General features: G+C 70.7%; 101 protein-coding genes (2 of these 101 cut by a window edge). 56 read left to right on the top strand and 45 right to left on the bottom strand.

The features are described from left to right. Together AB0C27_RS38805 and AB0C27_RS38800 are read left to right on the top strand one after the other, a co-directional pair. A protein-coding gene (locus AB0C27_RS38805; protein ID WP_357855053.1) for an Lrp/AsnC family transcriptional regulator crosses the window boundary here: on the top strand, nucleotides 1-416 show its 3' portion. It extends 64 nt beyond the left edge of the window; the window shows 416 of its 480 coding nt (coding positions 65-480); its start codon lies off the left edge, out of view; it ends in the stop codon at nucleotides 414-416. A gap of 270 nt (nucleotides 417-686) precedes the next feature. Further along, the gene (locus tag AB0C27_RS38800) at nucleotides 687-2,681 is read left to right on the top strand and encodes a transglycosylase domain-containing protein (protein ID WP_357855050.1); all 1,995 of its coding nucleotides are present in this window, start codon (nucleotides 687-689) and stop codon (nucleotides 2,679-2,681) included. A gap of 22 nt (nucleotides 2,682-2,703) precedes the next feature. Here the strand turns inward: AB0C27_RS38800 and AB0C27_RS38795 are convergent, their stop codons facing one another. Then, nucleotides 2,704-4,686: a thioredoxin domain-containing protein gene (locus AB0C27_RS38795; protein ID WP_357855047.1), complete on the bottom strand. Its 1,983-nt coding sequence runs from the start codon at nucleotides 4,684-4,686 to the stop codon at nucleotides 2,704-2,706. A 107-nt stretch (nucleotides 4,687-4,793) separates the two neighbouring features. On the opposite strand from AB0C27_RS38795, the gene AB0C27_RS38790 reads away from it, so the two are divergent. Continuing rightward, nucleotides 4,794-5,942: a hypothetical protein gene (locus AB0C27_RS38790; RefSeq protein WP_357855539.1), complete on the top strand. Its 1,149-nt coding sequence runs from the start codon at nucleotides 4,794-4,796 to the stop codon at nucleotides 5,940-5,942. Nucleotides 5,943-6,040: 98 nt separating this feature from the next. Here AB0C27_RS38790 and AB0C27_RS38785 read toward each other — a convergent pair whose 3' ends face one another. From AB0C27_RS38785 to mca, 3 genes are read right to left on the bottom strand one after another with little or no spacing between them, the layout of a single operon-like run. Continuing rightward, entirely contained in the window at nucleotides 6,041-6,337 is a 297-nt protein-coding gene (locus tag AB0C27_RS38785; RefSeq protein ID WP_357855043.1) for a GNAT family N-acetyltransferase, read from the bottom strand. After that, on the bottom strand, nucleotides 6,338-6,619 hold the full coding sequence (locus AB0C27_RS38780) for a hypothetical protein (RefSeq protein ID WP_357855040.1): 282 nt from the start codon (nucleotides 6,617-6,619) through the stop codon (nucleotides 6,338-6,340). A gap of 46 nt (nucleotides 6,620-6,665) precedes the next feature. Then, nucleotides 6,666-7,550 carry a mycothiol conjugate amidase Mca gene (mca, locus tag AB0C27_RS38775; RefSeq protein ID WP_357855037.1) on the bottom strand — a complete coding sequence of 295 codons (885 nt, stop codon included), beginning with the start codon at nucleotides 7,548-7,550 and terminating at the stop codon, nucleotides 6,666-6,668. 134 nt (nucleotides 7,551-7,684) lie between these two features. On the opposite strand from mca, the gene AB0C27_RS38770 reads away from it, so the two are divergent. The 13 genes from AB0C27_RS38770 (at nucleotide 7,685) to AB0C27_RS38710 (ending at nucleotide 19,952) form a co-directional block, all read left to right on the top strand. Further along, the gene (locus AB0C27_RS38770; protein WP_326635065.1) at nucleotides 7,685-8,104 is read left to right on the top strand and encodes a DUF4307 domain-containing protein; all 420 of its coding nucleotides are present in this window, start codon (nucleotides 7,685-7,687) and stop codon (nucleotides 8,102-8,104) included. 108 nt (nucleotides 8,105-8,212) lie between these two features. Further along, a complete protein-coding gene (gene greA, locus AB0C27_RS38765; RefSeq protein WP_106240602.1) occupies nucleotides 8,213-8,713 on the top strand; it encodes a transcription elongation factor GreA in 501 nt (166 codons plus the stop codon). Between the two features lie 122 nt (nucleotides 8,714-8,835). Then, nucleotides 8,836-10,014, top strand: a complete 1,179-nt coding sequence (locus AB0C27_RS38760) for a C40 family peptidase (RefSeq protein ID WP_357855034.1) — start codon at nucleotides 8,836-8,838, stop codon at nucleotides 10,012-10,014. Nucleotides 10,015-10,182: 168 nt separating this feature from the next. Beyond that, complete coding sequence (locus tag AB0C27_RS38755) at nucleotides 10,183-10,704, top strand: hypothetical protein (RefSeq protein WP_357855031.1); 522 nt, start codon at nucleotides 10,183-10,185, stop codon at nucleotides 10,702-10,704. Nucleotides 10,705-10,917: 213 nt separating this feature from the next. Further along, entirely contained in the window at nucleotides 10,918-12,747 is a 1,830-nt protein-coding gene (locus AB0C27_RS38750) for a phosphoenolpyruvate carboxykinase (GTP) (protein WP_357855536.1), read from the top strand. A 74-nt stretch (nucleotides 12,748-12,821) separates the two neighbouring features. Next, a complete protein-coding gene (locus AB0C27_RS38745) occupies nucleotides 12,822-13,781 on the top strand; it encodes a TIGR04222 domain-containing membrane protein (RefSeq protein WP_357855028.1) in 960 nt (319 codons plus the stop codon). Nucleotides 13,782-13,942: 161 nt separating this feature from the next. Beyond that, nucleotides 13,943-14,857, top strand: coding sequence for a TIGR04222 domain-containing membrane protein (locus tag AB0C27_RS38740; protein WP_357855025.1), 915 nt, complete (start codon nucleotides 13,943-13,945; stop codon nucleotides 14,855-14,857). 1 nt (nucleotide 14,858) lies between these two features. Beyond that, on the top strand, nucleotides 14,859-15,674 hold the full coding sequence (locus AB0C27_RS38735; RefSeq protein ID WP_357855022.1) for a DUF692 domain-containing protein: 816 nt from the start codon (nucleotides 14,859-14,861) through the stop codon (nucleotides 15,672-15,674). Then, nucleotides 15,671-16,117 carry a hypothetical protein gene (locus AB0C27_RS38730; protein WP_357855020.1) on the top strand — a complete coding sequence of 149 codons (447 nt, stop codon included), beginning with the start codon at nucleotides 15,671-15,673 and terminating at the stop codon, nucleotides 16,115-16,117. Before AB0C27_RS38735 ends, AB0C27_RS38730 begins: the two co-directional genes overlap by 4 nt. Before the next feature lie 25 nt (nucleotides 16,118-16,142). Beyond that, nucleotides 16,143-17,018: a hypothetical protein gene (locus AB0C27_RS38725; RefSeq protein WP_357855017.1), complete on the top strand. Its 876-nt coding sequence runs from the start codon at nucleotides 16,143-16,145 to the stop codon at nucleotides 17,016-17,018. Nucleotides 17,019-17,059: 41 nt separating this feature from the next. Continuing rightward, nucleotides 17,060-17,608, top strand: coding sequence for a hypothetical protein (locus tag AB0C27_RS38720; protein WP_357855014.1), 549 nt, complete (start codon nucleotides 17,060-17,062; stop codon nucleotides 17,606-17,608). 55 nt (nucleotides 17,609-17,663) lie between these two features. Further along, nucleotides 17,664-18,425: an isoprenyl transferase gene (locus AB0C27_RS38715; RefSeq protein WP_106240621.1), complete on the top strand. Its 762-nt coding sequence runs from the start codon at nucleotides 17,664-17,666 to the stop codon at nucleotides 18,423-18,425. 207 nt (nucleotides 18,426-18,632) lie between these two features. Next, nucleotides 18,633-19,952 carry a PhoH family protein gene (locus tag AB0C27_RS38710; RefSeq protein ID WP_357855011.1) on the top strand — a complete coding sequence of 440 codons (1,320 nt, stop codon included), beginning with the start codon at nucleotides 18,633-18,635 and terminating at the stop codon, nucleotides 19,950-19,952. On the opposite strand, the gene AB0C27_RS38705 is transcribed toward AB0C27_RS38710, so the two are convergent. From AB0C27_RS38705 to AB0C27_RS38695, 3 genes are read right to left on the bottom strand one after another with little or no spacing between them, the layout of a single operon-like run. Then, the gene (locus AB0C27_RS38705; RefSeq protein WP_357855008.1) at nucleotides 19,953-20,489 is read right to left on the bottom strand and encodes a hypothetical protein; all 537 of its coding nucleotides are present in this window, start codon (nucleotides 20,487-20,489) and stop codon (nucleotides 19,953-19,955) included. Further along, nucleotides 20,486-21,898 carry a HAMP domain-containing sensor histidine kinase gene (locus AB0C27_RS38700; protein WP_357855005.1) on the bottom strand — a complete coding sequence of 471 codons (1,413 nt, stop codon included), beginning with the start codon at nucleotides 21,896-21,898 and terminating at the stop codon, nucleotides 20,486-20,488. The genes AB0C27_RS38705 and AB0C27_RS38700 overlap by 4 nt, the downstream gene beginning before the upstream one ends. After that, nucleotides 21,895-22,569 carry a response regulator transcription factor gene (locus tag AB0C27_RS38695; protein WP_346115069.1) on the bottom strand — a complete coding sequence of 225 codons (675 nt, stop codon included), beginning with the start codon at nucleotides 22,567-22,569 and terminating at the stop codon, nucleotides 21,895-21,897. Before AB0C27_RS38695 ends, AB0C27_RS38700 begins: the two co-directional genes overlap by 4 nt. A gap of 283 nt (nucleotides 22,570-22,852) precedes the next feature. Between AB0C27_RS38695 and AB0C27_RS38690 the strand changes: the two genes are divergently transcribed. After that, the gene (locus tag AB0C27_RS38690; protein WP_357855001.1) at nucleotides 22,853-23,560 is read left to right on the top strand and encodes a lytic transglycosylase domain-containing protein; all 708 of its coding nucleotides are present in this window, start codon (nucleotides 22,853-22,855) and stop codon (nucleotides 23,558-23,560) included. 119 nt (nucleotides 23,561-23,679) lie between these two features. Next, nucleotides 23,680-25,677 (top strand): glycosyltransferase family 2 protein, encoded by a 1,998-nt coding sequence (locus tag AB0C27_RS38685; protein WP_357854998.1) that lies wholly within the window; start codon nucleotides 23,680-23,682, stop codon nucleotides 25,675-25,677. A gap of 10 nt (nucleotides 25,678-25,687) precedes the next feature. On the opposite strand, the gene AB0C27_RS38680 is transcribed toward AB0C27_RS38685, so the two are convergent. The 5 genes from AB0C27_RS38680 to AB0C27_RS38660 all read right to left on the bottom strand — a co-directional run bounded on the left by AB0C27_RS38680 (nucleotide 25,688) and on the right by AB0C27_RS38660 (nucleotide 31,975). Next, entirely contained in the window at nucleotides 25,688-26,845 is a 1,158-nt protein-coding gene (locus tag AB0C27_RS38680) for a tannase/feruloyl esterase family alpha/beta hydrolase (protein ID WP_357854995.1), read from the bottom strand. After that, nucleotides 26,846-27,844 (bottom strand): alpha/beta hydrolase, encoded by a 999-nt coding sequence (locus AB0C27_RS38675; protein ID WP_357854992.1) that lies wholly within the window; start codon nucleotides 27,842-27,844, stop codon nucleotides 26,846-26,848. Next, nucleotides 27,841-29,115 carry an MFS transporter gene (locus AB0C27_RS38670; protein WP_357854989.1) on the bottom strand — a complete coding sequence of 425 codons (1,275 nt, stop codon included), beginning with the start codon at nucleotides 29,113-29,115 and terminating at the stop codon, nucleotides 27,841-27,843. The genes AB0C27_RS38675 and AB0C27_RS38670 overlap by 4 nt, the downstream gene beginning before the upstream one ends. Before the next feature lie 31 nt (nucleotides 29,116-29,146). Beyond that, nucleotides 29,147-31,099, bottom strand: coding sequence for a GAF domain-containing protein (locus AB0C27_RS38665; protein WP_357854986.1), 1,953 nt, complete (start codon nucleotides 31,097-31,099; stop codon nucleotides 29,147-29,149). A gap of 111 nt (nucleotides 31,100-31,210) precedes the next feature. Further along, nucleotides 31,211-31,975 (bottom strand): 3-hydroxybutyrate dehydrogenase, encoded by a 765-nt coding sequence (locus AB0C27_RS38660; RefSeq protein ID WP_357854983.1) that lies wholly within the window; start codon nucleotides 31,973-31,975, stop codon nucleotides 31,211-31,213. A gap of 240 nt (nucleotides 31,976-32,215) precedes the next feature. Between AB0C27_RS38660 and trpD the strand changes: the two genes are divergently transcribed. Next, nucleotides 32,216-33,286 carry an anthranilate phosphoribosyltransferase gene (gene trpD, locus AB0C27_RS38655; RefSeq protein ID WP_357854980.1) on the top strand — a complete coding sequence of 357 codons (1,071 nt, stop codon included), beginning with the start codon at nucleotides 32,216-32,218 and terminating at the stop codon, nucleotides 33,284-33,286. A 72-nt stretch (nucleotides 33,287-33,358) separates the two neighbouring features. Here the strand turns inward: trpD and AB0C27_RS38650 are convergent, their stop codons facing one another. The 4 genes from AB0C27_RS38650 to AB0C27_RS38635 form a co-directional block, all read right to left on the bottom strand. After that, entirely contained in the window at nucleotides 33,359-34,744 is a 1,386-nt protein-coding gene (locus AB0C27_RS38650) for a class II fumarate hydratase (protein WP_357854977.1), read from the bottom strand. An 80-nt stretch (nucleotides 34,745-34,824) separates the two neighbouring features. After that, nucleotides 34,825-36,999 (bottom strand): serine/threonine-protein kinase, encoded by a 2,175-nt coding sequence (locus AB0C27_RS38645; protein ID WP_357854974.1) that lies wholly within the window; start codon nucleotides 36,997-36,999, stop codon nucleotides 34,825-34,827. A gap of 35 nt (nucleotides 37,000-37,034) precedes the next feature. After that, entirely contained in the window at nucleotides 37,035-38,135 is a 1,101-nt protein-coding gene (locus AB0C27_RS38640; protein ID WP_357854971.1) for a serine/threonine-protein kinase, read from the bottom strand. Between the two features lie 70 nt (nucleotides 38,136-38,205). Continuing rightward, complete coding sequence (locus AB0C27_RS38635; protein ID WP_357854968.1) at nucleotides 38,206-38,814, bottom strand: superoxide dismutase; 609 nt, start codon at nucleotides 38,812-38,814, stop codon at nucleotides 38,206-38,208. Nucleotides 38,815-39,427: 613 nt separating this feature from the next. On the opposite strand from AB0C27_RS38635, the gene AB0C27_RS38630 reads away from it, so the two are divergent. Together AB0C27_RS38630 and AB0C27_RS38625 are read left to right on the top strand one after the other, a co-directional pair. Continuing rightward, entirely contained in the window at nucleotides 39,428-39,616 is a 189-nt protein-coding gene (locus AB0C27_RS38630) for a DUF5999 family protein (protein ID WP_253757104.1), read from the top strand. Beyond that, nucleotides 39,613-40,119 carry an N-acetyltransferase gene (locus tag AB0C27_RS38625; RefSeq protein WP_357854964.1) on the top strand — a complete coding sequence of 169 codons (507 nt, stop codon included), beginning with the start codon at nucleotides 39,613-39,615 and terminating at the stop codon, nucleotides 40,117-40,119. The genes AB0C27_RS38630 and AB0C27_RS38625 overlap by 4 nt, the downstream gene beginning before the upstream one ends. Nucleotides 40,120-40,311: 192 nt before the next feature. Here AB0C27_RS38625 and AB0C27_RS38620 read toward each other — a convergent pair whose 3' ends face one another. Continuing rightward, nucleotides 40,312-41,964: a fumarate hydratase gene (locus tag AB0C27_RS38620; protein WP_357854961.1), complete on the bottom strand. Its 1,653-nt coding sequence runs from the start codon at nucleotides 41,962-41,964 to the stop codon at nucleotides 40,312-40,314. Between the two features lie 88 nt (nucleotides 41,965-42,052). Then, the gene (locus AB0C27_RS38615; RefSeq protein WP_357854958.1) at nucleotides 42,053-42,928 is read right to left on the bottom strand and encodes a DMT family transporter; all 876 of its coding nucleotides are present in this window, start codon (nucleotides 42,926-42,928) and stop codon (nucleotides 42,053-42,055) included. Nucleotides 42,929-42,996: 68 nt separating this feature from the next. On the opposite strand from AB0C27_RS38615, the gene AB0C27_RS38610 reads away from it, so the two are divergent. Both AB0C27_RS38610 and AB0C27_RS38605 read left to right on the top strand, forming a co-directional pair. Then, on the top strand, nucleotides 42,997-44,424 hold the full coding sequence (locus AB0C27_RS38610) for a PLP-dependent aminotransferase family protein (protein WP_357854955.1): 1,428 nt from the start codon (nucleotides 42,997-42,999) through the stop codon (nucleotides 44,422-44,424). Between the two features lie 31 nt (nucleotides 44,425-44,455). Continuing rightward, nucleotides 44,456-45,400 (top strand): Gfo/Idh/MocA family oxidoreductase, encoded by a 945-nt coding sequence (locus tag AB0C27_RS38605; RefSeq protein WP_357854952.1) that lies wholly within the window; start codon nucleotides 44,456-44,458, stop codon nucleotides 45,398-45,400. Nucleotides 45,401-45,410: 10 nt separating this feature from the next. Here the strand turns inward: AB0C27_RS38605 and AB0C27_RS38600 are convergent, their stop codons facing one another. Beyond that, nucleotides 45,411-46,568 carry an MFS transporter gene (locus tag AB0C27_RS38600; protein WP_357854949.1) on the bottom strand — a complete coding sequence of 386 codons (1,158 nt, stop codon included), beginning with the start codon at nucleotides 46,566-46,568 and terminating at the stop codon, nucleotides 45,411-45,413. A 23-nt stretch (nucleotides 46,569-46,591) separates the two neighbouring features. Then, a complete protein-coding gene (locus tag AB0C27_RS38595) occupies nucleotides 46,592-47,269 on the bottom strand; it encodes a DUF998 domain-containing protein (RefSeq protein ID WP_357854946.1) in 678 nt (225 codons plus the stop codon). A 228-nt stretch (nucleotides 47,270-47,497) separates the two neighbouring features. Here AB0C27_RS38595 and AB0C27_RS38590 point away from each other — a divergent pair, with 228 nt between their 5' ends. Continuing rightward, complete coding sequence (locus AB0C27_RS38590; RefSeq protein ID WP_357854943.1) at nucleotides 47,498-48,148, top strand: DUF1707 domain-containing protein; 651 nt, start codon at nucleotides 47,498-47,500, stop codon at nucleotides 48,146-48,148. Between the two features lie 54 nt (nucleotides 48,149-48,202). Here AB0C27_RS38590 and glpX read toward each other — a convergent pair whose 3' ends face one another. After that, entirely contained in the window at nucleotides 48,203-49,237 is a 1,035-nt protein-coding gene (gene glpX, locus AB0C27_RS38585) for a class II fructose-bisphosphatase (protein WP_357854940.1), read from the bottom strand. A 170-nt stretch (nucleotides 49,238-49,407) separates the two neighbouring features. Between glpX and AB0C27_RS38580 the strand changes: the two genes are divergently transcribed. The 3 genes from AB0C27_RS38580 to AB0C27_RS38570 are packed head-to-tail and all read left to right on the top strand — an operon-like array spanning nucleotide 49,408 to nucleotide 50,835. Next, complete coding sequence (locus AB0C27_RS38580; RefSeq protein WP_357854937.1) at nucleotides 49,408-50,016, top strand: TetR/AcrR family transcriptional regulator; 609 nt, start codon at nucleotides 49,408-49,410, stop codon at nucleotides 50,014-50,016. Nucleotides 50,017-50,027: 11 nt separating this feature from the next. Further along, entirely contained in the window at nucleotides 50,028-50,558 is a 531-nt protein-coding gene (locus AB0C27_RS38575) for a DUF4245 domain-containing protein (protein ID WP_357854934.1), read from the top strand. 40 nt (nucleotides 50,559-50,598) lie between these two features. Beyond that, on the top strand, nucleotides 50,599-50,835 hold the full coding sequence (locus AB0C27_RS38570) for an exodeoxyribonuclease VII small subunit (RefSeq protein ID WP_357854931.1): 237 nt from the start codon (nucleotides 50,599-50,601) through the stop codon (nucleotides 50,833-50,835). Between the two features lie 124 nt (nucleotides 50,836-50,959). Here AB0C27_RS38570 and AB0C27_RS38565 read toward each other — a convergent pair whose 3' ends face one another. After that, a complete protein-coding gene (locus AB0C27_RS38565) occupies nucleotides 50,960-51,382 on the bottom strand; it encodes a nitroreductase family deazaflavin-dependent oxidoreductase (protein WP_357854928.1) in 423 nt (140 codons plus the stop codon). Between the two features lie 83 nt (nucleotides 51,383-51,465). On the opposite strand from AB0C27_RS38565, the gene AB0C27_RS38560 reads away from it, so the two are divergent. Next, nucleotides 51,466-52,062 (top strand): helix-turn-helix domain-containing protein, encoded by a 597-nt coding sequence (locus tag AB0C27_RS38560; RefSeq protein ID WP_357854926.1) that lies wholly within the window; start codon nucleotides 51,466-51,468, stop codon nucleotides 52,060-52,062. Nucleotides 52,063-52,076: 14 nt separating this feature from the next. Here AB0C27_RS38560 and AB0C27_RS38555 read toward each other — a convergent pair whose 3' ends face one another. From AB0C27_RS38555 to AB0C27_RS38545, 3 genes are read right to left on the bottom strand one after another with little or no spacing between them, the layout of a single operon-like run. Further along, complete coding sequence (locus AB0C27_RS38555; RefSeq protein WP_357854923.1) at nucleotides 52,077-52,433, bottom strand: VOC family protein; 357 nt, start codon at nucleotides 52,431-52,433, stop codon at nucleotides 52,077-52,079. A 48-nt stretch (nucleotides 52,434-52,481) separates the two neighbouring features. Next, nucleotides 52,482-53,837 carry an exodeoxyribonuclease VII large subunit gene (gene xseA / locus AB0C27_RS38550; protein ID WP_357854920.1) on the bottom strand — a complete coding sequence of 452 codons (1,356 nt, stop codon included), beginning with the start codon at nucleotides 53,835-53,837 and terminating at the stop codon, nucleotides 52,482-52,484. A 28-nt stretch (nucleotides 53,838-53,865) separates the two neighbouring features. Continuing rightward, entirely contained in the window at nucleotides 53,866-54,849 is a 984-nt protein-coding gene (locus AB0C27_RS38545) for a hypothetical protein (RefSeq protein ID WP_357854917.1), read from the bottom strand. A 101-nt stretch (nucleotides 54,850-54,950) separates the two neighbouring features. Between AB0C27_RS38545 and AB0C27_RS38540 the strand changes: the two genes are divergently transcribed. Continuing rightward, complete coding sequence (locus tag AB0C27_RS38540) at nucleotides 54,951-55,916, top strand: 4-hydroxy-3-methylbut-2-enyl diphosphate reductase (protein WP_357854914.1); 966 nt, start codon at nucleotides 54,951-54,953, stop codon at nucleotides 55,914-55,916. Between the two features lie 46 nt (nucleotides 55,917-55,962). Here the strand turns inward: AB0C27_RS38540 and AB0C27_RS38535 are convergent, their stop codons facing one another. Together AB0C27_RS38535 and rmuC are read right to left on the bottom strand one after the other, a co-directional pair. Beyond that, on the bottom strand, nucleotides 55,963-56,475 hold the full coding sequence (locus AB0C27_RS38535) for a DUF6542 domain-containing protein (RefSeq protein WP_357854911.1): 513 nt from the start codon (nucleotides 56,473-56,475) through the stop codon (nucleotides 55,963-55,965). Nucleotides 56,476-56,488: 13 nt separating this feature from the next. Next, nucleotides 56,489-57,754, bottom strand: coding sequence for a DNA recombination protein RmuC (gene rmuC / locus AB0C27_RS38530; protein ID WP_357855533.1), 1,266 nt, complete (start codon nucleotides 57,752-57,754; stop codon nucleotides 56,489-56,491). An 87-nt stretch (nucleotides 57,755-57,841) separates the two neighbouring features. Between rmuC and AB0C27_RS38525 the strand changes: the two genes are divergently transcribed. The 13 genes from AB0C27_RS38525 (at nucleotide 57,842) to AB0C27_RS38465 (ending at nucleotide 75,237) form a co-directional block, all read left to right on the top strand. Continuing rightward, the gene (locus tag AB0C27_RS38525) at nucleotides 57,842-58,558 is read left to right on the top strand and encodes a hypothetical protein (protein ID WP_357854908.1); all 717 of its coding nucleotides are present in this window, start codon (nucleotides 57,842-57,844) and stop codon (nucleotides 58,556-58,558) included. An 81-nt stretch (nucleotides 58,559-58,639) separates the two neighbouring features. Next, the gene (ychF, locus tag AB0C27_RS38520) at nucleotides 58,640-59,716 is read left to right on the top strand and encodes a redox-regulated ATPase YchF (RefSeq protein ID WP_357854905.1); all 1,077 of its coding nucleotides are present in this window, start codon (nucleotides 58,640-58,642) and stop codon (nucleotides 59,714-59,716) included. Nucleotides 59,717-59,947: 231 nt separating this feature from the next. Next, on the top strand, nucleotides 59,948-60,247 hold the full coding sequence (locus AB0C27_RS38515; protein WP_357854902.1) for a hypothetical protein: 300 nt from the start codon (nucleotides 59,948-59,950) through the stop codon (nucleotides 60,245-60,247). Between the two features lie 707 nt (nucleotides 60,248-60,954). Beyond that, nucleotides 60,955-61,671, top strand: a complete 717-nt coding sequence (locus tag AB0C27_RS38510) for a conjugal transfer protein (RefSeq protein ID WP_357854899.1) — start codon at nucleotides 60,955-60,957, stop codon at nucleotides 61,669-61,671. Between the two features lie 63 nt (nucleotides 61,672-61,734). Next, nucleotides 61,735-61,998: a hypothetical protein gene (locus AB0C27_RS38505; RefSeq protein ID WP_106240705.1), complete on the top strand. Its 264-nt coding sequence runs from the start codon at nucleotides 61,735-61,737 to the stop codon at nucleotides 61,996-61,998. Between the two features lie 54 nt (nucleotides 61,999-62,052). After that, the gene (locus tag AB0C27_RS38500) at nucleotides 62,053-65,172 is read left to right on the top strand and encodes a TcpE family conjugal transfer membrane protein (RefSeq protein ID WP_357854896.1); all 3,120 of its coding nucleotides are present in this window, start codon (nucleotides 62,053-62,055) and stop codon (nucleotides 65,170-65,172) included. A gap of 47 nt (nucleotides 65,173-65,219) precedes the next feature. Further along, a complete protein-coding gene (locus AB0C27_RS38495) occupies nucleotides 65,220-67,697 on the top strand; it encodes an ATP-binding protein (protein ID WP_357854893.1) in 2,478 nt (825 codons plus the stop codon). Further along, nucleotides 67,694-70,021 (top strand): type IV secretion system protein, encoded by a 2,328-nt coding sequence (locus tag AB0C27_RS38490; RefSeq protein ID WP_357854890.1) that lies wholly within the window; start codon nucleotides 67,694-67,696, stop codon nucleotides 70,019-70,021. The genes AB0C27_RS38495 and AB0C27_RS38490 overlap by 4 nt, the downstream gene beginning before the upstream one ends. A 3-nt stretch (nucleotides 70,022-70,024) precedes the next feature. Continuing rightward, entirely contained in the window at nucleotides 70,025-70,651 is a 627-nt protein-coding gene (locus AB0C27_RS38485) for a hypothetical protein (protein ID WP_357854887.1), read from the top strand. Beyond that, entirely contained in the window at nucleotides 70,648-71,739 is a 1,092-nt protein-coding gene (locus tag AB0C27_RS38480; RefSeq protein ID WP_357854885.1) for a bifunctional lytic transglycosylase/C40 family peptidase, read from the top strand. The genes AB0C27_RS38485 and AB0C27_RS38480 overlap by 4 nt, the downstream gene beginning before the upstream one ends. A 28-nt stretch (nucleotides 71,740-71,767) precedes the next feature. Next, nucleotides 71,768-72,163, top strand: coding sequence for a (deoxy)nucleoside triphosphate pyrophosphohydrolase (locus AB0C27_RS38475; protein ID WP_357854883.1), 396 nt, complete (start codon nucleotides 71,768-71,770; stop codon nucleotides 72,161-72,163). Nucleotides 72,164-72,231: 68 nt separating this feature from the next. Then, nucleotides 72,232-73,770 carry a hypothetical protein gene (locus AB0C27_RS38470; RefSeq protein ID WP_357854880.1) on the top strand — a complete coding sequence of 513 codons (1,539 nt, stop codon included), beginning with the start codon at nucleotides 72,232-72,234 and terminating at the stop codon, nucleotides 73,768-73,770. 75 nt (nucleotides 73,771-73,845) lie between these two features. After that, nucleotides 73,846-75,237 (top strand): hypothetical protein, encoded by a 1,392-nt coding sequence (locus AB0C27_RS38465; RefSeq protein ID WP_357854877.1) that lies wholly within the window; start codon nucleotides 73,846-73,848, stop codon nucleotides 75,235-75,237. A 64-nt stretch (nucleotides 75,238-75,301) separates the two neighbouring features. Here AB0C27_RS38465 and AB0C27_RS38460 read toward each other — a convergent pair whose 3' ends face one another. The 7 genes from AB0C27_RS38460 to AB0C27_RS38430 form a co-directional block, all read right to left on the bottom strand. Further along, on the bottom strand, nucleotides 75,302-76,066 hold the full coding sequence (locus tag AB0C27_RS38460) for a succinate dehydrogenase/fumarate reductase iron-sulfur subunit (protein ID WP_357854874.1): 765 nt from the start codon (nucleotides 76,064-76,066) through the stop codon (nucleotides 75,302-75,304). Next, entirely contained in the window at nucleotides 76,063-77,964 is a 1,902-nt protein-coding gene (locus AB0C27_RS38455; protein ID WP_357854871.1) for a fumarate reductase/succinate dehydrogenase flavoprotein subunit, read from the bottom strand. Before AB0C27_RS38455 ends, AB0C27_RS38460 begins: the two co-directional genes overlap by 4 nt. A gap of 12 nt (nucleotides 77,965-77,976) precedes the next feature. Further along, entirely contained in the window at nucleotides 77,977-78,765 is a 789-nt protein-coding gene (locus AB0C27_RS38450) for a hypothetical protein (protein ID WP_346113286.1), read from the bottom strand. Nucleotides 78,766-78,959: 194 nt separating this feature from the next. Then, entirely contained in the window at nucleotides 78,960-79,409 is a 450-nt protein-coding gene (locus AB0C27_RS38445) for a response regulator (RefSeq protein WP_357854868.1), read from the bottom strand. Beyond that, the gene (locus tag AB0C27_RS38440) at nucleotides 79,406-80,548 is read right to left on the bottom strand and encodes an ATP-binding protein (RefSeq protein WP_357854865.1); all 1,143 of its coding nucleotides are present in this window, start codon (nucleotides 80,546-80,548) and stop codon (nucleotides 79,406-79,408) included. The genes AB0C27_RS38445 and AB0C27_RS38440 overlap by 4 nt, the downstream gene beginning before the upstream one ends. Continuing rightward, nucleotides 80,545-81,678 carry a fused response regulator/phosphatase gene (locus tag AB0C27_RS38435; protein ID WP_357854862.1) on the bottom strand — a complete coding sequence of 378 codons (1,134 nt, stop codon included), beginning with the start codon at nucleotides 81,676-81,678 and terminating at the stop codon, nucleotides 80,545-80,547. Before AB0C27_RS38435 ends, AB0C27_RS38440 begins: the two co-directional genes overlap by 4 nt. A 30-nt stretch (nucleotides 81,679-81,708) precedes the next feature. Beyond that, entirely contained in the window at nucleotides 81,709-82,686 is a 978-nt protein-coding gene (locus tag AB0C27_RS38430; RefSeq protein ID WP_357854859.1) for a LysR substrate-binding domain-containing protein, read from the bottom strand. A 133-nt stretch (nucleotides 82,687-82,819) separates the two neighbouring features. On the opposite strand from AB0C27_RS38430, the gene AB0C27_RS38425 reads away from it, so the two are divergent. From AB0C27_RS38425 to AB0C27_RS38395, 7 genes are all read left to right on the top strand, one after another. Continuing rightward, nucleotides 82,820-83,581 (top strand): succinate dehydrogenase cytochrome b subunit, encoded by a 762-nt coding sequence (locus AB0C27_RS38425; protein ID WP_357854856.1) that lies wholly within the window; start codon nucleotides 82,820-82,822, stop codon nucleotides 83,579-83,581. After that, complete coding sequence (locus tag AB0C27_RS38420) at nucleotides 83,578-85,503, top strand: fumarate reductase/succinate dehydrogenase flavoprotein subunit (protein ID WP_357854854.1); 1,926 nt, start codon at nucleotides 83,578-83,580, stop codon at nucleotides 85,501-85,503. Before AB0C27_RS38425 ends, AB0C27_RS38420 begins: the two co-directional genes overlap by 4 nt. Continuing rightward, nucleotides 85,500-86,240 carry a succinate dehydrogenase/fumarate reductase iron-sulfur subunit gene (locus AB0C27_RS38415; protein ID WP_357854851.1) on the top strand — a complete coding sequence of 247 codons (741 nt, stop codon included), beginning with the start codon at nucleotides 85,500-85,502 and terminating at the stop codon, nucleotides 86,238-86,240. The genes AB0C27_RS38420 and AB0C27_RS38415 overlap by 4 nt, the downstream gene beginning before the upstream one ends. Nucleotides 86,241-86,308: 68 nt before the next feature. Further along, complete coding sequence (locus AB0C27_RS38410) at nucleotides 86,309-87,778, top strand: ATP-binding protein (protein WP_357854847.1); 1,470 nt, start codon at nucleotides 86,309-86,311, stop codon at nucleotides 87,776-87,778. A 54-nt stretch (nucleotides 87,779-87,832) separates the two neighbouring features. Then, a complete protein-coding gene (locus AB0C27_RS38405) occupies nucleotides 87,833-89,329 on the top strand; it encodes an ATP-binding protein (protein WP_357855530.1) in 1,497 nt (498 codons plus the stop codon). Between the two features lie 77 nt (nucleotides 89,330-89,406). Beyond that, nucleotides 89,407-90,048 (top strand): RNA polymerase sigma factor, encoded by a 642-nt coding sequence (locus tag AB0C27_RS38400; protein ID WP_357854844.1) that lies wholly within the window; start codon nucleotides 89,407-89,409, stop codon nucleotides 90,046-90,048. Further along, entirely contained in the window at nucleotides 90,045-91,223 is a 1,179-nt protein-coding gene (locus AB0C27_RS38395; protein WP_357854842.1) for a CU044_5270 family protein, read from the top strand. The genes AB0C27_RS38400 and AB0C27_RS38395 overlap by 4 nt, the downstream gene beginning before the upstream one ends. 116 nt (nucleotides 91,224-91,339) lie before the next feature. On the opposite strand, the gene AB0C27_RS38390 is transcribed toward AB0C27_RS38395, so the two are convergent. The 3 genes from AB0C27_RS38390 to AB0C27_RS38380 form a co-directional block, all read right to left on the bottom strand. Further along, a complete protein-coding gene (locus tag AB0C27_RS38390) occupies nucleotides 91,340-91,747 on the bottom strand; it encodes a hypothetical protein (protein WP_346113273.1) in 408 nt (135 codons plus the stop codon). Between the two features lie 24 nt (nucleotides 91,748-91,771). After that, nucleotides 91,772-92,014, bottom strand: a complete 243-nt coding sequence (locus AB0C27_RS38385) for a hypothetical protein (RefSeq protein WP_357854838.1) — start codon at nucleotides 92,012-92,014, stop codon at nucleotides 91,772-91,774. Between the two features lie 92 nt (nucleotides 92,015-92,106). Then, nucleotides 92,107-92,730, bottom strand: a complete 624-nt coding sequence (locus AB0C27_RS38380; protein WP_357854836.1) for a TetR/AcrR family transcriptional regulator — start codon at nucleotides 92,728-92,730, stop codon at nucleotides 92,107-92,109. 80 nt (nucleotides 92,731-92,810) lie between these two features. On the opposite strand from AB0C27_RS38380, the gene AB0C27_RS38375 reads away from it, so the two are divergent. From AB0C27_RS38375 to AB0C27_RS38355, 5 genes are all read left to right on the top strand, one after another. Beyond that, nucleotides 92,811-94,241 (top strand): DHA2 family efflux MFS transporter permease subunit, encoded by a 1,431-nt coding sequence (locus tag AB0C27_RS38375; RefSeq protein WP_357854833.1) that lies wholly within the window; start codon nucleotides 92,811-92,813, stop codon nucleotides 94,239-94,241. A 76-nt stretch (nucleotides 94,242-94,317) separates the two neighbouring features. After that, entirely contained in the window at nucleotides 94,318-95,505 is a 1,188-nt protein-coding gene (locus AB0C27_RS38370) for an RtcB family protein (protein WP_357854830.1), read from the top strand. Between the two features lie 531 nt (nucleotides 95,506-96,036). Then, nucleotides 96,037-96,882 carry a DUF1996 domain-containing protein gene (locus tag AB0C27_RS38365; protein ID WP_357854827.1) on the top strand — a complete coding sequence of 282 codons (846 nt, stop codon included), beginning with the start codon at nucleotides 96,037-96,039 and terminating at the stop codon, nucleotides 96,880-96,882. Between the two features lie 413 nt (nucleotides 96,883-97,295). Next, entirely contained in the window at nucleotides 97,296-97,712 is a 417-nt protein-coding gene (locus AB0C27_RS38360) for a DUF305 domain-containing protein (RefSeq protein ID WP_357854824.1), read from the top strand. A 109-nt stretch (nucleotides 97,713-97,821) separates the two neighbouring features. Beyond that, complete coding sequence (locus AB0C27_RS38355) at nucleotides 97,822-98,493, top strand: phosphotransferase (protein ID WP_357854821.1); 672 nt, start codon at nucleotides 97,822-97,824, stop codon at nucleotides 98,491-98,493. Nucleotides 98,494-98,580: 87 nt separating this feature from the next. Here the strand turns inward: AB0C27_RS38355 and AB0C27_RS38350 are convergent, their stop codons facing one another. The 6 genes from AB0C27_RS38350 to AB0C27_RS38325 all read right to left on the bottom strand — a co-directional run bounded on the left by AB0C27_RS38350 (nucleotide 98,581) and on the right by AB0C27_RS38325 (nucleotide 106,752). Then, entirely contained in the window at nucleotides 98,581-99,384 is an 804-nt protein-coding gene (locus AB0C27_RS38350) for an NAD(P)H-binding protein (RefSeq protein WP_357854818.1), read from the bottom strand. 125 nt (nucleotides 99,385-99,509) lie between these two features. Next, nucleotides 99,510-100,130 carry a phosphotransferase gene (locus AB0C27_RS38345; protein ID WP_357854815.1) on the bottom strand — a complete coding sequence of 207 codons (621 nt, stop codon included), beginning with the start codon at nucleotides 100,128-100,130 and terminating at the stop codon, nucleotides 99,510-99,512. Then, nucleotides 100,127-100,858: a respiratory nitrate reductase subunit gamma gene (narI, locus tag AB0C27_RS38340; protein ID WP_357855528.1), complete on the bottom strand. Its 732-nt coding sequence runs from the start codon at nucleotides 100,856-100,858 to the stop codon at nucleotides 100,127-100,129. The genes AB0C27_RS38345 and narI overlap by 4 nt, the downstream gene beginning before the upstream one ends. Before the next feature lie 130 nt (nucleotides 100,859-100,988). Next, a complete protein-coding gene (narJ, locus tag AB0C27_RS38335) occupies nucleotides 100,989-101,543 on the bottom strand; it encodes a nitrate reductase molybdenum cofactor assembly chaperone (protein WP_357854812.1) in 555 nt (184 codons plus the stop codon). Next, nucleotides 101,540-103,132, bottom strand: a complete 1,593-nt coding sequence (gene narH, locus AB0C27_RS38330; protein WP_357855525.1) for a nitrate reductase subunit beta — start codon at nucleotides 103,130-103,132, stop codon at nucleotides 101,540-101,542. Before narH ends, narJ begins: the two co-directional genes overlap by 4 nt. Nucleotides 103,133-103,137: 5 nt before the next feature. Continuing rightward, on the bottom strand, nucleotides 103,138-106,752 hold the full coding sequence (locus tag AB0C27_RS38325) for a nitrate reductase subunit alpha (protein WP_357854809.1): 3,615 nt from the start codon (nucleotides 106,750-106,752) through the stop codon (nucleotides 103,138-103,140). 152 nt (nucleotides 106,753-106,904) lie between these two features. Between AB0C27_RS38325 and AB0C27_RS38320 the strand changes: the two genes are divergently transcribed. After that, complete coding sequence (locus AB0C27_RS38320) at nucleotides 106,905-108,593, top strand: ABC transporter ATP-binding protein (protein ID WP_357854806.1); 1,689 nt, start codon at nucleotides 106,905-106,907, stop codon at nucleotides 108,591-108,593. Nucleotides 108,594-108,696: 103 nt separating this feature from the next. Next, the gene (locus AB0C27_RS38315) at nucleotides 108,697-110,469 is read left to right on the top strand and encodes an ABC transporter ATP-binding protein (protein WP_357854803.1); all 1,773 of its coding nucleotides are present in this window, start codon (nucleotides 108,697-108,699) and stop codon (nucleotides 110,467-110,469) included. A gap of 567 nt (nucleotides 110,470-111,036) precedes the next feature. Here AB0C27_RS38315 and AB0C27_RS38310 read toward each other — a convergent pair. Together AB0C27_RS38310 and AB0C27_RS38305 are read right to left on the bottom strand one after the other, a co-directional pair. Further along, complete coding sequence (locus AB0C27_RS38310) at nucleotides 111,037-112,311, bottom strand: alpha/beta fold hydrolase (RefSeq protein ID WP_357854800.1); 1,275 nt, start codon at nucleotides 112,309-112,311, stop codon at nucleotides 111,037-111,039. 786 nt (nucleotides 112,312-113,097) lie between these two features. After that, nucleotides 113,098-114,042: the final stretch of a prolyl oligopeptidase family serine peptidase gene (locus AB0C27_RS38305; RefSeq protein WP_357854797.1), read on the bottom strand. 1,128 nt of this gene lie beyond the right edge of the window; only the last 945 of its 2,073 coding nucleotides appear in the window; its start codon lies off the right edge, out of view; it ends in the stop codon at nucleotides 113,098-113,100.

Raw genomic sequence — 114,042 nt, 5'->3', positions numbered from 1 at the left:
TGCTGGAGTGCTCACGCCGGCTCGGCGTGGCCCGTGGCACGGTCCAGGCCAGGCTCGACCGGCTCACCGAGCGAGGGGTGATCACCGGTTTCGGCCCCGACGTGTCGCCCGCCGCCCTCGGCTACGACGTCACCGCGTTCGTCACCATGGAGATCAGGCAGGTGGCCGGGCACGATCCGGTGGCCGACCGGCTGGCTCGCATCCCCGAGGTGCTGGAGGTGCACACGATCACCGGTGACAGTGATCTGCTCTGCCGGGTGGTGGCGCGCACGAATGCCGATTTGCAAAGGGTTATCGATCGCATCGTCGACGTTCAGGGCGTACTCAGGACTAATTCGATCATCGCCCTTGACACGCCGGTTCCCTACCGAGTGTTGCCTTTGGTCGCCGATGTTCCGCGTCGTGGAGGCCGCTAGTCGTACTATCGCTAAGGGACGAGGCACCATTATCGATCGTTTACCCTTGGCATTCGCCCAGCTTGCGGGGGTTGGGCGACGCTTGACGACGAGGGGAGTCGAGGGGTGCGGATCGGCGGTGGGAAAGGGATGCGGAAACGACGGATACTCCGGGTGCTCCTGATATCTATCGGTACCGGAATCCTGGTACTGGCCGGGCTTTTCGCCATTGCGTGGGCCCTGACTCCCATTCCGGATACGACCCAGAAACAGGCCACCGCGCAGGGCTCGGTGATCTATTACCGCGACGGCAAGACGGTGCTGGCGCGCCAGGGGATCGACCGCAGGAAGGTCGAGCTGGCCAAGGTGCCCAAGCACGTGCGCGACGCGGTCATCGCCGCCGAGAACCGCTCCTTCTACGAGGACGCCGGCGTCTCGCTCAAGGGCACCGGGCGGGCCGTGTGGTCCACCCTCACCGGGCAGCAGCTCCAGGGCGGCTCCACCATCACCCAGCAGCTCGTGCGCAACTACTACAGCGGCCTGAGCCAGGAACGTTCCGTCACCCGCAAGTTCAAAGAGATCCTCATCGCGATGAAGGTCGACCAGTCCAGGTCGAAGGACTGGGTGCTGGAGCAGTACCTGAACACGATCTACTTCGGCCGGGGCGCCAACGGCATCCAGTCGGCGGCGCGCGCCTACTTCGGCAAGGACGTCGAGGAGCTGAGCGTGTCGGAGGGCGCCTACCTCGCCTCGGTGATCCAGCAGCCCAGCCGCTTCGCCGCGCCCAAGGGCTCCGACCTGGCCGCCGCCCAGGAACGCTGGCGCTCGGTGATCGCCGCGATGGGCCAGACCGGCGCGCTGCGCGCCGACGAGGTGGCCTCCCAGGTCTTCCCCAAGCTCAAGGCGCCGAAGAAGCCGTTCGAGCTCAAGGGTCAGGCCCAATACATGCTGGAGCAGGTCACCGCCGAGCTCAACCGGCGTGGCTACTCCGACGAGGACGTCAACAGCGGCGGGCTCAAGATCGTCACGACGTTCGACAAGAAGCTCATGCAGGCGGCCGAGCGGGCGGTCTCCGACATGCTGCCCGACGACACGCCCAAGAAGGTACGCACCGGCCTGGCGGCCGTCGATCCCGCCACGGGCGAGGTCGTCGCCTTCTACGGGGGCAAGCCCTCCCAGTCGAAGTACTACGACAGCGCGTTCTCGGCCAAGGTCATGGCCGGGTCGACGTTCAAGCCGTACACGCTGGCCGCCGCGCTCGACAACGGCTTCGACCTGTCCACCAGGGTCAACGGCAACTCGCCCATGCGCGTCGCCTCCGCCTCCCAGTCGATCCCCAACGACGGCGACCGCTCGTACGGGCAGATCAACCTCGTCAGCGCCACCCAGAACTCCGTCAACACCGCCTTCGTGGACCTCGGCCAGAAGGTCGGCCTGGACAAGGTCGCCAAGACCGCCGAGGCGGCCGGGATCCCGGCCGCCCAGCTCGACCAGCACGCGAACGCCGCCGCCTTCCCGCTCGGCGTGGCCTCCGTCAGCGCCGTCCAGAACGCCTCCGGCTTCTCCACCTTCGCCAACAAGGGCGTGCACATGGAGGCCCACGTGGTGAAGTCGGTCACCGACGCCGACGGGCGAGAGGCGGTCGTCAAGCCGCTGGCCACCAAGGCGGTCGGCGAGCAGGCCGCCGCCGACACCACGTACGCGATGGAGCAGGTCGTCAAGTACGGCACCGGTACCGCCGCCCGCCTCTACGACCGCCCGGTGGCCGGCAAGACCGGCACCACGGACGAGTCCAAGGCGGTCTGGTTCAACGGCTTCACGCCGCAGCTCGCGGTGGCGGTGAACATGTTCCGCGACGACAACGCCACGGTGACGATCCCCGGGTACGGCACCCAGTTCGGCGGTCAGTTGCCGGCGCAGATCTGGCGGGCGTTCATGACCGAGGCGATGGCGGGCAAGCCGGTCGAGGAGTTCCCCGAGCCGTCGGAGTACGGCTGGTCGCCCGACTACTCGGAGCCCGACCCTGGTCAGGGGGACGTACCCGACCAGGAGTACTCGCCGCCGCCCGACCAGGACGACTGGGACGTTCCCGAGCCCGACGTCACCGACGAGCCGTTCCCCGACGAGCAGCCGACGGAGGAGGCGCCGCAGGACGACGGCCGGCCCGACGAGCAGCCACGCGAGACCGCCCCGCCGGACACGCTGCTGCCCGACCAGCCGTCGATCCAGCAGGACGGGGGTGGTGGCGGCACGGACGACCGCCCCAGCCGCCGCCCGACCGGCTGACCTGCTGGAACTGTTGAGTGGGTCAGCGGGCCAGCTCGGCGCGTAGTTCCTCGACCGTCGTCACAGGCATGCGGCAGGTGAACTGCCTGCACACGTACGCGGCCGGTGCGCCGCCGACCGGCTCACGTCCCTCCAGCAGTGCGGGAAAGACGGGCTCACGCCCGGCGAGTCCGTTGTGGTCACCCCGTCCCAGGGCGACGACCAGCCCGGGCGCGGCGGCGAGCAGTGCCTCGCGGTGCAGCGCCGCCGTACGCGGGTCGTCGGCCGGCCCGACCACGGCCACCTCGGCGGGCCCCGACAGCGCCGCACGCGCCACGGCCAGCCCCCACCCCGCGAACCTGGCATGCTGCGTGGCCAGCACCGACACGGTGCCCAGCGCGGCCTGTGCGGCCTCACGGTGCCGGGTGGAGCCGGTCAGCGCCCCGTAGGAGAGCAGGGCGCCGGCGGCCGCGTACTGGCCGGAGGGGGTGGCGTTGTCGGTCGGGTCCTGGGGCCGCTGGAAGAGCCGCTCGGCGTCGTCGGCGGTGTCGTAGAAGCCGCCCGTCCCGTCGGAGAACCGGTCGAGCACGGTGTCGAGCAGCGTGCCCGCCAGCCGCAGCCACCTGGCCTCGCCCGTGACGCCGTACAGGGAGATCAGACCCTCGGCCAGGTCGGCGTAGTCCTCCAGCACACCGGCGTTCGTGCCCGCCCGGCCGTCCTTGGAGGTGCGCAGCAGCCTGCCGCCGTCGATGTGGGTGCGGGCGAGCAGCTCGGCCGCCTCCGTGGCCGCCGCCACCAGCTCGGGACGCTCGAACACGGCGCCGGTCTCGGCCAGCGCCGCGATGGCCAGGCCGTTCCACGCGGCCACGACCTTGTCGTCGCGCCCGGGACGCACCCGGCGCTCACGGGCGGCCAGCAGCCGCGACCGTACATCCGCGTACCGCTCAGGATCTTCCGGGTCGCGCAGCAGTTGCAGCACGGACGAGCCGTGCTCGAACGTGCCGCCCGCCGTCACCTCGAACAGCCCGGCGGCCCACCGGCCGTCGTCCTCGCCCAGCACCTCGCTCAGCTCCCCGGGCGTCCAGACGTAGAACTTGCCCTCCACGCCCTCGCTGTCGGCGTCGAGGGCCGAGGCGAACCCGCCCTCGGGCGTGCGCAGCTCGCGCAGCAGCCATCCCGCCGTCTCCAGCGCCACCCGCCGCGCGAGCTCGCCGCCGCCCGCCTTCCACCAGTGCGTGTAGACGCGCAGCAGCAGGGCGTTGTCGTAGAGCATCTTCTCGAAGTGCGGCACCACCCACGCGCGGTCCACGCTGTAGCGGGCGAACCCGCCGCCGAGCTGGTCGTACATGCCGCCGCGGGCCATCGCCTCCAGCGTCGCGCCGCTCATCTCCCGCTCGCCCGAGCGCAGCAGGAACTCCAGCACCATCGACGGCGGGAACTTGGGCGCCCCGCCGAACCCGCCGTGGGCCTCGTCGAACGTACGCCGCAGGTCGGCCACGGCCTCGCGCAGCGTCTCCTCGCCCGGCAGCGGCCCAGTGGGCAGGGTGGCGTGCGTGTTGAGCGCCTCCACCACCTTCGCGCCCTGGCGCAGCACGGAGTCCCTGTCGCCGGTCCACACCCGGTGCACCTCGGTGAGCAGGCGCTGGAAGGCGGGGCGCGGGAAGTAGGTGCCGCAGTAGAACGGATGCCCGTCGGGCGTCGCGAACACCGTCATCGGCCAGCCGCCCTGCTGCGTCATGGCCTGCGTGGCGCCCATGTAGACGGCGTCGACGTCGGGACGCTCCTCGCGGTCGACCTTGATGTTGACGAAGTGCTCGTTCATGAGGCGCGCGGTGCCGGCGTCCTCGAAGCTCTCATGGGCCATGACGTGACACCAGTGGCAGGCGGAGTAGCCCACGCTGATGAGCAGCGGCACATCCCGCCGGCGCGCCTCCGCGAACGCCTCCTCGCCCCACGGATGCCAGTCGACCGGGTTGTCGGCGTGCTGGAGCAGATAAGGGCTGGTCGCGTCTTTCAACCGGTTCATGAAGCCTCCCCTGCCAACCCTAGACGCCACCACCGCCGTGCCCGGGCGCGCGGGTCTGGGCAGGCTGACTCGGGTGGGTGGGACGGCGTAGGTTACGGGGCGTGGACATGGACTTCCTCCGCGCCTACGCCGGCCGGCCCGCGAGCGGGATCACGCGCAGGGACGTGGCGCGCGCGTTGCTCGCCGTGCCGTCGGGGGTCGCGCTCGTGGCGCTGCCCGACCTGCGGCGGGCCATGATGGCGGCGGGCAACCCGCTCTCCGTCGCGTTCTGGGAGTCGGCCAAGGCGACGCTCGGCTCCATCGAGGCGGGTGTGGCCACGGTCGGTGACGTGCAGCGGTGGGTCGAGTCCACGGGCACGGAGCCGATCCTCGTGACGCCCGGCTACTTCGTGTGGCCGGAGGAGGACGAGCGCGGGCCCGTGGCCACGGAGATGTTCGCGCGGCTGGTGGCCTACCTGGAGGAGCGGGTGGAGGCGGGCGAGGTCGATCCCGACGCGCTGGCGACCGGCGACAGGGCGGCCAGGCAGACGTACGAGGAGCTGCAGGAGCGCTGGCTGAGCACGCCGCTGCCCGACGGCAGGGTGCCGGGGTTCGCGGTGAGCGACGAGCAGGACGAGGAGCTGTTCGCCGCCTGGGACGAGGAGGAGGCGTTCGCGCTGTCGGAGCTGCGCCGCATCATGGCGGAGCTGCCCGAACGGCCTGAGCTGCCCGCAGAGGAGCTGGAGGCGGCCGCCACGAGGCTGCGGGCGCTGCTGGACCTGCCCGGCTATCCCGGCAGCGTGCTGCGGGCCTGCGCCGGGTTCGACGAGCGGCCGGTGCCGGACGACGACGTGGAGCTGTGGCTGGCGGTGGCGGCGGGCGTCGCGGGGCCGGTCTCCGACCTGTCGGAGGGCGGTGACGTGCTGGAGGAGTTCGCCGACCTGGACGGGGAACTGGGCGAGGAGGACACGGCGCTGGCCAACCTCTGCGCGATCCAGCACGCCGACTGGCTGGCCGGGGTGGCGGCGCTGGTGCGGCTGGGTCCTGGCGTGCTGGCCTCGCCGGAACGGATGGCGCGGCTCATCGCCGAGTCCGAGGACATCGACATCGACGATCAGGACGAGGACGACCTCGGCGCCACGGAGGGGCTGTTCGCGTCGGTGGTGAGCCTGTGGGGGCACCTCGGCATCGTGGACGGGAGCGAGGTGCTCACCCGGCTGGGCTGGTGGGGGCTGCCGCAGGCGTTGGAACGTGCCTGGTCGCCCGCCGTCGACTGAACCTCCGTCGCGGGTACGTCCGTCGCGAGTGCGTCCTTCGCGGGCACGCCCGGCCGCACGGCCCCGTCAGTCGGTACGGCCCAGTCGTTACGGCGCTGTCAGGCGGTACGGTCCTGGGCGTCCACGAGGTCCTCGAACTCGGGGTGGCGCTTGATGTACTTCGCCACGTACGGGCAGAGCGGCACGACCCGCAGCCCCGTGTCGGCGCTGGTGCGCAGGGCCTGGTCGACCAGCTTGCCGGCCAGCCCCTGCCCCTCGTAGGCGGGCAGCACCTCGGTGTGGGTGAAGACGACCTTGGTGGGCAGCAGCCGATAGTCGGCGAACCCGGCGACCTTGCCGTCCACGAGGATCTCGAACCGGTTTTCCGTCGTGTTGTCGACGACTTCCATCGGCATCTATTCGGCTTTCTTGTCAGCGACGACCTTGTCGTCGGCCCCGTCGGCCCCGTCGGCCCCGGCGGCCTCATCGACCCCGTCGGTCCCGCCGGCCCGATCGCCGGCGGCACCGGACGCCCGGCCGTCGGCGCTGTCGTCGAGTTCGCTCTCGCGCGGCACCTGGATCTTCGACATCTGCTTGTTCATCGACTTGATCAGGAGATAGAGGGCGAATCCGATGAGGGCCACGACGATGAAACCGAGGACGCCCGGGCTCACGTCACCAGCTGCTAGAACGGTCACCCTTCCAGTCTGCCACCGGGGGGTCGTGCTCCGGCCAGGGGCGCCGTCAGTGGCAGGCGGGCTCGACCTCGTCGGCGTGGATGCCGGCGAACAGGTCGTCCTCGGGCAGCTCGGTGTCGACCAGCGAGCGGGCCAGGTGGTAGTCCTCGGTCGGCCAGATCTCCTGCTGCAGTTCGCGCGGGCAGACGAACCAGAAGCCGTCGGGGTCGACCTGGGTGGCGTGCGCCAGCAGGGCCTCGTCGCGGATCTCGAAGTAGTCGCCGCAGGGCACGCGCGTGGTCACCGGCCACTTGGCGGGGCGGTCCTCCCAGCGGGCGATCCAGTCGGAGTAGGGGGAGCCGAGGCCGCGCTCGGTCATGGCCTCGTGCAGAGCCTCGAAGCGCTCCTTGGTGAAGCCCATCTGGTAGTAGAGCTTGAGCGGCTGCCACGGGTCGCCGGCGCCCGGGTAGCGGTCGGGGTCGCCGGCCGCCTCGAAGGCCTCGACGGAGACCTTGTTCGTCATGATGTGGTCGGGGTGGGGGTAGCCGCCGTCGTCGTCGTACGTGATGATCACGTGCGGCCTGAACTCGCGTACGGCGGCCACCAGCGGAGCGGCGGCGTCTTCAAGCTTGTGCAGGGCGAAGCAGCCCTCGGGCAGCTCCTCCTCCTCGCTCTCCGGCAGCCCGGAGTCGACGAAGCCCAGGAAACGCTGCTCGACGCCGAGGATCTCGCGCGCCCTGGCCATCTCGGCCCTGCGCACCTCGCCGATGTTGGCCACGATCTCGGGCCGGTCCATCTTGGGGTTCAGCACCGAGCCGCGCTCACCGCCCGTCAGCGTACAGACCAGCACTTCCACGCCTTCGCGGACATAACGCGCCATCGTCGCGGCACCCTTGCTCGACTCGTCGTCGGGGTGGGCGTGAACGGCCATCAGCCTCAGCGGTGCACTCACGAGCTCGATGCTCCTCAGTCGGGACCAGTCAGTCGCCCAGAGAGGTTAGTTTCTGCTGGGCGGTCGCGAGGGCACACCCCCCGCGGGCGACAATTGTCTCGGATAACGCTCAGGGAGTGCAGGGAGATTCCGCCATGGCCACCAGAGATGTCGAGAACGGACCGGTTCTCGGCACCCCCGACGACTTCCCCGATCGCCCCAAGCGAGGTGGCCGGCTCGTCGTCCACGTGGTGATCGGCGTGCTCGTCGCCATCATCGCCGGTGGGTGGGGTTACGTGATGTGGTCGATGACCGCGGGCGGGTCGGAGGCGCCGTCGCAGGTGATCACGTTCGAGGTGCTGGGGCCCAGCCGCGCCGAGATCACCTTTGAGGTGTACAAGGCAGACGATAGGGTGGCCGTCTGCCGGATCAGGGCGCTGGACGTCGATCACGCGGAAGTGGGCAGCAAGGAAGTAAGAATCCCGGCTGGTGAGGGTAGTAAGCAGCTCAAGGAAAGCCTCGACACGAGCGGTCAGGCGACTTCCGTCCACATCCAGTACTGCAATCTCGTATAGTGAGACATTTGGGGAAGCGTTCGAGCGGTTAACTTGTTAGCCTTTCGCAATTCAACCGTACGCATCCTCAAGTGATCTCAGGGCCCCCTAGGCAAGCAAGGAGAACCCGTGGCCGACTCTCGCGATGAGAACGTCACCTGGCTGACGCAGGAGGCGTACGACCGCCTGAAGGGGGAGTACGAATACCTCTCCGGCCCCGGGCGCGTCGACATCGCCAAGAAGATCGAGGCTGCCCGCGAAGAAGGCGACCTGAAGGAGAACGGCGGCTACCACGCCGCCAAGGACGAGCAGGGCAAGATGGAGGCCAGGATCTTCCACCTGCGCCAGATCCTCGACAACGCCCAGGTGGGCGAGGCCCCCAAGGCCGAGGGTGTGGTCGGGCCCGGCATGACCGTCACGATCAGGTTCGTCGGTGACGACGACGAGGTCACCTTCCTGCTCGCCTCCCGCGAGGAGAGCGGAGCGCCGATCGACGTCTATTCGCCCAAGTCCCCGCTGGGCTCGGCGATCAACGGCAAGAAGATCGGTGAGAAGGCGACCTACTCCATGCCCAACGGACGGCAGAACACCGTCGAGATCCTCGAGGCTGTGCCGTACATCGGCAACTGACCCCCCTGGACGACGACCGCCGGGCCCACGCTGGCCCGGCGGCATTTTCGCATTCATCCGGAATTCGGCAAGACCTCAGTTTCTTAGTCAAAACCCGTAAGCGGCGCAACACGCTCAAACTCGTGCCATTCATCGTGGTGGCGCTCGTGGCGGTGATGACCGCCGACGTGCTGCTGCTCACGCAGGCCCGCACGGCCGTCGAGCCCGTCGCGGTACGCGCCACGCCGAAACAGTCGCTGCTGGCCGACAAGCGCCCCCAAGAACGGCGCTCCCAAGAACAGCGCCCCCAGGAACAGACCTCGCAGGCCAGGACCCTCCAGCCGGTCGCGCCGCTGGGCAAACTGCACAAGCCCAACCTGTTCGTGCTCACCCGCAGGCCGTTCACCAACGCCGCTTTACAGAGGGTCGCGAGACTTTCCGGCGTACGCGCGCTGGAGCTGGCCGACGCGGCCTCGATCACGCTCGACGGCAAGCGGGTACAGACCCTGGCCGTCAACCCCTCCACGTTCCGCGCCTACACCCCCAAGGTGACCGCCGCGTCCGACGCGCTCTGGCAGAACGTGGCGGCCGGTGACGTGGCGGTCTCGTTCGTGCTGGGCAACGACGGCGGGCTCACGCTGCACCGCAGGGTGCCGGCGGGCTCGGCGGGCAACCTGCGCATCGGCGCGTACGCCACCACGGGCTTCGGCGCGGTGGACGCGGTCGTGTCCAGGGACGTCGGCCGCACCCTCGGGGTGCCGCAGAACAACGCGCTCATCGTCAGCGCGCCCAAGGCCAACTCCGACACCCTGCGCAAGCGCATCCTGAAGGTGTTGCCCAAGGGCACGCAGGTGGCCATGGTCAACCCGGTGCTGCCCCGCCCGCGGCAGAGCGTGGCGCGCAACTGGCCGGCCGGCTCGTTCATGACGGGCGAACAGCTCACGGTGGCGCTCAGGGCGGCCGTGTCCAAGCTGGGCCGCCCCTACGTCTGGGGCGCCGAGGGCCCCGACACCTTCGACTGCTCGGGCCTGGTCCAGTGGGCCTTCGCGCAGGCCGGGGTGCGGATGCCGCGGGTGACGCACCAGCAGTGGGTGACCGGGCCACAGGTGCCGCTCGCGCAGGCGCAGCCGGGCGACCTGCTCTTCTGGCGCAACGACCCGACCAACCCCGACTACATCTCGCACGTGGCGATCTACTGGGGTGACGGAAAGATGTTGCACGCGCCGCGCACCGGCGACGTGGTCAAGATCGTCCCGGTGAACACCCGCAACCTGGCCGGAGTCGTCCGCGTCAGCCCCGTGGCGGCGGCCGGGGTCCGATAGCCCGTCAGAAGCTCGCTCCGGACGGTGTCAGAGCCTCCGGGGAGAGGCCAGGGCGTCGGGAGCCTCCTCGACCGGAGACCGAAGAACCGGAGACCGGAGACACGCCTCATGGACAGTCTTCGCTATCCCTTCCGTGCATCGGTGCCGCAACTATGTAATGTTGATTACATGGCAACGGATGATGCGACCGCGCAGGTGCGCGGCTGGTTCACCGGGCGGCTGCCCGAAAGCTGGTTCACCGGCGCGCCCGAGATCGTCAGGGACCGCGAGGAGATCGCGGTACTCGGCACCCTGCCCGGCCCTCCAGAAGACGTGCCGGAGTCCGAGCGCGCCGCGCTGATCGAGGGGCTCGCGGTCAGGTTCAGGGAGGAGACGCGCGAACGGCGGATCGAGATCGCCAGGGAGGCCGAGCGCAAGTTCCGGCAGAAGGTCTCCTGGGGTGTCGTCTGCGGCGGTGAGACTGTGATGTTCACCACACTCTCCGTGCCCGTCATGACCCGCCTGCGTCAGTCGGAACGCCAGGTGCTCGACACGCTCGTGGCCGCGGGTGTGGCCAGGAGTCGCAGCGACGCACTCGCCTGGTGCGTGCGCCTGGTGGGCAAGAACACCGACACCTGGCTGAGCGATCTGCGCGACGCTCTCCAGCACGTCGACCGCGTTCGCTCCGCGGGGCCGGACGTCAATTCCTGAGACGGCCCAGGGGAAACGGCTCCGGCATTGGACTAAACCACTTCGGAAATTGGTTTAGACCAGCTTAATTGGACTGGACCAGTGCTCGGAATTGCTTCTTTTAAATCCGCTCGGCCTGGGTAGGCTCCCCCAATCGTCAAGGCCTCTGCCTGCGGCGACGGCCTGGCCAAGAGGTCTATGCCAATTGGCTTTCCGGCCGCCTCGTCGTTAATGATGACTGGGCCTTGGAAGAGTGGAGGAGTCACCGCCGTGTCCGTTTCCGTGGAAGTAACCGCACCCACCACCAATAGTGAATTGCGGGCGTGGGTGAGCGAGATCGCAGCCCTGACCCAGCCCGACCGCATCGAGTGGTGCGACGGGTCTGAGGAGGAGTGGACGCGTCTGACCAACCTCCTCGTCGAGCAGGGAACGCTCACGCGCCTGGCCGCCAGGCCCAACAGCTTCTACGCCAAGTCCGACCCCACCGACGTGGCGCGGGTGGAGGACCGTACCTTCATCTGCTCCGAGCGGGAGGAGGACGCCGGGCCCACGAACAACTGGATCGCCCCCGGCGAGATGCGGCAGACGTTCGGCGCGCTGTTCAAGGGCTGCATGCGCGGCAGGACCATGTACGTCGTGCCCTTCTGCATGGGCCCGCTGGGCGGCGAGATCTCGCAGCTCGGCGTCGAGATCACCGACTCCGCGTACGTCGCCGTCTCCATGCGGGTCATGACCCGCATGGGCGACAGGGCGCTGCGGCTGATCGAGGAGCGCGGCGACTTCGTCAGGGCGGTGCACTCCGTCGGGGCGCCGCTCGAACCCGGCCAGGACGACGTGCCCTGGCCGTGCAGCAGCACGAAGTACATCAGCCACTTCCCCGAGACCCGCGAGATCTGGTCCTACGGCTCCGGCTACGGCGGCAACGCCCTGCTCGGCAAGAAGTGCTACGCCCTGCGCATCGCCAGCGTCATGGCCCGCGACGAGGGCTGGCTGGCCGAGCACATGCTCATCCTCAAGCTCACGCCGCCTTCCGGCGAGACCCGCTACATCGCCGCCGCCTTCCCGAGCGCGTGCGGCAAGACCAACCTCGCCATGCTCCAGCCCACGATCCCCGGCTGGAAGGTCGAGACGATCGGCGACGACATCGCCTGGATGCGCTTCGGCGACGACGGCCGGCTCTACGCGATCAATCCCGAGGCCGGCTTCTTCGGCGTCGCCCCCGGCACCGGCGAGGTGACGAACGCCAACGCGATCAAGACGCTCTGGGGCAACAGCATCTTCACCAACGTCGCCCTCACCGACGACGGCGACGTGTGGTGGGAGGGCCTCACGGAGCGGCCTCCCGCGCACCTGACCGACTGGAAGGGCCGCTCGTGGACGCCTGACAGCGACGAGCCCGCCGCTCATCCGAACGCCCGCTTCACCACCCCGGCCGGGCAGTGCCCGACCATCGCACCCGAGTGGCAGGACCCCAAGGGCGTGCCCATCTCGGCGATTCTGTTCGGCGGCCGCCGCGCCACCGCCGTACCTCTGGTGACAGAGTCGCTGAGCTGGGAGCACGGCGTCTTTCTCGGAGCCAACGTCGCCTCCGAGAAGACCGCCGCCGCCGAGGGCAAGGTCGGCGAGCTGCGTCACGACCCGTTCGCCATGCTGCCGTTCTGCGGCTACAACATGGGCGACTACTTCGGCCACTGGATCAACATCGGCCGGCGCGAGGGCGCGCGGCTGCCGCGCATCTACTACGTCAACTGGTTCCGCAAGAACGCCGACGGCAAGTTCATCTGGCCGGGCTTCGGCGAGAACAGCCGGGTGCTCAAGTGGGTCGTCGAGCGGCTGAACGGCGAGGCCAAGGCCGTGCCCACCGCGATCGGCCTGCTGCCCGGCGACCTCGACACCGAGGGCCTGGACCTGCCCGAGGACGACCTGCGCACGCTGCTGAGCGTCGACCGCGAGGTGTGGCGCGAGGAGGCCGCGCTGATCCCGGCCCACTTCGAGACCTTCGGCAGCCACCTGCCGAAGGAGCTGTGGGACGAGTACAACGCGCTGCTCGACCGCCTCGGCTGACGCGATCTCCCTTGTGTGGTACGGCGGATGCCGTCTAACTTGACGCACTGTCGTACCGCGAGGGAGGGGCGCCCGTGGACTCGATCCTGCTCGTCGCCGCCATCGGCGTGTTCCTCGTGGTCAGCCGGGCCGGGCAGCGGGTCGAACGCGAGCGCCGCCGCGTCGGCGAGCGCGAGCCGAGCGGCGCCGGCCACCGGCTGAACCACTACGAGCTGGCCTACCTGGCAGGCGGGCCGAGACGGGCCATCAACACGGCGCTGGCCGTCCTCGCGACGGCCGGCGCCGTCCGCGTGTCCAGGGGCTCGCAGGTCACGCCGGTGCACGGCGCGCGCCCCTCGCCCGACCCGCTCGAACAGGCCGTGCTGGACACACTGGAGGCCAGGCCGGGCGGCTGCCGCGCCGGTGAGCTGCGCCGCGAGCTGGAGCGGCACCCCGCCCTCACGGCGCTGGCCGGCGGGCTGGAGGCACGCGGCCTGATCGTGCCCCAGCAGGCGTACGGCACGGCGTGGCGGCTCAGGGACCGGCTCAAGTGGATCACCCTCGGAGCCGCCGGCTACCTGGTGCTGCTGATCGTGCTGGACAACCTCGACCTGGCGGGGGAGGAGACGGCGTTCGCCGGAGCGCTGTTCATCGCGGCGGTCGCCCTGGTCACGGGCCTGGTGGCACTCGCCAAGCAGGACCGGCGGCTGCACAGCGTCACCACCAGGGAGGGCCGCGCCGTCCTGGTCGCGGCCCGCGGCCACCATCCCAGAGGCGTGCGCGATCCGGCCTCGCTGGCCCTGGCGGTGGGTGTCCCCGTCGCCCTGTACGGGCTCCAGGACGCCGGTGACCAGGCGCTCTGCGACGAGCTGTCGGCAGGGGACCCCGGAGGCGACTGCGCCGGCTCCTGCGGCACCCATGCGGGCGGCGACGGCACCACGTACGGCACCGACTCCTACGGCGGCGGCGACTTCGGCGGCTCAGGCGGTGACTCGGGAGGCGGGTCGAGCTGCGGGTCCAGTTGCGGGTCGAGCTGTGGTGGCGGCAGCGGATGACCCAGGACCGGCAAGTATCCCATGATCGGCAAATGCGGAAAAGTACCGGCAGATAGCGAAACGAGCAGAAGTCCGGCCGTCGCGTCCGCGGTGGCTAGCGTGCTTCGTAGGCGTACCATCCGGTACGCACTCCCAGCTCGGCCTACGAGGGGAGGCCGCACATGGACTTGTTTCTGCTGATCGTTTCGGTGGGCCTGGGCGCTTACGCCGTCAGTACCACCACGAACATCCGGCGCGCACGGGCCGACATCCTGGCCACAGCCGGATCCGGGCGTCTGCGTCTCGGCCATTACGACCTGGCGTACCTGGTGGGCGGCCCGCAGCGGGTGGCCGACACCGCCATCGCGCTGCTGGCCGGCTCCGGCGACCTGCGCATGTCACGCGGCGGCAGGGTGCACAAGGTGACGAAGGGGACCATCACCCGCGAGCCGGTGGAGGCGGCCGTGCTCGGCGCGGTGGCCGTCCGCTCGGGCCTGCCCGTGATGTCGCTGCGGATCGAGGTCACCAGGAGCTTCGCGGTGCAGGCGATCAAGCAGCGCCTCACGGACGAGGGCCTGCTGTTCGAGGACGGCTCGTTCGCCCGGGTGCGCAGGCTCTGCTTCCGGCTGCGGATGACGTCGGTGGCGGCCTACGCCGGCGCCGGGCTGGAAGCGCTGACGGTGCTCGTGGACCCGGCCTTCCTCGCCGTCCTGGCCCTGCTCGTCTTCGCGGGTACGGGGATCGCCGCCGAGGTCGTGCTGGCCGGTCACCGGCGCCGCCTGCGCGACGGGCTGACCGCGTCGGGCCACGAGGCGATCGAGCGGGCCAGGCGCGAGAACGCCGAGGGCGTCGCCGAAGGCCCCGTGCCGATCGCGCTCTACGGGCCCCGTTCCGTCCAGGACCCGGCCCTGCGGACGGAATTGCGCAAGCGTGAGCCCCGTCGCGAACGCCGGCCCAGGGCCGCCGCCTCCTACGCCGGCAACGGCACGCTGGTCTCCTACAGCCACACATCGGGCTACGGCAGCGGAGCGTCCGGCTGCGGCGGGGGCGGCGGGGGCGGCGGCTGCGGTGGCGGAGGTTGCGGAGGAGGATGCTGACATGACCGGGCTGGGCGTGGGCATCGGCTGGCGGTCCGAGCTGGACCTGACCATCGAACGGATGGACGGCGTCGACTTCCTCGAGGTGGTCGCCGAGAACGTCAAGCCCGCGCGGTTACCCGAGTCGCTGCGCGTGCTGCGGGCCAGGGGCCTGACGGTCGTCCCGCACGGGGTGTCGCTCGGGATCGGGGGCGCCGAACCGCCGTCCCCGGCCCGCCTGGCCCACCTGGCCGCCTGCGCCCAGGCCCTGGACGCGCCCCTGGTGAGCGAGCACCTGGCGTTCGTCAGGGGCGGCGGCATCGAGGCCGGGCACCTGCTGCCCGTGCCGCGCACCCGCGCGTCGCTGCGGGTCGTCACGGAGAACGTGCGCCGCGCCCAGGACGCGCTGCCCGTCCCGCTGGCGCTGGAGAACGTCGCCGCCATCTTCGGCTGGCCCGAGGACGAGCTGACCGAGGCGGAGTTCCTGGCCGAGCTGGTGGAACGCACGGGGGTGGGGCTGCTGATCGATGTGGCCAACCTCTACACCAACCAGGTCAACCTGGGCCTCCCGGCCGTGGCGGCGCTCGACGCGCTGCCGCTCGACCACCTGGCGTACGTGCACGTCGCCGGCGGGTACGAGCACGGCGGCATCTGGCACGACACGCACACCACGACCGCGCCGCAGGCCGTGCTGGACCTGCTCACCGAGCTGTGCGCCCGCGTCACCCCGCCGGGCGTGCTGCTGGAGTGGGACGACGAGTACCCGAGCGACGCGGTGCTGGCGGGCGAGCTGTCCAGGATCAGGGCCGCGATGGCCCAGGCAGGAGAGCGCCGGTGAGCCGGGAACCGTCCGGCAGGGCGTCCGGCGCCGCGCCGGACGCCACGCAAGACCGGGTGGGTGCCGCGCACGAGGACGAGGTGGCTCGGCTGGCCGAGGCGCAGGCTCGGGTCGTGGCGGCGTTGGTCGCAGGGGCGGAGGTGCCGGACGGGTTCGATCCCGGCCGGATGCGTTCCCAGGCGGCGAGCCTGATCGCCAAGCGGCGCGGCATCGTGGCCAGGATCCGCCCCGACACGGCCGTCGCGGCGGGCCAGGACCTGGACGCCGAGTTCGCCGCGTACGCGCGGGCCCGCACGGCGCCGCCGCCCGACTACCGCACCGACGCCGACGACTTCGCCGCCTGGCTGCGCGAACGCGGCAGGATGCCCCCAACGCAACCCGCCGAGCCGCCCGAGCCGCCCGCGCGGCGGCGCTGGTGGTCCAGGATCCGCGGCCTAAGCTGATCGTAGCAAGCGCTTGGGAGGCGGCATGCGGATCGTCAACATGGGCCGATGGCCCCTGACCGAGGCGGACGAGCACCGGCACGAGCCCGGCGGCGAGCCGCTGTGGAACGAGTCCTGGTACTACGACTTCGTCTCCGAGGACGGCGAGGTGGCCGGATACATCCGGCTCGGCCTCTATCCCCACTGGAAGCGCGCCTGGTACTGGGCCTGCCTCGTGACCCCCGGCGGCCTCGTCACCCGTATCGACCACGAGGCCCCGCTGCCCGCCGGCGACCTCACGGTGACGGGCCAGGACTACACGGCCACCCACACCACGACCCACCCCTTCGGACCGGCCAGGATCGGCCTGACCTCGGACGACCTGACGTTCGACCTGGAGTGGCGCCCGGCGGCGGGCGTCTACGGCTACGCCATCACCCCCCGCTACGAGATCCCCTGCCAGGTCACCGGCACCATCGGCGGCGTCCCCTTCCACGGTCACGGCGAGCGCGACCACAGCTGGGGCGTGCGCGACTGGTGGTCACTGTCGTGGTTGTGGAGCAGCGCCCGCCTGGACGACGGCACCTACCTGCACGGCATGCGGGCCAACCTGGGCCAGGAGCTGCCCTGGCCGGCCTTCCTGGCCCGTGACGGCGGCCTGGAGCACGTCGAGGGCTTCTCGGCGGCGACCACGTTCGACGGTGACCGGCCCGTCGAGACGGTGCTGGCCTTCCCCGGGAACGCCACGACCGTGCGCCCGATCGCCTTCGCCCCCGTGACGCTGACCTCCCCCGAGGGCGAGGTGGCCGAGTTCCCCCGGGCGATGTGCGCGTACGAGACCGAGGACGGGCGTACCGGCTACGGCTGGACGGAGTGGCACCAGCCGCCCGGCTGGCGCGAGCACGCATGGAAGCCCCAGTAAAACGCCGGTTTAGCGGCCTTTCGGGCGGATACGGAGAAGGCGTGGGAGGACTACGCTGTGTTGACGGCTCGTTCCTGAGCGTCACGCCCGTCGCGTGCACCGACAGCGTCGGCACGCCGTACGAGATCACCCTGGAGCTCCACCGCGACGGCACCCCGTACGGGAGCGTGGGCGAGCGCTGCGGCTGGCTGCTGAGCCGGTTGGCGCGCGGCGTCGACGAGGCCCGCAGGGGCGGCGGGGCGGCCAGGCGGTGGTCCGACCCCGACGACCGTTTCCCCGGTGAGGAGCCCGACAGCGAGCTGTTCTCCTTCCGCTACCGCACGAGGGCCGGCCTGGTGGGCGGCGGAGAGCTGCGCTGCCAGCTGCGGACCATCCCCATGTGGCAGCCGGGCCCCGGCGCGTGGCGGCTGACCAGGAGGGCGTTCGTGGAGGCGTGGGGCACCACGGGCGTGGGCATGCGGGCCGTGCTGACCTCGTCGGAGCTGTCGGCGTTCGTGGGCGAGCTGGTGAATGAGGCGGAAGGGTGTCTGGAAGGTAGAGATATTGCGAGGAATCCGGTAGAAGGAGCAGGCACGGACGATTCGCGGTGATAATTGCCTGTTGAGGCAAGCGCCCCAAGGGCACAGCACCGCTGGGAGGCACTCCGTGGGCCTGCGCGATCTGGTCTACCGGCTGTACGAACGCCGGCTGGAGGCCAAGCTGTCGAAGGACAGCGTCCCCCGGCATGTCGGGGTCATCATCGACGGCAACCGCCGCTGGGCGCGCGCCATGGGCATGCGCGACGTGGCGTCGGGCCACCGCAAGGGCGCCGACAAGATCTCCGAGCTGCTCGGCTGGTGCCGGGAGAGCGGCGTCGAGGTCGTCACGGTCTGGATGTTGTCCAACGACAACCTCAACCGGCCGCGCGAAGAGCTGGAGCCCCTGCTGCGCATCATCGAGGACGTGACGCAGGAGCTCGTGGCGGAAGGCTGGCGCATCAGCCCCGTCGGTGCGCTCGATCTGCTCCCGGACCGCACGGCTAATGTCCTAAAAAATGCAAAAGAAGCGTCATCACACCGTCCAGGCCTGATTGTGAACGTTGCAGTTGGGTATGGAGGAAGACGTGAGATTGCCGATGCGGTGCGCTCACTGCTCCAGGAGCACGCGAGCAAGGGAGCGAGCATCGAGGACCTCGTCGAGGTACTCGATGTCGAGCACATCGCGGAGCATCTCTACACTCGCGGCCAGCCCGATCCGGATCTCCTCATCCGGACTTCGGGCGAGCAACGTCTGTCCGGCTTCATGCTCTGGCAGAGCGCTCACTCTGAGTTCTACTTCCACGAGGCTTACTGGCCGGACTTCCGCAGGGTCGACTTCCTGCGGGCGTTGCGTGATTACGCTGCGAGGCACCGGCGTTACGGTTCCTGACGCGACATTCGGGTATCCAGGACGTAACGTTGGAAGTGTCCGATCACAGGTCGGACATTTCGGAGAGGTCCCGCCTTTGCACCAACATCTGCCGAGGGGGGCCGGACTCCGGCACCGGCGGCAGTTCGCGGTCGGGGACGCGGGTCCGGTCCGATTCCCACCTCGTCTGCAGGGTGCCCGCACCAAGGGGCACCCGGGGGAGAACGTGTGGCAGTGTCCTCGAGCAACCCTACTCTCCAGTCGGCCAAGCGCACGTACGTACTCGACACCTCGGTTCTGCTAGCCGACCCGGCGGCGATGACCAGGTTCGCCGAGCACGACGTGGTCCTTCCGATCGTGGTCATCACGGAGCTGGAAGGCAAGCGGCACCATCCTGAGCTCGGCTACTTCGCGCGGAAGGCTCTGCGCTACCTCGACGAGCTGAGGGTCCAGTACGGCAGGCTGGACGAGGCCATGCCGACCGGGGACGGCACCATCAGGGTAGAGCTCAATCACAGCGATCCGTCCATCCTGCCCGCGGGCTTCCGCCTGGGCGACAACGACACCCGCATCCTCACGGTGGCCCGCTCGCTGGCCAGCGAGGGCTGCGATGTCGTCCTGGTGTCGAAAGACCTGCCGATGCGCGTCAAGGCGGCCTCGATCGGCCTGTCGGCCGAGGAATACCGCGCCGAGCTGGTCAGTGAGTCCGGCTGGACGGGGATGGCCGAGGTCCAGGTGACCACCGACGACGTGGAGACGCTCTTCGACCAGGGCACCGCCGACCTGGAAGAGGCCAGGGAGCTGCCCACCCACACCGGCCTGCGGCTGCTGTCGGCCAAGGGCTCGGCGCTCGGGCGGGTGCAGCCCGACAAGTCCGTCCGGCTCGTCCGCGGCGACCGCGAGGTCTTCGGCCTGCACGGCCGCTCCGCCGAGCAGCGCATCGCGCTCGACCTGCTGATGGACCCGGAGATCGGCATCGTCTCGCTCGGCGGGCGGGCCGGCACCGGCAAGTCGGCGCTGGCGCTCTGCGCGGGCCTGGAGGCGGTCCTGGAACGCCGCCAGCACCGCAAGGTGATCGTGTTCCGGCCCCTCTACGCCGTCGGCGGCCAGGAGCTCGGCTACCTGCCCGGCAGCGAGGGCGAGAAGATGGGCCCGTGGGCCCAGGCCGTCTACGACACGCTCGGCGCGATCACCTCGCCCGAGGTGATCGAGGAGGTACTCGATCGGGGCATGCTGGAGGTGCTCCCGCTCACGCACATCCGGGGCCGGTCGCTGCACGACGCGTTCGTGATCGTGGACGAGGCCCAGTCGCTGGAGCGCGGGGTGCTCCTGACCGTGCTGAGCCGGATCGGCGCCAACTCGCGGGTCGTGCTCACCCACGACGTGGCCCAGCGCGACAACCTGCGGGTCGGCCGGCACGACGGCGTGGTCGCGGTGGTGGAGAAGCTCAAGGGCCATCCGCTGTTCGCCCACGTCACCCTGACCAGGTCCGAGCGCTCGCCCATCGCCGCGCTGGTGACCGAGATGCTGGAAGACATCACGATGTAACTACTTCAGCTCGCCGCAGGTGAACCGCCCCTCCGACATGGGGGGGCGGTTCTTGTTCTCCCGGACGATCCGCACCATCTCGAACGCCGCGTCCTGCTGCGCGGTGCAGACGATCTGCGCCTTGCCGAGCTGCGACAGCGTGCCCTCGCCGCTGATGTAGACGGTCAGCGTCGAGGTGCGGGGGAGCTGGATCTCGTCGCGCTGGGGCGGATCGACCGAGTCCTTGGCCCGCAGGTACGTGAATCCGCGCAGCGCGGTGTCCCGGTTCTCCATCGGCCGCGAGGAGGCGGCGAAGAGGGCCCCGAGCAGGCTGGCCACGGTGTCGTCGTCCACGTCCGCCGGCTCCTTGGCCAGCTCGCCGTCCCTGATGAGGAAGAACGTCTTGGACGGGGGCGGGATCTTGGTCGTGGGGGCGTCGCCCCTGTCCTGCACGTCGGTGGGTGTGATGCCGCAGCCCGCGGCGGGGATCAGGCAGGCCAGCAGCGCCGCGGCCACGAGGGCTCGGACGGGCCGCGTGCGGGCTCGGATGGGGTTCATGTGTGGGGGAGCCAGACCGTGAAGAGGGTTCCTGGGTTCTGGGCGCGCACGGAGATCGTGCCTCCGTGCAGCAGTACGTTGGCCCTGGCGATGGCCAGGCCGAGGCCGCTGCCCTGGCTGCGGGCCCGGCCCGCGCCGGCCTTGAAGAAGCGGTCGAAGACGTGGGCCAGCGCCTCGCGCGGGATGCCCTTGCCGTGGTCGCGCACCTTCACCTCCAGGCCGTTCTCCGTGGCGCGGGCGCTGACCGTCACCGGCGGCTCGCCGTGCTTGAGCGCGTTGCCGACGAGGTTGGCCACGATGACGTCGAACCTGCTCGGGTCGAGGTTGGCGGTCAGCCCCTGGGAGGCGTTTACCTCGACCTTCTCGCGCCAGCCGCGCACGTCCAGGCAGTCCTCGATGCTGTCGGCCACGTTCACCGGTTCGAGGTTGAGGGTGGCGGTGCCGGCGTCGAAGCGGCTGATCTCGATGAGGTGCTCGACCAGCTCGCGCAGCCGCTCGATCTCCCTGAGCACCAGCCGGACCGCCTCGGCGGGCGCCTCGGGCAGGTGGTCGGCCTCGTCGGAGAGCATGTCGGCCACGGCCGTCATGGCGGTCAGCGGCGTACGCAGCTCGTGGGAGACGTCGGCGACGAACCTGCGTGACATGGCCTCCAGCGAGCGCAGCTCCGACACGCTCAGCTCCAGCGCCGCCGCCGCGTCGTTGAACCTGGCGGTCAGGCCGGCCAGCTCGTCCTGGCCGTGCACGGGCAGCCGGGTGTCCAGCTTGCCCTGGCCGAGCGCCTCGGCCGCCGCGCTGAGCCTCCGTACCGGCAGCAGCACCTGCCTGGCCGACAGCAGGGCCACGGCCAGGGCGATCAGCACGATGACCGCGCCCGTCTGGGCCAGCGTGGTGCGCAGGGTGGCGAGCTGGCGCTCGTCGTCCGCCAGGGGGAAGAAGACGAACGCCCGCAGCCCGGTCGCCTCGGGCACGCCGCCGCTGTCGCGGTAGACCTCTGCGCCGACGATCAGATACAGCTCGTTCCTGATGATCTTGCGTTGGGTGACCAGGCTCTGCTTGGCCCGCCCGTGCAGCTCGTTGGGCACGTCGCTCATCGACATGGGGCCGTCGGCGGCGATGAGGCTGCGATATTCGACCAGCACGCTGCGGCCCGGCCCGCGCAGCGCGTGGGCGACGCTGTCGAGCTCCTTCGACGTCGGCGCGACCTCTCCTGGCCGCAGCTTGCCGATCGGGAAGGAGATGCTGCTGAGCTCCCTGTTCACCAGGTCGAGCGAGGTGGTCTCGGCCCTGGTGACGAGCGCCTCCTTGGCCAGCTCGTAGCCGATCGTGGCGACCAGGAACGAGGCGGCGACGGCGACGAGCGTGAACGTGATGACGAGGCGGGCGCGCAGCCCCGTGGGCAGCGGGATCACGGGGGGCTGAACCGGTAGCCGAACCCGCGCACGGTGTGGATGAAGACGGGCGCGGCCGGCCTGGGCTCGATCTTGGCGCGGATGCGCTGCACGCAGGCGTCCACCAGGCGCGAATCGGCGATGTGCGTGTGGTCCCAGACCACACGCAGCAGGTAGCGGCGGTTGAGCACCTGGCCGGGATGGCGGACGAGCTCCAGCAGCAGCCGCAGCTCGGTCGGCGTCAGGTGGATCTCCTTGCCGGCCAGGGTGACCTTGAGCGCGCCCCGGTCGATCACGAGGTCGCCGAAGGTGATGCGGTCGGAGGAGGCGGACTCGGCGCGGCGCAGCACGGCGCGGATGCGGGCGTCCAGGACCCGGGGCTCGACCGGCTTGACCACGTAGTCGTCGGCGCCGGCCTCCAGGCCCACCACGACGTCGAGGTCGTCGCCCCTGGCCGTGAGCAGGATGACCGGGAGCTGGTCGAGCTTGCGTACGCGGCGGCAGACCTCGACCCCGTCGATGCCGGGCAGCATGACGTCGAGGATCGCGATCTCGGGGCGGCGGGACCTGATGTGGTCGAGCGCCTCCTCGCCCGTCGCGTACGACGTGACGGAGTGCCCCTGCCTGGTCAGCGCCAGCTCTAGAGCCGTACGGACCGAGGGGTCGTCTTCTACAAGGAGGATGCCAGCCACGCGCACATTATTATTCCATGTCTGGATTATCCGAGTTGTGTCACCAAACTGTGACATGGCGTGGATCAGACCCCAAAGTAGTCAAGGCACGCTGTAACCGGCTTCCCTTCTGCTACGGGCGCCTGAGGGGGAGCCGCGCTTATGTGGTGAAAGTCACATTTTTCGGGATTTGTGGAGCTAACCAGCCGGTTGGTGAAATTTTCGCCAAGCGATTCCCGCGTTTCGGTTGCGGACCACCCCCCACCACACGGCAAGCTCATGCATCGTGAGCCCCGGTCCGCAGTTGAGTGAGCGCCGCCCCCCGAAGGAAGACCTTCCCCCGGCGCGCCGGCGTTCGCGTGCGACGCCCAAGCGCATCATCATCGGTGTCCTGTCGGTGGCCATCGTCCTCGGCGGCGGCGGATTCGTCGCCTACCACGCCGTCCAGAACGCCAAGAACCCGCCGCAGCAGCCCGTCTTCTCCATGGAGGACCTGGGCAAGATCGCCAGCGGCGACCTCTACGCGCCCGACCCCAAGAGCGACCTGCTCAAGGCCGAGGCCGAACAGGCCTACCGCGCCGACAAGCTGAAGAAGGACCGCGCGGGCGGGGGCGGCTCGGGCAAGGACCTCGACTGGGTGATCCCCAAGCAGGCGCCGGCCGGCGACGGCTTCCCGCCGGCGAACTTCCCGCCGGGCAGCGACCCGTCGCCGGGCAGCAACAAGGCCACCGCGAAGTCGATGCTGGCGAGCTTCGGGTTCGGCGCCGATCAGTGGGGCTGCCTGGAGCGGCTCTGGCACAAGGAGAGCGGCTGGAACGAGCGGGCCATGAACCGCTACTCCGGCGCGTACGGCATCCCGCAGTCCCTGCCGGGCAGCAAGATGGCCAGCGCGGGCTCCGACTGGCAGACCAACGCCGCCACCCAGATCAAGTGGGGCCTCGGCTACATCAAGGGCCGCTACGGCACCCCCTGCGGCGCGTGGGGCCACTCCCAGTCCGTGGGCTGGTACTAGAGCACCAGAGCACGCCCGGCCCGCTCCTGAGTCCACGGATCTGCAGGAGCGGGTCAACTTTGCATCTCTAATCGGCAAGCCGCCACGCCCGATCCTGTATACGGGCGCACGCTGGCCGCATGGGTGTGAAGGTCAGTGTGATCGTCAATGTCCACAATCCGGGTGACACCGCCGACGCGTGCATCCGCTCCATGCTGGAGCAGACGCTGCCCGCGGACGAATACGAAGTGATCGTCGTGGACGACGGGTCCACGGACGGCATCGCCGAGCGCCTGGACACCATCGCCGCGGTCCGCGACCACGTACGCGTGCTGCACCTGCCGTACACGGGATCGCCGTCGCGCGGCCGCAACGTCGGCGCGGCGGCGGCCACCGGCGAGTACGTCTACTTCCTCGACCCCGGCGACCGCCTGGAACGCGACGCGCTCGCGCACATGTACGAGCGCGCCGTCGAGACGGACGCCGACGTGCTCGTCGGCCGGCTCATCCGCGACTACGGGCCGCCGATGACGGCCTTCGAGCGCAGCACGGCCCGCGCCGACATCCTGCGCGACCGGCTGCTCACGCTGCTCCTCCCGCAGCAGCTCTACCGCCGCGCCTTCCTGGAGGAGCACGAGCTGGGCTTCTCCGTGCCCGGCGGCCGGCTCGGCGAGCAGGCGTTCGTGCTGCGCGCCTACCTCCACGCCAAGGTCATCGCCGTCCTGGCCGAGCACGTGTGCTGCCACCTCGGGGAGCGCCCGCCCGCCGAGGAGGAGCCCCGCGCGATCGTGAGAGAGCTGAGCGCGCTGCTCGACGACATCGACGCCTTCGTCGGCGAGGGCCGCCAGCGCGACCGCATGTACGCCTACTGGCTCCGCTTCGCCGTCCTGCGCCCGCTGGTGACCAGCAAGTTCGCCGACTCGTCCGTGGACAGGGGCATGCACTTCCGCGTCGTGCAGGACCTCATGGTCCGGCGTTTCCCCGAGCGGCTCGACCGCCACCTCCCGGTCCAGCTGCGCGTGGTGGCCGCGTACGCCCGCGCAGGACGCCTCGACCAGATCGTGCTCATGGCGAACGCGACCAGACGGGCCGGCCTGCGCGCCGACCTCACCGAGGTGCGCTGGGACGCCCACGTGCTCGTGCTCGGCCTGACCGTGGAGGTCATGGCCGGCGACGGCGCGCCCGACAGGTACCGCGTGGACGGCGACCGCCTGCACTGGATCCCGCCGCGCGCCCTGGACACCAAGAAGCTGCCGCAGGACGTCACCGACATCACCGACGCAGTCGAACGGGCCCGCGTCGAGCTCTACGTACGCCACACCGAGACCGGCATCGTGCACTTCCTGCCGCTGGAGCAGCACGTCGAACGCGTCCAGGACGGCCGCCGCCGGGTCCGCGTCCGGATCAAGGGCGAGACCAGGCTGGACATCACCAGCGCCGCGCTGGGCGAGCCGCTGCGGCCCGGCCAGTGGGAGGTGCATGTACGGATGTTCAGCGGGGCCAACCAGGCCAGGAGCCGCGTCAGCCGCCCCGAGGGCCCGCTCAATTGCCTGGGCGTGCTGGCCCAGCGGCCCAGGATGCGGCTGGTGGTGCCGTGCTGGAGCGACAACGGAGAGCTGGGCCTGGCCATCGAGCCGCGCTCGTTCTCCGAGTCGATCGCGCTCGTGTCGCCGGGGGTGATGGTCAAGCAACTCGACAAGCACCTCTACGTCGTGCTGCCGGTGCCGTACGTGCCGCCGAGCGGCGGCCCCGCACTGGAGCTGGTGCTGCGCGGCACCGGCAGGCGGAGGCGCGAGGTGAGCGCCCCCGCGCTGGTCGAGGCCGGGGTGCCGGGCAGGATCGCGGGCCAGCTCGTGGCCAAGGTGCCGGTCAAACGGATCATGCCCGGCGTCGAGCACCTCGGCCCCGGCGGCTGGCTGTCCTCGTTGCGCTCGTCCGAGGGCGAGTTCGGGCTGCGGTTCGCGCTGGAGATGCGCAGGGGCAGGGTCGGCGTGCGCCCGGCCGCCGCCGTCGACCCCGAGCGCCGCTCGCCCATGGGCCGGGACACCGCGCTGCACCGGCTCGGCCGGCGGCTGCCCGGCGCGCGCCACCTCGTCCGGTGGGCACGCGCAGGGCGCCACCGCTACCTCACGGACTGACCGGTGCTCTTCACCGCCGGGTCCAGGCCTCCAGCTCCTCGAAGGCGCTTCTGAAGGCGGGCAACATCGGGGTGAGCCGGTCGGGGTAGAGGTCGACCAGGCTGTCCAGATGGTTGCCGCCCTCGACGCGGTGATACCGGAAGGGCCGGTGCGGGCCGACCATCTTCGCGTACACGTCCGAGTCACGCGAGATCGGCAGCAGCGTGTCCAGCGTGCCGTGGATGGTGATCAGCGGCTTGGTGATCCGGCCGGTCAGCCCGATCTTCGCCATGGCCGCGTACGGCCTGCGCCGGTCGTAGTCGTAGTCGGCCGCCGCGCCCTGGTAGGACGGGTCCAGCTCCTTCTGGTAGAGCTGCTGGGTGAGCTCCCAGTAGTACTGCTGGTGGAACGGCCACAGGAACTCAGAGCCCGCCGCGAACCCGGCCGCCCGCACCCCGGCCTCGTCCGGATACGCCTTCAGCGCGGGCGGCAGGAAGTTCAGCAGGTTGTCGCCCTTGACCCGCCAGAGCGTGCCCTCCCAGTCCACGCCGCCGTCGTAGAGGTGGCCCCGGTTCTCCAGCTGCCAGCGCACCAGGTAGCCGCCGTTGGAGATGCCCGCGGCGTACGTACGGGCGGGCTTCCTGCCGTAGTGCTGCCTGACCACGGCCTTGGCGGCCACGGTGAGCTCGGTGACGCGCTCGTTCCACTCGGCGATGGCGTCGCCGGGGCGGCGGCCGTCCTCGTGGAAGTCCACGCCGACGTTGCCCTTGTCGGTGGTGGCGAAGGCGTATCCCTTGGCCAGCACCCAGTCGGAGATCGTGTAGTCGTTGGCGTACTGCTCCCTGTTGCCAGGAGTGCCGCCGACGACCAGGCCGCCGTTCCACCGGCGCGGCAGCCTGATGACGAACTGGGAGTCGTGGTTCCAGCCGTGCGTGGTGTTGCCGTGGGAGGTGTCGGGGAAGTAGCCGTCGATCTGGACCCCGGGCACGCCGGTGGGGTTGACCGTGGCGGCCGAGTGCAGGCCCGCCCAGTCGGCCGGGTCGGTGTGGCCGGTCTTGCCGGTGCCCGCCGTGGTCAGGTCGTCCAGGACGGCGATCTCGGCGTGTTCGGCGCCCGGCACGGTGAGCTGGTGGTGGTGGTGGCCGGGCGGCGTCAGTAAGCTCGCCACGAGCGTGAGCGCGACCAGCATCTACGCCTCCCTCAGGTGCTCGGTCAGCAGCCGTACGAAGTCCTCAGGACGCTCCAGGTGCGGGCTGTGGCCGCAGTCGTCGAGCACCGCCTCCCGGTAGGGCCCGTACCGCTCCAGCGCCGCCCGCGTCTGCCCCACCATGGGCTGGGCCGGCGTGCCGGGGGAGCCGGGCACGACGCCGAGCGCGCCGAGGTGGGCCAGGTCGAACAGCGACGTGTCCGAGACGATCACGTCGTCGGCGCCCCTGATCCACAGGACGGGCGGCTTCGGCTCGATCTCGTGCAGGTCGTCCAGGCGGAAGCGGGTGGGGCCGAGGGCGTTCAGCACGCCGCCCTTGCCGGGGGCCACGCCCGGCCAGGCGTCGGAGGTGGCGGCGTCGCCGGGGTAGTGGGACTCGCCCACCCGGGTGGTGAGTATGGCGCGTACGTAGAAGTCCTCGTCGGGGACCGCGTTCTTCACGTACGCGGAGCGGAAGACGTTTCTCGGCGACGTGGGGGACTCGTCCGACAGGTCGCCCGCCTTGAGCCGGGCCACGAAGTCGGGGTTGGCCGCCCCGGCGCCCGCGCCCGCGCCGTCAGGATGCGTCAGCCGGCCGCTGAGGTCCTCCGTGCCGCCGAAACCGTAGGGGGAGACGGGGTTGACCAGGGTGACGCTCCTGACGAGCCGAGGGCGGTCGCGCAGGGCCTGGAGGACGATGCCTCCGCCCATGCTCCAGCCCACCAGGTGCACCCGGTCGAGATCGAGCGCGCCGAGCAGTTCGAGCACGTCGTCGGAGTAGTCGCGCAGCCCGCGGGTGGCGTCCACCGGCGCGGGGTCGGTGTCGCCGAAGCCGCGCAGGTCCACCGCGAGCGGCCGGTAGCCCTCGGGCAGCGCGGCCATGGTGTCGCGCCAGAAGGCGCCGGAGGAGACGTTGCCGTGCACGAACAGCACGGGCTCGCCGGTGGTCCTGCCCTCGACGGTCAGGACGTTCTGGGTGAGCCTCGACGTGGTGATCTTCATCGCGCGTTGATCCTTTCCGCCAGGTCGCTGCCCCGCGTCTCGCGGGCGGCGTAGACGGCGGCCAGGGTGAGCAGCGCCGCCAGACCAAGGTAGATCGAGATGGGGACACTGCTCCCGTAGGCCTGCAGCAGCGCCACCGCGATGATCGGGGCCAGCGCGCCCGCCACGATCGCCGACAGCTGCGCGCCGATGGAGACGCCGGTGTAGCGGGTCCTGGTGCCGAACAGCTCGGAGAAGAAGGCTGCCTGCGGGCCGTACATCATGCCGTGGAAGAGCAGGCCGACGGTGACGGCCAGGGTGATGGCGAGGAAGCTGCCCGTGTCCACGAGCGGGAAGAACGCGAAGATCCACACGCCGATGCCGGCGGCGCCCGACAGGTAGATCGGGCGGCGGCCGAACCGGTCGGACAGCGCGCCCCACATCGGGATCGTGACGAAGTGGATGGCCGAGGAGATCAGCACCGCGTTCAGCACGGTCGAGTTGTCGATGCCGGTCTGCTTGGCGTAGGTGATGACGAAGACGGTCAGCAGGTAGAAGGAGATGTTCTCGGCCAGGCGCGCGCCGATCGCGATGACCACGTCCTTGGAGTGGTGCTTGAGCACCCCGACGATCGGGGCCCGCTCCTCGGGCGGCGCCTGCTGGAACACCGGCGACTCGGTGATCGTCAGCCGGATCCACAGCCCGATCAGCACCAGCACGCCCGACAGCAGGAACGGCACCCGCCAGCCCCACGACAGGAACGCCTCGTCCGACTGCCAGGCGGCCAGCGCCGCCAGCACGCCGGTGGCCAGCAGGTTCCCGCCGGGAGCGCCCGCCTGCGGCCAGGAGGCCCAGAAGCCGCGCCGCGCCGTGTCGCCGTGCTCGGAGACGATCAGCACCGCGCCGCCCCACTCGCCGCCGAGCGCGAAGCCCTGCACGAGCCGCAGCGCCGTCAGCACCAGCGCCGCGGACGGCCCCAGCGTCTCGTACGTCGGCAGGCAGCCGATCAGGAACGTCGCCGCACCCATCGTCAGCAGGCTGACGACCAGCAGCGTCTTGCGGCCGATCCGGTCGCCGAAGTGGCCGAAGACCAGGCCGCCCAGGGGCCGGGCGACGAAGCCGACCGCGTAGGTGAGGAATGCCAGCAGCGTGCCGGTCAACGGGTCGGACTCGGGGAAGAAGAGCTTGTTGAACACGAGGGCGGCTGCCGAGCCGTACAGGAAGAAGTCGTACCACTCGATGGTGGTGCCGATCAGGCTCGCGGCGACGATCTTCTTGATGGAAGTGGCCATGCCGGTCACCGTAGGTTGTGACCGGTGTCACTCATATGGCTTCCGGACCCATACTCTTGCGTGTCGATGTGTGGCCGAGCCGGTGCAGGCGGAGCGCGAGCTGGATCTCCAGCGCCCGTTCCGGCTCCAGCCAGCCGTCACCCAGCAGCCTCCCGACGCGGTCGAGCCGTTGCGTGACGGTGTTGACGTGGATGTGCAGCGCCTCGGCCGCGCGGGACGGCGAGCCGCCCGTGCCGAAGTAGGCCGCCAGCGTGCCGGCCAGCGCCGTGCCCCTGCGCGCGTCGTAGTCGATCACCGGGCCGATCACCCGGTCCACGAATCCGCGCACGTCGTGGCCGTCGCCCACCAGCAGCCCGACGAAGCCCAGCTCGGCCGCGCTCGCGCCGTCGCCGGCCCGTCCCAGCGCGATGAGCGCCTCCGCGCAGCGCCGCGCCTCCTGGTAGGCCGCGGCCACGTTCCGTACGCGCGAATCGCCCTGTTCGTCCCGTGCGCGCGAGTCGCCCGCCGCGCCCCGTGACGGCTCGGCAGGCCCGATGGCGGGTGCGGCGCCCGCCGTCGCCGTGCTGTGCAACGACGCGGACAGCTCGGCGGCGGCCCGCTGGGCGACGGCGCCCGCGTTGTCGCCTGGCAGCAGCAGCACCACCTCGTCGCCCCGCCCCGCCGCCAGCCCGTGCCGCATCGCGGCCTGCGCCGAGCCCCAGAACGCGGCCCGTTCCCGCTGGCCACCGTGCTTGACCACCACGACGACGTGCGGCGCGCCCAGATCCACCCCGAGCCGCCTGGCCCGGTCCGCGAGCCCGGGGGAGCCGGGCCGCGAGATCAGGTCGTCGAGCAGCTCGCCCCTGACCCGGCCCTCCGCCTCCGCCACGCTCCTGCGGAACAGCAGCAGCAGCGCGCACACCAGCGCCGCCCGCTCAAGAATGCGTTCGTCGGCATCGTCGCTGCGCAGCACCAGCGTGCACAGCGGCTCACCACCGACGTCCACGGACGCGATCAGCAGATCGCCCCTGCGCACTGTACGCCCCAGCGCCCGCGACGCCTGCGCGGCCTCCAGCACGCCCACGTCCGGCTCCGCCAGCTCGCCCGCCGCGCCGCCGATCGCCCGCCCCAGGTCGTCCAGCACGGCCAGCGAGCCGCCCAGCACGTCCGTCACCACGGCCGCCACGTCCTCGATCCCGCCGCCGCGCAGCACCAGCGAGGTCATCCTGTCGTGCGCCATGGCGGCCCGCTCGACCGCCTGGCCGTGCTCACGCGCCGTCCTGTGCGCGCGCGACAGCTCCTCCAGCGCGTTCCTGGTCTCCTGCAGCAGCCTGGCGTTGTCGATCGCGACGGCGGCGTGCGCGGCCAGGCTCGCCAGCAGCGACACCTCCTCCTGGTGGAACGGCCGCGCGCTGCGGTTGGCCGCCATGAGCACGCCGATCACCCGCTGCCCCAGCCGCAGCGGCACCCCCAGGATGGCGACCAGGCCCTCCTCGGTCACCGCCTCGTCGATGTCCTCCTTGTGACGGAACCTGGCGTCGGCGAAGTAGTCGGCCGTCGCGTACGGCGTCGCCGTCTGCGCCACCAGCCCGCCGAGGCCCGCCCCCATGGCCAGCCGCAACGCCCGGAACTTGGCCGAGATCGACCCGTCGGTGACCCGCATGTAGGTGTCGCCCCGCTCGGGATCGTGCAGCGTCATGTACGCGACGTCCGTGGCCAGCAACTGCCTGGCCCGGTGCACGATGGCCTCAAGGACGGCGTCCAGGTCCCGCAGCGCGGCCAGGTCGCCGGCCGTGTCGTAGAGCGCCGACAGCTCGGTCTCGCGCCTGGCGCGCCGCTTGAGCAGGTCGCGTACCTTGAGCGCCTCGACCTTGGCCTGCTCCAGCTCCTCGATCGCCGCCGCGTCCGCCCCGGCCGCCCTGGCCCGGATGATCGGCCCCTCGAACTCGACCGCCGACGCCTCCCGCGCCAGCAGCTCAAGAAATTCCAGGGTGAGTGAAGGCATCACATGTCCAATTTGCCGCACTGCGTGCGGCGGGTTCGGTCGCCATATGCCGCCCTCTTCCCCCGCTCCGGTCGCTTCGCTCTCTCCGCTCCTCCAGAGGACGGCACTCCCTCACCGTGCTGTCCAGCCGCCGTCCACAGGTAGAGAGACCCCGGTGATGAAGGACCCGCTGGGGCCGCACAGGTAGGCGACCAGCTCGGCCACCTCCTCCGGCTCGATCAGGCGTTTGATCGCCGCGGGCTCCAGCATGATGTCGCTCACGACCTCGTCGGGGGCTATGCCGTGCACCCTGGCCTGGTCCTCGATCTGCGCCTCGACCAGCCCGGTGCGTACGTAGGCGGGGCAGACGCAGGTCGAGGTCACCCCGTGGGGCGCCCCTTCGAGCGCCACGACCTTGGAGAACCCCTCCAGCCCGTGCTTGGCCGTGGTGTAGGCCGACTTGAACGGCGACGCCCGCAGCCCGTGCACCGACGAGATGTTCACGAACCGCCCCCAGCCCCTGGCGTACATGCCGGGCAGCACCTTGCGCGCGATCAGGAACGGCGCCTCGACCATCACCCTGAGCATCGTCCCGAACACCTCGGGCGGGAACTCCTCGATCGGCGCCACGTGCTGGAACCCGGCGTTGTTCACCACGATGTCCACGGGCTCGTCAGGCAGCGCCGCCGTGAAGCCGGGATCGCTCAGGTCGGCCACCACGGCCAGGCCGCCCACCTCGGCGGCCACCTTCGCGGCGGGCTCGGCCCGCATGTCCACGACCAGCACCCTGGCCCCCGCCGCGGCCAGCCGCCGGGCGCAGGCCGCCCCGATGCCGCCTCCCGCCCCCGTCACCAGCGCGGTGCGCCCCGTCAGCTCACCCGAGAGATGCTTCGCCATACTCCGCACCCTAAGCGCTGACCGGGTGACGCAGCATGGGGGCGGGCGACATAGATGGACGACGCGATATGTGGATCTACGGCGTCTGCTATGTTGAGCGCATGATCGCGTATCCGTCCCAGTGGTGGCCCGCCTCCTAGGCGGACCATCCAGCGCATACGCACCCGGCCGCCTCGACGAGGCGGCCGTCACCGTTGAGGTGGGTGTCCCCCCGTCGAGCACCGACGAGAAAGGGCACTCATGACCGGCACCGCCTTCACCTGGCCACGGCTTCTCACCACGCTGCTCGACGGCGCTTCCCTGACCTCCCGCCAGGCCGCCTGGGCGATGAACCAGATCATGACCGACCGCGCCACCGACGCCCAGATCGCGGCGTTCGCCGTCGCGCTGCGCGCCAAGGGCGAGAGCGTGGCCGAGGTGGCCGGGCTGGCCGACGGCATGCTGGCCGGATCGGCGGCGATCCGCGTCTCCGGCAACCCCGTCGACCTCGTCGGCACCGGGGGCGACCGCGCCAACACCGTCAACGTCTCCACCATGGCCGCCGTCGTCGCCGCGGCGGCGGGCGCCAAGGTGGTCAAGCACGGCGGCAGGGCCGCCTCGTCGGCGGCGGGCGCGGCGGACGTGCTCGAAGAGCTCGGCGTGGTCGTCGACCTGCCGCCGGCCGCGGTGGTCAGGGTGGTGGACGAGGTCGGGATCACGTTCTGCTTCGCGCCCGTCTTCAACCCGGCGCTCAGACGCACCTCGGGGCCGCGCCGCCAGCTCGGCGTCCCCACGGTGTTCAACTTCCTCGGCCCGCTGACCAACCCGGCCCTGCCGCCCAGTCAGGCGGTCGGGGTCTTCCAGCCGGCGATGGCCGAGGTCATCGCGGGCGTGCTGGCCGAGCGCGGCGGCTCCTCGCTCGTCTTCAGGGGCGACGACGGGCTCGACGAGCTGACGACCTGCGCTCCCTCGACGGTCTGGGTGGTACGCCGCGGCGTCGTCACCCGCACGACCTTCGACCCGCTCGACCTGTCCATCCCGCGCGCCCGCCTCGACGACCTGCGCGGCGGCGACGCCCGGCACAACGCGGACGTGGCGCGCGCGGTGTTGTCGGGCGAGGCGGGGCCGGTGCGCGACATCGTGCTGCTGAACGCGGCCGCCGCCCTGGTGGCCGCCGACGGCACTCCGCCGGCGGCCGAGCTCACGCCGGCCCTGGGGGCGGCCTGTAAGCGGGCGGCGGACGCCGTCGACTCAGGGGCCGCGCTGTCGCTGCTCACCCGCTGGGCCCAGGCCACCCAGGCCGCCGCCCGCGTCCGGCCCGCCGGCGGCTGACCGTCGAGGAGGCCGCCGCCGTCCGGACGGGCGGTTATCCGGACCCGACCGTCGTGCCGGGCGTGTGCGTTTTCAGGGGTGGGTCATCGACAGGACGTCGAGTGCGGCGTCGAGTTGTTCCTCGGTGAGCCGCCCCTCGGCCACGTGGCCGCGTTCGATGACGACCTCCCTGATCGTCTTGCGCTCCGCCAGAGCCTGCTTGGCGATCTTCGCGGCCTCCTCGTAGCCCACGTACCGGTTCAGCGGGGTGACGATCGACGGCGACGACTCGGCGTACTCGCGCAGGCGCTCGACGTTCGCGGTGATGCCGGAGACGCAGCGGTCGGCGAGCAGGCGTGAGACGTTGGCCAGCAGCCTGATCGACTCCAGGATGCCGCGCGCGATGACGGGCAGTTGCACGTTCAGCTCGAAGACGCCGGAGGCGCCCGCGAACGTGATCGCCGCGTCGTTGCCGATCACCTGGGCCGCGACCATGGTCGTGGCCTCGGGGATCACCGGGTTGACCTTGCCGGGCATGATGGACGAGCCGGGCTGCAGGTCGGGCAGGTTGATCTCGGCGAGCCCGGCCCGCGGCCCCGAGCCCATCCACCGGAGATCGTTGGCGATCTTTGTGAGTGACACCGCGACCACCTTGAGCTGCCCCGACAACTCCACGATGGAGTCCTGCGCGCTCTGGGCCTCGAAGTGGTCTCTGGCCTCGATGAACGGGATCCCGGTAGCCTCGCGCAGCTTGCCGATCGCCTCGTGCGCGAACCCCGGCGGCGTGTTGATCCCCGTGCCCACCGCGGTGCCGCCCAGAGGCAGCTCCAGAACGTGTTCCAGAGCCCCGAGCACGCGGACGACGCCGTGCTCGATCTGCGTCGCGTACCCGCCGAACTCCTGGCCCAGCGTCACCGGCGTCGCGTCCATCAGGTGGGTGCGCCCCGACTTCACCACGCCGCCGAACTCGATCGCCTTCGCCCGCAACGCCTCCGCCAGGTGCCGCAGCGAGGGCACCAGGTGGTAGCTCACCTCGGTCGCCGCGGCCACGTGGATGGAGGTCGGGAAGACGTCGTTGGACGACTGCGAGGCGTTCACGTGGTCGTTGGGATGCACCGGCCGGCCCAGCCGCTCCTCGGCCAGCGTCGCGATCACCTCGTTGGCGTTCATGTTGGACGAGGTGCCCGAGCCGGTCTGGAAGACGTCGATCGGGAAGTGGGAGTCGTGCTCGTTCTCCGCCACGTCCGCGGCGGCCTGCGCGATCGCCTCCGCCATGTCCTTGTCGATCACGCCCAGCTCGCCGTTGACCTCGGCGGCCACGGCCTTGATCAGGCCGAGGGCGGCGATGTGGGACGGCTCCAGCGGGCGTCCGGAGATCGGGAAGTTCTCCACCGCCCGCTGGGTCTGCGCACGCCACTTCGCGCCCGCCGGCACGCGTACCTCGCCCATCGAGTCATGTTCGATCCTGAACTCGCTCATGACTTCAGTCTGGCTCACGCCCGCGCGTTCGCCTCGGACGACACCGCCCGGCGCCCGTGGTGGGCTCGGGCCGGCCGGCGTCAACTGGAGAAGAGCGCCACGATGAGGACGGCGATCACCACGGCGGCCGCTGCGGCCACCGCCATGAGCACCAGCATGCCGTTGCGGTTGCCCGCGGGCTTCTGCTCCGGCTGGCCGGCGATGGAGAACAGGTCCGTGCCGAGGCCCTGGCTCTCGTACGGCACCTGCGGGGCGCCGGCCTGCTGGGCCCCCGGGCCCACCGGTGGCTGCTGGCCTGCCTGCTGTTGACCCGGCTGCTGCTGGCCCGGCTGCTGCCGGTCGGCGGGCAGCGGGTAGACCTGCTGGCCGGGGGCTCCGGGAAGCTGCGAGGGGATGCGCGTGGTGGCCATCGAGCCCTCGTCGCGCTGCGGCGGCCTGCCCTGGTCGGAACCCGGGGCGGGGAAGGGGCCCTTCGGACGGGAGATGCTGACCGTGCGCTCGGGGTCGTACCCCTCGCCGCTGCCCGCCCCGCCGCCGGTGCCGCTGCCCGTACCGCCTGTGCCGCCGGTCTGCGGCTGGGCGCCGAAGTGCTGCTGCTGGCCCTGCGGGGGGTAGCCGGAGGAGGTGGAGTGGGGCACGGTCGGCGCGCTCGAAGCACGCATCGGCTGCCCGCCCTGCGCTCCGGGCCGCTGCCCCGGACCACCCTGGTTAGGCCCGCCCTGCCCCGGACCACCCTGGTTCGGGGCTGCCTGACCGGGCTCACCCTGGTGAGGCCCGCTCTGGCCGGGCCCCTGTCCGCCCTGTGCGCCGGGCCCGCCCTGGCCGCCCGTGCCATGGGGTCCGCCCCGGCCCCCGGGGCCACCGGGTCCGCCCGGTCCCCCTGGGGCGCCCGGTCCGCCCGGGGCGTTGGGGCCGCCGGATCCCTGGGGGTTGAACGCGTTGGGGCCGCCGGGACCGCGTCCTCCCGGGCCGCCGGGTCCTTGCGGGCCTCCTGGGCCTCCCGGACCGCCTGCCTGAGGGCCGCCCATCGGTGCGCCGTGGCCGGCCTGCGGGCCGCCACGACCGCCGGGGCCCTGCCCCGGTGCGCCGCCACCGTACGGAGGAGCGCCCTGAGCCGGCCCGCCGGGCCGTCCCTGTCCGGGACCACCCGCGCCCTGCCCGGGACCGCCTGCGCCCTGCGCCGGCCCCCCGGAACCGGGGCCACCGGCACCAGGGCCGCCGGCACCCGGCCCGCCCGAAACAGACCCGGGGCCCTGGCCAGCACCGGCCGGCCCGTGAGGGCCTCCGGCCTGGGCGGCCGCCGCGCCCTGGACGCCCCGGCCGCCGGGACCCTGGCCTCCTTGGGTGGGGGGTTGCGGGGCGGCGAACGGATCGGGCAAAGCGGCCTCCTGCGCCATAAGAGCCTCGGCCGTGAGCACCGGCATCTCGCTCGTCGGGGTGTCGGCGACCATGCGCAGCAGGGTCTCCGCCTTGGCAGCGTTGAGCCGCTGCCGATAGTCCTTGCTCAGCAGCCCGTTCAGCACCGGCCGCAGTTGCCCCGCCTGCGTGGGCGGGTCGGCGCTCTCGGTGAGCAGCGCCGCCAGCGTCTCCGCGATCGTGGACCGCTCGTAGGCAGGACGTCCCTCGACCGCGAAGTAGAGGGTGGCTCCGAGCGACCAGATGTCAGACTCGGGGCCGGTGTATTCGCCCCTGGCGCGTTCCGGGGCGGTGTAGCCGGGTGATCCGATCACCATGCCGGTTTTCGTCAGCCGCGAGTCGCCCTCGGCCTTGGCGATGCCGAAGTCGGTCAGCACCACCCGGCCGCTCTCGGTGATGAGCACGTTGCCGGGCTTGACGTCACGGTGGGTGATGCCCTGGGCGTGCGCCGCGCGCAGCGCCCCGAGCAGGTCGACGCCGATCTCCGCCACGAGCCGCGGCGGCAGCGGACCCTCCTCCTCGATCACCTGCTCCAGCGAGCGGGCCTCGATCAGCTCCATGATGATCCACGGGCTGTCGTCCTGGATCAGCACGTCGTGGATGGAGGCCACGGACGGGTGGCTGATCCGCGCGGCGATACGCCCCTCGCGGACCATGCGTTCGCGCAGCTCGGCCCGCTGTTCCTCGGTGAGTCCCGGGTCCTGGCGGATTTCCTTGACCGCCACCTCGCGCCCGAGCGCGCGGTCGCGAGCGCGCCACACCGTGCCCATCGTGCCCCGGCCGAGCGGGGAGATGAGCTCGTAGCGCTCCGCGAGCAGGCGTGTCTGCTGTTCCGGCATGAGAAGAAGATATCGATTCTCGCTTGGGAAGTGCTTTACCCTCGCTTGCGAAGTTCTCTGGGCCAGAACCGTCGAGGAAGGCACAACTTTATCACCGTAGCTTTGAATCGAGCATAAGCCGATGGAGTAGGCCGCGGTTCGACGCGCTTCCTGTGGACGCCCTCGCCGGGCTTGCGTTCCTGCCGGGGCGAGGGCACGTTGACGGGCGGTGGCGGGGGAGCGTCGGCCCGGTGCAGCCCGCGGTGCGAGGGCCTGCGCGCGAAGGCGGGCTGGGTGGCGGGCGTGGGCTGGCGCGGGCTCATCGGCTCTTCAGCGGATCCGCCCGCGGCGACCCTGGTCAGCATGAGCGAGGCGCGTACGGAGTCGAGGCGCGTCGCCGGGTCGATGCGCAGCAGCGCGTCGAGCACGGGCGCCAGCGGCCCCGCCTTCGTCATCGGGATCGGCTCGCCGCTGGTGAGCGCCGCGAGCGCGGCGGCGGCCGTACGCCTGCCGTGCAGCCCCCTGCCCTCGACGGCGGTGTAGAGGGTCGCGCCGAGCGACCACAGATCGCCGGCGGGGCTGGCCTTCGAGCCCAGCACGCGCTCTGGAGCGATGTAGCCCGCGGACCCCAGAACGATGCCCGCCTGGGTGATGGAAACGTCACCTTCGAGTGCGGCCAGGCCGAAGTCGGTGAGCACCGCGCGATCCTCGGTCACCAGCACGTTGCTCGGCTTGACGTCGCGGTGCAGGATGCCCTTGGCGTGCACGGCCCGCAGCGCGCCGAGGATCTGCCGGCCGATCTCGGCGGCCCGGCGCGGGTGGAGCGGTCCTTGTTCCTGGATGAGCTGTTCGAGGGACTTCGCCCGGAGCAGCTCCATCACGATCCACGGCCGGTCGTCCTCGGTGACCACGTCGAACACGGTGATGACCGAGGGGTGCGTGACCATGGCGGTGGCCCGGCCCTCGCGCTCGGTGCGCGCGCACAACTCAGCGCGCAGCTCCTCGTCGAGAACGGTCGGCAGCCGCACTTCCTTGACCGCCACGTCTCGGTCAAGCAACTCGTCATGTGCCCGCCAAACGGTGCCCATGCCGCCCCGACCGACCGGCTCCATGAGCCGATAGCGCGCGGCGAGTAGGTAACCGGAGGGCGCACGCATGCCAGGCAGCTTACCTATTTGTGTAAACCGACCAGTAGAGGCGGGGCCGATAATTTGTTGCGAACTTAAGTCAACCCGCCTGACTCGTCACGTCAGCAAACCTCCAGGCCACATCATCCCAGTTGATGAGGCCCCACAGTTTCTCGACGTAGTCCGGACGCACGTTGCGATACTGAAGGTAGTACGCGTGCTCCCACGCGTCGAACACGAGCAGCGGCGTGGTGTTCATCCCGACATTGCCGTGGTGGTCGTAGACCTGCTCCACGACCAGTCTGCGGCCGAGCGGCTCCCAGGCCAGCACGCCCCAGCCGGAGCCCTGCACCGACGCGGTCGCGGTGGTGAGCTGCCGCTGGAACGCCTCGAACGTGCCGAAGTGCTCCACGATGGCGTCCGCGAGCGGGCCGTCGGGGCGGTCGCCGCCGTCCGGTGACAGATTCTCCCAGAAGATCGAGTGCAGCACATGGCCGGACAGGTTGAACGCGAACGTCTTCTCCAGCCCGACCAGGCCGCCGAACTCGCCCTTGTCGCGCGCCTCCGCGAGGCGTTCGAGCGTGTCGTTGGCGCCCTTCACGTACGCGGCGTGGTGCTTGGCGTGGTGCAACTCCAGGATCTCGCCGGTGATGGCCGGTTCGAGAGCGGAGTAGTCGTAAGGCATGTCGGGAAGGGTGTAGTCCCCCATGGGTCCTCCTTGTGGATCTGCGAAGTCGATCTATGAAAGGACACTATTGCAAGTCATTCGCAACTGCATCGGACTTGCGACCTAGGTCCTCCCGCGGCGGGCCGGCAAGGGCCGGATCGGCCCCGCCGCTCGGGCGGCTCGGCCCCGCCCGCCGGCGCGTTTTCCCGCCCGGCCCTCTCGGAGCGTTTCCGCAGCTCATCGGGCAGGTGTGTCGTCCGGCACAACGACTCGCCGAAATCTTGTGCATGATGCCTGGTAGAGGACTTTCAGGCGTACGGCAGGCTGGCTTACAGGAAACACCCGGCTCCGTCAGTGACTTGTAAGGGCGCCGTAAGAGGCGGGGGGCATGGTTGAGCCTAGAAAGAAGGCGAGCTCCACAGACGGCCGGAATCTGTCGGTCCCGAACGTCAGACTGAGGGCATACGCCGAGGTCCGCTCCGAGGTCCACTACCGAGTCAACGACCGATGAAGGACGTGATGAAGATGCGCCAGATCCAGGTTCGCCGGCGGCCGAAGAAGTCGACCAGAGCCGCTCTGGACCTTCGCACTCCGTCAGGGCGCCAGCTGCCCTTTTGAAAACCCGCATTCAGGAGCGCAATCTGAGAGGTGCGCGATGTGCAGTCACTACCCCGCTTGCCCGAGTGCCGACTCCCTCGACCGTGAGCGGTCGCACGTCATCTCGGCCCACCCCGATCAGGGCTGGAGCCTTCTCTGCAACGGCGTCGTGCTGTTCGACGACACCGGCCTGCTGCTGCCCGACGGCTCCGTCGTGGCGCCGCACCGGGCTCCGGTGGCCGCGTGAGCATCTCCTGGGTCACCAGGCCGGAGGAGCGGCGCGACCTCCCGGCGATCCGCGAGGTCCTGCTCGCGGCGTTCCCGACCGCGCTCGAAGCCGACCTGGTCGACGCGCTCCGTAAAGACCCCTCCTGGCTGCCTGGCCTGTCGATCGTGGCCGAGCACGACGGGCGCGTGGCAGGCCACGTGCTGCTCACCCGCTGCCACGTCGCCGGGGCGCCCGCCCTGGCCCTCGCGCCCTGCGCCGTGTCGCCCGCCTTCCAGCGGCAGGGCGCCGGCTCCGCCGCGATCACCGCGAGCCTCGCCGCGGCCCGCGACGCCGGTGAGTCCCTGGTGCTCGTCCTCGGGCACCCCGCTTACTACCCCCGCTTCGGCTTCGTCCGCGCCTCCGCGTACGGCATCAGGGCGCCCTTCGACGTGCCCGACGAGGCCATGATGGCGCTCGTGCCCGACGACCGGCGACCGGTGCCCACCGGCACGATCGCCTACCCGCCACCCTTCGCCCTCTGACCCACCCGGCCCCTGCCGGGCCTCAGCCTGGCCACTCGGCCACCGCCCGGCCACCGCCCGGCCGCCCGGCCACCGCCCGGCCGCCCGGCCACCGCCGGATCGCCGGCCGGCCGGTCAGTCTCTGACCGGGTCAACCGGCTTCGACCCGCCCGGCCCTTGACCCGCCCGGCCCTCAAAACGCCGGCGCGATGATCAGCGGCGGCCGATCGACAGCACCGGACCGGTCTTGTCGGTGAAGAAGTCTTCGCCCTTGTCGTCGACGACGATGAACGCGGGGAAGTCCTCGACCTCGATCTTCCACACCGCCTCCATCCCCAGCTCCGGATATTCGAGCACCTCGACCTTCTTGATGCAGTCCTGTGCCAGCCGAGCCGCGGGCCCGCCGATGGAGCCGAGGTAGAAGCCGCCGTGCTCCTGGCACGCCTCGGTGACCTGCTTGGAGCGGTTGCCCTTGGCCAGCATCACCATCGAGCCGCCGGCCGCCTGGAAGCGCCCCACGTAGGAGTCCATGCGCCCGGCCGTCGTCGGGCCGAAGGAGCCGGAGGCGTAGCCCTCGGGGGTCTTGGCGGGGCCGGCGTAGTAGACGGCGTGGTCCTTGAGGTATCGCGGCATCTCGCCGCCGTTGTCGAGGAGCTCGGCGATCTTGGCGTGCGCGATGTCACGGGCGACGACGAGGGGGCCGGTGAGCGAGAGGCGCGTCTTGACCGGATATTTCGTGAGCTGGGCGAGGATTTCCGGCATGGGGCGGTTGAGGTCCACCTGGACGACGTCGTCGGAGAGGTGCTCGTCGGTCGTCTCCGGCAGGTAGCGGGCCGGGTCGGTCTCCAGCTTCTCCAGGAAGACGCCCTCCGGCGTGATCTTGGCCAGCGCCTGGCGGTCGGCCGAGCAGGAGACGGCGATGGCGACCGGGCAGGAGGCGCCGTGGCGGGGCAGGCGGATGACGCGGACGTCGTGGCAGAAGTATTTGCCGCCGAACTGCGCGCCGATGCCCAGCTTCTGGGTCAGCTCGAAGACCTTGGCCTCCATCTCCAGGTCCCTGAACCCGTGCCCGGACGCGGAGCCCTCGGTGGGGATGGAGTCGAGGTAGCGGGCGCTGGCGTATTTCGCGGTCTTGAGCGCGTATTCGGCGGAGGTGCCCCCGACGACGATGGCCAGGTGGTACGGCGGGCAGGCCGCCGTGCCCAGCGAGCGGATCTTCTCCTCCAGGAAGGCCAGCATGCGCTTCTCGTTGAGCACGGCCTTGGTCTCCTGGTACAGGAACGACTTGTTGGCCGAGCCGCCGCCCTTGGCCATGAACAGCAGCTTGTACTCGTCGGGGTGCCCGTGGGGGTCCTCGGCGTAGAGCTCGACCTGGGCGGGCAGGTTGCTGCCGGTGTTCTTCTCCTCCCACATGGTGAGCGGAGCCATCTGCGAGTAACGCAGGTTGAGCTTGGTGTAGGCGTCGTACACGCCGCGCGAGACGTGCTCGGCGTCGAGGCCGTCGGTCAGCACGTGGCGGCCGCGCTTGCCCATGACGATGGCGGTGCCGGTGTCCTGGCACATGGGCAGCACGCCGCCGGCCGAGATGGAGGCGTTCTTCAGCAGGTCGAGGGCGACGAAACGGTCGTTGCCGCTGGACTCGGGGTCGTCGACGATCTTCCTGAGCTGGGCGAGGTGCGAGGAACGCAGGAAGTGGGAGATGTCGTGGATGGCCGTCTCGGTGAGCAGCCGCAACGCCTCAGGATCGACTTCGAGGAACGTACGCCCCGCCGCTTCGACCTTCCGCACCCCCTCCGACGTGATCAACCGGTATTCGGTCTCGTCGGCTCCCAGTGGAAGCAGGTCGGTGTAGTCGAACTCGCCCATGTCCATCCTTTCGGTCCTCCAAGAGATTACGCTCCCTTGGCCCGACCATCGGACCGGCACAGGCTTTGCACGCTCTTGGCTGAAAGGCTCAGGCTTCCGAGGGCCGTACGGCAGCCTCGGCGCCCGAGCGCGCGGAGCCCAGCCCGAGCAGGATGCCGGCGACGACCAGCCCGGCGCCCAGCAGATCGTACGCCGACGGCATTGCGACCCCCAGCACCGCGCCCGTGACGATGGCGCCCACCGGGATGAGCCCCGCGAACAGCCCCGCCCGCCCCGGCCCCAGCTTGGGCAGTGAGCTGTACCAGAGGAAGAAGGCGATCACGGTGACCACGACCGCCAGGTAGGCGAACCCGAGCGCCTCGGCCGGCGTGGGCACCCTGACCAGGTCCGTACCGGCGTCGATCAGCCCCACCACGACCAGCATGGGCACGGCCAGCGCGGTCGAGTAGGCCGACACCCTGATCGCGCCCAGCTTGGGCAGCAGCGGGATGGCCAGCAGCGAGAAGCAGATCTCGCCGACGAGCGCGCCGAGCGCCCACAGCAGGCTGGCGGTGTCGCCGCTGCCGAGCCCGGTGGCCAGGGTGGCTCCGGCCACGACCACGGCGGCGCCGGCCAGCAGCCGGGGGGCGGGCCGGCCGCCGGCCAGCGCGAGCGCCAGCGGCACGGTGCCGAGCACGGTGCCGACCAGGGCGGGCCCCGAGGCGCGGGTGGACTCGACCACGCACACGTTGAAGATCACCAGGCCGAAGAGCGTCAGCCCGCCCAGGCACAGGAGCTCGCGCGCCGTCATGCGGACGAACCGCAGGCCGAGCGCTCGCGTTATGAGGAGCAGGATGACCGAACCGACGAGATACCGAACGGCCTGGCCGCCGTATATCGGGTACGCCTCGACGAGTTTCGAGACGCCGGCCAGCGTGCCGACGAGGAACATGGCCGAGGCGGCGCCGATGATGCCGTTTCTCATGCGAAGGATGCTAGGGAGACAATGGTTCGTTCAAACAGTCCAATGTCCCGCCGAGAGACAGGACCAATATGGCTGACCTCCATATCCAGATAAGGCGGGGCAAGGGGGCCATCGCCGGGCAGATCGCGGCTGAGCTGCGCGACTCCATCCGGGGCGGGCGGCTCACTCCCGGCACTCGCCTGCCCGCCACCCGCGATCTCGCCTCCGACCTCCAGGTCTCCAGGGGCGTGGTGGTGGAGGCGTACGAGCAGCTGGTCGCCGAGGGCTTCCTGATCTCCAGGGTGGGCGTCGGCACCCAGGTCACCCCCAAGAACGCGCGTGGCGTGCCCAAGCCGCGCGACACCGCGCGGCCCCGGCCCGACCAGCGGGCCAATCAGCAGGCCGGCCGGCCTGGCAGGACCCCCGCCAGGGGCACCTCGTACTACGGTCATCGCCCCACCTCCCCGGACCTCAGCCACTTCCCCCGTGAACGCTGGCTGGCGGCCGTCAGGCATGTCCTGACCACCGTACCCTCGGACGCGCTCGATTACGGGGACCCTGGCGGCGTGCCTGAGCTGCGCGAAGAGCTCGCCGGCTACCTCCGGCGGGTCAGGGCCGCCGACGTGCGCCCGGAGAACCTCGTCATCGTGGGCGGCGTGGCGCAGGGCCTGAGCCTGGTCCTGCACGTGCTGACCCAGCAGCGGCCGATCCGGCTGGCCGTGGAGGACCCGACCAGCCACCGGCAGGTGCCGCTGCTGCGGCGGGCGGGCGCGCGGCTGGTGCCGGTGCCGGTGGACGAGCAGGGCCTCGACGTGCGGCGGCTGAGCGGGGACGCCGTGCTGGTGACGCCGGCGCACCAGTACCCGACGGGTGTGGTGCTGTCGCCGCCACGCCGGGCCGCGCTGATGGAGTGGGCGTACGCGGGCGACCGGGCGATCCTGGAGGACGACTACGACGCCGAGTTCCGCTTCGACCGCGACCCCGTCGGCTGCCTCCAGGGGCTGGCGCCCGGCCGGGTGATCCTGTCGGGCAGCGTGAGCAAGGCGCTCGCGCCCGGCCTGCGGCTGGGCTGGGTGGCGGCGCCGCCCGACCTGGCCGAGGCGATCCGGCGGGCGCGGGGCGAGCTGGACCTGGGCTCGCCGGTCATCGAGCAGTACGCGCTGGCCCACTTCCTGCGTACCGGCGGCTACGACAAGCACCTGCGGCGCATGCGCAGGGAGTACCGGCGGCGCAGGGACGCGCTGGTCACGGCGCTGGGCGCGGAGCTGCCCGAGGTGCGGGTGAAGGGGATCGACGCGGGGCTGCACCTCTACCTGGAGCTGCCGGACGGCTGGGGCGAGCCGCGTACGGTGCGGGCCGCGCGCGAGCTGGGCCTGTCGGCCGAGGCGGTGGGGCCGATGCGGGAGGCGGCGGGGCCGCCGGCCATGGTGGTGGGCTTCGCCCGGCTGCCCGTGCACAAGGCGGCCGAGGCGGTACGAGGGTTGAAGGTCAGCATGTCAGGACAAATCTCTGAATAAGTGAGTATTTCGCGAGAAAGCGGGAGGCGTCATGCGGGTGGGACTGCTGGGTCTGGGCCGGATCGGAGCCTTTCACGCCGCGACCCTGGCCGCGCATCCCCTCGTGGACGAGCTGATCGTGGCCGATCCCGTACGCACGTCGCCGTACGGCAGACCGGGGGACCCCTTCGAGACCGACGCCGTCGTCATCGCCACCCCGACCAGCACCCACGCGGACCTCATCCTTGAGGCGTGCGCCAGAGGCGTCCCCGTGTTCTGCGAGAAACCGGTGGCGGGGACGGTCGCCGCGACCGTCGAGGTGCTGCGGGCCTGCGCGGGACACCGCGTGCAGATCGGCTTCCAGCGCAGGTTCGACCCCGGCTACGTCGCGGCGGCGGACGCGGTGCGCCGCGGCGAGCTGGGCGAGGTGCACCGCGTGCACCTGATCACGGCCGACCCCGCGCCGCCGCCCGCCGAATACCTGCCGACGTCGGGGGGCATCTTCCGCGACTGCCACATTCACGACTTCGACATCCTGCGCTGGGTGACCGGCCGCGAGGTGACCTCCGTCTACGCGCGCGGAGCCAACCGCGGCGCGCCGTTCTTCCGGGAGGCGGGCGACGTGGACAACAGCGCCGCGCTGCTGACGCTCGACGACGGCACGCTCGCCACCTTGCAGGGCTCGCGCTACAACGGCGGCGGGTACGACGTGCGCATGGAGCTGGCGGGCACCAAGCGGACGCAGGCTGTCGGGCTCAGCCCGCGCGCCCCGCTGTACACCACCGAGGACCTGCCCGGCCTGGACAAGCCCTGGCCCGACTTCGTCGCCCGGTTCGAGACCGCCTACCGGGACGAGATCGACTGCTTCCTGACGGGTGACACGAGCCCGTGCACGATCACGGACGCGCTGGAGGCCCTGTACGTGGCCGAGGCCGCCGACCTGTCCCTGCGTGAGGGCCGCCCCGTCGAGGTCGCCGAGGTACGACTCCAGGCGTGACCGGGGCCCGTCAGGTGGTGGCCGTCGTGCGTCTCGGCTCGAAGCCGGGCGCCAGCAGGATGATGACGGCGGCCAGCACCAGCGGCGCGGCGAAGGCCACGCGCATGTTCGCGGCCTCCGCGAGGCCGCCCACGAGCGCCGCGCCGACGATGAAGCCGACGTAGTTGAACAGGTTGACCCGGGCGATGGCGACCCCCGTCCCGGCCGGGTCGAGCCGGCCGGCCGCGGAGAACGACTGCGGCGCCACCACCGCGAGGCCCACCCCGGTCACTCCGAAGGCGACCAGCCCGAGCAGCTGGTTCGGGGCCAGCACGACCCACGCGAAGCCCACTGTCGCGATCACGCCGCCGACCCTGACGATGGCGGCCGGCCCGTACCGCCTGACGGCGAGGTCGCCGCCGAGCCTGACGGCCAGCGTGGTCGCCTGGTAGGCGGCGTAGGCCAGCGGGATCACCCAGGGCTCGGCCGTCAGCACGCCCTGCATGTAGACGGAGCTGAAGTTGGAGACGGCCGCGTCGCCGACGTACAGGAAGGCCATGGCCAGGCAGAGCGGGATGATCGGCCGCCACGGGAAGCCGTCGAAGTGCACCGGCCCTGTCTCGGGCTTCTCTTCGCCCGGCGTGTAGAGGGAGCGGCCGAAGATCAGGGAGCCGGCCACGGCGAGCAGCATCGGCAGCGTCATGATGAGTTCGAGCGGGAGAGTGGCCGCCGCCGACGCCCACAGCGCGCCGGCCATGCTGAGCGCGCTCCACGCGCAGTGGAACCCGTTGAGCACATGGAGGCCGTACCTGCGCTCGACCGCCACGCCCTGCATGTTCATGCCAGCGTCCACCGCGCCCAGCGCCAGCGCGTACACCAGCAGCACGGGCACGAGCAGCGCCACCTGCGGCGCGAACCCCGCCAGCACCACGGCGGCGGCCACCGCCGGCTGCGCGATCCGCAGTAGCAGCCTGCTGCCGAACCGGGCGGCGAACGCCCCGGCCCCCACGCTGCCCACCCCGGCGAACACCGGCACGATGAGCAGCAGCAGTGTGAGCGAGCCCTCGTCGAGGTGGTGCTTGGTCTGCAGATTCGCGATCTGGACGAGCAGCGTGGCGAGGGACAGCCCTTGTACGGCGAACACGGCGTACGTGGCGATGCGGGCCTGGCGATCACGCAAGGACGGCACGGCGGCCTCCTGATGGGGGGAGATCAAACGTGAGGCGCGGTCAGGTTAGCCGCTGCCACAGGCCCTCCGCCAGCACCGGAACGCAACGAGTGATCTCTGGCGGCGGCCCAGACGCCGAGCGCGAGCAGCGCCGCCACCTCACTGACCGCCAGACCCCGCTCCACCAGCCCCAACGGCATGACGCGATACCACGGCACCCCTTCGGCGGCCCCGACGAGCATCATCGTGCCGATGCCCGCCACCCACAGCACCGAGCAGATCCCGAACCCGAACGCCACGAGCGTCGCCCGCGACCGCTCCCGCCGCCAGGGCCTGGCGATGATCACCACCGCCAGCGGCAGGCAGAGGAAGGCGACGAAGCTGCCCACCCGGTGGATGCTGCCGCTCAGGCTGGGCCCGACCGACCAGTCGTGCTTCTCGAACCAGGCCGTCATCAGCAGCCCGGCGCTCCAGCCCATGAGCGCGATCGTGCCGAACACCCCGGCCAGCCTCTTGCGCGCCAGCGACACCCCGATGGCCACGGAACCCACCGCCAGCAGGCCCACGCCGAGGGCGAAGATCCAGCCGTCGGGGCCCAGGCCGTGCTGGCTGATCGTCCGCCTGAACGGGTCCATCTCGTCGAAGCTCGCCAGGTCCAGGCCCAGGATCACGGCTACGCCCGCGCCTGCCGCGCCGAGACCCCATCGCGCTGGTTGATGCACGCGCACACCCCACTTCGACCGGTCCCTTATGTACGGATCAACGGCCGTACCCGAAGGAGGATTCCTAAGAAATCGGTGAGAAAACCCCCGCCGTACGGCGCGCCCATCGCCACGCCGACGTGAACGAGAAACTCACGAGAGAGGATTGCCGGACTACCCGCCGGAATCCATCGACACCTGTCCAATCAGGACGAGCGAACGGCGCGACCGCCAGATATCGTCAGAAGTGTGAACGAACGCGCGGGATCGTGGTTGCCGAAACTTCAGGAAGTCGGCGAGCGGCTGGCCGAGGAGTGGGTGTCCGCCCGCCGGCCGCAGGGAGCGGACGACGTACCCCAGCCGCACGAGCTGCGCGCCTCCGACGCCGACAGGGAGCGCATCGCCCAGGTGCTCCAGGACGCGCACGCCGACGGGCGCCTCACGCTGGACGAGCTGGAGGAACGGCTCGGCGTGCTCTACGCCGCCCGCACACTCGGCGAACTGGCCGAGCTCACGAGGGACCTCCTGCCCGCCGACCAGCAGCCGCTCAACCTGGACGGCCGGCCGGTCTCGGCGATCTTCAAGAAGGAGCAGCGCGGCGGGCGCTGGGTGGTGCCGGCGGAGCTCGGGGTGACGGCCATGTTCGGCACCACCAAGCTCGACTTCCGCGACGCGATCCTGCAGAACCGGCGGATCATCATCAACGCCACCCTCGTCTTCGGCGGGCTGGAGATCCACGTGCCAGAAGGGCTAGAAGTGATCAGGGTGACCAAGGACAAGACGGTCCGCCTGACCAAGCAGCCCACCGGGCCCGAGGCGCCGGTGGTGGAGGTGCGCACCACGAACTTCGCGGGCGAGGTCAAGGTCAAGGAACCACCCCGCCGCAAGCGCCGCCGCTAGGGGGCTGGGCGCCCGGCGCCATGAGCCGACCGGTCTGGGCCGGCCCGCGCGGGCTCAACCGGCCGTGTCGAAGTTGATCGCGCTGTACGCGCGCAGCTTCCACAGCTGGTGCTCGCTCTCGATCTTGCGGATCGTGCCCGACCGGCCGCGCATCACCAGCGACTCGGTCACCGCCGAGCCGGACCGGAACCGTACACCCTGCATGAGCTCGCCGTGCGTGATGCCGGTGGCCGCGAAGAACACGTCGTCGGACTTGACCAGGTCGTTCGTGGTGAGCACCTGGCTCAGGTCGTGACCGGCGTCCACCGCCCGGCTCCGCTCGGCGTCGTCGCGCGGCCACAGCTTGCCCTGGATCACGCCGCCCAGGCACTTGAGCGCGCACGCCGCCACGATGCCCTCGGGCGTGCCGCCGATGCCGAGCATCAGGTCGATGCCGGTGCCCGCGCGGGCCGCCATGATCGCGCCGGCCACGTCGCCGTCGGTGATGAACTTGATCCGCGCGCCCGTCTCCCTGATCTCCTTGACCATCCGCTCGTGCCGGGGCCGGTCGAGCACGACCACGGTCACGTCGGAGGGCGAGCAGTGCTTGGCCCTGGCGACCGCCTCGATGTTGACGGACACCGGCGCCTCGATGTCGACCACGTCGGCCGCCTCGGGACCGGTGACCAGCTTCTCCATGTAGAAGACCGCGGACGGGTCGTACATGGAGCCGCGCTCGCTCACCGCGATGACCGACACCGCGTCCGGCATGCCCAGCGCGGTCAGCCTGGTGCCGTCGATGGGGTCGACCGCCACGTCGCAGTCGGGGCCGCTGCCGTCGCCCACGTGCTCGCCGTTGAACAACATCGGGGCGTGATCCTTCTCGCCCTCGCCGATGACGACCACGCCGTTCATGGAGACCGTGCTGATCAACTGGCGCATCGCGTTGACCGCGGCGCCGTCCGCGCCGTTCTTGTCGCCCCGGCCGACCCACCGGGCCGCCGCCATCGCCGCCGCCTCCGTGACGCGGACGAGCTCAAGCGCCAGGTTGCGGTCGGGCGCGCGCTCGCTGGTGGCGAGCGCCGCGGGCACGGAAGTCTGATCGGACATGTCGGTGGCCTTCCTCGTCGGACGTCTACCTCGATCGTAGTTGCCGGTCTCTTCCCGGTCAGAGGGGGATAATCTGGCTCCGGAGAACGGATTTTGCGCCATACGCTGTGCGCGGCATGGATCTTGCCTCCAACATGGAGCGTGGCATCCCGCCGTGGAGGAGATCCCGAATGAGCGATGTGGAGAACGCGGTCGCCCAGCCGCGTACGTCCGAGCGCGGTGCGGCCACGCGCAGCTCGCTGCTCGCCGCCGCCAGGGAGGTCTTCGTCTCCAAGGGCTTCGCCGAGGCCGGCGTGACGGACGTGGTAGCCAGGGCCGAGGCCAGCGTGGGCAGCCTCTACCACCACTTCTCCGGCAAGGCGGATCTCTACCTCACGCTGTGGGAGGAGTTCCAGGCCAGGCAGACGCAGCGGACCAAGCAGGCCGCCCGCGCGGCCAGGGCGACCGGCGAGAGCGACCCGATGCGGGTGTTCGTCGGCGCCGCCCGCGCCTACCTCGACGGCTGTCTCGAGGAGCGCGAGCTGGCCGAGCTGTTCCTGCGCGGTGACGGGCCGCCCGGCTTCGAGGTGGTCATGCGCGACCGGCTGCGCAAGTGGGCGGAGCTCAACGCGGCGCTGTTCGAGCACGACACCGCGCTCGTCGTGGTGCTCACCGGGGCGCTGGCGGCGGCCGTGCCCGAGGTGCTCCGCACAGGTGACCGCGACCTGGCCGAAGAGGTCCTCACCATCATCGGGCAGATCCGGCCGGCCGCTTCGGCGACCGCCGCCTCCAGCGGGTAGCCTCGGCGACTGTGCGACGGTTCACCCAAGGTTTCTACGGCTACGCGGTAGCCCTGTTCGTCTGTCTCGCGGGCGCGGGGCTGTTTCTGCTGGTCACCCCGCAGAGCCGGGAGGAGCACATCCCGCGGCTCGACTACTCCATCACCGTCGCCAACTTCGGCCACACGGTCCCCTACGGCGTGTGGGCGCCCCAGGGAGATCCGGCGAACTGGGTGCCCAACAGCAACAGGATCGCCGAGGGCGAGAACGGCGCGAAGGTCCTCTACCTGGGCTACGCCACGGCCGCGCGGCAGCACGCGATGTTCGCGCAGAGCGACGAGCGGCCGGCGGCCGGGTTCGCCAGCCGCATGGCCAACACCGACAAGGCCGCAGGCAGCCAGCAGGTCGGCGGCGTCGCGTGGGAGCGGCGCTTCAGGGAGGACAAGAACCAGCGCTCGCTGGTGCGCGTGCTGCCCGACGTGACGCTCGTCATCACCGGGACGGCCGACTGGACCGAGCTGGGCGAGCTGGCCGCACGCCTCCAGCAGCGACCCAAGGGCTGAGCGTGCCGTGATTGTCGGCCGGTCCCTCTAGGGTGGTGACGTGGCAGACGAGAAGGCACCCTCATACGAGCAGGCCCGCGAGGAGCTGACCGAGGTGGTGCGCCGCCTGGAGACCGGCGGGCTCACCCTGGAGCAGTCGATCGAGCTCTGGGAGCGCGGCGAGAAGCTGGCGGCCGTCTGCGAGGAATGGCTCCAGGGAGCCAGGGTCAAGCTGGCCGCCGCCATGGCCCGCCGCTCCGAGCCCACCTCTCCTGGCTCCGACGACACCCCCTTCTAGGGGCTTTCAGGGCCGCACGCCCACGAGCTTCGGGCCGCACGCACACGAGCTGTTGGGCGCCCACCCACGAGCTTCGGGCCCGCCGTCTTGCGAGCCCGCCCCTCCCACGGACCCGCAAGGGGCGTCAGGCGTCCGTTCTGACCAGGGCCACCACCGGGATGCGGCGGGTGGTCTTCTTCTCGTACTCGGCGAACTGGGGCGCCTGCTCCACCATCCTGGCGTAGAGGCGGTCGCGCTCCTCGCCCTCGGCGACGACGGCCTTCACCTCGAACGTCTCCGTCCCGATCTCCGCCGTCGCCGCGGGCGTGGCGACCAGGTTGTGGTACCACGCGGGGTTGCTGTCGTCGCCCCCCTTGGAGGCGATGACGACGTAGCGGTCGCCGTCCTTCAGGTACATCACCGGCGTGGTGACGCGCCTGCCGCTCTTGGCGCCCGTGGTGGTGAGCAGCACCAGCGGCGCGCCCTCGAACATGCCGCCGACCCGGCCCTCGTTCTCGCGGAACTCCTTGATGATCTGCTTGTTGAACTCGTTGTAGTCGATGGTCACGCTTCGCTCCTCGGTAATCGGAGAACTCTCCGGTTGTAGCCTAATCGGAGAGCTCTCCGTTTGTCACCGATATGCTCGGCCACGTGTGCGGACGCCGATTCCTGCCCGTGGTCGGGCAACCCCAGCCCGAGCGGGCCGATGCCGCGCGCAACCGGCAGAAGATCATCGACGTGGCCACGCGGATGATCGCCGAGCACGGGGCGGCGGACCTCTCGCTCGACGAGGTCGCCCGCGTGGCGGGCGTGGGCGTGGGCACGGTCTACCGGCGTTTCGGCGACCGCACGGGCCTGGCGATGGCGCTGCTCGACGAGGGGGAGCGACGCTTCCAGGAGTCCTTCTTCGCCGGGCCGCCGCCGCTCGGCCCCGGCGCGCCCGCGGGCGAGCGGATCGTCGCGTTCATGCGGGCGCTCGTCGACCGGGTGGTGGCGCAGGAGGAGCTGTTCCTGCTGCTGGAGAGGGGCAAGGTGAAGGGGTTCAGCACCCCGTACCGGATCTACCACGTCCATCTCACGGCGCTGCTGGCGCGGGCGTGCCCGCGGGCCGACGCCGCGTACTTCGCCGACGCCCTGCTCGCGCCCGTCAACGCCTATCTGATCGCGTTCCAGCGGGAGGAACGCGGCATGACGGTCGAGCAGATCAAGTCAGGCGTGACCGCCGTGGCCGAGGCCATGCTCCGCTAGGTCATCGGGCTCCGCTAGGTCATCAGGCAGAGCAGGTTGCCCTCCGAGTCCCTGAACGCGGCCATCCGGATCTCCTTGTCGCGGGTGCCGAACGTCCCGTCGTCGGTGAAGACCAGGTGCGGCTCCTGGACGATCGCGACGTCGTGCGCGCGCAACCGGGCCACGTCGGCTTCGAGGTCGTCCGTGGCGAGGTAGAGCACCGCTGAGGGCGCGCCCTTCTCGATCAGCAGGCGTACACCGTCGAGGTCGAAGAAGGCCAGCCCGGGCGGCCGGTAGGTGGCGATGTGCCGCAGGCCGAGCACGTCGCGGTAGAAGGCGGTGGCTCGGTCGAGGTCGTCGGCGTGCTGGGCGACCTGGGTGAGTCCTCTCATGCGCCGAACGTAGACCCCGGAGCCGTCACGCGCTCCTCCTTCGACCCGTTATGCATGCTCCGGCTCGTCGGGAGCTTCGCGGCCTGCCCGGCTCGTCCCGCTCTTCGCCCCGCTCTTCGTCCCGCCCGCCCGGCTCTTCGGCCTGGCCGGCGCACTTCCGCTCGTCCCGCTCTTCGGCTCGTCCGACCCATCGGGCCCGTCCGGTTCTTCTGCGCGTACGGTCAGGCGGTCGTCGCTCAGCCGGATCGTCAGGAGCGTGCCGGGGGAGACGTCCTTGGCCAGGCGGACCACGTCGCCGGACGGGTGCTGCACGATGGCGTAGCCGCGTTCCAGCGTGGCGGCGGGGGACAGCGCGATGAGGCGGGCGCGCAGATGGGTGAGGTCGTCTTCTGCGCGGTCGAGCGAGGACGACAGCGAACGCCTGGCCCGGTCGCGCAGCGCTTCGGCCTGCTCGGCCCGGCGCTCCAGCTCGCGTACGGGATCGGCCAAGGAGGGCCGCGAGCGCACGGACGTCAGCCAGGACATCTCCCTGTCGAGCCAGCCGCTCACCACCCTGCGGCCACGGTCGCGGAGCTGGCGCACCAGCGTGAGCTGCTCGCCCACGTCGGGCACGACCTTCTTGGCCGCGTCGGTGGGCGTGGAGGCCCGCACGTCGGCCACCAGGTCGAGCAGCGGGCTGTCCTGCTCGTGGCCGATCGCGCTCACCACGGGGGTGCGGCAGGCGGCCACGGCGCGCACCAGCGTCTCGTCGGAGAACGGGAGGAGGTCTTCGAGCGAGCCGCCGCCCCTGGCGACGACGATCACGTCGATCGAGGCGTCGGCGTCGAGCTTGCGCAGCGCCTCCGTCACCTCGGCCACCGCGTAAGGCCCCTGGACGGCGACTTCCTCGACCTTGAACCGCACCGCCGGCCAGCGCCTGCGCGAGTTTTCCAGCACGTCGCGCTCGGCCGCCGACTCACGCCCGCAGACGAGCCCGATCGTGCTCGGCAGGAACGGCAGCCGCCGCTTCCTGTCGGCGTTGAACAGCCCCTCGGCGGCCAGCAGTTGCCTGAGCCGCTCAAGCCTGACCATCATCTCGCCCACGCCGACCGGGCGCATCTCCAGCGCGGTGAAGGCGAACGAGCCCCTGTTGACCCAGAAGTCGGGCTTGACGTGCAGCACCACCCTGGAGCCGTTGGCCGGCCGCGGCACGGTCGCCTCGTAGACGCCGCGCGGGGCGGTGACCCTGGCGGACACGTTGGCGACCGGGTCGCGCAGGGTCAGGAACACCGTGCCGCCACGGGTGCTCAGGTCGGTGATCTCACCTTCGACCCAGACCGTGCCGAGTCTGCCGATCCATCCGCCCACCATCTGCAGGACCGTGCGGATCGGCAGGGGAGACTCAGGCGTGGTCTTCGAGCTCATGGCGGAAGACTACGGGCTCGGTGCGACGTTATTCCCCGGCCTGCAGCTTGGCCAGGCGGTTCTCGAACATCTTGATGACCTCGGGCCGCGCGGCGGTGGACCGCTCGAACTCCAGGTAGGAGCCGATCTGCTCGGCGCTCTTGCCGCGCATCCTGGCGCGCAGGGACGCCACGGTGAGGCTGGAGTAGCCGGGCAGCGGCTCGGTCAGGTTCACGGCAGCGGCGGCGACGGGCTCGGGGGCCTTGGCGGGCTCGGCCGTGGCGGCGGCGGGCTCGGGCGCGGCGGCCGGCTCTGGCGCCACCTCGGGCGCCACCTCGGATGCCTTGCCGGAAGTCTTGGTCGCGGCCTTCGGCCTGGCGGCCCTGGTCCTAGGCTTGGCGGCCTTCGGCTTCGCGGCGGGCTCGGGCTCGGCCACTGCGGGGTCGGCTACGGCCTTGGGCGCGGCGGGCGCGACCTCCGGCTCGGGCGCGGAGGTGACGACCGGCTCCTGGACGGGCTCGCGGGCCACGTCCGTCGTGGTGACGGACTCCTTGGCGGCGGTGCCGGCCTGGGCGGCGGCCTCCGGCTCGGGGTCCGCGGTCGCGGGCTTGGAGACGGTCTCCGGCTTGGCGGCGGCCTCGGGCTCGGCGGCGGGCGCCGGCTCGGTCTTGGGAGCGGGGGAGAAGATGACCGGGTCCGGCTTCGTCTTGGCGACCCCGTTGGGCTCGGCGGCGGGGCGCGGGGAGAAGATGACCGGCTCCTTGCGCTCGGCCTTGCCCTCCTCGGCCTCGGCCGGCGCGGCGGCCACCTGCTGAGCGGCGGAGGGACGGGAGTCCTTCTCCTCCTCGTGCTCCTCCTTGGAGCCGATGCCCTTGATGGAGTTCTTCATGCGGTCCACGAGCAGCAGCGCCTGCCCGGCGGCGCTCAGCGTGGTCTGGACGACGAGAAGCGGCAGGTCCTTGGCCTTCTCCTTGAGTTCGTCCTTGTTGGTAACGGTTTTAGCGATGTTGCGTATCACGTCGCTGAAGGACATGTACGTCTCCCTGGGAGGTCAGTGATGGACGGACAGTCTGGCAAATCGCGGGCAACCACGCACGCGCGGGCCAGAACGCCGCTCCACGTAGCATAGAAAGTATGGAGCCCCAGACCCCCACTTCCCGCCGAGTCCTCGTTGCCAAGCCACGGGGCTACTGCGCCGGAGTCGATCGAGCCGTGGTAGCGGTCGAGAAGGCTCTGGAGCAGTATGGTGCCCCGGTCTACGTGCGCAAGCAGATCGTCCACAACACCCACGTCGTCAAGACGCTCGAGGCCAGGGGCGCCGTCTTCGTCGACGAGACCGAGGAGGTGCCCGAGGGCGAGATCGTCGTCTTCTCGGCCCACGGCGTCTCCCCGGTCGTCCACGAGGAGGCCAGACAGCGCGGACTGCGGACGATCGACGCCACGTGTCCGCTGGTCACGAAGGTGCACAACGAGGCCAAGCGGTTCGCCGCCGCCGACTACGACATCCTGCTGATCGGCCACGAGGGCCACGAGGAGGTAGAGGGCACCTCGGGCGAGGCCCCCGACCACATCCAGCTCGTCGACGGCCTCGACGCGGTCGGCAAGGTGGAGGTGAAGGACCCGAGCAAGCTGGTGTGGCTGTCGCAGACCACGCTCTCGGTCGACGAGACCACCGAGACCGTCGCCCGGCTCAAGGAGCGCTTCCCCACGCTCATCGACCCGCCCAGCGACGACATCTGCTACGCCACCCAGAACCGTCAGGTGGCGGTCAAGGAGATCGCCGCCGAGTCCGAGCTGGTCATCGTGGTCGGCTCCGACAACTCCTCCAACTCCAAACGGCTGGTCGAGGTGGCGAAGGACTACGGCGCGCAGGCGTCGTACCTGGTCGACAACGCCGACTACATCCGCGACGAGTGGCTCGACGGCGTCACCACGGTCGGCGTCACCAGCGGCGCCTCGGTGCCGGAAGAGCTGGTGGCGGAGGTGCTGGCGCGGCTGGCCCGCCACGGGTTCGGCGACGTGACGGAGGTCGAGCCGGTGGAGGAGCGCATGCGCTTCGCCCTGCCCCACGAACTGCGCAAGGACCTGCGGGCCTCCTGAGCCCCGATGCCGGTCCCTGGCTTTCTTCTGAAGCCGGGGGCCGGTTCTAGTCTTCGCTGCGCGGCGTGCCGTACACCTTGGGCTCGAAATAGCCCTCCGGCTCTGGCACGAACGGCTGGCGCGGGCGCGGCACCTCCGCCGCGTCCGCCTTCAGCTCCTCACGAAGCTCGCGTACGTTGTCGCGCAGCCCGCGCCGCCACGCCACGCCCAGCACGATCGCCGAGCCGGCGAAGAGCCACGGCGCGCCCCGCGTCATCGACGTGTAGAGGCCCAGCGCCAGCGACTGCACCACCGACACCGAGCCGAGAGCCCGCCCGAGCTCGACGAACAGGGTGGCGCAGAAGAACACCAGCGGCGGCGTCACCACCAGCGAAAGCAGCTCGCGCCGGTTGACCAGCAGCGCGCCGAGCGCGCTGGCCAGCACGAACGCCGCGCCCACGATGTGGTCGACGTCGAACACGGCCGCCAGCACGTAGCCCGCCAGGGTGGCCACCAGGGCGAGCGCGATGGCGCCGCGCGCCGTCAGCCTGACGGCAGAACGCCTGCCCTTCTCACCCACTTGCCCTCCCCCGTCACTGCGACCCGTTGGCCAACTTACCGTTCGCGTGGGAAATCAGTGAGGAGGTTTCGAGCAGTTCGGGGGAGCTCAGGGGTCTGGGCAGCCCTTCGAGCATCTCAGGGGAGTCGAGATCGCCGTCCACGACACCGAGATCGTGAAGTTTGCGTGCGGTGACCAGGACGCGGCTTTCGAGCGATCCGACCGACTTGTTGTACGCCTCCACGGTCCGGGTGAGCGCCTTGCCGAGCGACTCGACGTTCCTGCCGAGGGACGACAGCCGTTCGTACAGCTCCTTGCCCAGCTCGAACACCGCCCGCGCGTTCTCGCTCAGCGCCGCCTGCTGCCAGGCGTAGTGCGCGGTGCGCAGCATCGTGATCAGCGTCGTGGGCGTCGCGATGTGCACCCGCCGCGTCATCGCGTACTCCAGCAGGGAGGGGTCGCGTTCGAGCGCCGGCGCCAGGAACGCCTCACCGGGGATGAACAGCACCACGAACTCCGGCGACGGGTTGAACCCCTGCCAGTAGGCCTTGGCCGCCAGCCGGTCGATGTGCTCGCGCACGTGCCGGGCGTGGGCGTCGAGGCGTACGGTCGCGAGCGACTCGTCCGACGCCTCCGCGGCCTCCAGATAGGCCGCCAGCGAGACCTTGGAGTCGACCACGATGTTCTTGCCCCCGGCGAGCCTGACGACCATGTCGGGCCGCATGGAGCCCTCGGTGACCTGCTCGTCGAAGTCGCAGTAACGCTGCATGCCGGCGATCTCGGCGACCCTGCGCAGCTGCAGCTCGCCCCACCGGCCCCGCGCCTCGGGCCGCTGCAGGGCCCTGACCAGGGCGGTGGTCTGGGAGCGGAGCTGCTCGTTGCTCCGCTGCACGAACTCCAGCTGCTTGGCCAGCTCGGCCCGCGCCGCCCGCTGCCCCGACTCGGAGTCGCGCAGCTGGGACTCCACCCGCGTGAGCGCGTCCTTCAGCGGCTCGACCAGGTGCTCGACGGCCAGCCTGCGTTGTTCGAGATCGCCCGCCGCCTCGGCCCTCGTGGCCGCGAGCCGACTCTCCGCCAGCTCGAGGAAGCGCACGTTGTTGACGTCGAGCGCGCGCGTGGACAGCGCCTGGAAGCGCTCGGCCAGCTGTTCCTCGACGTAGACCAGCTTCTCGGCGGCCGCCCTGGCCCGCGCGTCCGACTCGGCGATCCGCACCGCGGCCCGCGTCCTGGCCACCAGGAACCCCACGAGCAACCCGACGGCGAGACCTATGAGAAGCGAGACGACGTCCACTCCATCGATGATTGCAGGCCCGCCGGGTCCCGATCTCGCCGACACGCTTGGGCGTTCCGCTTGTGCGGCACATCTCTCGTCACGCAGAGTACCGGCATGAACACGGGACCGAAGATGGCCGCGGCGGGCGCCGCCCTGGCGATCACCCTGATCGCCCTGGCCGGAGCCGTCATCGCCGGGTCGGGGAGCGGCACCCGGCCGCGTCCTGTCCTGCGCTGGTCCCCCGGCGCCTGCGTCACGGGGGAGTACGCGCTGACCGCGTGCAACGGCGGCGAGTCCGAGGTGGTGGCGCTGGCCCCCGACCCGCCGGGCCCCGGGGACTGTCCCGAGGACACCGACGACGTCCTGCGCGTTGGAGCCGGCCGTACGGCGTGCGTACGCAACTTCCTCGAACCGCACCCCGGCGCGCCCGGCGGAGGCGGCGGCCTGCTCAGGCCGGGCGACTGCGTCACGCTGGACGGCCGCGAGCGGCCGTGCGCGGGCCCCGGCTGGTACGGCAGGTCCGTCGCGATCGTCGAAGACCCCGGCGCCTGCCCGTCCGGCACCCTGGACGCTCTCGACGGCGACCCCCACGTGATCTGCCTGGGCCCGGGCGGCCAGGTGCTCGACCGGGGCGCCTGCGTGGCCGAGCCGGCCACGGACGTGATCGCCAGGTCCGCCGTCACCAGGGTCCCGTGCGGCTCTGCTGACGCCTGGGCGAGGGTGCTGTCGTTCGAGAGCGAGCCCTCGGCCTGCCCCCAGGGCGCGCGCCGTTATCTGCGCGCCGAGCAGGCCTATCGTCCGGTTACCTGTCTGTCTGTGCTGAGCCAGTAAACTCGGCGCCGTGAGCGAGCGAAGCGAGTCAACCATTCAGCGCGGCCCTGTCGGCCTCTTCCCGGCGATGGAGTGGGTCGGATGAGCCTGTCCATCGGGATCGTCGGCCTGCCCAACGTCGGCAAGTCCACGCTCTTCAACGCGCTGACCAAGACCGGCAACGCGCTCGCGGCGAACTACCCGTTCGCCACCATCGAGCCCAACGTGGGCATCGTCGGCGTGCCCGACGACCGGCTCCCCAAGCTGGCCGAGATCTTCGGCTCGGCCCGCATCCTGCCCGCCAAGGTCGAGTTCGTCGACATCGCGGGCCTGGTCAAGGGGGCCTCGGAGGGGCAGGGCAGGGGCAACCAGTTCCTCGCCAACATCCGCGACACCGACGCGATCTGCCAGGTCATCCGGGTCTTCAACGACCCCGACGTGACCCACGTCGACGGCGAGATCTCCCCCAAGCGCGACATCGAGACCATCAACACCGAGTTGATCATGGCCGACCTGCAGACGGTCGAGAAGGCCGTTCCGCGCCTGCAGAAGGAGGCGCGCAACAACAAGGACAAGAAGGTCGCGCTGGAGGCGGCGGAGGCCGCGCTGGCCGTGCTGGAGACCGGCAAGACGATCTTCGAGAGCGGTCTCGACCGTGCCGAGCTGCGCGAGCTCCACCTGCTGACGGCCAAGCCGTTCCTGTACGTGTTCAACCTCGACGCCGACGAGCTCACCGATGCCGCGCTGCGGGAGCAGCTGTCCGCGCTGGTCGCCCCGGCCGAGGCGGTCTTCCTCGACGCCAAGATCGAGTCGGAGCTGGTCGAGCTCGACGAGGAGGAGGCGCTGGAGCTGCTGCAGTCGGTCGGCCAGGAGGAGTCGGGCCTGCGCCAGCTCGCCAGGGTCGGCTTCGAGACGCTGGGGCTGCAGACCTACCTCACGGCCGGGCCGAAGGAGACCAGGGCCTGGACGATCCCCAAGGGCGCCACGGCGCCCGAGGCGGCCGGCGTGATCCACACCGACTTCCAGCGCGGCTTCATCAAGGCCGAGGTGATCTCCTTCGAGGAGCTGGTCGAGGCCGGCTCGATCGCCAGCGCCCGGTCGGTGGGCAAGGCGCGCATCGAGGGCAAGGACTACGTCATGCGCGACGGCGACGTGGTGGAGTTCCGCTTCAACGTCTGACGGGCGTCGAGCCCGGGGGCACATGGGGGAGTTCCGTTCGCGGCGAGCCGGTCACGGTGAGCGATGGCCTACTACGGTAAGTTACCGGCGGCGGATGGCGGCGAGGCTCATCGGCGGCTGGTCCCCGGGTGTGAAGCTGAACGATTGCTCCGGGGACAAGTGATGCGTCAACCACTTTGGGCCCCCGCGCGTCGAATCGTCACGGCGTTCACGCTGACTCGGGAGGCCCTCATGATCCGTCGCATCATCCGGAAACGACGCCCCGCGCCCACGCTCGCGGGCATCAGCCTGGAGGAGGAGCTCGCCCTCATCAGGGTCGAGCTCATGTACGGCCTGCGCGTCAACCGCGAGGCGTACCTCCGCAGGAAGGTCGACGAGCGCAACGAGATGGCGACCCGCATGAGAGAGCGTGAGCCCGCCGAGATGCTGGCCGATCTCCGTGGCTCCCTGGAGCGGACGGTGCAGCCGACCGTCGTCGATCTGCGCAGCAGGCGCCAGTCGCGCACCCACCAGGACCCCGAGCCTGCCTGACCGGACACCCGGACGGAACCCCGCTCGGGGCTCCGTCCGAGGCCCTGTCTGAGGCGCTGTCCGAAGCTGAGGGCTCGGAGTTCGGCCTGGATCTGGTTCAGACTCATGCCGAATCCGCAGGTCGCGAGAGTCCATGCCTGTTTTGGACAGGAAAGCGTGGCCGCCGCGGTATGCGATTTTAGGCGTCTGGCCTGGTCAAAAGCCCATTCCACCGGGAACGCACAGGAATCGGCGCCGTGGCCTGTCATACGGGCCCGGTTTGCCGTGTGGACTGTCATGCCGCAGCATGGGCGTGGCTTTCCTGGAACAATGGCGGAGACCGGATAGGGTGACTACTTCACCGCGGATGATGGGGATCGGCAACGGACGACACCGCGCCAGCCGGGGGGATCGGCGCGAGCGGAGGCGTGATGGCTCGTAGGTCTACCGTCCAGCACGATCCTCGGATCGCTGACGGGCCCGGGCTTTCCGCAACCCTCGATCCGGCCGACTATGACACGCCGCCGCCCCGCAGGCCGCGGCGTGGCGGCTGGTCGGGTGGCGGCGGACGGTGGCTGGTGTGGACCGGCCGCATCATTCTTTGGGCACTTATTGTGGTGGTTGTCGTGAATGGGGTTCGTGCCCCATTTGAGAGGTTCACCCAGCAAGAACCGGCGACAACAACCGGCGCCGCACCGGCTGACAAGGGATTTCCCGCCGAGCAGGGCATGGCTTTCGCGGCCCAGTTCGCCGGCGTCTATCTCAATTTCAGCCCGGAAGACGCCGCCAGCAGGTCGAGCAAGCTGAAGGCGTTCCTGGCCGAGGGCATGGATCCGCAGTTGGGCTGGGACGGCTACGGCAAGCTGGCGGCCGTCGCCATCCAGCCGTACGACATCGAGGCGAGCGACGACAGGAACGCCGTGGTCAACGTGGCCTACCAGTCGGGCCCGCGCCGGATGATGCTGTCGGTCCCGGTCTACTACTCCGGCGACGAGGCCGGACGGCGGTTCGTGATCTCCGGCCGACCGGCGATCCTGCCCGCCCCCGCCCCGGCCGACCTGCCCCAGGTCGCCGCGCCGGAGACGGACGACGCGGCGGCCGCCGAGCTCAAGCCCCAGCTGGAGGGCTTCTTCAAGGACTACGCGTCAGGCGACACCGGCGGGCTGCAGCGCTACGTCGCCGCGGGCAAGAGCCTGCCCAGCTTCGCGGGCGCGTTCACCTTCTCGCAGCTCAAGGAAGTCGTGGTGCCTGTGGGGGGTGCCACCCGAGAGATCCAGGCGGTCGTGGTGTGGGCCGTGCCGAGCGATCCCCCGCCCACTCCCAACACCACCGACCCCGCGGTGGTCGGCGGCACGCTGGAGCAGGCCTACCGCCTGACCGTCGAAAAGCAGGGCGACAAGTGGTTCGTCGCCGACATCCGCGGTGGCGGCCGGGTCGCTGGATAGAGGCACGGCCGTGCTGCTGATCGGTACCCCCCGGGAGGACAAGAAGTGACCTTGAAGACCGTAATGCTCACCTTGATGGAGATGACGCCGACACCGACGCCCACGGGCATCGACACCGGAGGGCTGGCCAACTTCCTGCGCGCGTTCTTCGCGCCGCTGTTCCTCGTCGTGGTCTCCGTGGTCGCGCTGTTCTTCCTCTTCACCCGCGAGATCACGCGCTTCGTGCAGTTCCTCATCCTGGCCGTGGCCATCGGGGTGATCTTCTACGTTCCCAACATCATCGAGGTGACGGCGAAGGCGATCGCGGGCGCACTGGGCATCAGGTAAGGGTTGAGACCGCTCCGCGGCGGTCATGTACGAGCGGGTGGAGAGGAGGACCGCGTGGACCTGCCCACGTACACGAACATCTGGCGGATCGAGAAGCGGCTCTACAAGCTGTACGACCTACGGCTGCCGATGCCGCTGCCGATCGTCTGGATCGGCGTGTTCGTCGGGGTGTTCGTCCCGTGGTCGCTCCTGCTGGTCCTGGTGGGTGTGCCGGTGGAGATGCCCTGGCACGTGCTGTTCCTGGTGCCGCCGGGCATCGTGACGTGGTTGTCCACCCGTCCCGTCATCGAGGGCAAGCGCCTCACCGAACTGCTGGAGTCCCAGCTGCGCTACCTGGGGCAGCCGAAGGCCTGGTACCGCCTGGCGCCCAGCTCCGAGCCCGAGGCCGTGACGTTCTCCGGCCGGGTGTGGCGCACCGCGCCCGTACGCGCCAAGTCGAAGGGGCCGCGCAAGGCCCGCCATCCGCAGCGCAGGCGCGAAGGCGCCGCAGGGCCGCGCCAGGTGCGCCCCGCCGTCGCCGCCGCGGCGGCCGCGGCCACGCAGGCGCCCGTCGCCGAGCCGACGACCGCGCGCACCGGCTGGGGCACCCGCCGCGGCGCCGCACCCGCCCTCAAGTCCCAGGTACGCCAGGGGGCCACCGCGGGCGCCCCGGCGTCCGGGCGGCGCCAGGAACGCTCACTGCTGGGCGAGGCGGTGGGGGCGACGACGCCCGTACGGGGCGAACGCGACCCTGAACCCGCCTCCCGGGTTTCTGCGGTTGAGGCGCCCCAGAACGGCACCACCACCGCAGGCCACGGCCGGAACCGCACCGGGGACCGGCGCATCGCAGGGCGGGCCGGACGGCGGTCCACGGATCACCTCGACGAACGCCCCGGCGAACACCCCGACGACCAGCTCGGCGAACGACCTGAGACCCGGCACCGCTCCGAGGTGGCGGGCAGCTCTGAGGTGCGGGACCGGCCTGAGGCGCGGAACCGCTTCGAGGCGGGGGACGGCTTTGAGACGCGGGACCGGCCTGAGGTGCAGGCCGCGATGAGTGCCGAGGCGCTGGCCGCTCAGGAGGCGGCAGCGGATCCGATCAGGACGGCGGAGAGCCGCAAGCCGACCGCCGGCAAGCCCATCGACACCGAGGCGCTGCGCAGGCTGCGGCGGCTCGCGGCGAGCGCCGACGGCCCGATCGACGCGAGGGATCGGGCCGACGCCGGTCCGCGTCCGGCGGGTGAGCGTCCCGAGGACGAGGTCGCCCGTGACAAGCACAGGAAGGGCCAGCCGCCGCGGCTCGTCCCCGGGCTGGTGCTCTCGGGCGGCCAGGGGGTCTGGCCGCCGCTCGACCCCGACGCCAAGCCGGTGCCCCGACCCAGCGCCCGCAAGGACGAGACCCACGAGGACCTACGAGCGGACCTCCCACGTACCGGCACCCCAGGAACGCCCGCCGCGTCCCGGCAGGACACCGACTCCGAGGTCCCTGGCACTCCGGCCGAAACGCCGGAGGGCCACGACCCGCAGCCCGTGCGGAAGCTGTCCGAGGCCTGTGACACGCAGTCCGTGCGTGAGCGTGGCGACGCGGAGATCGCGGGCGGGACGGCCGGCGTGCCGGACCCGGCTGCTGCACAGGAGCCGGGCACGGCTGGTGCGCATGGGTCCGACGCCGCCGGCGTGAACGACGCCGCCGCAGCGTCGGCACCCGGGGCCGAAGTGCCCGGGCCCAAGGCGGCAAGACCAAAGGCGACCCGATCCAGGGCCACCCGATCCAAGGCGACCAAGTCCGAGGCGGCCAAGCTTGAGGCGGCCAAGCTTGAGGCACCCGAGTCCGAGGCACCGGGGTCCGAGGCGGCCGGGCTTGAGGTGAGCGGGTCCGAGGCGGTCGGAGCCGGTGGGGCCGGGACCGGTGACGCGCGCACGGCCGTAGACGGGGCTGAGAAGCACGCAGACGACCGCACAACCCCGGCGGCCGGTGAACGTACCGCCCCGGTGTCGGGCGATCGTGAGGCCGGTCGTGAGCCCGTGCCGGCTCAGGAGCGTGAGGCCGACCGCGAGCGGGTGACGGCCAGGGAGCGTGAGGTCGCCAGGGAGCGGCGGGCGGCTCGGGAGCGGGAGGCGGTGGCCGCCGCAGGCCGGGAGGTGGCCGAGGCGGCGCGGGGTGGGGCTGTGGTTCGGCCGGGTGGTGAGGTCGGTGGGGAGATCGGGCCCGTGCCCGTCCCACGGCCTGGCGAGGGCCGGGTGCGGCGGATCGAGTCCGTCGTGGGACGCGACTCCGGCGGCTGGCGGCGCATCGCTCAGGTCGTCGTCGGCGGCGGCGGGGTGCGGACCGACGGGTCCGAGATCGACGAGGCCAGGGCCAGGGGCGTGTTCGCGGGCAGCCGCAGGGTCGTCGTGCTGGGCTGCACCGGCGGCGCCGGGCAGAGCACCACGGCGCTCATGCTGGGCCACACGTTCGCCCAGCACCGCGACGACCGGGTCGTGGCCGTCGATGCCAACAGCGGCGGCGGCACGCTGACCAGCAAGATCCAGCCGGAGACCCCCGAGACCCTGACGTCGCTGCTGTCGGGGCTCGACCGGGTCAGCGGCTATCTCACCATGCGGGGTTACACCACGCGGACCGCCTCCGGTCTGGAGGTGATCAGCGCGGACACCGACGCGGGCGCCGAGCAGCGCCTCGCGGACAGGTCCTTCTTCTCCGACCACCGGCTCGGCGAATCCATGCGCCTGCTCGACCGCCACTACAAGCTGGCCGTCATCGACCCGGCCGCCGCCCTGGCGGCCAGGTTGCTGCCGTACGCGGACCAGCTCGTCCTGGTGGTCCCGGCGAGCGAGGAGGCGCCGGAGGCGGTGGCGATGACGTACGAGTGGCTCGACGGGCACGGGTGCGCGGAGCTGCGCAGGCGGGCGGTGATGGTGGTCAACGGCGTGAGCAGGCGTTCGATGACCGACGTCGAGCAGGCGGAGTCGGTGGCCAGAGGCAGGTGCCGGGCCATCGTCAGGGTCCCCTGGGAGGACGACCTCGCGCCGGGCGGCGCGGACGTCGTCGATCCCGGGCAGTTGCGCGCGGCCGGGCGGCGGGCGTACCTCGCCCTCGCCGGGGTCGTGGTCGCAGGTTTCGCGGCACAGTCCGTACGACCGAGCGAAGAGGAGTTGGCGAGTGACCCCCCGGGCACGAGAATCGGTGAGCGATAAGTGAACAAGCGAGCAGGTCTGGCCCGTTCATGCGCCGAGGGGGCGGCATGAGCAGGGCATCCCGAGCGCACCAGCGCCTCGCGGTCCGCTACTTCGACGACCGCATCCTGCTCACGGACACCTGCGCATGGGCGTATTTCCGGCTCCCGACGGTCAGCTACGAGTTCGTCACACCCGAGGAACGCGAGGCGCTGGCCACCAACATCACGATCGCGCTGGCGGCGATCAGAATGCCCGACGCCGAGGTCCACCTGAGGGTCGCGCACCGCACGTACCCGGCGGCGGAGTGGGCCATGGCGCTCAACGCCACCTCCGACGAGGGGCCCGGCTGGCGCGACTACCTGGAGGAGATGTACCGGCACGTCTGGGCCAAGGACTTCTGGTCGAAGGAGGTCTACCTGGGCGTGCGGCTCGGCCCGCGCGGCAAGCAGCTCGGCAGCGGCGTGCTGAGCCAGCTCCTCGGCTTCTACCAGAAGACCGAGAAGGTGCTGGGGATGGACGACGACCACGTTCCCGACAGCGAGATCGGGCGCTGGACGGAGCAGGCGGAACGGCTCGGGCGAGCACTCGCGTCGAGTGCCCTCTACGCCCGTCACGCCACCTCCGTCGAGGTGGCGTGGCTGTTCCAGCACTCGGCCGCGGGCGCGCTCGGCGACCCGCCGCCCTCGGCCAGCCCGCGCAGGCGCTGGGGCAAGGGCGAGATCGAGTCGCTGGTCGAGGGCGAGATCCACAACGGCAGGTCGCTGCTGCGGATCGTGCAGCCGCAGGGCGACTCCTACGTGGCGCACCTGTCGTTCGCGCGTTTCCCCGACCTGATGCCCTTCCCCGACGGGGAGCCGTGGCTGCACTTCGCCGACCAGTTGCCGTTCCCGGTGGAGGTCTCCTCGCGGATGCGGCTGATCCCGCCGGTGAAGGCGTCCAAGGACGTGGCGCGCAAGCTGGCGCACGCCCGCGACATGGACCACCACATCCGCGAGGCCGGCGCGGAGGCGCCGCTGGCGCTGGCCGAGCAGATCGACGCGGCCCGCATGCTGGAGCACGGCATCACCAAGGAGCGGCTGCCCTTCGTGTACGGCTGGCACCGCCTGATCGTCGCGGCCCCGACCGAGGACATCTGCGTGCAGCGGGTGGAGGCGGTGGTCGAGCACTACCGCGACATGGGCATCGACGTGGTCAACTCGACCGGCGACCAGTTCTCGCTGTTCTGCGAGACGCTGCCGGGCGAGAAGGTGCGCGTCAACGCCTACGCCCAGCGCCAGCCGCTGCGTACGATCGCCGGCGGCATGGCCACGGCCACCGTCGATCTCGGCGACCGGCTGGACGAGGGCAGTGAGGGCTGGCTGGGCCCGTACATCGGTGAGACCGTCGGCAGGGCGCGCAGCATCGTGCACTTCGACCCGCTGGTGGCGGCCACGCGCAACCGGCCGACCGCCATCGCGATCACCGGCGAGCCCGGCGGCGGCAAGACCACGCTGGCGCTGCTGATGATCTACCAGATGGCGCTGCGCGGCGTGACGGTCGCGGTGATCGACCCGAAGGGCGACGCGGAGTCGCTGGTACGGCTGCTGGAGAAGCGGGGCCGCAAGGCCCGCGTCATCCCGCTCGGCTCGGCGGCCCCCGGGCTGCTCGACCCGTTCTCGTTCGGCGACGACATCGCGGCGAAGAAGACCATGGCCACCGAGACGCTGCGGCTGCTGCTGCCCCGCATGTCGGAGGAGCGCGAGTCGGCGATGATCCAGGCGGTGGCGGCCGTGTCGAACGGCGAGGACCCCTCGCTCGGCAAGGTCGTGGACTTCCTGGACCAGGCCGAGGACGCGGCGTCGAAGAACCTCGGCGCGGTGCTGCGCTCGATGTCGGAGATGCACCTGGCCAGGCTGTGCTTCGACCCGTCAGGCGGCGACCAGATCGACACCGAGGGCTGGACGACCGTGTTCACGCTCGGCGGGCTGACGCTGCCCGACGTGGCCACGGGCAGGGAGGACTACTCCTACGAGCAGCGGCTGTCGGTGGCCCTGCTCTACCTGGTGTCCCAGTTCGCGCGCAGGCTGATGAACGGCCTCGACCGGCGCGCCCCCAAGGCGATCTTCCTGGACGAGGCGTGGGCGATCACCTCCACACCCGAGGGCGCCAAGCTGGTGCCCGAGGTCAGCAGGATGGGCCGTTCCCGCAACACCGCTCTGGTGCTGGTCTCGCAGAACGCGGGAGACCTGCTGAACGAGCAGGTGACCAACTGCCTGTCGTCCGTCTTCGCGTTCAGGTCCACCGAGAGGGTGGAGGTGGACCACGTCATGTCCCTGCTCGGGGTGGAGTCGTCCGAGGAGCACAAGGCCGTGCTCCGCTCCCTGGGCAACGGCGAATGCGTATTCCGTGATCTGGATGGCAGGGCGGGGCGTATGGGCGTAGACCTGATCTCCGAAGAACTTCTCCGCTGGCTCGACACGAACCCGACACACGACAAACCCGGCGGCACGGGGCATGATGATCTTCAGGGGGGCGTGGGCAGGGCGCAGGAGGTACGGTCATGAAGGTCCGGCTATCCCGACGAATCGCGCTGGCTCTCGCGCTCGTCACCGGCATCCTCGTGGTGCCGCTCGTCCTGGGCGCGACGTCCACTCCGGTCGCCGCCGCCCCCTGTGACCTGTCAGGACCGCTTTCGCCCGAGATGGTGGGCAGCGGCACCGACGGGCTGATCCAGCCACCCGCCCCGCCGGCCGGCACGCCCGCGGCGACCACCAACTACGCCCAGTTCGGGATGAGCGGGCAGTTCTGGCACACCCACGAGCTGACCTGCTCCGACTACGTGGCCGTGCTCGGCAACATGTGGGCCAACGGCATCTTCACCGCGGCCAAGGCCGTCGACCGGCTGACGATCACCACGTACCAGGCGGCGGCCACGGAAGGACCGCTCCAGGCGATCAAGGACGTGGTCGACGACATCGTCACGCGGCTGGCCGACGCCGTCTACTGGGACTTCCTCCAGCCGATCGTCATCCTCGGCGCCATCTGGCTGGCCTGGTACGGGCTGATCCGCAAGCGGGCCACCACGACCGCCGAGGGCGTGATCTGGATGGTGCTGGCGGTCACGGTGGCGGTGTGGTTCTTCAGCCGGCCGGGAGACTTCACCGGCCTGGGCAAGGTCGTCACCGACAAGACCGGCGAAGTGGTCAACTCCGCCTTCTCCGGCCTGCCGGGCGCGGGTGGCGCGTCCTGCCTGCCGCCGCCCGGCGGCGGCGCCAGCCCGCAGGTGCAGGCGGGCGGCTACGCGCAGACCGGCACCCCCGGGGTCGACCAGAACGCCGACGCGCTGTGGTCCACGCTGGTCTGCAAGCCGTGGCTGGTCGGCCTGTTCGGCACCGCCGACCCGCAGCAGCCGATCGTGCGCGACTGGGGTCGCAAGGTGCTGGAGATGCAGTCGGTGCCGCAGGCGGTGGCCGGGCAACCGGCTCCCGACGTGGGAGCCCGCCAGTCGGAGTACGCGGCGCTCGGCGACAAGCTCAGGAACGACCCCCGCTACGCCACCTTTTCCGGCCGCGACTGGTCCAACCGGCTCGGCGTGGCCGTCGGCGCGTTCATCGCCGCCCTGGTGGCGGGCCTGCTCATCTTCCTGGTGGCGGTGTCGCTGCTGGTGCTGAAGGTGGGCTTCCTGCTCCTGCTCATCCTGGGGCCGATCTTCCTGCTGATCGGAGTCCATCCCGGCAGCGGGCGGATCGTCGCCCTGCGCTGGGTGGAGATGCTCATCGGCACGCTGCTGAGACAGGCCGTGCTGACGATCGTGCTGAGCGTCCTCGTGTACGGGTACGCGCTCATCATCTCCACCGCCATGCCCTGGGGCATGCAGGTGCTGTTCATGGCCCTGCTGACGATCGCGGTGTTCTTCTACCGCCGCCCGTTCCAGCACCTGTTCGCCTCCATGAGCGGCCACACGGTCACCACCCGCATGCTCGGCGAGGCGGCGAGTTCGTCCGTGCTTGAGCGGTCGGCGGGCGTGCTGCCGCCGGTGGCGTCGGCCAGGATCGGCCGCTGGGGCCTGCGCAAGGCCGAGCCGCTGATCAGGGCGGCCAGTGCGGCCAACCCGGCGGGCGCGGCGGCCACGGCCGCGGCGGGCGGCCAGGTCAGGATGCGCGGCGAGGAGGGCGAAGGCGCCGCCGCCGGCACCAGGGTCCCGGCCACGGCGGCTCCCCTCGACACCGACGCGCAGGGCGGCAGGGCGGCCGGGCGGGGCACGCCCGAGCCGCGCAAGGGCACCGCGCCCCCGCTCAACCTGGGCACCTCGGCTCCTCAGCGCGGGCCCGCGGCCGGCGGTCCCCGGGTCGGCGGCGGGGCCGCGGCCTCCACCGGCTCAGCGGCCTCGGCGGCCTCGTCGGGCTCCTCCGGCGGCTGGTTCGGCGGGGCGTCCGGCGGTGGCTGGGCGCGGCGCGGCGGTTCATCTGGTGGCTCACGCTCCGGCGGGTCGCGCTTCGGCGGGTCCGGCGGGTCACGATCAGGCGGGTCGCGCTTCGGCGGGTCGGGCGGCTCCCGTACGGGCGGCACGCGCTCGCGCGGCTCCGGCGGCGGCCTCTTCGGCGGTTCAGGCGGTTCAGGCGGGTCCGGCGGGTCCGGCGGATCGGGTGGCTCAGGCGGCGGGCTGTTCGGCGGCGGGTCGCGCAACGGCTCGCGTTCGGGCAACGGCTCCCGCTCCGGGGGCGGGACGTCGCCGGGGCCCCGGATCTTCGGCTCGGGCGAGTCGTCGTCGCGCTCCTCCGAGGCGCCCCCGCTCTGGCTGCGCAGCAGCGGCAACGGCGGCGGCTCAGGAGGCGACAGCCCCGACGTGCCCTTCTGGCTCAAGCCGAACAACCCCGACAAGGACTAGAACATGGCGCAGGTAGGTGACAGGCGGGGGGTGGCCTTCGCCGCCATCGTCGTGGTCATCGCGGCGGTCGGCATCTACCTGACGATGTGGCCCGACTCCTCCGAGGAACCCCAGGCGCGGCCGGAGGCGGCCAGGGCCACCAGCTCAGCCGTGGCGTCCAGCACGCCGCTGGCCACCGCGAGCGCCGCGCCGTTCGACGTGTACGCGTACCTGCCGATGAAGAAGGAGCAACTGGCGGCGGCGGCCGACCTGGCCACCCGGTTCACCGCCGCCTACGGCACCTTCCGCTTCGACGAGGATCCCGCGGCCTACGCGGGGCGGCTCAAGGCGTACACCACGGCCGAGCTCGGCGACACCCTGACCAGGACGATGACCTCGGCCGGCACCGTCGAGGCGAACAAGAACGACCAGATCGTCTCCACGGCCACGGCCGCGCTCAAGGAGATCAGGCAGGTCGACAAGAGCTCCATCGTCTTCGTGGTCACCGCGAACAGGCAGGTCACGGCCACCAGCGGCAACAAGCTGGTCAGCGAGGAGTTCGCGGTGACGGTGAGCCAGTCGGGAGCCGACTGGCGGGTCTATGACATCCTGCCCGCCGCCGACGGCCAGGACGGAGATCCCCCCTGGTGAAACTCTCCAAGACCCGGCTGGCCCTGATCATCGGCCTGGCCGGCATGCTGCTCCTGGTGGCGGTCATCGTCTCACCGCTGCTGCTGATGTCGATGCCGTCGTTCCTGAGCGACAGCGCCTCCGTCGACTGCGACGACACGGCCCAGGTGGAGGAGGCGTCCGACTCCGCCTCGTCCGACATCCCGTCCGAATACCTGGAGCTGTACAAGGACTACGGCAAGCGGATCGGCGTCCAGTGGAACATCCTGGCCGCCGTGGGCAAGCGCGAGACCGACCACGGCCGCTCCTCCCTGCCCGGCGTCAAGAGCGGCACCAACTCGGCGGGCGCGGCCGGGCCGATGCAGTTCCTCATCTCGACGTGGGGCGGCAAGGCGAGGGTCGCGATGTCGTCGACGTTCAACGGCTACGCCTCCGACGGCGACGGTGACGGCGTCGGCGACGTCTACAACCCCGCCGACGCCATCCTCGGCGCGGCCAAGATGCTCAAGCGCAACGGCGCCCCCGAGAACGTGCGGCGGGCGCTGTTCGTCTACAACCGGGCCTGGTGGTACGTGGACCAGGTCGAGGAGATCGCCAGGAAGTACGCCAAGTCGGGAGCGGTCAAGGTGCCGCCGCAGGCGTCGGAGGAGTGCGACGAGCCGCTGGTCGAGGCCGCGCCCAGCGACGTCGTGGCCAAGATCCTGCAGTACGCGCTGGCGCAGCGCGGCAAGCCGTACCTGTGGGGCGGCACCGGGCCCGACTCCTTCGACTGCTCGGGGGTCATCTACGCGGCCTACAAGGCGGCCGGGCTGACGATCCCGCGCACCACGTTCGGGCAGTGGCCGTTCGGCGTGAAGGTGTTAGAAGGCGAGGAACAACCCGGCGACCTGGTGTTCTTCAACGCCGGCCCCGGTACGTCCGCGAACAACCCCGGCCACGTGGGGCTGGTCGTGTCGAAGGGCAAGATGCTGGAGGCGCGGTGCCGGTTGTGCGGCCCCATCAAGGTCACGAGTTACCAGGCGCGCGACACCCGCGTGGGCTTCACCCGCCCGCTGCAGAACCCCGGGGTGCAGGAACAGCTGAAGAAGCTGCAGAATCGCACCCTATGAGGATCTTTCTGTTGCGGACGCCGTCCGCATGAGCGTGATCGTGGTCGTGGCCGCGGTGATCGTCGGGCCCGGCGGCCGGGTGCTGGCCGCGCAGCGCGCCGAGCCCGCCGCGCTGGCCGGCGGCTGGGAGTTCCCCGGCGGGAAGGTGGACCCCGGCGAGAGCGAGGAGGTCGCGCTCGTCAGGGAGTGCAGGGAGGAGCTCGGCGTCGAGGTCGCCGTGGGCGCGCGCGTGGGCGGCGACTGGCCCTTGGCGGAGGGGTACGTCATGCGCGTCTGGCTCTGCTCGCTGATCTCGGGGACGCCGGAGGCCAGAGAACACCTGGCGCTGCGCTGGCTCGGGCCGGGGGAGTACTACGAGGTCGAATGGCTGGGCGCGGACCTGCCGATCATGAAGACGGTGGAGAGTCTCCTCCCGCGTGATTAGGACATCCCTCTCTGTGACAGAATGATTACTAGGCGTTATTTTGTGTCACGGTGGGGAGATGGGGCGCGATGCGGCGTGGATGGGGCGTCGCCGGGGTGCTGACGCTGGTGGCGGTGCCTTCTGTGCCTGTGGCGGCGACCGGGGTGTCGCTGGTGCTGGAGCGGGTGCACGAAGGCGGCGAGGTCGGCAAGCAGGTCAGGACCGGGGACGTGCAGCGTTTCCGGGTCCGGCTCAACGGCATGGCCAAGGGGGCCAGGGTGGCGGTCGCGGCCAGCCCGGCTACGGCCCTGACCGAGGTCTCGTGCCCGCCCCTGCTGGACCCGCGTCCTACGGCGGGTGCCGACGGCCTCGGCGCCGCGACCCCGGCCGGCGTCGTCGGCCAGGCTTCGGCCGGGCCTGCGGGAGCGGCTGCGCCCGGGCTCGCTGGGCAGGGCGCGGCTTCGGCCGGGCTCACCGGGCAGGGCACGGCTTCAGTCGGTCTCTCCGGGCAGGGCTCGGCTTCGGCCGAGGCGGTGGGTGCCGGTGAAGGGGGCGGGGCGGCTGGGCGGTTGGCCAGGCGGGCGTTGCGGGTCGTGGGCGATCCGGCGGCGCCGGGTGCCGTTCCGCCGGGGGCGGGGGTGTGCCGGTTGGGGAAGGTCGCCGGTGAGCGGGCCGTGGACGTCACGGTCAAGGCGCCCGCCGGCGCGTGGGAGGTGGTGCTCGCCGCGGTGGCCAGGTTGCGCGGGACCGGCGACGGGCCGACGATCCTGAGCAGGAGCACCGCCGTACAGGTCGGGGGGACTCGCATCACGGGGGAGCGGGCGACGTTCAGCGGCCGGGCCCACCGTCTCCCGCCGCCCAAGCGCGACGGCCTCGACCAGCGGGCCCACACGAGCCCGCTCGCCTCCCCGACCCCGACCCCGACCCCGGCCCGGCCCTCGACCAGGCCCCCGGCTGGGGCAGGCGCCGCCCCGACCGTCGGCGCGTCCCCGATCGCGGGAACGAGACCGAGCCCAGGAGCCACGCCGAGCGCACGAGCGACGGCAAGGGTGCAGGGCCCGGGAAGCGCGGCGAGGGCCGACCGGACGGCGAGGGGTCACCGGACGGTGAGGGCCGGTAGGGCGGCGAGTGCGACTCCTGCGGCGGGTGCGGGCGGCCCCGCGGCCGGCGCGGGTTCCGCGGCGAGCGCGACCCCTCCGGCGAGCGGCGTCCTCGCGGCGAGTCCGGCTCCTGCGGCGAGTGCGGCGGTGGCCGCCGGAGGGGTGCCCGCCCTTCCGCCGTTCCCGCCCGTCACCCCCATCGTCCCCGTCACCTCCGTCACCCCCGGCGTGCCCGGTCCTGGCGTGCCTTCAGGAGGCGTGCCGCAGGCGTTGCCGAGCGCCGCCGTGAGCATGCCCGCCGGTACGCGGCTCCTTGCCTCGTTCCAAGCCGAAGGCCCCGGCGGGGCGGCGCCGCTGCCGTGGGAAATGGTGTCGGCCGCGAAACACGTTCATCCGGTGCGTTACGTCAGCCCGATCGACGGGCCGCAGGCGTTGCCCATGGTCGCGGGGGCCATCGGAGTGCTGCTCGGAGGGCTCTGGATCGTTGTCACGGTACAACGAGGGCGTAACCGGAGAAACGTGTTGTAATTCCGTCTTTACTGTTACTTTTACCCGGCTAGTATTCCCTTTGACCATGGTTCCGGGACTGCGCGGAGGGCACCGGTGGCACGCACGCGAGCGACGGCCCTGTCCGCTGTCGTCCTGGCGCTCGCACTGACGGGCGCCGGAGCGACCCCGTTCATCGTGCAGAGCGCGAGCGCCTCCGTGACCGCCTTGGATCCCGTCGAGCCATGTGACGTCGGCGAGGTCTGCGACATCACCCCCGAGACCACCGTCACCGTCACCACCACTTTGGGCGAGCCCACTCCCGAGGAGACGGACTCGGCGCCGGAGACGACGGTCACCAAGACGGTGACCGCGACCCCGACGAAGAAGACCAAGGCGCCGACCCCCACGAAGACCAGCCCCACCACGACCCCTCCGCCGACTCCTCCGACGCAGAACCCGCAGCCGCTGCCCACGCAGCCCGCCGAGGTGCCGTCCACGACGGAGCCGACGACCACCCCGGAGGAGACCGTCTCGATGCCGGCCATCGCGCCGGAGGAGACCACCCCCGTCGTGCCGACGCCCAGCGAGACGCAGGTCGCCTCCGACGAGGAGGTGCCGCTGGAGCTGCGTAACGCGGCGCCGGAGTTCGACCAGCGCACGCTGACGCAGAAGCTCAGCATCCCGGCGCTGGTGCTGGTCCTGCTCGCGCTCTTCGCCGTGCTCATCTTCGAGGGCCGGCTGCGCCGGATGGCCCACGCGGCGGCCGTACGGAAGGCGGGGCCCCCGATCGGCGGGCCCGAGATGCCTCCGCCCGGCGCCGGCTACCCGGCGGGGCCCGGTTACGCCACGGCGGGCTTCCAGGCCCCCGGCTATCCGGGCGGCACCGCGTACGCGCCCATCATCAGCTTCGTGCCGGTGCAGACCTACCCCAGCGTCCCGCCCGGCTACCAGGACTCGAACCACCCGTATCCGCCCCAGGGTTACGTGCAGGAGCCGTACCAGGAGCCCGTTCAGGAGCCTGTGGTCCTGCATCCGGACGAGTTCGACTCCTACAGCGAGCCGCCGTCCCGCGAGCGTGATCTGTTCGAGCCGGCGACCGAGGTGCGTGACCCGTTCGAGCCGGCGTCGGGTCCGCGTGAGCGCGACCCGTTCGAGCCGCTGGTGCCGCCGGTGCCGTCGGACATCCCGCCGGGCGGGGCCGGCCCGTACGACGGCGACCAGGAGCAGCCGCTCGGCCCTGCCTCGGCCGCCGAGTCGGGTGACCCCGACCCCTGGAAGCCCTCCGCCGCGGGCTCGCTGTTCGAGCCGGCCGCCAAGGAGACCGGCCCTGGCGCGGGAGATTCCACGACGGCCACCGACTACGAGCCGCCGCCCTACCTGGCGCCCGACGCGGACGTGACGGCCGTGCAGCCGCTGCCGCCCCAGTTCCAGGAGCAGCCGCCGCAGGAGCCGACGAAGGAGATGCCCGACGCCAAGCGCAGGCGTTTCGGCCGGAAGAAGAAGTAAGACCAGACAGACGCAGAAGAGCGGGGGCCGGTCGTCCGGCCCCCGCTCTTCTGATTTGGTACGCCTACTTGCTGTTGCTGCTGCTGCGCTTGAAGATCTTGTTGCCCAGCCACACCAGCGGGTCGTACTTGCGGTCCACCACGCGCTCCTTCATCGGGATCAGCGCGTTGTCGGTGATCTTGATGTGCTCGGGGCAGACCTCGGTGCAGCACTTGGTGATGTTGCAGTAGCCGAGCCCGTGCTCCTCCTGCGCGGCGTCCTGCCGGTCGGCCACGTCGTACGGGTGCATGTCCAGCTCGGCGATCCGCATGAGGAACCGGGGACCGGAGAAGTTGCTCTTGTTCTCCTCGTGGTCACGGATGACGTGGCAGACGTTGTTGCACATGAAGCACTCGATGCACTTGCGGAACTCCTGCGAGCGCTCGACGTCCACCTGCTTCATCCGGTATTCGCCCGGCTTCACCCCGCTCGGCGGGGTGAAGGAGGGCACCTCCCGGGCCTTCTGGTAGTTGTAGGACACGTCGGTGACGAGGTCCTTGATGACGGGGAAGGTCCGCATCGGCGTGACCGTGATGGTCTCGTCCTCCTCGAAGGTGGACATGCGGGTCATACAGCCCAGTCGCGGCTTGCCGTTGATCTCCATGCTGCACGAGCCGCACTTGCCGGCCTTGCAGTTCCACCGCACCGCCAGGTCGGGCGCCTGCGTGGCCTGGAGGCGGTGGATGATGTCGAGGACGACCTCGCCCTCGTTGACCTCGACGGTGAAGTCCTCGAGCTTGCCCTCGCCGCCCTCACCGCGCCAGACCCTGAACTTTGCCTTGTAGCTCATGACTTCGCTATCCCGTCGAACTCGGCCATCTCTTCGTCGGTGAGGTATTTGCTCAGCTCGTCCCGGTCGAAGAGGGTGATCAGGTCGTCGCGCATGGATGGCTGGACCTTCTCCTCGACCTGCACGGACGTGCCGTCCGCGGTGGAGCAGACGAGCAGCTTGCGGCGCCAGTCCGGGTTCATCCCGGGGAAGTCGTCGCGCGTGTGCCCGCCGCGGCTCTCCTCGCGCAGCAGCGCGGCGCGGGCCACGCACTCCGAGACCAGCACCATGTTGCGCAGGTCGATCGCGAGGTGCCAGCCCGGGTTGTAGATGCGCGAGCCGGCCGCGCCGACCATGCGCACCCGCTCCTTGAGCTTCTCCACGGCCTCCAGGGCCTCGGAGACCTCCTCGGCCTTGCGGATGATGCCCACCAGCTCGTTCATCGTGCGCTGGAGCTCGTGGTGGACCTCGTAGGGGTTCTCGCCGCCGCGGTTGAGCGGGGCCAGCGCCTCCTCCAGGGCCGCGTCCACCGACTCGGACTCGACCTTGGGCCGCGCGGCCAGGCCGTCCACGTACGCCGCCGCGCCCGCGCCCGCCCGGCGCCCGAACACCAGCAGGTCGGACAGCGAGTTGCCGCCCAGCCGGTTGGAGCCGTGCATGCCGCCCGAGACCTCGCCGGCCGCGAACAGCCCGGGAACGGCCGCCGCGCCGCTGTCGGCGTCGACCTCGACGCCGCCCATGATGTAGTGGCAGGTCGGCCCCACCTGCATGGGCTCGGCGGTGATGTCGACGTCGGCCAGCTCCTTGAACTGGTGGTGCATCGACGGCAGCCGCCGCTTGATCTCCTCGGCGGGCAGGCGGGTGGAGACGTCGAGGAAGACGCCGCCCTGGGGTGAGCCGCGACCGGCCTTCACCTCGGCGTTGATCGCGCGGGCCACCTCGTCACGCGGCAGCAGCTCCGGCGGGCGCCGGTTGTTGGCCTGGTCGGTGTACCAGCGGTCGCCCTCTTCCTCCGTGGTGGCGTACTTGTCCTTGAACACCTCGGGGATGTAGTCGAACATGAAGCGCTTGCCCTCGGAGTTGCGCAGCACGCCGCCGTCACCGCGGACGGACTCGGTGACCAGGATGCCGCGCACCGACGGAGGCCAGACCATCCCCGTGGGGTGGAACTGGATGAACTCCATGTTGATCAGGTTCGCGCCGGCGAGCAGGGCCAGGGCGTGGCCGTCGCCGGTGTACTCCCAGGAGTTGGACGTGACGACGTACGACTTGCCGATGCCGCCGGTGGCCAGGACCACGGCGGGGGCGTCGAAGAGGACGAAGTTGCCCGTCTCGCGCCAGTAGCCGAACGCGCCGGAGATCGCGTCGCCGTCCTTGAGCAGCCGGGTGACGGTGCACTCGGCGAAGACCTTGATGTAGGCCTCGTAGTCGCCGTGGGCCTCGTAGTCCTCCTGCTGGAGGGCCACGACGCGCTGCTGCAGGGTGCGGATGAGTTCCAGGCCGGTACGGTCGCCCACGTGTGCGAGCCGTGGGTACTCGTGCCCGCCGAAGTTCCGCTGGCTGATCTTGCCGTCCTTGGTGCGGTCGAACAGCGCGCCCCAGGCTTCCAGCTCCCACACGCGGTCGGGCGCCTCCTTGGCGTGCAGCTCGGCCATCCGCCAGTTGTTGAGGAACTTGCCGCCCCGCATGGTGTCACGGAAGTGCACCATCCAGTTGTCGTCGGGGTTGACGTTCCCCATCGCGGCGGCCGCGCCGCCCTCGGCCATGACCGTGTGGGCCTTGCCGAACAGCGACTTGCAGATGATCGCGGTCCGCTTGCCCTGCTGGCGGGCCTCGATCGCGGCCCGCAGGCCGGCCCCGCCCGCGCCGATGACGACGACGTCGTACTCGTGGCGCTCTATGTTGTGCGTGTTTTCCACTGAAAGCTGTCCTTACGCGTACGGGAAGGCGATGATGCCCTTGGCCACCAGGCGCACGTACAGGTCGGCGCCCATGACCGAGAACATCGAGGCCCACGCGAGGGGTTGGTGCTTGGCGTTGAGCTTGGACACGAACGTCCAGGCCCGGTACCGCAGCGGGTGGCGGGAGAAGTGGTTGAGCCTGCCCGCGGTGATGTGCCGGCAGGAGTGGCACGACAGCGTGTAGGCGTTGATGAGGACGGCGTTGGCGATCAGGATCCAGCTGCCCAGGCCGAGCGGCTTGTGCACGACCGCCAGGACGGCGTCGTAGGCCAGGATGAGGCCGATCACGATGGCCGCGTAGAAGAAGTACCTGTGGATGTTCTGGATGATCAGCGGGAAGCGCCGCTCACCGGTGTACTTCCCGTGCGGCTCCTGCACGGCGCAGGCCGGCGGCGAGAGCCAGAAGGAGCGGTAGTAAGACTTGCGGTAGTAGTAGCAGGTCAGCCGGAACCCGCCGGGCAGGGCCAGGATGAGCAGCCCCGGCGAGAGCGTGTACCAGTCGCCGATCGGCGCCCAGCCGAACAGTTGCGCCCCTTCGGGACACGTGACCGCGGCCAGACAGGGCGAGGCGAACGGGGCGATGTAGGGATCGACGAAGATGCTGTTGTCGATGATCGCCCATACACCGTAGACAAGAAATGAGCTGAGCCCGAGGAACGTCACGAGCGGGACCAGCCACCATCTGTCCGTACGCAGGGTGCGCACCTTGACTTGCGCACGCTGCCGGCGGACCGGGGCTTCGGGCGTCGTCTGGGTCATCGCGGACCTCTCCACCTCCCGCGGACCCTTAGCGCAGGGGGTCCGTGGTTTCGATTCACTGGGCGCGCTCTCAGGGCGGGATCCGCTCGGGCGCGCGCGTTGGTGGGGGATACGTTACGACGACAGGATCGACATTTGTGAGCGGGGTCACTCACTTTTTCGATGACTAGCTGTGATTCCTGTCACGTAGCCCGTCAGAGGGGCTGTTCGAGGGGCGGTAACTTCACCACTGTCACGAAAAAGTTATCGATTTGCCGGACAACGCGAATAAATTGCTCGAAGTCGACGGGCTTCGCGACATATGCGTTCGCGTGTAACCGGTAGCTGCGGAGGATGTCCTCCTCCGCCTCGGACGTCGTCAGGATCACCACCGGGATCGTACGCAACTCGGCGTCGGCCTTCACCTCCTCCAGCACCTCCATGCCGCTCATCCTGGGCAGATTGAGGTCGAGCAGCACCAGGTCGGGGCGCGGCGCGTCGGCGAACTCGCCCTCGCGGCGCAGGTAGGCCATCGCCTGCTCGCCGTCGTTGACCACGTTGAGCCGGTTGTGCACCTTGTTGAGGTCGAAGGCCTCCCTGGTGAGCAGGATGTCGCCCTGGTCGTCCTCCACCAGGAGCACCTCGATCGGCCGCCAGCCCTTCATCGCTCGGCTCCCGTGGCGGGCAGCGTCCACCGGAACGTCGCGCCGCCCCCGCCTTCGTTCCCGTCCAGCCACAGCGTTCCCCCGTGATACTCGACGATCTTGCGGCAGAGCGCCAGCCCGATGCCGGTTCCCGGATAGACGTCTCGCGGATGCAGCCGCTGGAAGATGAGGAAGATGCGGTCGGCGTACTTGGGCTCGACCCCGATGCCGTTGTCGGAGCAGCTGAACTCCCACTGGTCGCCGTCGCGCCTGACCCCGATGTGCACGCGCGGCGGGTCGTCGGCGCGGAACTTGACGGCGTTCTCGATGAGGTTCTGGAAGAGCTGCGTGAGCTGCAGCTGGTTGCCGAGGACGCGGGGCAGCTCGTCGCGCGTGACGACGGCGCCGGTGTCCTCGATCGTGGCGGACAGGTTGTCCAGCGCCCGGTCCAACGCCGTGCCCGTGTCGGTCTCGGTCTTCTCGCCGGTGACCCGGCCGACGCGGGAGAAGTCGAGCAGGTCGTTGATCAGCAGCTGCATGCGCTTGGCGCCGTCCACCGCGTAGTGGATGTACTGCCTGGCCCGCTCGTCGAGCTGGTCGCCGTAACGCTGCTCCAGCATCTGCGTGAAGCTCGCCACCTTGCGCAGCGGCTCCTGGAGGTCGTGGCTGGCCACGTACGCGAACTGCTCCAGCTCGCTGTTGGACCGGCGCAGCTCCTCGGTCTGGTCGGCGGCCGTCCGCCAGGCCGAGACGACGCGGGCGCGCATGGAGTCGATGTGGCTGGACAGCTCGGCCAGCTCAAGGGGCCTGTCCACGTGCAGGTCGTGGTCGAAGTCGCCGGCGGCGACCGTACGGACCTGCTCGGTGAGCTGGTCGATGGGCTTGAGCACGGCGTAGCGCACGATCACGGCCAGCCCGGCGCCGCAGGCCAGCAGGAGCGCGAAGACCACGATCAGCGCCACGGTCAGGCGCTCGACCTGCGCGGCCACCTCGGGGCGCGGGTTCAGCTCGGCGGTCCTCGCGATCATCGTCATGACGATGACGACCCCGGCGGCGAACGTGAGGCCGGCCACCGTCCCGGTGGCCAGGAACCAGCGGGCGACCGGCACCCGGCCCAGGCCGATCGGCTCCTTGGGAGGAGGAAGGGGATGGATCGTCATGTTCTCCTCCTCCGCACCATGACCACGGCCAGGTCGTCGCTCAGCCGGCCCACGTGGGTGATGAGCCGGTCGAGGTCGATGGCGCCGTGGTCGCGTACCAGATCGAGCAGGCCCTCCACGCCGAGCAGCCGGCCGGGCTCGCCCACGGCGGCCTCGATCAGGCCGTCGGTGTAGAGCATCATCGACCACTCCGCGCCCAGCGGGACGTCGATGACCGCCCACTCCGCGTCGGCGAAGATGCCGAGCGGCGGGCCGGAAGGCGCCTCGGTCACCACCCGTACCTCACCGTCGCGCACCAGCAGCGGCGGCGGATGGCCGACCACGCGCATCGTGGCGTGGCTCAGGTCGGGGCTGATCGTGGCCGTGCACAGCGTGGTGAAGATCTCGGGGGCCTTGCGCTCGGCCCGCAGCAGGGTGTCGAGCGTACGCAGCAGCGTGTCGTCCGGCTGCCCGGCCAGGACCAGCGTGCGCCAGGCGATGCGCAGCGCCACGCCGAGCGCGGCCTCGTCGGGGCCGTGGCCGCACACGTCGCCGATCACCAGGTGCACCGAGCCGTCCGGCGTCTGCACGGTGTCGAAGAAGTCACCGGCCAGCGTGCCGCCGCTGCCCGGCAGGTAGCGGGTGACGTGTTCGATGGCGGCCGAGCGCAGCAGCGGGCTGGGCAGCAGGGCGCTCTCCAGCCGCGCGTTCTCCTGGGCCGTCAGCTCGGCCTGGACGAGTTTGAGCTGGGCCAGGTCGGCGCGCTTGCGCTCCATCGCGTACCGGATGGACCTGGCCAGCAGCCGGGCGTCCACGTCGCCCTTGACCAGGTAGTCCTGGGCTCCCGACTGCACCGCCGAGACGCCGACGTGCACGTCCCTCAGCCCGGTGAGCACCAGCACCGCCGTGTGCGGCGCCAGCGCCAGCACCTCCTCCAGCGCCTCCAGCCGGCTGGCGTCGGGCAGGGAGAGGTCGACGAGCACGCACTGGATCTGGGGGGTCAGCAGCTCCTTGGCCTCGCGCAGACTGCGTGCCCTGAAGATGCGCGGCGGTGCCAGGACCTGGTTGAGCAGCTCCTCGACGAGGAAGGCGTCGCCGTCGTCGTCCTCGATGAGGAGCAGTGTGAGCGTCTGAGAAAGGTTCGCCGTCAAAAAGCCTCTCCGGGTAGAACCGCCTGGTGCTCATTCTGCGATGATTTCGGTCCCTTGTGGAAGCGTGCTCTCGTGACCGGCTTGCGCGATGAGTTCGACTCCCTGCGGAAGCGTCCCCTCGTGATCGGCTTCCAGGACGAAGGAGAGCAGGGTCTCCCTGAACGCCTGCGCCGCCCTGGTCGGCTCGACGTCTTTGCGGTGGGCCAGCGCGATCGTCCGGCTGAGCCCCGGCGGCGCGAGCGGCGTGCCCAGCAGGCCGGGCCGCCCGTCGAGCACCATCGACGGCACCACGGCCACGCCCAGGCCCGCTTCGACGAACCGCAGCACGGCGTCCATCTCCCCGCCCTGCACCGCGAACCGGGGCTCGAAGCCCGCCTGCCGGCAGGCCGCCAGTGTCGCCTCGCGCACGTCGTAGCCGCGCCTGAACATCACCATCGCCCGGCCGCGCAGGTCCTCGATCCGCACGTAGGGGCCCTTGATCTGCGCGTGGGACGGGGAGACGACGACGAGGTTCTCGCGCAGGATCTCCTCGGTCACCAGCGAGGGATCGTCGCTCTGCAGCGGCATGATGATCAGCGACAGGTCGAGCTGCCCCCTGGCCAGCGCCCTGATCAGGTCGCGCGAGCCGCCCTCCTCCACCAGCAGCTCGATCCCGGGGTACGCGCGATGGAAGCGGGCCAGCGCGTCGGCCAGCAGCCCCGCGCACAGCGAGGGCGTGGCCCCCAGCCGCACCCGGCCCCGGCGCAGCCCCGCCAGCTCGGCCACCTCCTGCCTGGCGGTGTCGGCGTCGGCCAGGATCCGGCGGGCCAGCGGCAGCAGCGCCTCGCCGGCCGCGGTCAGCGTCACGTTGCCGCGCGCCCGCGAGAACAGGGGCGCGCCGAGATCGGCCTCCAGCGCCTTGATCTGCTTGCTCAGCGACGGCTGCGCGACCCGCATGCGCTCGGCCGCCTGGGTGAAGTGCCTGGCCTCCGCCACCGCGACGAAGTACGCGAGCTGCTGAAACTGCATGTGATTTTCCTCGCACCAGCCCGGTGTAAGCCGGCGATAAAAGCCGCGCCTTGCCTCATCATAGCCCGTGGCTATCGAAACCAGATCCGTCATGACTTGGACGGATCAATGCTGGATACCTAGCGTCGAAGACGTGACTGCCACGATAGAGCGCGGTGCCGCCACCGCGTCTGTTACCCCCTCCCATAAGGCCCCGGCCAAGGCCCCGAAGAGGAAGAAGCCGGGCGGGTTCCTGGGCTCCTCGAACGGCAAGAAAGTCGTCATGGCCGTCACGGGCGCCGTGATGGTGCTCTTTCTTCTCGGCCACATGCTCGGCAACCTCAAGATCTTCTTCGGCCGCGAGTCCTTCAACGACTACGCCCACGCGCTGCGCACGCTGCTTGAGCCGCTGGCTCCCTACCGCACGCTGCTGACGCTCGTGGAGATCGTTCTCGTGGTGTCGGTCGTTCTTCACATATGGGCCGCGATCTCGCTGTCCCGCCGCGCGGGCAAGGCCAGGCCGGTCAAGTACGTGGCCAAGAAGTCGCAGGCCGGCGGCTACACCACGCACATCATGCGCTGGGGCGGCGTGACGATCGTGCTGTTCCTGGTCTGGCACCTGCTCGACCTGACCTTCGGCGTGGTGAACCCGAAGGGCTTCGACTCGGCCCCCGCCGACCGGATGATCGCCGGCTTCGACGCCTCCCGGTGGTGGGTGACGCTCATCTACGTCGTCGCCGTCGTCATGGTCGGCCTGCACCTGCGGCACGGCCTCTGGAGCGCCTTCCAGACCCTCGGCTGGGCCGGTCACGGCCGCTACCGCCTGCTCCGCGTGTCGGCCGCCCTGGTCTCCGCGGTCCTGGTCATCGGCTTCCTGGCCCCGCCCCTCGCGATCACGTTCGGAGTTGTCAAGTGAAGTACACCGAAGGCTCCGAGATCAGGGACACCAAGGCTCCCGCCGGGCCCATCGAGGAGCGCTGGGAGAAGCGCAAGTTCAGCGCCAAGCTGGTCAACCCGGCCAACAAGCGCAAGCTCAACGTGATCGTCGTCGGCACCGGCCTGGCGGGCGGCTCGGCCGCGGCGACCCTGGGCGAGCTGGGCTACAACGTCAAGTCGTTCTGCTACCAGGACACGCCGCGCCGCGCCCACTCCATCGCCGCGCAGGGCGGCATCAACGCCGCCAAGAACTACCGCGGCGACGGCGACAGCATCTACCGCCTGTTCTACGACACCGTGAAGGGCGGCGACTTCCGCGCCCGCGAGTCGAACGTCTACCGCCTGGCCCAGGTCTCGGTGAACATCATCGACCAGGCCGTGGCGCAGGGCGTGCCGTTCGCCCGCGAGTACGGCGGCCTGCTCGACACCCGCTCCTTCGGCGGCGCCCAGGTCTCCCGTACGTTCTACGCCCGCGGCCAGACGGGGCAGCAGCTGCTGCTGGGCGCGTACCAGGCGCTGGAGCGGCAGATCGCGGCCGGGACCGTCGAGATGCACACGCGGCACGAGATGCTCGACCTGATCGTGGCCGACGGGCGGGCGCGCGGCATCATCGTGCGCGACATGGTCACAGGCGAGATCGAGCGCCACCTGGCCGACGCCGTGGTGCTGGCCACCGGCGGCTACGGGAACGTGTTCTTCCTGTCCACGAACGCCAAAGGCTGCAACACCACCGCCATCTGGCGGGCCCACGAGCGCGGCGCGTACTTCGCCAACCCCTGCTACACGCAGATCCACCCGACCTGCATCCCCGTCTCGGGCGAGTACCAGTCCAAGCTCACGCTCATGTCCGAGTCGCTGCGCAACGACGGCCGGGTGTGGGTGCCGCTGCGCAAGAACGACGAGCGCGCCCCCGGCGACATCCCGGAGGAGGAGCGCGACTACTACCTGGAGCGCATCTACCCGGCCTTCGGCAACCTGGTGCCGCGCGACATCGCCTCCCGCGCCGCCAAGAACGTCTGCGACGAGGGCCGCGGCGTCGGCCCCGGCGGGCTCGGGGTCTACCTCGACTTCAGGGACGCCATCAACCGCCTCGGCCGGGACGCGGTCGAGAAGAAGTACGGCAACCTCTTCGAGATGTACGAGCGCATCACGGGCGAGAACCCGTACGACGTGCCGATGCGCATCTACCCCGCCGTCCACTACACGATGGGCGGGCTGTGGGTCGACTACGACCTGCAGTCCACGATCCCCGGCCTGTTCGTCGTCGGCGAGGCCAACTTCTCCGACCACGGCGCCAACCGGCTCGGCGCGTCGGCGCTCATGCAGGGCCTGGCCGACGGATATTTCGTGCTTCCGACCACCATCGGCGACTACCTGGCCGCGGGCCCGTTCGGCGACGTGGACGAGGAGGCCGTCGCGCAGGCCGAGATCAAGGTCCGCACCAAGATCGACCGCCTTTTGTCCGTGAACGGCACCCGCACGCCCGACTCCTTCCACCGTGAGCTGGGCAAGCTCATGTGGGACTACTGCGGCATGGAGCGCACCGAGGAGTCGCTGCGCAAGGCGCTGGAGCGCATCCCCGAGCTGCGCGAGGAGTTCTGGCAGAACGTCAAGGTGAGCGGCACCGCCGAGGAGCTCAACCAGGTGCTGGAGAAGGCCGGCCGCGTCGCCGACTTCTTCGACCTGGCCGAGCTCATGTGCCTGGACGCCCTCATCCGCACCGAGTCCTGCGGCGGCCACTTCCGCGCCGAGTCGCAGGACGCCGACGGCGAGGCCCTGCGTGACGACGAGAACTTCGCGCACGTCTCGGCCTGGGAGTTCGGCGGCGAGGACGGGCCGGTGCTGCACAAGGAAGCGCTCGAGTACGAGTACGTCAAGATGACCCAGCGGAGCTACAAGTGAACCTGACCCTGCGCGTATGGCGGCAGAGCGGCCCCTCGGACGCCGGACGCATGGTGACGTACAAGGTGGAGGACGTCTCCCCGGACATGTCCTTCCTGGAGATGCTCGACGTCCTCAACGAGCGCCTCATCCTGGAGGGCGACGACCCGATCGCGTTCGACCACGACTGCCGCGAGGGTATCTGCGGCATGTGCGGCATGGTCATCAACGGCGTGGCCCACGGCGAGCAGCGCGCCACCACGACGTGCCAGCTCCACATGCGCCACTTCGAGGACGGCGCCGAGATCACCATCGAGCCGTGGCGCGCGGCGCCGTTCCCGGTCGTCAAGGACCTGGTGGTGGACCGCAGCGCGTTCGACCGGATCATCCAGGCGGGCGGCTTCGTCTCGGTCCCGGCCGGCTCCGCGCCCGACGCCCACAGCATCCCGGTCCGCAAGGAGGACGCGGACGCGGCCTTCGACGCGGCCACCTGCATCGGCTGCGGCGCCTGCGTGGCGGCCTGCCCCAACGGCTCGGCCTCCCTTTTCACCGCCGCCAAGATCACCCACCTGAGCCTGCTCCCGCAGGGCCAGCCCGAACGCCTCACCCGCGCGAAGGCCATGGTGGACCAGATGGACGCGGAGGGCTTCGGCGGCTGCACCAACACGGGCGAGTGCACGGCGGTGTGCCCGAAGGGCATCCCGCTGGACGCGATCGCCCAGATGAACAGCGATTATCTGAAGGCCAACGCCAAGTAGGAGCCGGTTCAGAATGATGGGCGCAACTATTATAGTTGCGCCCATCATTATTGAACGCAGGTGATCAGATGGTCAGCAAACCGGAGCGACTGTACGGCCGCGACACCGAATGGGAGGAACTCACCGAGTTCGGCACGGCGTCCACGCCGGGTGCCACCCTGGGGCTCGTCTACGGTCGTCGCCGGCAGGGGAAGACCCTCATGCTCGAACTTCTGGCGCAGGAAACCGGCGGCTTCATCTTCGCCGCGACCCAGCAGACAGAGGCGCAGAACCTCGCCGATCTCGGCGCGGCCTTCGCCGCCCATCGCCGCATGCGTCAGCCGGTCCCCTTCCGCGACTGGCGGGAGGCACTCGACGAACTGCTCCGCCTGGGTGAAGAGCGCGCCGTGCCGGTGATCATCGACGAGTTCCCCTACCTCGTGTCGGCCACGCCTGCGCTTCCGTCGTACCTGCAACAGGCGCTCAGCCCGACCGGGCACGCGAAGGAGCACACGCGTACCCGCATGATCCTCTGCGGAAGCGCTCTGACGACGATGACGCAACTTCTCGGCGGTGGCGCTCCGTTGCGAGGCCGGGCGGTTCTGGAGCTGGTCGTGCGGCCTTTCGGCTTTCGTGACGCGAGCGCCTTCTGGGGGCTGACCGACGATCCCGAGCTGGCCTTCCGGGTCAACGCGCTGGTCGGGGGTACGCCCGCGTACTTGGAGATGAGCGGCGGATCGGGGCCCGCCACGCTCAAGGGCTTCGATCGATGGGTCGAGAGGCGACTGCTGAACCCCGCCTCCGCGATGTTCAGAGAAGGCGGGCTGCTGCTGCGCGAGGAGCCGTCGATCTCCGATCCCAGCTCCTACTCCGCAGTGCTGGCGGCCATCAGCGCGGGAAGCCACCGCCGCTCGGAGATCGCCGCCGCCCTCGGGCGGCCTGTCGGCGCGCTGGCGCATCTGTTCGCCGGCCTGCAGAGCATCGGGCTCATCGAGCAGGTGGACGACGCGCTGCGGCAGAAACGAAGCGTGTTCAAGATCGCCGAGCCGATCGTCCGGCTCCATCAGCTCATCACTCAGCGGCGAGAACCCGAGCTGGTGGCCGGGCGGGGGGCGCGGGTCTGGCGGGCGAACGCCGACACAGTCGCCTCCAAGATCTACGGCCCCCATTTCGAGGACCTGGCCCGTGAGTGGAGCTTCCTGCACGCTTCCGACGACACGCTGGGCGGAATCGCGAGTGCCGTCCGGCCCAGCGAGGTCTCGTGCCGGACCCACAAACGCGGACATGAGCTCGACCTGGTGGTGACGGAGGTCCGTCCATCCGCTCCTGACCGCATCACGGCGATCGGAGAGGCCAAGGGCACTCTTGCGCCCATGGACCTCCCGCAGCTCCAGCGGCTGGAACATCTGCGTGAACTGTTGCCGGACGCCCAGGTGACCCAGCCGCCCAAGCTGCTGCTGTTCGCCCGCTCGGGGTTCACCGAAGGGTTGACGGAGGTGGCGCGATCACGTGCGGATGTGGAGCTGATCGACCTGTCGCGCCTGTACTCGGGGGAGTGAGCACTCATGTGGCCTAATTAGTATGTTGTGCAGCATACTAATTAGGTGACGTCGATGCAGAAGCCGCAGCGGGTGCTCTCCAGGGATGCCGAGTGGAAGGCGCTGGAGCAGTTCGTCCGGCATCCCGATCCGCACCTCCGCCTGGGTGTCGTGTCCGGGCGGCGCAGGGTGGGCAAGAGTTTCGTGCTGCGTGCCCTCGCCGAGGCGAGCGGTGGTCTCTACGTGACCGCCGTCGCCGAGGAAGGGGTCGTGGCGTCGCGACGGCGGCTCGCGGGGGACATCGCCCGACACGCGGGCGTCGGGTCGGGGATGATCGCCGATGCGAGCTGGGAGGAGCTGCTCACGACGGCGATCGAGCTCACCTCCCGCCGGCCGGGGGTGCTCGTCATCGACGAGTTGCCGTACTGGATGGGCCACTCTCCCGAGCTGCCGGGGCTGTTGCAGCTGCTCTACGACCGGTCCCAGGCGGGGGAGGGCGCGCCGGGCGGGCGCGTGATCGTCTGCGGGTCTGCCATGTCGGTGATGAACGAGCTGCTGTCCGGGACCAAGGCCCTGCGCGGCCGGGCAGCGCTCGACCTGCGGCTGGCGCCGTTCGATCTCGGTACGACGGCCCGCCACTGGGGCATCGGCGATCCGGCCGCCGCCGTGCGGGTGCACGCGATCCTCGGGGGATCTCCCGGCTACCGGAACCTGGCCGGCGTTCCCGCTCCTCGTACGGTCGCGGACCTGGACGAGTGGGTGCCCGCCACCGTGCTCGATCCGCGGCAGGCGCTGTTCTCCGGCAGCGAGGCCGAGTACCTGCTGCGCGAGGATCCCAAGTTCACCGGCAGCGCGCTGCACTACGCGATCATCAACGCGGTCGCCGGCGGGGCCAGCAGCCCGGCGAAGATCGGCGGGCTGCTGGAGCGGCCGCGCACCGCGCTGGCCCGGCCGCTGGAGGCCCTGACGAGCGCCGGATTCCTCCGGTACGACACCGACCCCCTGTGGGAGAGACGCCCGGTGATCACCGTCGTGGATCCCATCGTGCGTTTCCACAATCTCATCACCGTGCCGCAGCGCGATCTGGTCGATACGGGGCAGTCGGCGCAAGCCTGGCAGCGGTCGAGGCCGACCTTCGTGGCCCGCGTCCTAGGGCCCCACTTCGAGCAGTGCGCCAGAGACTGGCTGCGCGGTCAGGCCGAGTTCAGGGGAGAGGCCGGTCTGGTGGCGGCCACCGTCGTCAACGACCAGAAGGGGCGGGCCAAGCACGAGATCGACGTCGTCGCGCTGGACAAGAGGGCGGGGCGGGCGAAGATCACGGTCGTCGGCGAGGCCAAGGCGACCGTCACGCGGCGGACCATGGCCGATCTGGAACGCCTGGACGGGCTGAAGACGGTGCTGGCCGGGCATGGGCACGACACCGAGCCGGCCGTCCTGGCGCTGTTCTCCCTGGAGGGTTTCCAGCCGGATCTCGTCGAAGCGGCGCGGCGCAGGGGAGACGTGCTGCTGGTGGGAGTGCCTACGCTGGTCGAAGGTGCGGACCCCGTGGTGGTGCCGCGCCGATTTTTCTGAGGCGGGCGGTAACAACGGGCGGGATGTGACCACTTCCTGGTGTCAGAAGAACGCATTCCGAACGAAGGGGCTGGGCGGTGACGGATGATGCGCACCGGTTCACCGGCATGTACGACGAATGCCGGCAACGGGTCTGGGCCTACGTCGTCAGTCGGGCCGGGCGGCAGGTCGCGGACGAGGTGGTCAGTGAGACGTTCGCGATCGCCTGGCGGCGGCTTGACGACGTGCCCGACCCGGCGCTGCCCTGGCTGCTCGGCGTCGCCCGCAACGTCCTGCGCGACAACGTACGCGCGGAGGTGCGCAGGCAGGCCATGGCCGCCGAGCTCCAGGCGTGGACCGAGGGGGACGTGGCCGACCAGGTGACCGAGCGGATGGCGGTCCTGCGGGCGCTGGCCGCGCTGCGGGAGGACGATCGGGAGATCCTCGTCCTGGTCGCCTGGCACGGGTTGTCGCCCAAGGAGGCCGCGCGGGTGATCGGGTGCTCGACGGCGGCGTACCGGGTGCGGCTGCATCGGGCTCGCAAACGGCTCAAACAGGCCATCGAGGCGGTGGAGTCCGCGGAGCTCGTGGAGTCCGCGTCGTCGGCGGGTTCGGGGGAGGCGGCGGCGGGCGAGCCGCACTCCGGAGGGCCGTCTTCGAGCGCGCCGTACGCCGGCGAGCCGGTCCGGCGCGAATCGCCCACGCCCCACGTGCGGAACCTCAGCGAGGAGTGGTCATGAACCCCATCGACGAACTTCGGGCGGCCAGGCCCGCGCACCTGGACGGCGGCCAGGTGGACGAGCCGACCAGGGCCGTGGAGCTGGCCCGTGCGATGTCGGGACCCCGTCAGGCGCCTCGTAGGCGCAGAATCGTACGGCCGGCCTGGGGGCTGGGGCTGGCGGGGGCCGCGGCGGCTGCGACGGCGGCCGTGGTGGTCGTGTCGGGGAACGGCGCGGTGCCCACGAGCCCGTCCCCCGCGCCGGGCACCCCGGGCGTCGCGGCGAGCGTCACCCGGACGAGCGCGCCCCGGGTGGCGTTGCCGGCCAAGGAGGTGCTGCTGGCGGCGGCGGAGAACGCGGCGCGGCAGGACGAGGGCAGCGGCGCCTACTGGCACAGGGAGTCGGTGAGCCGGAACCTCTACCGGGTCGAGGACGGCGGCTACCTGGTCGTGGACCGTACCCGTTCCGAGGGCTGGACACCCAGTGCCGTCGGCGGCGAGCAGTGGTCGCGCAGCCGGTCGCTCGGCGCGGAGCCCGCCACCGAGCAGGACAGGCAGGCGTGGGAGCGGGCGGGGTCGCCGTCCGCGTTCCAGGCCGTCATCCCGGGCAAGGGGCAGGGCAAGGAGAAGTACGGCGCCATCCCGCTGTCCACCTCCCCGCGTCCGGCGAGGACGGAACGCAGCCCGCTGACCGACGGTGACAAGGTGTTCTGGCTCGGCAAGAACGTCACCATGAAGGACCTGCGCGGGCTGCCGAGCGATCCGGACGGGCTGAAGAAGTGGCTGATGGCCTCGTACGAGGGCCACGGGACCGAGGCGGAGAGCCAGGAGATGTCGGGCGACGTGTGGCTGTTCACGGTCAGCATGGGGCTGATCATGGATATGCCGGTGACGCCCGAGGTCCGGGGCGCGGCCTTCCGCATGCTGGCCGAGCTCGACGAGGCGAAGGTGACCGCGAACGTGACCGACGCCGAGGGGCGGCAGGGAACGGCCGTGTCGGTGGAGGAGCCGACGCACGGAGGCGGGATCGACGAGAAGCGGCTGGTCTTCGACGAGGCGACCGGGCGGGCGCTGGCCAGGGAGAACGTGGTGGTGAAGGCGGGCACGTTCCAGGCCGGGCTGGCGCCGGGCACGGTGTGGACGTCGGAGGTGCTGATCGGGGCCGGCTGGACGGACGCGGCGCCGAAGGGCTCCTGACCTCGTCGTCTCTGGCCGCGAGGCTCGTCGTCCCTGGCCGCGAGGCTCGTCGTCCCGATCGCGCGGCTTGCCGGGCGGGCGTCCGCTCTTGGCAGGCCGCCCGGTGGGCCGGGTGGTCAGCCGCTCTGGCGGGCCGCGTCGTTGGCGTTCGTACGGATCTGCTGGATGCGTTGCTTGGTCAGCCCGAGCAGCTCGCCGATGTCCCCGTCCGACAGCCCCAGCTCGTGCATGTGTTTGACCCGCTTCTTCAGCGTCCGCGTGTAGTCCTCGGCGATGGCGGCGGCCTGGCGCTGGAGGGCGGCGAAGTCGTCGAGGTCCTGCTCCGACAGGCCGGGCAGGGCGTAGTGGTAGACCGGGGCCGGCGGCCTGGGACGGTCGGCGAACAGGAACGGCAGCCCCTCGGCGACGTCGGCGTGCAGCTCCTTGAGCGTACGGGCGGACATGCCGCCGGCCACGCCGTCCACCTGGGCCAGCCACAGGCTGCCGGCCATGGTGACGTGGACGTCCACGCGGTCTGCGGTCATCGGTGCTCCAGTCAGTCCTTCAGCTCAGTCCTTCAGCCAGCCGTCGCCGAAAAGGTGTGCCAGCCCTTCTTCGAGTGAGTCCACGAGCTGTGGCGTCTCCCCTGGGTAGAGCGGGACGATCGCGCGGGCCGCGACCCGGCCCCCGATGTCCCACAGCAGCAGGAAGCGCTGCCGCCTCGTCGTCTCCACCCAGTCGGGGCGCAGGCCGTGGAGGCGGGAGAGGCCGATGATGCGGTCGCGGATGGCCGCGTAATCATCTCGTTCCACCACACGCGGCAGACTATATCCCTTGACTAACATCGACAAGGGGTCTTGTCGGCGATATTTCCCATACGTGTTGGTTAGGGCGCGCTTTTGGTCTAGGTCGTGAGCCAGGCGCGCGCGAACGTCTCCACGGCCGTACGGGCGATCGTCGCCAGCTCCGCCTCCTCCAACTGCCGGGTGCCCATCTGCGAGCGGGCCTCAAGGGGGCCCAGGATCAGAGCCAGGAACTGCTCGGCCGCCAGATCGGGATCCGTGGTGCGCAGGCGGCCGGCCAGCGCGAGCCGGGCCAGGCGGTCGGCCAGCGCGTGGTTGAGGCGGTCGAGGCCGTACTCCTTGACGATGTCGAGGATGTCGGGAAAGTGGGTGATCTCCGAGTAGAGCAGGCGGCGCAGGGCGCAGTATCGGCTGTCGGTGTGCAGGCGGAGCAGCGCGAGCGCGACGCCCTCCAGCGCGGCGGGCAGGTCATCGCCCGGGTCGCTCAGTGGCGCCAGGGCGGCCACGCGCTGGTCGAGCGCGGCGATCGCGGCGGCCTCCACGGCGTGCCTGAACAGGGTGGCTTTATCGGTCATGTGGTTGTAGACCGTCGGCTTGGCCACCCCCGCCTCAAGCGCGATGTCCTGCACGCCGGCCTGCGCATACCCCTGCCTGGCGAACACGGTGAAGGCGCCGTCCAGGATCGCCTGGCGCTTGTCGATCCGTCCGCGGGTGGTGCTGCTCACGTCATCGATTGTACTCACCGGTTCAGCTAGATGGACGCGCCGGGTTGCGATCGAACGCACGAGGTACTTATCTTGAACCAATGAGTTCAATAAATGATGACCGACTGGGTCGCCGGCTGGTGGGGATCATCGCCGTGGTCCTGCTCGGCGGGCTGCTCGGCATCCTCAACAGCACGATGGCCGCCGTCGCCACCGACACCCTGGTGCTGGCGTTCGACACGTCGCTGAGCACGGTCGGCTGGGCCTCCACCGGGTTCCTGCTGGCCGTGACCGCCACCATCCCGTTCACCACCTGGGCCGTCGACCGGTTCGGCGGCAAGCGGCTGTGGATCGCGGGGCTGCTGGTGTTCCTGGCCGGTTCGCTGGCCGCGGCGCTGGCCTGGAACGCAGGCAGCCTGATCGCCTTCCGCGCCGTGCAGGGGCTCGGGGCCGGGCTGCTCGATCCGCTCGTGCTCATCCTGCTGGCCAGGGCCGCGGGGCCGCGGCGGGCCGGGCGGGTGATGGGGCTGATGGGTGTGGTCCTGTCGCTGGGGCCGGTGCTCGGGCCGATCGCGGGCGGGGCGATCCTGGGGGCGTTCACGTGGCGGGCGATGTTCCTGATCAGCGTGGTCGTCGGGGTGGTGGCGCTGGTGCTCGCCGTACGGGTGATCCCCGCCGACGAGCCGGGCTCGCGGGGACCGTCCAGGCTGGACGTCCTGGGCCTGGCGCTGCTCGGCCCCGGGTTCGCGGCCGTGGTGCTGGGGCTGTCGCAGACGGCCGAGCAGGGCACGATCGCGGTCTGGCAGGCGCTCACGCCCCTGGGTCTGGGCATCGCCCTGCTCACCGGGTACGCCGTGCACGCTCTGGGCCGGCGCCGGACGCCGCTGATCGACCTGCGGCTGTTTCGCAACCGGGGGTTCAGCGGCAGCGTCGCGATCATGGGGCTCGGCGGCATGGGCCTGTTCTCCGGCCTGTTCGCGCTGCCGCTCTACTACCAGCAGGCACACGGGCACGGCGTGCTGGCGGCCGGGCTGCTCATGGCTCCGCTCGGGCTCGGCGGCTCCATCGCCATGCCCCTGGCGGGACGCCTCTCCGACCGGATCGGCGCGCGCGGCCTGGCCGCCGGCGGGGCGGTCGTCGCGATCCTGAGCATGTTCGCCCTGACCCTGATCGGGCCGGGAACGCCTGAGGTCTGGCCGGCGCTGGCGGCGCTCACGCTCGGCCTGGGCAGTGGTTGCTTCAGCGCGCCGACCATGGGGTCGCTGTACCGTACGCTGCCCGGTCCCATGGTGGCGCAGGGCAGTTCCGTCCTCTACATGCTCAACCAGCTCGGCGCGGCGCTCGGCGTCGCCCTGGTGACCCTCGTCGTCCAGAGCCCGGCCGACACGATGAGCGGGCTGCGTGGCGTCTTCTGGGTCGGCGTCGTCTCCACGGTGATAGTCCTGGCCCTCGTCCCGCTGCTCCCGGGCAGGACGACCGGGGCGCCGGCGCCCGTACCTTCGGATCTGGAACGAGCGGACGTACCGCGCTAATTCGCTTGCGGAGGGTAGAGGAACTCTGGCCTGATAGATCATGTTCCAGACGCGACCGGAAGGAGGCGATACGAAGATGACGTACAACGAGGTGACCGGGACCAGGCGGCCGCTGCGCATGTGGGCGGAGCCTGAGACGGTCGATCCGCAGGCGATGCAGCAACTGCGTAACGTGGCGAACCTCGAGTGGGTCCACGGTGTCGCCGTCATGCCGGACGTGCACCACGGCAAGGGCGCGACGGTGGGCTCGGTCATCGCGATGAAGGACGCGGTCTCGCCGGCGGCGGTCGGCGTGGACATCGGGTGCGGGATGACCGCGGTGAAGACCTCGTACAAGGCTTCGCAGCTCCCCGACAACCTGGCCTACCTGCGCGGGAAGCTGGAGCAGGCGGTGCCGGTCGGGTTCGGCCACCACAAGCGGCCGGTCGACCCGGGCAACGTGCACGGGATGAAGACGGCCGGGTGGACGGAGTTCTGGAAGGACTTCGACGACCTCGCACCGGCCGTCCACGCGCGGCGCGAGCGCGCCGAGGTGCAGATGGGCACGCTCGGGGGCGGCAACCACTTCCTGGAGGTGTGCGCCGACGACGAGGGCTGGGTGTGGGTCGTGCTGCACTCGGGCTCGCGCAACATCGGCAAGGAGCTCGCGGAGCACCACATCGGGGTGGCCCGCGGCCTCTCCCACAACAAGGGCCTGGTGGACCGCGACCTGGCCGTCTTCCTCGGCCGCACGCCGGAGATGGACGCCTACCGGCGCGACCTGTTCTGGGCCCAGGACTACGCGCGGCGCAACCGTGCGGTCATGATGGGCCTGGTCTGCGACGTGCTGCGCCGCCACCTGCCGAACATCGCGTTCGAGCAGACGATCTCCTGCCACCACAACTACGTGGCCGAGGAGCGCTACGACGGGGTGGACGTGCTGGTCACCAGAAAGGGCGCGATCCGGGCCGGCTCCGGCGACCTGGGCATCATCCCTGGCTCGATGGCCACCGGCACCTACATCGTCAAGGGCCTCGGTAACAGCGCGGCCTTCAACTCCGCCTCGCACGGGGCGGGGCGGAAGATGAGCAGGAACAAGGCGAAGAAGACGTTCACCGTCAAGGATCTGCAGGAGCAGACGGCCGGGGTGGAGTGCCGTAAGGACTCCGGGGTGATCGACGAGATCCCGGGGGCCTACAAGGACCTGGAGTCGGTGATGGCGGCCCAGACGGACCTGGTCCAGGTGGTCGCGCACCTGCGCCAGCTGATCTGCATCAAGGGCTGACCGGGGTCGCCAGCTTCGCGGGGGCCGGTCCGACAGCGTCGGACCGGCCCCTGATCGGTTTCTCCGTGGCGGGAGACCACTCAGATGAGAGAGCGCTCCCTGAGGTGGGATGGTGCGGTCGAGTGGGGAGTCAAGGCCGGGCGGATTCCGAGGTTTTCTTGGCGGTGGCTGGGTGAGGCGGGTTCGCGTCGTCCAGGGTGAGTTATCGCTGGTGGTACGGATGTTTGGCGGTGAGCGACTGCGCTCGATCGCTTCCGGGAGGTTTCGGCGGGGTTAACCGACGTCTTGACAGCGGGTGGGGAGGCGAGCACGCTCCTTCTCAGGGAGCGCTCCCTCGAACCAGCCCCCCCAGTTTGACGGAGACCTCGTGAGCTCACCCCTGCGCTGCCTGGCTGTCGTGGCGAATGCCAGATCGTCGGCACGTTCGCGTTGTCCGCCTGCGCCGTCCTGCTCGGCCAGAGCGAGTCCGCCTTCACCGCTTCGGATGTTCGTCGACCGCGTACGGGTCCACCGATGATCAAGGGAGCCGCCATGTTACCCGTCTCACGACTGATCGCCCTGCTGTCCGTGCTGTTCGCCACGTTCGCCGTGGCGCCTGGGCCGGCCTCGGCCGAGCCCGTACGGGTGGCGGAGTTCCTCGCCGACTGCCCGTTCAGCCACCGGCTGCCCGACGACCCGATCGTCTTCCCCGGGCTGCCCGGGGCCTCGCACATGCACAGCTTCTTCGGCAGCCGGGTCACCAACGCCCACACCCAGCTCGCCGACCTGCAGCGGGGCGCCACCAACTGCAACCCGGCCGTGGACAAGTCGTCGTACTGGGTGCCGACCCTCTACCGCGACAACGCTCCCGTGGAGCCGGCCATCATCACGTTCTACTACCTCGGCGAGGGCGTGCGTGACGACATCGTCGCCAGGACCCAGCCGTTGCCGCTCGGGCTGCGGATCGTGGCCGGGAACGCCAGGGCGACCGGGCCCGACAACACGACGATCTCCCGGTGGTCCTGCCTGCACGCCGGGCACGTGCCCCCTTCCAAGGATTTCGTGAACTGCCCGTCCGGGACGATGCTGGAGTCGTACCTGGACTTCCCGCAGTGCTGGAACGGCCGGGACCTGGATTCGGCCGACCACAAGAGCCACATGGCCTATCCGGTGGGCCTGCAGTGCCCGAGCAGCCATCCGGTACCGGTGCCGAAGCTGCGGCAGGTGATCCGTTACCCCGTGACCGGCGATCCTTCGCGGCTGCGGCTGGCGTCCGGGGGCGGGTTCACGATGCACGGCGACTTCTTCAACGCCTGGCCGGTCGAGGAGATGGAGCGGCGGGTGCGTGACTGCATCAGGCCGGTCATCAAGTGTGGCGCTGACGGGCGGCCGTCCTAGGGCCGGTCATCAAGCTGGTGTCGGCAAGCGGCTGCCGTAGGGCCGGTCGTCACGTGTCGGCGCCGATGCGTGGCCGTCGTAGATCTTGCCCGGGCGGGCGTCCCTTCCCGCTCGCCCGGGCCTTTCGCCTGGGGATGGTTCCGGTGCTGAGATGTGGGTTGATGTCGTTCGTGGTGGTTGCGGTTGCGTGCTTTGCCCTCGTGGGGTGCTCTGCTCCAACTCGGGGCCCGGCTGCTGCGGTGCCTGCTGCTCCTGCTGTGTCCGGTTCTCAGGCGTCCGGCTCGCACGGTCCCGGCTCGCACGGTCCCGGCTCGCACGGGGGCGGCTCTCACGGGGCCGGCTCCGGGGGGTCGGCCGCCGCGGGGTCGGGTGCGAGTGCTGCCGCTGGGTTCAGCCCGACGGATCTGGCCTGGTTGCAGCTTGCCGAGGCGTTGCACGGGCGGGTCGTGCCGCTGCTCGAACTGGCTCCCGATCGGGCCGGGAAGCCGCTCACCAGGCTGGCCGGTCGGCTTGGCACCGCGCATGAGAAGGGGCGCGGGCGGTTGCGGGCGCTGCTCGCCGAGGCCGGGGTTACCGGGGACAATCCTCATGCTCTGCACGACATGCCCGGTATGCCCACCGCCGACGAACTGCGTGCCTTGGACGGGCTGCGTGGCGACGCCTTCGAGCGGCGCTTCACCTCGCTGCTGCGGGCGTACCTGAATCAGCTTGTGCTGGTGGCGAACGGCGAGCGTGACGCCGGTGGCTCGGCGCGGGTGCGTGAGCTGGCGAAGACGATGGCAGGCGTGCACACGACCGAACTGGCCGAGCTGGACCGGGTCGCCGGGTGATCAGAGCCCCTTTCGTGACGGGTCGCTGCGGTGCGTCAGCCTGGCTCGGTCGTGGTGCTTCGGTCTGGCTCGGCCGCGCGTGGCCGGGGTCGGCGCGTAGGTTGGCCGTATGCGGATCGGGGAACTGCTGGGGGTCGGACGCAGTGCCGACGTGTACGCGATCGGCGGCGGCCGGGTGCTGCGCCGCTACCGGTACGACCTCGACGCCAGTCGGGAGTCGGCGGTCATGGTGTACGTGGCCGCGCACGGCTATCCCGTCCCCGAGGTCTTTCCCGGCGAGGGCCGCGCGACCGACCTGGTGATGGGCCTGGTGCGGGGGCCGACCCTGCTGCAGGCGTTCACCGAGGGGAAGGCCGACGCGGGGGAGGTGGGCCGGATCCTGGCGCGCTTACTGCGGCGGCTGCACGAGATCCCGCCCATGGAGCCGGGCGACCCGGGTGATCGGGTCCTGCATCTTGACCTGCATCCCGACAACGTGATGCTCGCCCCGCAGGGACCGGTGGTGATCGACTGGGCCAACTCCCGGTCTGGGCCGCCCGCGCTCGACTGTGCCCTGTCGGCGCTGATCATCGCGCAGGTGGCCGTGGACGAGGAGCTCGGCCGGCCGGAGGAGGCCCGCGCGGCGCTGGCCGCGCTGGTGGCCGAGCTGGGGGACGACCTGGACGTGGGCGATCCCCTGGACGAGGCGAAGGCGATCCGGGACGCCAACCGCACGCTCAGCGACCGGGAGCACGGCCTCCTGGACGAGGCGGTGGCGCTGGTGCGTGAACTGGCCTCCTGATCCGTCCTGGCTTGGTCAGCGCCAGACGTTCGCAGCCGCGCGAGGTTCCGGCGGCGCCGCATGCGGTGGTCAGGATGCGGGTCTTGGTCAGCGCCAGGCGCCGTTGGTGGCGGCTTGTTTGGCGTAGGTTTCGAAGGATTTGGGTGGGTGTCCTGTCACCTGGGCCACCGTTTCGGTCACCGGCTGGTCGCCGAGGGCGCGCAGGGCGGCGAACGCCTTGGTCGCCTGGATCGACTCTCCCGAGAATCCGTTGGCCGCGATGTAGTCTTCGTCGCCGCCCTTGTAGCGCACCTCGCGGCCGCTCGCCCGGCCGATGATCTGCACGGCCTCCTCGAACGGCAGTGAGCGCGGCCCGGTGAGCTCGTAGGTCTGCCCGGCGTGGCCGTCCTCGGTGAGGGCCGTGGCGGCGACGGCGGCGATGTCGCCCGCGTCGACGAAGCCCTGCCCGACGTCGCCGAGCGGCAGCACCAGCTCGCCCGCCATGATCGCGGGCCGCAGGAAGCCCTCGTCGAAGTTCTGGTCGAACCAGCTCGGCCGCAGGATCGTCCACGCGGCCGGGCTGTCGCGGACGGTGCGCTCGGCGGACAGCAGCCGCTCGTCGCCCATGGTCTCGATGCCGCCGCTGGACAGCAGCACGATGCGCTCGACGCCCTGCTCGACGGCCAGCGACACGAACGCGGGATCGATCGGGGTGCCGTCGGGGGCCATCAGGTAGAGCGCCGACGCGCCGGACACGGCGGCCTGCCAAGTGGCGGGGTCGGTCCAGTCGAACCGGGTCTCAGCGCTCCTGGAGGCGGCCCGCACGCGATGACCTGCGGCCCGCAGTTGCCCCGCCACGCGGCGGCCGGTGGTGCCGGTGGCGCCTAGCACGAGAATCACTTGGCGAGCCATGCCCGTAGTCAAGCAAAGGCCACCGACAGAATCGGTCAAGGGCTGCGGTCCGCTCGGTCTGGAAGGTCGCCGGCAGGACGCGTCGAGGGCTGCCGGCTGCTCGGTCCGGAAGGTGAAGGCTCGGGTTACTCCGTCCAGGCCGTCGTGGCGTCGAGGCGTTCGCGCCACAGCTTCTCCCCGCCGCCCCCAGGCTCCCAGCGGGCGCAGAAGTCGAGCAGGTCGCGGCAGCGCGCCACCATGGCCGCCTGGCGCTCCGGCCAGCCGGGAACGTCGTCCCCGTACGCGGCGAAGAAGTGGGAGAGCAGCGGCACCTGCTCCGGATGGTGGCTGCGGACGATCCACTCCAGCCAGGCCAGGTCCTCGACCGGCCGGCCGGGATGGGCCCACTCCCAGTCGAGGATCGCGGCCGTCTCGATCGTGGCCGGGTGGAACAGCATGTTCTGCGGGCCGTAGTCGCCGTGGACGATGCCGAGCCGGTGGATGCGGGCCAGCATCCGTCCGCACTCGGCGAACACCTCGGCCGCCCGCCCCTCGTCGATGAGATCCTGACCGTGGGAGCCGTCGACGAACCGGGTGGTCAGGCTGGTCGAGGTGACCTGGTGGACGCGGGGGACCGGCAGGCGGCCACGCAGGCGGCGCAGATAGCGGCTCTCCGTGCTCAGCCGAAAGGCCGCTTCGGGACCCTGGTAGCACTTCACGACCAGGGCGCCGTCGCCGAATGTGCTGTTGGTGTACCCGTGCTTCACAAGGGTCGATTCTGGCGTACCCGGACGCCTCCCGGGCCCCTTGGCGCGCCATCCGAGCGGCTCCGATACACGATGTAAGGACGGAACAAATACCCCAACGGGGCGGAAAGCGCGTGCACCAGGCGGCTGAACGGGAAAAGGAGGAACAGCATCATCCCCACCACGGTGTGCACCTTGTAAAGACCGCTCGCCTGGCTCATCGCGACCACGTCGGGACGTAGCGTGAAGATGCCGCGAAACCAGGGCGCGACCGTGGTTCGATAGCTCACCTCGCTGGGTACGAGCCCCGCGATCGTGGTCACCGTGCCCGTGACGATGGCGCCGGCCAGCACCACGTACATCACCTTGTCGTTGACCGTGGTCGCCAGGAAGACGGGGCCCTTGGTGCGGCGGCGGTAGATCAGCAGGGCCAGCCCGGCCAGGGTGGCCAGGCCCGCCAGGCCGCCCCAGACGACCGCGTTGGCGTGGTACGCCTCGTTGGACACGCCGACGGCGCCGGTCCAGGCGAGCGGGATGACCAGGCCGGTCACGTGGCCGACGATCACGAACAGCAGCCCGTAGTGGAAGAGCGGGGAGGCCACGCGCAGCAGCGGGCTCTCGTAGAGCTGGGAGGAGCGGGTGGTCCAGCCGAACTTGTCGTACTTGTGCCGCCAGATCAGCCCGCCGACGAAGATCACCAGGGTGACGTACGGCGCGACCGTCCACAACATGTCCTCGCCCCAGCTCATCGGTGGCCGCCCGTCGTCCACGATCTACTCTCGCCCCCGCCCGTCGTCCACGATCTACTCTCGCCCCCGCCCGTCGTCCACGACCTGCTCTCGCCCCCGCCCGTCGTCCACGACCTGCTCTCGCCCCGGCTCATCGGTAGCCTCCCACGCTCTCGGCGGGTGGCCCGGACGCGGCCAGCCGGGCGGCCCGCGCCCGGTCGGCGGCGCCGATCGGCGGCAGCGCCGCGCACACCGCGCCGAGCACGTGCCGGTACGGCGAGTCGCGTTCGCGCAGGGCGGTGAGCAGGAGCTCCAGCCCCGCCCGGTGCTCGTTGAGCAGCGCGGCCCCCGAGTCGTCCAGCGCGGCGAACTCCAGCAGCACCGGCAGGAAGTCGGGCAGTTCGTCCTCCATCAGCTCCCAGCCGGCCATCCGGTAACGCTCCTTCAGCGCGGCCAGCGACTCGCCGCGCCGGCGGGTGTCGCCGTCGGTGTAGTAGGTCAGGTAGAGGCAGCAGCGCCGCTGCAGGTCGAACGTCTCCACGTAGTGGGCGGCCAGCTCGCCGGGGCCCAGCTCTGCGGCGAGCGCCAGGAACGTGGTGAAATGCGGCTCCGCGGCCTCCCTGATGAGCGGCAGGCGGCGCCAGAAGCGTTCGTCCGGATAGGCGAGCAGGTGGGCGGCGGCCTGCCAGACGACGGCGGGATTCATGATTTGCCCTTCCTTCGCGGGAAAAGTCCGGCCGGGGCGCCGCGGCCGTCCCAGTTGAGCAGGTTGACCCGGTCGTGGGTGATCTCGTCGCCGGTCTGGCGCTCCTTCAGGCCGTGGAAGCTCTCGATCGAGACCGGCACGGGGCGCCCCGACGCCTCCCCGAACGGCCCCTGCATGCCGGGCCCGCCGTCGTAGTCGAGGCTGCAACCGCCCTCCTCCACGACGCCGGGCACGTTGCCGTAGGCGGTCGGGATGACGTAGCGGTCGTCGTACTTGGCCAGGGCGAGCAGGCGGTACATCGCGTTCAGCTCCTCCTCGGACAGGCCGACGTCGGGCAGGACCGGCTCCTCCCCGAGGTTGACCGCCCGCATGTACGACCGCATCGCGGCCAGCCGGCGCAGCGCGGCCGTCACGGGCGCCGGGTCCCCCGCGGTGAACAGCTCGGCCAGATACTCGACGGGGATGCGCAGCGAGTCGATGGCGGCGAACAGGTTGCCCGCGTCCTCGCCGTCGTGCCCCGTGGTGGACAGGGCGTCCACGACGGGGGAGAGCGGAGGGACGTACCAGACCATCGGCAGCGTGCGGTACTCCGGATGCAGCGGCAGTGCTATCCGGTACCGCTTGATCAGGTCGTAGATCGGCGACCTGCGGGCGGCCTCCAGCCAGTCGGCGGGCAGCCCGGCGCGCTCGGCCGCCGGATCGTACGGGTCCACGAACAGGTCGAGCTGGGCCTCGTAGAGATCACGCTCGTCCGCCACCGAGGCCGCCTCCGTGACGCGGTCGGCGTCGTACAGCAGGACGCCCAGGTAGCGCAGCCGCCCCACGCACGTCTCGGAGCAGACCGTGGGCAGCCCCACCTCCACGCGGGGGTAGCAGAACGTGCACTTCTCCGCCTTGCCGGTCTTGTGGTTGAAATACACCTTCTTGTACGGACATCCCGTCACGCACATCCGCCAGCCCCGGCACCGATCCTGGTCCACCAGCACGATGCCGTCCTCGGCCCGCTTGTAGAGCGCGCCGGACGGGCAGGACGCCACGCACGACGGGTTCAGGCAGTGCTCGCAGATGCGCGGCAGGTAGAACATGTACGCCTGCTCGAACGACAGCCTGACCTGCTCCGACACCTTCGACAGCACCGGGTCGGGGCTCGGGTCGCCGCCCAGGTCGTCGTCCCAGTTGGCGCTCCACTCGATCTTCATCGGCTCGCCCGTGATCAGCGACCTGGGCGGCGCCACGGGGACGTCGTCCGAGAGCGGGGCGTTCGTGAGGTTCTGGTAGTCGTACGTCCATGGCTGGTAGTAGTCCTGGATGGACGGCATGAGCGGATTGGCGAAGATGGTCAGCAGCTTGCGCAGCCGGCCGCCGGCCTTCGGCTTGAGCCTGCCCCCTCGGGTCAGCTCCCAGCCGCCGCGCCAGCGCTCCTGGTCCTCGTACCGGCGCGGATAGCCCTGGCCGGGGCGGGTCTCGACGTTGTTGAACCAGACGTACTCGACGCCCGGCCGGTTGGTCCAGGTCTGCTTGCAGGTGACCGAGCAGGTGTGGCAGCCGATGCATTTGTCGAGGTTCATCACCATGGCGATCTGTGCCATCACCTTCACCGGTAACGCACCTCCTGTGATCTGCGCCGGATCGTGGTGATCTCGTCGCGCTGGTTGCCCGTCGGGCCGAGGTAGTTGAAGCCGTACGAGAGCTGGGCGTGGCCGCCGATCAGGTGCGTCGGCTTGATCAGCACCCGCGTCAGCGCGTTGTGCACGCCGCCCCGCAGACCCGTGGCCTCCGACTTCGGCACGTCGATCAGCCGGTCCTGGGCGTGGTACATGAAGACCGTGCCCTTCGGCATCCGGTGCGAGACGATCGCCCTGGCCACCACCACGCCGTTGCGGTTGACCGACTCCACCCAGTCGTTGTCGGCGATCCCCAGCTCGGCGGCGTCCTCGGTGGACATCCAGATCGTCGGGCCGCCTCTGGACAGCGACAGCATGAGCAGGTTGTCCTGGTATTCGGAGTGGATCGACCACTTGCTGTGCGGGGTCAGGTAACGCAGGGTTCCGCTCTCGCCGTACAGCGCGGCCAGATCCAGCGGCGGACGATAGATCGGCAGCGCCTCGCCGTACTCGTGCATCCACTCGTGATCGAGGAAGAAGTGCATGCGCCCGGTCAGCGTGTGCCACGGTTTGCCGTTCTCGACGTTGATCGTGAACGGCGCGTAGCGGCGGTCGTGCGACTCCTTGCCCGACCACTCGGGGCTGGCGGCGACCGGGACCGGCCTGGCCTGGGTGTCGGCGAAGACGATCCGGTGCCCCTCGGCGGCCAGCCCCTCGAAGCTGCGCCCGGTGCGCCGGGCGAGCTGGCGGAAGCCCTGCGCGGCCAGGCGGCCGTTGCTCACGCCCGACAGGGCGAGGATCGCCTCGCACGCCTTGGCCTCGGTGTCCAGCTCCGGCCGGCCCTTGGCCACGCCGCGCGGCACCAGGCCGCAGCGCTCGCCCAGCCAGGTCACCTCCTCGTCGGGCCGGAACGTCACGCCCTTGACCGGGATGCCCAGTTTCTCCGTCAGCGGGCCCAGGGCGGCCAGCTTCTCCGCGACCGCGCCGTAGTCGCGCTCGACCACCACGAGCTCGGGCTGACCGCGTCCGGCCAGCTCGCCGGGAGTGTCGTGCTGGTGCGCGAGCGCCACCACGTCCCTGCGCACGCCCAGGTGGTCCTTGGCCAGGTCGCTGAAAGAACGGGCGATGGCGTGGAAGGCGGCGAAGTCGGTGCGGGTCTGCCAGGGCGGGCTGATGGCCGGGTTGAACGCGTGCACGAACGGGTGCATGTCGGTCGAGGACAGATCGTGCTTCTCGTACCAGGTGGCGGCGGGCAGCACCACGTCCGAGAAGATCGTCGAGGAGGTCATCCTGAAGTCGAGGGTCAGCAGCAGGTCCAGCTTGCCCGCGGGGGCGCGCGGGTCGGGATTTTCCAGGTTGGACGTGGCGCCCAGGAGATGGTGCAGGAAGTACTCGCTGCCCTTGGCGGAGGAGCCCAGGAGGTTCGAGCGCCAGAGGGTCAGCACGCGGGGCCAGTTGCGCGGGTCGTCGGGGGTCTCGGCGGCGAGCCTCAGCCGGCCCGCCGCGAGTTCCGCCCGGGTGTACGCGACGGGATCCTCGGCGTCGCCGAGCTCCAGCGGATTGCGGTCGAACGCGGGCGCCATCGGCATCCAGCCGTTGCGTACGGCCTCCGTCACGAGGTCGGACGTACGCTTGCCGCGAAACAGCCCCGTGGCCAGCGGGCTGGTCAGCTCACCGGCGTCGAAGTGGTCATAACGCCACTGATCGGTGTGCAGGTACCAGAACAGGGCGCCGGGGACCTGGCGCGGCGGGCGCTGCCAGTCGAGCGCGCCCGCCAGCAGGGCCCAGCCGGCCTGCGGGCGGCACTTCTCCTGGCCCACGTAATGGGCCCAGCCGCCGCCGTTGCGGCCCTGGCAGCCGGTCAGGAGCAGCAGCGACAGGAAGGCGCGGTAGATCGTGTCGCCGTGGAACCACTGGGTGGTGCCCGCGCCCAGGATGAACATGCATCTGCCGCCGGTGGCCTCGGCCGTCCTGGCGAACTCCCTGACGATCTTCTGCGCCCGCGCGGCCGGGACGCCGGTGATCTGTTCCTGCCAGGCGGGGGTGTAGGGCTCGGTTACGTCGTCGTAGCCGGTCGGCCAGGTGCCCGGGAGGCCCGGGCGGTGGACGCCGTACTGGGCGAGGAGCAGGTCGTAGACGGTGGTGACGGTACGACCGGCCACCTGTGTTGTGGGGACGCCCCTGCGTACCGGAGGGCCGTCGTCGAAGCGGGGCAGCAGGACCTCGGCGGGCTCGGAGACGGGTTCCGAGGTCGGCTCCGAGACGGGTTCCGAGGTCGGCTCTGAGGCGGAGTCTTTGCCGGAGTCCGAGGCGGGATTCGGGCCGGGTTTCGGGCCCGGTTTCGAGTCTGGTTTCGGGTCGTACAGCGTCAGTTTCGGTTGGTGGTCGAGGTCGAGGTTCCAGCGGCCCTCGCCCGAGTCGGTCCAGCGGAAGCCGGCCGAGCCGTTCGGCACCACCGGCTCGCCGGACTCGGCCAGGAACACCGTCTTCCACCCGGCCGCCTCCTCGTCCGAGCCGAGGTCCTCGGCGGTGAGGAACCGGCCCGGCACGTACGCGTCGCCGCGCCGCTCCAGCGTGACCAGGAACGGCAGGTCGGTGAAACGCTTGACGTAGTCGGCGAAACGCGGGGTCTCCCGCTCGACGAAGAACTCCTTCAGCAGCACGTGACCCATCGCCATCGCGAGCGCGCCGTCCGTGCCAGGCCGCACGGCCAGGAACTCGTCGGCGAACTTGGCCGCGTCGTTGTAGTCGGGCGAGACCACCACGACCTTCTGGCCCCGGTAGCGCGCCTCGGCCATCCAGTGGGCGTCGGGCGTGCGGGTGACCGGCACGTTCGAGCCCCACAACATCAGGTACGCCGCGTCCCACCAGTCGGCCGACTCCGGCACGTCCGTCTGGTCGCCGAACACCTGCGGCGAGGCCACCGGCAGGTCGGCGTACCAGTCGTAGAAGGACAGCATGGTGCCGCCGATCAGCGACACGAACCGGGAGCCGACGGCCTGGGAGACCATCGACATGGCCGGGATGGGGGAGAAGCCGGCCACACGGTCGGGGCCGTAGGTCTTGATGGTGTGCACGTGGGCCGCCGCGATGATCTCGCACGCCTCGTCCCAGCTGATCCGCACCAGCCCGCCCTTGCCCCGGGCGGACTGGTAGCGACGCCGTTTCTCCGGATTCGTGGTGATCTCAGCCCAGGCGGCCACCGGGTCGCCCAGGCGTTCCTTCGCCTCCGCGTACATCTCGACCAGGACACCCCGGGCGTACGGGTAGCGGATCCGGGTCGGCGAGTAGGTGTACCAGGAGAAGGCGGCGCCGCGTGGGCAGCCGCGCGGCTCGTACTCGGGGCGGTCGGGGCCGACACCGGGGTAGTCGGTCTCCTGGGTCTCCCACGTGATGATGCCGTCCTTGACGTAGACCTTCCACGAGCACGAACCCGTGCAGTTCACGCCGTGCGTCGAGCGGACCACCTTGTCGTGGCTCCAGCGGTCGCGGTAGAAGGTGTCGCCTTCCGTGCCGCCCTTGAGGAAGAGCGTGTGCAGGTCGCGGCTGGTGGCGGAACGGCGCAGGAAGCGGCCCGTCTTCAGCAGGAGATCTTCGGCGCTCACACCCCCACTTCATCACAGAAAGTGACTCTCTGTTACACAGGGTGCATGTCCTGCTTCGTAAAGTTCGGCCTCCGGCGCTCATCGCGGAGGCTGTTCCGGTTTGCGAAAATGGTTTGCCGGATGAGGGGACACCTTGTCAATGTGGTCAGGCTATGCGCTCCCTTCCTGAGGCCGATCCCGGCGTGCCCGATCTACGCAGCCCGCTCCGCTACCTGTGGTGGAACGCGCGGCGGCAAATGCCACCCCTGCTCGCGGGCATCGGCTTCGCCACCCTCTGGTGGCTGGTGCAGGCGCTCATGCCGGCCGTGCTCGGGAAGGGCATCGAGGCCGTCACGGCCAAGGACACCAGTGCGCTGCTCCTGTGGGCGTCGATTCTGCTCGGGCTCGGCCTGCTGCAGGCGTTCACCGGGATCATGCGGCACCGGATGGCCGTCTACAACTGGCTCGCCGCCGCCTACCGCACCGTCCAGCTGACCAGCAGACAGGCCGCCAGGCTCGGCGCCACGCTGCCGAAGCGGCTCTCGACCGGTGAGGTCGTCAGCGTCGGCAACTCCGACATCGCCCACATCGGCAGCTCCATGGACATCCTGCTGCGCGGCATCGGCTCGATCGTGGCCGTCATCACCGTCACCGTGATCCTCATCTCCACCTCGCTGCCGCTGGGGCTGCTCGTGCTGTTCGGGGTGCCGCTCATGGCCGTGGCCGTCGGGCCGCTGCTGCGCCCGATGCACAAACGCCAGCGGGTGCAGCGTGAGCTGTCCGGTGAGCTGTCCACCAGGGCCGCCGACATCGTGGCGGGGCTGCGGGTGCTGCGCGGCATCGGCGGGGAGCAGGTGTTCGCCGAGCGCTACCGCGCCGAGTCGCAGCGGGTGCGCCACGCCGGCGTACGCGTCGCCGGGATCGAGTCGGTGCTCGAAGGCGCCCAGATCATCCTGCCCGGGCTGCTCATCGCGATCGTCACCGGCATCGGCGCCACGTTCGCCGTCGCCGGGGAGATCCCCACCGGGCAACTCGTCGCGTTCTACCTGTACGCGGTGTTCCTCATCGGGCCCATGCGCACGTTCACCGAAATGGCCGACAAAATCACCAAAGGTCACGTCGCGGCCGGGCGGGTGATCCGCATCCTGTCCGTCGAGCCCGAGATGACCGGCGGCACCGGCAGCAGCGAGGGCGGCGTGCTGCGCGACTCCTACAGCGGTGTAACGCTCCAACCCGGCTCCCTCACCGCCGTCGCCGCCTCCAGCCCCGACGACGCCGCCGCCATCGCCGACCGGCTCGGCCGCTACGCCGAGGGCGACGTCACGTTCGGCGCGGTCGAGCTGCGCACCCTGCCCATCGACCAGGTCCGCTCCCGGATCCTGGTCGCCGACAACGGCGCCCGGCTGTTCAACGGCCGGCTCCGCGACGAGCTCGACGTACGCGGCGGGGCCGACGACGACGAGGTGCGCTCGGCCCTGCACACCGCCTGCGCCACCGACATCGTCGACGCCCTGCCAGAAGGGCTCGACGCGGAGGTGGCCGAGGCTGGGCGCGAGTTCTCCGGCGGGCAGCAGCAGCGGCTGCGGCTGGCCAGGGCGCTGCTGTCGGACCCCGAGGTGCTCATCCTGGTCGAGCCGACCAGCGCCGTCGACGCCCACAGCGAAGCCCGCATCGCCGACCGCCTGGCCAAGGCGCGGGCCGGCCGCACCACCATGATCTGCACGACCAGCCCCCTGGTCCTCGACCGGGCCGAACACGTCATCTACGTCGAGGACGGGCGCGTACTGGCGGAGGGGACCCACCGGCAACTCCTCGACACCTGTCCGCAGTACGCGGCCACCGTGACCCGCGGGGAGGACTGACCCATGCCCCGCACCTGCCCACTGTCGGCGGAAGGTCGAGCTCAACGCCCGGTGAGACTCTTCCGCTCCGCACATCCCCACTTTCGGCGAAGGGCTGAGATCGATGTCCCGTGAGATCCTTCCGGTCGCCGACCGTAAGCAGGTGCGCGCCTACGCCAGGCGGCTCACCCTGAAATATCCGCGCCGGCTCGGCCTCGCCCTGCTCCTGCACGGTCTGGCCGCCGTCGCCGGGCTGCTGGTGCCGTGGCAGCTGGGCGAGCTGGTGCAGAACCTTCAGTACGGCCACGAGGTGAACGTCGCCGTCGTGGCCACCGCCATCGGGGCGTTCCTGCTGCTCCAGGGCCTCCTCGTCCGGTATGCGGTGCTGGCCTCCGCCAGGCTCGGCGAGAAGGTGCTGGCCGAGTTGCGTGAGGAGTTCGTGGACCGGGTGCTCGCCCTGCCCCTGTCCACCGTCGAACGGGCCGGGTCCGGCGACCTCATCACCCGTACTTCCCGCGATGTCGACTCGCTCTCGCGCACCGTGCGCCATGCCGTGCCCGAGACGCTGATCGCCATGGTCACGTTCGTGATCACCATCGGCGCGCTGCTGCTGACCAGCCCCCTGCTCATGCTGCCCATGCTGGTCGCCGGCCCGGTGATCGCCGTCTCCACCCGGTGGTACCTGCGGCGGGCGCGCGACGGCTATCTCCGCGAGAACGCCGCCTACGCCGACATCACCGAGGGCCTGGCCGAGACCATCGAGGGCGCCCGCGCCGTGGAGGCCCTCGGCCTGCGCGAGCGGCGGCGGGTCCGCACCGACCGGGACGTCGGGCGGTCGTTCGCAGCTGAGCGGTACACGCTGGGGCTGCGTACCCGCTGGTATCCCGCAGTGGAGCTCGGCTACGTCATCCCCGTGGTGGCGGCGCTGCTGGTCGGCGGGCTGTTCTACACCAACTCCTGGGTGAGCCTGGCCCAGGTCACCACCGCCACCCTCTACGCCCAGCAACTCGTGGACCCCCTCGACCGGTTCCTCATGTGGATCGACGAACTGCAGGTGGGCGGTGCCTCGATGGCCCGCCTGCTGGGCGTCGCCAACGTGCCCGACGACCGCGTCTCCTCCTCGGCCCGGCCTGCCGGCGAACTGCTTGAGGCCTCCTCCGTCCGGTACGCCTACCGCGCGGGCCGCGACGTGCTGCACGACGTCTCCCTGACCGTTCAGCCCGGCGAACGGCTGGCCATGGTGGGACCGTCCGGGGCCGGCAAGTCCACCCTCGGCCGGTTGCTGGCCGGCATCCACGGGCCGCGTACCGGGTCGGTCACCGTGGGCGGGGTGCCGCTCGTCGAGCTGCCCCTGGACGACCTGCGCGGGCACGTCGCCCTGGTCACCCAGGAACACCACGTGTTCAAGGGGACCATGCGCGACAACCTGCTCATCGCCCGCCCCGACGCCACCGACGCCGCCGTGCTCAAGGCCCTGGAGGCGGTTGACGCCCTCGACTGGGTGCTCGCGCTGCCGTCCGGCTTGGACACCGAGGTCGGCTCCGGCGGCGCCGCCACCGTCTCGGCCGCCCAGGCCCAGCAACTCGCCCTCGCCCGCCTCGTTCTCGCCGACCCCCACACCCTCGTCCTGGACGAGGCGACCTCCCTCATCGACCCGCGGGCGGCCAGAAACCTCGAACGCTCGCTGGCCGCCGTCCTGGACGGCCGCACGGTGATCGCCATCGCCCACCGCCTCTACACGGCCCACGACGCCGACCGGGTGGCCGTGGTGGAGGACGGGCGGATCATCGAGCTGGGGTCGCACGAGGAGTTGGTGGCGGAGGGCGGCTCGTACGCGGCCCTGTGGAGCAGTTGGCACGGCACCCCGACTTCCACCACGACTGTCTCTCCTTCCTGACATTTCGGCGTGTCACCACCGACCGGGAACCTGCGGTAGGTGGGTGGGTGGTGGCCCGCCAATTGGTGCATCAGTGGACTCATCGCGCATCACCAACCTGGGCAGGTCACCGGATCGGTGCGGCGAGTCGGCCGGCGGCATGGTCGGCCAGGGGACGGGGCAGGGGTCGGGCGGAGCTGTGGGTCGGTCAGGGGACGGGCGGACGACGAGCAGGTTGTCGCGCATGGTCCTTTGAACACGTGGTGTTCCTGGATGATGAGCGCGACGTGCCCGCGCAGGTCGGTCAGGGGACGGGGCAGCGGCCGGGCGGCCGTGGGGCCGGTCAGGGGACGGGGCAGGGGTCGGGCGGCTTGTGGGGCCGGTCAGGGAGCGGGGCAGGGGTCGGGCGGGGTTGTGGGGCGGCAGAGATATGGCAGCAGTTGGGCGGGGTTGTGGGTCGGGCAGAGGGCATGGTGACGGTCGCGCGTAGCTTCGCGGGATCAGGACGTCGTGGGGTTCGTATCCCGTGGGGATGGCTGGTGAGCGGGTGGTCGGGGTCGGTGAGGGGCGGTTAGTAAATGTGGTTGGTCAGCATGTGGTTTTTGGGGTGGGGAGGGTGCGGTCGGTGAAGTAGCGGTTGATGTGGTCGCGGGCGCAGGGGTTGAAGCCGTACAGGGTGTGGCCGGGGCCGTCGTGGTGGATGGTGGCGCTGCCGGGGACCTGGGTCAGGACCCGTTCGACCGCGTCGGACTCGCCCCACGCGCCGGCTCCCAGGATGGGCGGGAGGTTCTTGGGGAGGGCGACGGGTGGGTTGGTGACGGGTACGGGCCAGCCGACGCAGTTGAGGGTGGCGGAGGCGTTGCTGCCGGAGATGCCCGTGTTGGGGGCGATCTTGCGGAGGCGGGCGAAGATGGAGTTCATCTCCTTGCGGTTGGCGACCCGGGGCCAGTCGGTGCATTCGGTGACGCCGGTCGCCTGGTCGGGATAGCGGGCGCCCCTTGTCGGTACGAAGTCGGAGGCGTCGCCCTTGCTCGCCTTGCGGATCGCCGTGGCCAGCTTGGGCCAGGCCGCGGAGCCTTGGCGGGCGAGGGCCAGGGCGAAGGTCTGCAGGTCGCGGGTCTTGTAGGCGACGTTGGGCGTCGTGGTGGGGATGGGGGTGCGGTCGGCTCTGGCGATGAGGGCGCGCCAGAGCGCCGGGACGTCCTTGCAGTCGTTGGCGGCGCACCAGGTGAAGAAGCGCCGCATGAACTGCTCGTTGGTCTTGGCCATCGCCTCAAGCTCGCGCTGCCAGTCGGGGGCGCTGTGGCTCCAGGTGCCGTCCAGGACCATCGTGCGGACGCGGCCGGGGAAGAGGCGGGCGTAGTCCTGGCCGTAGAAGCCCGCGTATGAGGCACCGTAGTAGTTGAGCTCGTCGTCGCCGAGTGCCTTTCTGATCGCTTCCATGTCTCTGGCATGGTCGGCCGAGCTCATGTTGGCGAACAGCTCGGGATCCTTGAGCCGGCAGGCTTCGGCGTAGCCGCGGTTGGTGTCGGCGAGGCGGCCGAAGTCAGCGTCGTCCTTCGGCACGTCGGCGATGGGGACGCGGGTCCAGGCGCACGGCAGGCCCGTACTGAGGCCCTGGAACTGGTCCATGCCGTAGCCGCGGGTGTCCCACGTCACTATGTCCATGCGTTGGCGCAGCTCGGCCCACCAGTCGGGGGAGGACTGGGTCAGGGCGATGCCGGGGCCGCCCGGGCCGCCGTAGGCCACCAGGACGGAGCCTTCCGAGGGGCCGGTGGCCTTGAGGCGGCCCAGCTTGAGGGTGATCTTGCGGCCGTCCGGTTTCCGCCAGTCGGCTGGGACCTGGAGGTCGGCGCAGTCCATGCCGATCTTGTCGCTTGGGCAGGGCTCCCACTTCAGCGCACCCCCGGACTTGGCCGGGGTCCTAACGGTCGGGGTCTTGGTAGCTGGGCTTTTGATGGCCGGGCTCTTGGTGGCTGGGCTTGTGGCGGCTGGACTCGTGGTCGTGCTCGTCGGACTGGGCTCTGCCCGTGCGGCTGCTGGTGTGGGTGCCATGCCTGCGTTGAGCAGGGTCAGGGTGAGGGTCAGAGCCAGGGGAACGGTTGTGGAGAGGGCGAGGTGGCGTGTGCGGGGGGAGGGGTGTGGGTTGGGCATGGCGTTCACGATGCCGGAGGGGGCGGTGAGATCGCGTCGGACGGGGGTTTGGTTTATGGGGGAGGAAAGTACGACCAGGAGTTGTCAGACCGTGGGTTGATCGTCGAGGACCGACCAGGTGCTGTGGGGTGGGTTGTCTGTTGGCCGGAGGTGGTGTGGTGGCGCGGGTAACACACTGTCCCGACGTGGTGGAAAGGGGTGGGCGGCCCGGTCCCGTCGGTGCGTGTGGAGGCGGGTGGCTCGGCTCGGTCCCGTTGGAGTGCGCCCGTGATGGGTGGGTGGCTCGTCCCGGTGGTGTGGGTGGGTGTGATGGCGTGGTGGATGCGTGGATGGTCGATCCCGATGGCCGGCAGGGGAGCGGATGGGGTGGTCAGCCGCGCCAGGGCAGGTGTTTTGTCCGGCCGGGCTGGTGGCGTGGGTCGGGCGGCCAGGTCTGGTGGAGGTGAGGGGCCGAGCGGCGCGGGTTGTCGGAAGGGCCCGCGCCGCGTGCGTGCGTCAGGTCGCCGGGCCCAGGGAGCGCTTGAGGAACTCCACCTGGAGCAGCAGCAGGTTTTCCGCCACCACCTCCTGCGGCGTCATGTGAGTCACCCCCGACAGCGGCAGCACGCTGTGCTGGCGGCCGGCGGCGAGGAGGGCGGAGGAGAGGCGGAGGGTGTGGGCGGCCACGACGTTGTCGTCGGCGAGGCCGTGGATGAGCAGGAGCGGGCGTTCGAGCTTGGCCGCGTCGGCGAACAGCGACGAGTTGTCGTACGCCTCCGGATGCTGCTCGGGATGGCCCAGGTAGCGCTCGGTGTAGCAGGTGTCGTAGAGCCGCCAGTCGGTCACCGGCGCGCCCGCGACGGCGGCGTGGAAGACGTCGGGACGGCGCAGGACCGCGAGCGCGGCCAGGAAGCCACCGAAGGACCAGCCGCGGATGGCCACCCTGCTCAGGTCGAGGTCGTCGGGGTATTGCTCGGCCACGCCCTGCAGCGCGTCGATCTGGTCGTCGAGCGCGGGGCTCGCCAGGTCGCCGCGGACCGCGCGCTCGAAGTCGGTGCCCCGGCCAGGGGTGCCGCGGCCGTCGGCCACGATGACGGCGAAGCCCTGCTCGGCGAACCACTGGCTCTCCAGGAACGCGCCCCGCCGGTTGAGCACCCGCTGCGCGTGCGGCCCGCCGTACGGGTCCATCAGCACCGGCAGCCTGCCGGAGCCCTGCTCGTGCCACGAGGGCAGCACCACGGCGGTGGCCAGCTCGCGGCGGCCGGAACGGCCGAGTGAGACCCGCAGGTCGAGGCCGGGACGCTCGGCGAACGACGGGATCGGCACCGCCATGCCGTCGCGGCGGACGACCGTGGTGGAGACGCCCTCGGCGTCGAGGCTCTGCTCGGTCAGCACGCCGACCCCGCCGGACATGCGCCCGGAGAACACCCCGGAACGGGTCGAGACGGGCAGCAGCGAGTG

Origin of the sequence: Nonomuraea sp. NPDC048882 (genome assembly GCF_040649755.1) — a bacterium.
GTDB classification, from domain to species: Bacteria; Actinomycetota; Actinomycetes; order Streptosporangiales; family Streptosporangiaceae; genus Nonomuraea; species Nonomuraea maheshkhaliensis.
The sequence above is the reverse complement of the archived record's forward strand: the minus strand, read 5'-3'. Positions and strand labels throughout refer to the sequence as shown.

Excerpts from the sequence above, each read along its gene's own strand:
- AB0C27_RS38795 (WP_357855047.1), bottom strand. The coding sequence starts at position 4,686 with ATGAACCGGTTGAAAGACGCGACCAGCCCTTATCTGCTCCAGCACGCC.
- AB0C27_RS38790 (WP_357855539.1), top strand. The coding sequence starts at position 4,794 with ATGGACTTCCTCCGCGCCTACGCCGGCCGGCCCGCGAGCGGGATCACG.
- AB0C27_RS38785 (WP_357855043.1), bottom strand. The coding sequence starts at position 6,337 with ATGCCGATGGAAGTCGTCGACAACACGACGGAAAACCGGTTCGAGATC.
- AB0C27_RS38770 (WP_326635065.1), top strand. The coding sequence starts at position 7,685 with ATGGCCACCAGAGATGTCGAGAACGGACCGGTTCTCGGCACCCCCGAC.
- AB0C27_RS38755 (WP_357855031.1), top strand. The coding sequence starts at position 10,183 with ATGGCAACGGATGATGCGACCGCGCAGGTGCGCGGCTGGTTCACCGGG.
- AB0C27_RS38750 (WP_357855536.1), top strand. The coding sequence starts at position 10,918 with ATGACTGGGCCTTGGAAGAGTGGAGGAGTCACCGCCGTGTCCGTTTCC.
- AB0C27_RS38740 (WP_357855025.1), top strand. The coding sequence starts at position 13,943 with ATGGACTTGTTTCTGCTGATCGTTTCGGTGGGCCTGGGCGCTTACGCC.
- AB0C27_RS38735 (WP_357855022.1), top strand. The coding sequence starts at position 14,859 with ATGACCGGGCTGGGCGTGGGCATCGGCTGGCGGTCCGAGCTGGACCTG.
- AB0C27_RS38725 (WP_357855017.1), top strand. The coding sequence starts at position 16,143 with ATGCGGATCGTCAACATGGGCCGATGGCCCCTGACCGAGGCGGACGAG.
- AB0C27_RS38705 (WP_357855008.1), bottom strand. The coding sequence starts at position 20,489 with ATGAACCCCATCCGAGCCCGCACGCGGCCCGTCCGAGCCCTCGTGGCC.
- AB0C27_RS38685 (WP_357854998.1), top strand. The coding sequence starts at position 23,680 with ATGGGTGTGAAGGTCAGTGTGATCGTCAATGTCCACAATCCGGGTGAC.
- AB0C27_RS38680 (WP_357854995.1), bottom strand. The coding sequence starts at position 26,845 with ATGCTGGTCGCGCTCACGCTCGTGGCGAGCTTACTGACGCCGCCCGGC.
- AB0C27_RS38675 (WP_357854992.1), bottom strand. The coding sequence starts at position 27,844 with ATGAAGATCACCACGTCGAGGCTCACCCAGAACGTCCTGACCGTCGAG.
- AB0C27_RS38670 (WP_357854989.1), bottom strand. The coding sequence starts at position 29,115 with ATGGCCACTTCCATCAAGAAGATCGTCGCCGCGAGCCTGATCGGCACC.
- AB0C27_RS38665 (WP_357854986.1), bottom strand. The coding sequence starts at position 31,099 with ATGCCTTCACTCACCCTGGAATTTCTTGAGCTGCTGGCGCGGGAGGCG.
- AB0C27_RS38660 (WP_357854983.1), bottom strand. The coding sequence starts at position 31,975 with ATGGCGAAGCATCTCTCGGGTGAGCTGACGGGGCGCACCGCGCTGGTG.
- trpD (WP_357854980.1), top strand. The coding sequence starts at position 32,216 with ATGACCGGCACCGCCTTCACCTGGCCACGGCTTCTCACCACGCTGCTC.
- AB0C27_RS38650 (WP_357854977.1), bottom strand. The coding sequence starts at position 34,744 with ATGAGCGAGTTCAGGATCGAACATGACTCGATGGGCGAGGTACGCGTG.
- AB0C27_RS38645 (WP_357854974.1), bottom strand. The coding sequence starts at position 36,999 with ATGCCGGAACAGCAGACACGCCTGCTCGCGGAGCGCTACGAGCTCATC.
- AB0C27_RS38640 (WP_357854971.1), bottom strand. The coding sequence starts at position 38,135 with ATGCGTGCGCCCTCCGGTTACCTACTCGCCGCGCGCTATCGGCTCATG.
- AB0C27_RS38635 (WP_357854968.1), bottom strand. The coding sequence starts at position 38,814 with ATGGGGGACTACACCCTTCCCGACATGCCTTACGACTACTCCGCTCTC.
- AB0C27_RS38630 (WP_253757104.1), top strand. The coding sequence starts at position 39,428 with ATGTGCAGTCACTACCCCGCTTGCCCGAGTGCCGACTCCCTCGACCGT.
- AB0C27_RS38620 (WP_357854961.1), bottom strand. The coding sequence starts at position 41,964 with ATGGGCGAGTTCGACTACACCGACCTGCTTCCACTGGGAGCCGACGAG.
- AB0C27_RS38615 (WP_357854958.1), bottom strand. The coding sequence starts at position 42,928 with ATGAGAAACGGCATCATCGGCGCCGCCTCGGCCATGTTCCTCGTCGGC.
- AB0C27_RS38610 (WP_357854955.1), top strand. The coding sequence starts at position 42,997 with ATGGCTGACCTCCATATCCAGATAAGGCGGGGCAAGGGGGCCATCGCC.
- AB0C27_RS38605 (WP_357854952.1), top strand. The coding sequence starts at position 44,456 with ATGCGGGTGGGACTGCTGGGTCTGGGCCGGATCGGAGCCTTTCACGCC.
- glpX (WP_357854940.1), bottom strand. The coding sequence starts at position 49,237 with ATGTCCGATCAGACTTCCGTGCCCGCGGCGCTCGCCACCAGCGAGCGC.
- AB0C27_RS38580 (WP_357854937.1), top strand. The coding sequence starts at position 49,408 with ATGAGCGATGTGGAGAACGCGGTCGCCCAGCCGCGTACGTCCGAGCGC.
- AB0C27_RS38555 (WP_357854923.1), bottom strand. The coding sequence starts at position 52,433 with ATGAGAGGACTCACCCAGGTCGCCCAGCACGCCGACGACCTCGACCGA.
- xseA (WP_357854920.1), bottom strand. The coding sequence starts at position 53,837 with ATGAGCTCGAAGACCACGCCTGAGTCTCCCCTGCCGATCCGCACGGTC.
- AB0C27_RS38545 (WP_357854917.1), bottom strand. The coding sequence starts at position 54,849 with ATGTCCTTCAGCGACGTGATACGCAACATCGCTAAAACCGTTACCAAC.
- AB0C27_RS38540 (WP_357854914.1), top strand. The coding sequence starts at position 54,951 with ATGGAGCCCCAGACCCCCACTTCCCGCCGAGTCCTCGTTGCCAAGCCA.
- AB0C27_RS38525 (WP_357854908.1), top strand. The coding sequence starts at position 57,842 with ATGAACACGGGACCGAAGATGGCCGCGGCGGGCGCCGCCCTGGCGATC.
- ychF (WP_357854905.1), top strand. The coding sequence starts at position 58,640 with ATGAGCCTGTCCATCGGGATCGTCGGCCTGCCCAACGTCGGCAAGTCC.
- AB0C27_RS38515 (WP_357854902.1), top strand. The coding sequence starts at position 59,948 with ATGATCCGTCGCATCATCCGGAAACGACGCCCCGCGCCCACGCTCGCG.
- AB0C27_RS38510 (WP_357854899.1), top strand. The coding sequence starts at position 60,955 with ATGGCTTTCGCGGCCCAGTTCGCCGGCGTCTATCTCAATTTCAGCCCG.
- AB0C27_RS38505 (WP_106240705.1), top strand. The coding sequence starts at position 61,735 with ATGCTCACCTTGATGGAGATGACGCCGACACCGACGCCCACGGGCATC.
- AB0C27_RS38495 (WP_357854893.1), top strand. The coding sequence starts at position 65,220 with ATGAGCAGGGCATCCCGAGCGCACCAGCGCCTCGCGGTCCGCTACTTC.
- AB0C27_RS38490 (WP_357854890.1), top strand. The coding sequence starts at position 67,694 with ATGAAGGTCCGGCTATCCCGACGAATCGCGCTGGCTCTCGCGCTCGTC.
- AB0C27_RS38485 (WP_357854887.1), top strand. The coding sequence starts at position 70,025 with ATGGCGCAGGTAGGTGACAGGCGGGGGGTGGCCTTCGCCGCCATCGTC.
- AB0C27_RS38475 (WP_357854883.1), top strand. The coding sequence starts at position 71,768 with ATGAGCGTGATCGTGGTCGTGGCCGCGGTGATCGTCGGGCCCGGCGGC.
- AB0C27_RS38470 (WP_357854880.1), top strand. The coding sequence starts at position 72,232 with ATGCGGCGTGGATGGGGCGTCGCCGGGGTGCTGACGCTGGTGGCGGTG.
- AB0C27_RS38460 (WP_357854874.1), bottom strand. The coding sequence starts at position 76,066 with ATGAGCTACAAGGCAAAGTTCAGGGTCTGGCGCGGTGAGGGCGGCGAG.
- AB0C27_RS38450 (WP_346113286.1), bottom strand. The coding sequence starts at position 78,765 with ATGACCCAGACGACGCCCGAAGCCCCGGTCCGCCGGCAGCGTGCGCAA.
- AB0C27_RS38445 (WP_357854868.1), bottom strand. The coding sequence starts at position 79,409 with ATGAAGGGCTGGCGGCCGATCGAGGTGCTCCTGGTGGAGGACGACCAG.
- AB0C27_RS38440 (WP_357854865.1), bottom strand. The coding sequence starts at position 80,548 with ATGACGATCCATCCCCTTCCTCCTCCCAAGGAGCCGATCGGCCTGGGC.
- AB0C27_RS38430 (WP_357854859.1), bottom strand. The coding sequence starts at position 82,686 with ATGCAGTTTCAGCAGCTCGCGTACTTCGTCGCGGTGGCGGAGGCCAGG.
- AB0C27_RS38410 (WP_357854847.1), top strand. The coding sequence starts at position 86,309 with ATGGTCAGCAAACCGGAGCGACTGTACGGCCGCGACACCGAATGGGAG.
- AB0C27_RS38405 (WP_357855530.1), top strand. The coding sequence starts at position 87,833 with ATGCAGAAGCCGCAGCGGGTGCTCTCCAGGGATGCCGAGTGGAAGGCG.
- AB0C27_RS38395 (WP_357854842.1), top strand. The coding sequence starts at position 90,045 with ATGAACCCCATCGACGAACTTCGGGCGGCCAGGCCCGCGCACCTGGAC.
- AB0C27_RS38390 (WP_346113273.1), bottom strand. The coding sequence starts at position 91,747 with ATGACCGCAGACCGCGTGGACGTCCACGTCACCATGGCCGGCAGCCTG.
- AB0C27_RS38375 (WP_357854833.1), top strand. The coding sequence starts at position 92,811 with ATGAGTTCAATAAATGATGACCGACTGGGTCGCCGGCTGGTGGGGATC.
- AB0C27_RS38370 (WP_357854830.1), top strand. The coding sequence starts at position 94,318 with ATGACGTACAACGAGGTGACCGGGACCAGGCGGCCGCTGCGCATGTGG.
- AB0C27_RS38365 (WP_357854827.1), top strand. The coding sequence starts at position 96,037 with ATGTTACCCGTCTCACGACTGATCGCCCTGCTGTCCGTGCTGTTCGCC.
- AB0C27_RS38355 (WP_357854821.1), top strand. The coding sequence starts at position 97,822 with ATGCGGATCGGGGAACTGCTGGGGGTCGGACGCAGTGCCGACGTGTAC.
- AB0C27_RS38350 (WP_357854818.1), bottom strand. The coding sequence starts at position 99,384 with ATGGCTCGCCAAGTGATTCTCGTGCTAGGCGCCACCGGCACCACCGGC.
- narI (WP_357855528.1), bottom strand. The coding sequence starts at position 100,858 with ATGAGCTGGGGCGAGGACATGTTGTGGACGGTCGCGCCGTACGTCACC.
- narJ (WP_357854812.1), bottom strand. The coding sequence starts at position 101,543 with ATGAATCCCGCCGTCGTCTGGCAGGCCGCCGCCCACCTGCTCGCCTAT.
- narH (WP_357855525.1), bottom strand. The coding sequence starts at position 103,132 with ATGGCACAGATCGCCATGGTGATGAACCTCGACAAATGCATCGGCTGC.
- AB0C27_RS38320 (WP_357854806.1), top strand. The coding sequence starts at position 106,905 with ATGCGCTCCCTTCCTGAGGCCGATCCCGGCGTGCCCGATCTACGCAGC.
- AB0C27_RS38315 (WP_357854803.1), top strand. The coding sequence starts at position 108,697 with ATGTCCCGTGAGATCCTTCCGGTCGCCGACCGTAAGCAGGTGCGCGCC.
- AB0C27_RS38310 (WP_357854800.1), bottom strand. The coding sequence starts at position 112,311 with ATGGACTGCGCCGACCTCCAGGTCCCAGCCGACTGGCGGAAACCGGAC.